Source organism: Streptomyces echinoruber, from assembly GCF_014651135.1.
Taxonomy (GTDB): Bacteria; Actinomycetota; Actinomycetes; order Streptomycetales; family Streptomycetaceae; genus Streptomyces; species Streptomyces echinoruber.
The window spans coordinates 115,344-227,859 of record NZ_BMWH01000002.1; the positions used below are offsets into that span (position 1 = coordinate 115,344).

At 73.8% G+C, this 112,516-nt stretch carries 104 protein-coding genes, 3 tRNA genes and 6 pseudogenes (2 of these 113 only partly in view); 69 read left to right on the top strand and 44 right to left on the bottom strand.

Annotated features, from left to right (window positions below; all coding sequences use genetic code 11):
- From IE225_RS03365 to IE225_RS03410, 10 genes are all read left to right on the top strand, one after another.
- Positions 1 to 2,874: the 3' portion of a S41 family peptidase gene (locus IE225_RS03365; RefSeq protein WP_190055783.1), read on the top strand. Its footprint begins 381 nt before the window's first position; only the last 2,874 of its 3,255 coding nucleotides appear in the window; its start codon lies beyond the left edge, outside the window; it ends in the stop codon at positions 2,872 to 2,874.
- 53 nt (positions 2,875 to 2,927) lie between these two features.
- Positions 2,928 to 3,281 (top strand): HIT domain-containing protein, encoded by a 354-nt coding sequence (locus IE225_RS03370; protein ID WP_190055784.1) that lies wholly within the window; start codon positions 2,928 to 2,930, stop codon positions 3,279 to 3,281.
- 6 nt (positions 3,282 to 3,287) lie between these two features.
- Complete coding sequence (locus tag IE225_RS03375) at positions 3,288 to 4,193, top strand: ribonuclease Z (RefSeq protein ID WP_190055785.1); 906 nt, start codon at positions 3,288 to 3,290, stop codon at positions 4,191 to 4,193.
- 45 nt (positions 4,194 to 4,238) lie between these two features.
- Positions 4,239 to 5,231 carry an adenosine deaminase gene (locus tag IE225_RS03380; protein WP_190055786.1) on the top strand — a complete coding sequence of 331 codons (993 nt, stop codon included), beginning with the start codon at positions 4,239 to 4,241 and terminating at the stop codon, positions 5,229 to 5,231.
- A 203-nt stretch (positions 5,232 to 5,434) separates the two neighbouring features.
- A complete protein-coding gene (locus IE225_RS03385; protein ID WP_190055787.1) occupies positions 5,435 to 6,754 on the top strand; it encodes a glucarate dehydratase family protein in 1,320 nt (439 codons plus the stop codon).
- Between the two features lie 181 nt (positions 6,755 to 6,935).
- Positions 6,936 to 8,033 (top strand): carbohydrate kinase family protein, encoded by a 1,098-nt coding sequence (locus tag IE225_RS03390; RefSeq protein WP_190056085.1) that lies wholly within the window; start codon positions 6,936 to 6,938, stop codon positions 8,031 to 8,033.
- A gap of 138 nt (positions 8,034 to 8,171) precedes the next feature.
- Positions 8,172 to 10,316 carry a PhoH family protein gene (locus tag IE225_RS03395; protein WP_190055788.1) on the top strand — a complete coding sequence of 715 codons (2,145 nt, stop codon included), beginning with the start codon at positions 8,172 to 8,174 and terminating at the stop codon, positions 10,314 to 10,316.
- A 13-nt stretch (positions 10,317 to 10,329) separates the two neighbouring features.
- Positions 10,330 to 10,827 (top strand): rRNA maturation RNase YbeY, encoded by a 498-nt coding sequence (gene ybeY / locus IE225_RS03400; RefSeq protein ID WP_190055789.1) that lies wholly within the window; start codon positions 10,330 to 10,332, stop codon positions 10,825 to 10,827.
- Positions 10,824 to 12,170 carry a hemolysin family protein gene (locus IE225_RS03405; protein ID WP_229879205.1) on the top strand — a complete coding sequence of 449 codons (1,347 nt, stop codon included), beginning with the start codon at positions 10,824 to 10,826 and terminating at the stop codon, positions 12,168 to 12,170. The genes ybeY and IE225_RS03405 overlap by 4 nt, the downstream gene beginning before the upstream one ends.
- The gene (locus tag IE225_RS03410; RefSeq protein ID WP_190055790.1) at positions 12,167 to 12,526 is read left to right on the top strand and encodes an MmcQ/YjbR family DNA-binding protein; all 360 of its coding nucleotides are present in this window, start codon (positions 12,167 to 12,169) and stop codon (positions 12,524 to 12,526) included. Before IE225_RS03405 ends, IE225_RS03410 begins: the two co-directional genes overlap by 4 nt.
- A gap of 97 nt (positions 12,527 to 12,623) precedes the next feature.
- Here the strand turns inward: IE225_RS03410 and IE225_RS03415 are convergent, their stop codons facing one another.
- Both IE225_RS03415 and IE225_RS03420 read right to left on the bottom strand, forming a co-directional pair.
- Positions 12,624 to 12,998, bottom strand: coding sequence for a hypothetical protein (locus IE225_RS03415; RefSeq protein ID WP_229879207.1), 375 nt, complete (start codon positions 12,996 to 12,998; stop codon positions 12,624 to 12,626).
- A complete protein-coding gene (locus IE225_RS03420; protein ID WP_190055791.1) occupies positions 12,995 to 13,153 on the bottom strand; it encodes a hypothetical protein in 159 nt (52 codons plus the stop codon). The genes IE225_RS03415 and IE225_RS03420 overlap by 4 nt, the downstream gene beginning before the upstream one ends.
- Before the next feature lie 265 nt (positions 13,154 to 13,418).
- Between IE225_RS03420 and IE225_RS03425 the strand changes: the two are divergent.
- From IE225_RS03425 to IE225_RS03435, 3 genes and pseudogenes are all read left to right on the top strand, one after another.
- A pseudogene (locus IE225_RS03425) lies at positions 13,419 to 14,665 on the top strand (NsdA family TPR-like regulatory protein).
- Positions 14,666 to 14,726: 61 nt separating this feature from the next.
- A pseudogene (locus tag IE225_RS03430) lies at positions 14,727 to 14,954 on the top strand (XRE family transcriptional regulator); the annotation flags it as partial.
- Between the two features lie 38 nt (positions 14,955 to 14,992).
- A complete protein-coding gene (locus IE225_RS03435) occupies positions 14,993 to 15,346 on the top strand; it encodes a cytidine deaminase-like protein (RefSeq protein WP_190055792.1) in 354 nt (117 codons plus the stop codon).
- Between the two features lie 109 nt (positions 15,347 to 15,455).
- Here IE225_RS03435 and IE225_RS03440 read toward each other — a convergent pair whose 3' ends face one another.
- Both IE225_RS03440 and IE225_RS03445 read right to left on the bottom strand, forming a co-directional pair.
- Positions 15,456 to 15,794 (bottom strand): P-II family nitrogen regulator, encoded by a 339-nt coding sequence (locus IE225_RS03440; protein WP_190055793.1) that lies wholly within the window; start codon positions 15,792 to 15,794, stop codon positions 15,456 to 15,458.
- Positions 15,791 to 17,137, bottom strand: a complete 1,347-nt coding sequence (locus tag IE225_RS03445; RefSeq protein ID WP_308432439.1) for an ammonium transporter — start codon at positions 17,135 to 17,137, stop codon at positions 15,791 to 15,793. The genes IE225_RS03440 and IE225_RS03445 overlap by 4 nt, the downstream gene beginning before the upstream one ends.
- A 266-nt stretch (positions 17,138 to 17,403) precedes the next feature.
- On the opposite strand from IE225_RS03445, the gene era reads away from it, so the two are divergent.
- A complete protein-coding gene (era, locus tag IE225_RS03450; protein WP_190055794.1) occupies positions 17,404 to 18,357 on the top strand; it encodes a GTPase Era in 954 nt (317 codons plus the stop codon).
- Between the two features lie 151 nt (positions 18,358 to 18,508).
- Here the strand turns inward: era and IE225_RS03455 are convergent, their stop codons facing one another.
- From IE225_RS03455 to IE225_RS03465, 3 genes are all read right to left on the bottom strand, one after another.
- Positions 18,509 to 19,888, bottom strand: a complete 1,380-nt coding sequence (locus IE225_RS03455) for a GH1 family beta-glucosidase (RefSeq protein ID WP_190055795.1) — start codon at positions 19,886 to 19,888, stop codon at positions 18,509 to 18,511.
- 89 nt (positions 19,889 to 19,977) lie between these two features.
- Positions 19,978 to 20,244, bottom strand: coding sequence for a protealysin inhibitor emfourin (locus IE225_RS03460; RefSeq protein WP_190055796.1), 267 nt, complete (start codon positions 20,242 to 20,244; stop codon positions 19,978 to 19,980).
- A 113-nt stretch (positions 20,245 to 20,357) separates the two neighbouring features.
- Positions 20,358 to 21,431, bottom strand: coding sequence for a M4 family metallopeptidase (locus IE225_RS03465; RefSeq protein WP_190055797.1), 1,074 nt, complete (start codon positions 21,429 to 21,431; stop codon positions 20,358 to 20,360).
- A gap of 465 nt (positions 21,432 to 21,896) precedes the next feature.
- Here IE225_RS03465 and leuA point away from each other — a divergent pair, with 465 nt between their 5' ends.
- The 3 genes from leuA (at position 21,897) to IE225_RS03480 (ending at position 26,074) form a co-directional block, all read left to right on the top strand.
- Positions 21,897 to 23,618 carry a 2-isopropylmalate synthase gene (gene leuA / locus IE225_RS03470; protein ID WP_190055798.1) on the top strand — a complete coding sequence of 574 codons (1,722 nt, stop codon included), beginning with the start codon at positions 21,897 to 21,899 and terminating at the stop codon, positions 23,616 to 23,618.
- Positions 23,619 to 23,822: 204 nt separating this feature from the next.
- Positions 23,823 to 24,518, top strand: coding sequence for a TerB family tellurite resistance protein (locus tag IE225_RS03475; protein ID WP_190055799.1), 696 nt, complete (start codon positions 23,823 to 23,825; stop codon positions 24,516 to 24,518).
- 332 nt (positions 24,519 to 24,850) lie between these two features.
- Positions 24,851 to 26,074: a sialidase family protein gene (locus IE225_RS03480; protein ID WP_190055800.1), complete on the top strand. Its 1,224-nt coding sequence runs from the start codon at positions 24,851 to 24,853 to the stop codon at positions 26,072 to 26,074.
- A 73-nt stretch (positions 26,075 to 26,147) separates the two neighbouring features.
- On the opposite strand, the gene IE225_RS03485 is transcribed toward IE225_RS03480, so the two are convergent.
- From IE225_RS03485 to IE225_RS03505, 5 genes are all read right to left on the bottom strand, one after another.
- The gene (locus IE225_RS03485; RefSeq protein WP_190055801.1) at positions 26,148 to 27,083 is read right to left on the bottom strand and encodes a dihydrodipicolinate synthase family protein; all 936 of its coding nucleotides are present in this window, start codon (positions 27,081 to 27,083) and stop codon (positions 26,148 to 26,150) included.
- Entirely contained in the window at positions 27,080 to 28,108 is a 1,029-nt protein-coding gene (locus IE225_RS03490) for an oligopeptide/dipeptide ABC transporter ATP-binding protein (RefSeq protein WP_190055802.1), read from the bottom strand. Before IE225_RS03490 ends, IE225_RS03485 begins: the two co-directional genes overlap by 4 nt.
- The gene (locus tag IE225_RS03495) at positions 28,105 to 30,177 is read right to left on the bottom strand and encodes a dipeptide/oligopeptide/nickel ABC transporter permease/ATP-binding protein (protein WP_190056087.1); all 2,073 of its coding nucleotides are present in this window, start codon (positions 30,175 to 30,177) and stop codon (positions 28,105 to 28,107) included. The genes IE225_RS03490 and IE225_RS03495 overlap by 4 nt, the downstream gene beginning before the upstream one ends.
- Before the next feature lie 194 nt (positions 30,178 to 30,371).
- Positions 30,372 to 31,331: an ABC transporter permease gene (locus IE225_RS03500; RefSeq protein ID WP_190055803.1), complete on the bottom strand. Its 960-nt coding sequence runs from the start codon at positions 31,329 to 31,331 to the stop codon at positions 30,372 to 30,374.
- A 22-nt stretch (positions 31,332 to 31,353) separates the two neighbouring features.
- Complete coding sequence (locus tag IE225_RS03505) at positions 31,354 to 32,982, bottom strand: ABC transporter substrate-binding protein (protein WP_190055804.1); 1,629 nt, start codon at positions 32,980 to 32,982, stop codon at positions 31,354 to 31,356.
- Positions 32,983 to 33,232: 250 nt separating this feature from the next.
- On the opposite strand from IE225_RS03505, the pseudogene IE225_RS03510 reads away from it, so the two are divergent.
- From IE225_RS03510 to IE225_RS03530, 5 genes and pseudogenes are all read left to right on the top strand, one after another.
- Positions 33,233 to 33,935 (top strand): annotated as a pseudogene (locus tag IE225_RS03510) (FadR/GntR family transcriptional regulator); the annotation flags it as partial.
- A gap of 231 nt (positions 33,936 to 34,166) precedes the next feature.
- Positions 34,167 to 34,586, top strand: coding sequence for a protein-tyrosine phosphatase family protein (locus tag IE225_RS03515; RefSeq protein WP_190056088.1), 420 nt, complete (start codon positions 34,167 to 34,169; stop codon positions 34,584 to 34,586).
- Between the two features lie 161 nt (positions 34,587 to 34,747).
- A complete protein-coding gene (gene recO, locus IE225_RS03520; protein WP_190055805.1) occupies positions 34,748 to 35,494 on the top strand; it encodes a DNA repair protein RecO in 747 nt (248 codons plus the stop codon).
- 74 nt (positions 35,495 to 35,568) lie between these two features.
- Positions 35,569 to 36,408, top strand: coding sequence for an isoprenyl transferase (locus IE225_RS03525; protein WP_190055806.1), 840 nt, complete (start codon positions 35,569 to 35,571; stop codon positions 36,406 to 36,408).
- A gap of 24 nt (positions 36,409 to 36,432) precedes the next feature.
- Positions 36,433 to 37,029 carry a YcxB family protein gene (locus IE225_RS03530; RefSeq protein WP_190055807.1) on the top strand — a complete coding sequence of 199 codons (597 nt, stop codon included), beginning with the start codon at positions 36,433 to 36,435 and terminating at the stop codon, positions 37,027 to 37,029.
- A 48-nt stretch (positions 37,030 to 37,077) separates the two neighbouring features.
- On the opposite strand, the gene IE225_RS03535 is transcribed toward IE225_RS03530, so the two are convergent.
- From IE225_RS03535 to IE225_RS03550, 4 genes are all read right to left on the bottom strand, one after another.
- Complete coding sequence (locus tag IE225_RS03535) at positions 37,078 to 37,497, bottom strand: Fur family transcriptional regulator (protein ID WP_190055808.1); 420 nt, start codon at positions 37,495 to 37,497, stop codon at positions 37,078 to 37,080.
- Between the two features lie 104 nt (positions 37,498 to 37,601).
- The gene (locus IE225_RS03540; RefSeq protein WP_190055809.1) at positions 37,602 to 38,504 is read right to left on the bottom strand and encodes a metal ABC transporter permease; all 903 of its coding nucleotides are present in this window, start codon (positions 38,502 to 38,504) and stop codon (positions 37,602 to 37,604) included.
- A 12-nt stretch (positions 38,505 to 38,516) separates the two neighbouring features.
- Entirely contained in the window at positions 38,517 to 39,329 is an 813-nt protein-coding gene (locus IE225_RS03545) for a metal ABC transporter ATP-binding protein (protein ID WP_190055810.1), read from the bottom strand.
- Positions 39,330 to 39,349: 20 nt separating this feature from the next.
- Positions 39,350 to 40,327 carry a metal ABC transporter substrate-binding protein gene (locus tag IE225_RS03550; RefSeq protein ID WP_190055811.1) on the bottom strand — a complete coding sequence of 326 codons (978 nt, stop codon included), beginning with the start codon at positions 40,325 to 40,327 and terminating at the stop codon, positions 39,350 to 39,352.
- Positions 40,328 to 40,465: 138 nt separating this feature from the next.
- Here IE225_RS03550 and IE225_RS03555 point away from each other — a divergent pair, with 138 nt between their 5' ends.
- On the top strand, positions 40,466 to 41,848 hold the full coding sequence (locus IE225_RS03555) for a glycine--tRNA ligase (protein ID WP_190055812.1): 1,383 nt from the start codon (positions 40,466 to 40,468) through the stop codon (positions 41,846 to 41,848).
- Positions 41,849 to 41,924: 76 nt separating this feature from the next.
- On the opposite strand, the gene IE225_RS03560 is transcribed toward IE225_RS03555, so the two are convergent.
- The gene (locus IE225_RS03560) at positions 41,925 to 43,025 is read right to left on the bottom strand and encodes an endonuclease/exonuclease/phosphatase family protein (RefSeq protein WP_190055813.1); all 1,101 of its coding nucleotides are present in this window, start codon (positions 43,023 to 43,025) and stop codon (positions 41,925 to 41,927) included.
- Positions 43,026 to 43,337: 312 nt separating this feature from the next.
- Here IE225_RS03560 and IE225_RS03565 point away from each other — a divergent pair, with 312 nt between their 5' ends.
- On the top strand, positions 43,338 to 44,342 hold the full coding sequence (locus IE225_RS03565) for an aldo/keto reductase (protein WP_190055814.1): 1,005 nt from the start codon (positions 43,338 to 43,340) through the stop codon (positions 44,340 to 44,342).
- 58 nt (positions 44,343 to 44,400) lie between these two features.
- The gene (locus IE225_RS03570) at positions 44,401 to 44,988 is read left to right on the top strand and encodes a TetR/AcrR family transcriptional regulator (RefSeq protein ID WP_190055815.1); all 588 of its coding nucleotides are present in this window, start codon (positions 44,401 to 44,403) and stop codon (positions 44,986 to 44,988) included.
- Positions 44,989 to 45,226: 238 nt separating this feature from the next.
- Here IE225_RS03570 and IE225_RS03575 read toward each other — a convergent pair.
- Together IE225_RS03575 and IE225_RS03580 are read right to left on the bottom strand one after the other, a co-directional pair.
- A pseudogene (locus IE225_RS03575) lies at positions 45,227 to 46,378 on the bottom strand (serine hydrolase domain-containing protein).
- Positions 46,379 to 46,510: 132 nt separating this feature from the next.
- Entirely contained in the window at positions 46,511 to 46,762 is a 252-nt protein-coding gene (locus tag IE225_RS03580; RefSeq protein ID WP_229879209.1) for a hypothetical protein, read from the bottom strand.
- Between the two features lie 324 nt (positions 46,763 to 47,086).
- On the opposite strand from IE225_RS03580, the gene IE225_RS32815 reads away from it, so the two are divergent.
- From IE225_RS32815 to IE225_RS03590, 3 genes are all read left to right on the top strand, one after another.
- Entirely contained in the window at positions 47,087 to 47,887 is an 801-nt protein-coding gene (locus IE225_RS32815; RefSeq protein ID WP_229879211.1) for a thaumatin family protein, read from the top strand.
- Positions 47,888 to 47,901: 14 nt separating this feature from the next.
- The gene (locus IE225_RS32820; protein ID WP_229879213.1) at positions 47,902 to 48,747 is read left to right on the top strand and encodes a glycoside hydrolase family protein; all 846 of its coding nucleotides are present in this window, start codon (positions 47,902 to 47,904) and stop codon (positions 48,745 to 48,747) included.
- A gap of 112 nt (positions 48,748 to 48,859) precedes the next feature.
- The gene (locus tag IE225_RS03590; RefSeq protein ID WP_229879214.1) at positions 48,860 to 49,294 is read left to right on the top strand and encodes a septal ring lytic transglycosylase RlpA family protein; all 435 of its coding nucleotides are present in this window, start codon (positions 48,860 to 48,862) and stop codon (positions 49,292 to 49,294) included.
- 124 nt (positions 49,295 to 49,418) lie between these two features.
- On the opposite strand, the gene IE225_RS03595 is transcribed toward IE225_RS03590, so the two are convergent.
- On the bottom strand, positions 49,419 to 50,849 hold the full coding sequence (locus IE225_RS03595) for an MFS transporter (protein ID WP_190055816.1): 1,431 nt from the start codon (positions 50,847 to 50,849) through the stop codon (positions 49,419 to 49,421).
- 101 nt (positions 50,850 to 50,950) lie between these two features.
- Between IE225_RS03595 and IE225_RS03600 the strand changes: the two genes are divergently transcribed.
- Positions 50,951 to 51,910: a helix-turn-helix transcriptional regulator gene (locus tag IE225_RS03600; protein WP_190055817.1), complete on the top strand. Its 960-nt coding sequence runs from the start codon at positions 50,951 to 50,953 to the stop codon at positions 51,908 to 51,910.
- A gap of 9 nt (positions 51,911 to 51,919) precedes the next feature.
- Here the strand turns inward: IE225_RS03600 and IE225_RS03605 are convergent.
- A pseudogene (locus IE225_RS03605) lies at positions 51,920 to 53,448 on the bottom strand (MFS transporter).
- Between the two features lie 103 nt (positions 53,449 to 53,551).
- On the opposite strand from IE225_RS03605, the gene dusB reads away from it, so the two are divergent.
- The gene (dusB, locus tag IE225_RS03610; RefSeq protein ID WP_190055818.1) at positions 53,552 to 54,691 is read left to right on the top strand and encodes a tRNA dihydrouridine synthase DusB; all 1,140 of its coding nucleotides are present in this window, start codon (positions 53,552 to 53,554) and stop codon (positions 54,689 to 54,691) included.
- 70 nt (positions 54,692 to 54,761) lie between these two features.
- Here dusB and IE225_RS03615 read toward each other — a convergent pair whose 3' ends face one another.
- The 3 genes from IE225_RS03615 to IE225_RS03625 form a co-directional block, all read right to left on the bottom strand.
- Positions 54,762 to 56,993, bottom strand: a complete 2,232-nt coding sequence (locus tag IE225_RS03615; protein WP_373303129.1) for an LTA synthase family protein — start codon at positions 56,991 to 56,993, stop codon at positions 54,762 to 54,764.
- A gap of 173 nt (positions 56,994 to 57,166) precedes the next feature.
- A complete protein-coding gene (locus IE225_RS03620) occupies positions 57,167 to 59,104 on the bottom strand; it encodes an amylo-alpha-1,6-glucosidase (RefSeq protein ID WP_190055819.1) in 1,938 nt (645 codons plus the stop codon).
- The gene (locus tag IE225_RS03625) at positions 59,101 to 60,600 is read right to left on the bottom strand and encodes an MGH1-like glycoside hydrolase domain-containing protein (RefSeq protein ID WP_190056092.1); all 1,500 of its coding nucleotides are present in this window, start codon (positions 60,598 to 60,600) and stop codon (positions 59,101 to 59,103) included. The genes IE225_RS03620 and IE225_RS03625 overlap by 4 nt, the downstream gene beginning before the upstream one ends.
- 237 nt (positions 60,601 to 60,837) lie before the next feature.
- Between IE225_RS03625 and IE225_RS03630 the strand changes: the two genes are divergently transcribed.
- Both IE225_RS03630 and ppdK read left to right on the top strand, forming a co-directional pair.
- A complete protein-coding gene (locus IE225_RS03630; protein ID WP_190055820.1) occupies positions 60,838 to 62,064 on the top strand; it encodes an ROK family protein in 1,227 nt (408 codons plus the stop codon).
- A gap of 590 nt (positions 62,065 to 62,654) precedes the next feature.
- Positions 62,655 to 65,402, top strand: coding sequence for a pyruvate, phosphate dikinase (ppdK, locus tag IE225_RS03635; protein WP_190055821.1), 2,748 nt, complete (start codon positions 62,655 to 62,657; stop codon positions 65,400 to 65,402).
- Positions 65,403 to 65,587: 185 nt separating this feature from the next.
- Here ppdK and IE225_RS03640 read toward each other — a convergent pair whose 3' ends face one another.
- From IE225_RS03640 to IE225_RS03660, 5 genes are all read right to left on the bottom strand, one after another.
- The gene (locus IE225_RS03640) at positions 65,588 to 66,103 is read right to left on the bottom strand and encodes an NUDIX hydrolase (RefSeq protein ID WP_190055822.1); all 516 of its coding nucleotides are present in this window, start codon (positions 66,101 to 66,103) and stop codon (positions 65,588 to 65,590) included.
- Positions 66,104 to 66,245: 142 nt separating this feature from the next.
- Entirely contained in the window at positions 66,246 to 67,172 is a 927-nt protein-coding gene (locus IE225_RS03645; RefSeq protein WP_190055823.1) for an oxidoreductase, read from the bottom strand.
- A gap of 172 nt (positions 67,173 to 67,344) precedes the next feature.
- Positions 67,345 to 67,707, bottom strand: a complete 363-nt coding sequence (nirD, locus tag IE225_RS03650; RefSeq protein ID WP_190055824.1) for a nitrite reductase small subunit NirD — start codon at positions 67,705 to 67,707, stop codon at positions 67,345 to 67,347.
- On the bottom strand, positions 67,704 to 70,313 hold the full coding sequence (nirB, locus tag IE225_RS03655) for a nitrite reductase large subunit NirB (RefSeq protein WP_190055825.1): 2,610 nt from the start codon (positions 70,311 to 70,313) through the stop codon (positions 67,704 to 67,706). Before nirB ends, nirD begins: the two co-directional genes overlap by 4 nt.
- Positions 70,314 to 71,528, bottom strand: coding sequence for an NAD(P)/FAD-dependent oxidoreductase (locus IE225_RS03660; RefSeq protein WP_190055826.1), 1,215 nt, complete (start codon positions 71,526 to 71,528; stop codon positions 70,314 to 70,316). It lies immediately after the preceding gene.
- Positions 71,529 to 71,914: 386 nt separating this feature from the next.
- Between IE225_RS03660 and IE225_RS03665 the strand changes: the two genes are divergently transcribed.
- Entirely contained in the window at positions 71,915 to 72,886 is a 972-nt protein-coding gene (locus IE225_RS03665) for an NAD(P)-dependent oxidoreductase (protein WP_190055827.1), read from the top strand.
- A gap of 151 nt (positions 72,887 to 73,037) precedes the next feature.
- On the opposite strand, the gene IE225_RS03670 is transcribed toward IE225_RS03665, so the two are convergent.
- The 3 genes from IE225_RS03670 to cyaB form a co-directional block, all read right to left on the bottom strand.
- Positions 73,038 to 73,682, bottom strand: a complete 645-nt coding sequence (locus tag IE225_RS03670; protein WP_190056093.1) for a class F sortase — start codon at positions 73,680 to 73,682, stop codon at positions 73,038 to 73,040.
- 180 nt (positions 73,683 to 73,862) lie between these two features.
- Positions 73,863 to 74,384 carry a hypothetical protein gene (locus tag IE225_RS03675; protein ID WP_190055828.1) on the bottom strand — a complete coding sequence of 174 codons (522 nt, stop codon included), beginning with the start codon at positions 74,382 to 74,384 and terminating at the stop codon, positions 73,863 to 73,865.
- A 358-nt stretch (positions 74,385 to 74,742) separates the two neighbouring features.
- The gene (gene cyaB / locus IE225_RS03680) at positions 74,743 to 75,297 is read right to left on the bottom strand and encodes a class IV adenylate cyclase (protein WP_190055829.1); all 555 of its coding nucleotides are present in this window, start codon (positions 75,295 to 75,297) and stop codon (positions 74,743 to 74,745) included.
- A 443-nt stretch (positions 75,298 to 75,740) separates the two neighbouring features.
- Between cyaB and IE225_RS03685 the strand changes: the two genes are divergently transcribed.
- The 4 genes from IE225_RS03685 (at position 75,741) to IE225_RS03700 (ending at position 78,644) form a co-directional block, all read left to right on the top strand.
- Positions 75,741 to 76,952 carry a helix-turn-helix domain-containing protein gene (locus IE225_RS03685; protein WP_190056094.1) on the top strand — a complete coding sequence of 404 codons (1,212 nt, stop codon included), beginning with the start codon at positions 75,741 to 75,743 and terminating at the stop codon, positions 76,950 to 76,952.
- A gap of 123 nt (positions 76,953 to 77,075) precedes the next feature.
- A complete protein-coding gene (locus IE225_RS03690; protein WP_190055830.1) occupies positions 77,076 to 77,462 on the top strand; it encodes a DUF6415 family natural product biosynthesis protein in 387 nt (128 codons plus the stop codon).
- Between the two features lie 445 nt (positions 77,463 to 77,907).
- Positions 77,908 to 78,234, top strand: a complete 327-nt coding sequence (gene cutA / locus IE225_RS03695; RefSeq protein ID WP_190055831.1) for a divalent-cation tolerance protein CutA — start codon at positions 77,908 to 77,910, stop codon at positions 78,232 to 78,234.
- On the top strand, positions 78,231 to 78,644 hold the full coding sequence (locus tag IE225_RS03700; protein WP_190055832.1) for a gamma-glutamylcyclotransferase family protein: 414 nt from the start codon (positions 78,231 to 78,233) through the stop codon (positions 78,642 to 78,644). Before cutA ends, IE225_RS03700 begins: the two co-directional genes overlap by 4 nt.
- A 12-nt stretch (positions 78,645 to 78,656) precedes the next feature.
- Here the strand turns inward: IE225_RS03700 and IE225_RS03705 are convergent, their stop codons facing one another.
- Both IE225_RS03705 and IE225_RS03710 read right to left on the bottom strand, forming a co-directional pair.
- A complete protein-coding gene (locus tag IE225_RS03705) occupies positions 78,657 to 81,002 on the bottom strand; it encodes a molybdopterin oxidoreductase family protein (RefSeq protein ID WP_190055833.1) in 2,346 nt (781 codons plus the stop codon).
- Between the two features lie 148 nt (positions 81,003 to 81,150).
- Positions 81,151 to 81,840, bottom strand: coding sequence for a SanA/YdcF family protein (locus IE225_RS03710; protein WP_190056095.1), 690 nt, complete (start codon positions 81,838 to 81,840; stop codon positions 81,151 to 81,153).
- A gap of 416 nt (positions 81,841 to 82,256) precedes the next feature.
- On the opposite strand from IE225_RS03710, the gene IE225_RS03715 reads away from it, so the two are divergent.
- The 4 genes from IE225_RS03715 to dnaG all read left to right on the top strand — a co-directional run bounded on the left by IE225_RS03715 (position 82,257) and on the right by dnaG (position 88,445).
- A complete protein-coding gene (locus IE225_RS03715) occupies positions 82,257 to 83,228 on the top strand; it encodes a sirohydrochlorin chelatase (protein WP_190055834.1) in 972 nt (323 codons plus the stop codon).
- 410 nt (positions 83,229 to 83,638) lie between these two features.
- Positions 83,639 to 84,985: a deoxyguanosinetriphosphate triphosphohydrolase gene (locus IE225_RS03720; RefSeq protein WP_190055835.1), complete on the top strand. Its 1,347-nt coding sequence runs from the start codon at positions 83,639 to 83,641 to the stop codon at positions 84,983 to 84,985.
- A gap of 222 nt (positions 84,986 to 85,207) precedes the next feature.
- The gene (locus IE225_RS03725; protein WP_190055836.1) at positions 85,208 to 86,473 is read left to right on the top strand and encodes an NAD(P)/FAD-dependent oxidoreductase; all 1,266 of its coding nucleotides are present in this window, start codon (positions 85,208 to 85,210) and stop codon (positions 86,471 to 86,473) included.
- 49 nt (positions 86,474 to 86,522) lie between these two features.
- On the top strand, positions 86,523 to 88,445 hold the full coding sequence (gene dnaG / locus IE225_RS03730; protein ID WP_190055837.1) for a DNA primase: 1,923 nt from the start codon (positions 86,523 to 86,525) through the stop codon (positions 88,443 to 88,445).
- 37 nt (positions 88,446 to 88,482) lie between these two features.
- On the opposite strand, the gene IE225_RS03735 is transcribed toward dnaG, so the two are convergent.
- On the bottom strand, positions 88,483 to 88,854 hold the full coding sequence (locus IE225_RS03735) for a hypothetical protein (protein WP_190055838.1): 372 nt from the start codon (positions 88,852 to 88,854) through the stop codon (positions 88,483 to 88,485).
- A gap of 157 nt (positions 88,855 to 89,011) precedes the next feature.
- On the opposite strand from IE225_RS03735, the pseudogene IE225_RS03740 reads away from it, so the two are divergent.
- Positions 89,012 to 90,418, top strand: a pseudogene (locus IE225_RS03740) (RNA polymerase sigma factor).
- A 120-nt stretch (positions 90,419 to 90,538) separates the two neighbouring features.
- On the opposite strand, the gene IE225_RS03745 reads toward IE225_RS03740, so the two are convergent.
- From IE225_RS03745 to IE225_RS03760, 4 genes are all read right to left on the bottom strand, one after another.
- On the bottom strand, positions 90,539 to 92,467 hold the full coding sequence (locus tag IE225_RS03745; protein ID WP_190055839.1) for an ABC transporter ATP-binding protein: 1,929 nt from the start codon (positions 92,465 to 92,467) through the stop codon (positions 90,539 to 90,541).
- Entirely contained in the window at positions 92,467 to 94,200 is a 1,734-nt protein-coding gene (locus IE225_RS03750) for an ABC transporter ATP-binding protein (RefSeq protein WP_190055840.1), read from the bottom strand. The genes IE225_RS03745 and IE225_RS03750 overlap by 1 nt, the downstream gene beginning before the upstream one ends.
- A 330-nt stretch (positions 94,201 to 94,530) precedes the next feature.
- Positions 94,531 to 95,985, bottom strand: a complete 1,455-nt coding sequence (locus IE225_RS03755; protein ID WP_190055841.1) for a xylulokinase — start codon at positions 95,983 to 95,985, stop codon at positions 94,531 to 94,533.
- Positions 95,986 to 96,106: 121 nt separating this feature from the next.
- On the bottom strand, positions 96,107 to 96,421 hold the full coding sequence (locus IE225_RS03760) for a YtxH domain-containing protein (RefSeq protein WP_190056096.1): 315 nt from the start codon (positions 96,419 to 96,421) through the stop codon (positions 96,107 to 96,109).
- A gap of 166 nt (positions 96,422 to 96,587) precedes the next feature.
- Here IE225_RS03760 and IE225_RS03765 point away from each other — a divergent pair.
- From IE225_RS03765 to IE225_RS03775, 3 genes are all read left to right on the top strand, one after another.
- Positions 96,588 to 96,660 (top strand) — tRNA-Asn (locus IE225_RS03765).
- A gap of 6 nt (positions 96,661 to 96,666) precedes the next feature.
- Positions 96,667 to 96,739 (top strand) — tRNA-Asn (locus IE225_RS03770).
- A 209-nt stretch (positions 96,740 to 96,948) separates the two neighbouring features.
- A tRNA-Ile gene (locus tag IE225_RS03775) sits at positions 96,949 to 97,022 on the top strand.
- A 296-nt stretch (positions 97,023 to 97,318) separates the two neighbouring features.
- On the opposite strand, the gene IE225_RS03780 is transcribed toward IE225_RS03775, so the two are convergent.
- The 3 genes from IE225_RS03780 to IE225_RS03790 all read right to left on the bottom strand — a co-directional run bounded on the left by IE225_RS03780 (position 97,319) and on the right by IE225_RS03790 (position 99,866).
- Positions 97,319 to 98,197 carry a hypothetical protein gene (locus IE225_RS03780; protein ID WP_190055842.1) on the bottom strand — a complete coding sequence of 293 codons (879 nt, stop codon included), beginning with the start codon at positions 98,195 to 98,197 and terminating at the stop codon, positions 97,319 to 97,321.
- Between the two features lie 250 nt (positions 98,198 to 98,447).
- On the bottom strand, positions 98,448 to 99,293 hold the full coding sequence (locus IE225_RS03785; protein WP_190055843.1) for a hypothetical protein: 846 nt from the start codon (positions 99,291 to 99,293) through the stop codon (positions 98,448 to 98,450).
- Positions 99,294 to 99,386: 93 nt separating this feature from the next.
- The gene (locus IE225_RS03790; protein ID WP_190055844.1) at positions 99,387 to 99,866 is read right to left on the bottom strand and encodes a helix-turn-helix domain-containing protein; all 480 of its coding nucleotides are present in this window, start codon (positions 99,864 to 99,866) and stop codon (positions 99,387 to 99,389) included.
- 188 nt (positions 99,867 to 100,054) lie between these two features.
- On the opposite strand from IE225_RS03790, the gene IE225_RS03795 reads away from it, so the two are divergent.
- From IE225_RS03795 to IE225_RS03870, 16 genes are all read left to right on the top strand, one after another.
- Positions 100,055 to 100,285 (top strand): helix-turn-helix domain-containing protein, encoded by a 231-nt coding sequence (locus tag IE225_RS03795; protein WP_190055845.1) that lies wholly within the window; start codon positions 100,055 to 100,057, stop codon positions 100,283 to 100,285.
- Between the two features lie 185 nt (positions 100,286 to 100,470).
- Positions 100,471 to 101,514 (top strand): YqaJ viral recombinase family nuclease, encoded by a 1,044-nt coding sequence (locus IE225_RS03800; protein ID WP_229879215.1) that lies wholly within the window; start codon positions 100,471 to 100,473, stop codon positions 101,512 to 101,514.
- Positions 101,515 to 101,517: 3 nt separating this feature from the next.
- Complete coding sequence (locus IE225_RS03805) at positions 101,518 to 102,501, top strand: recombinase RecT (protein ID WP_190055847.1); 984 nt, start codon at positions 101,518 to 101,520, stop codon at positions 102,499 to 102,501.
- A gap of 3 nt (positions 102,502 to 102,504) precedes the next feature.
- A complete protein-coding gene (locus IE225_RS03810) occupies positions 102,505 to 103,239 on the top strand; it encodes an exonuclease domain-containing protein (RefSeq protein WP_190055848.1) in 735 nt (244 codons plus the stop codon).
- Positions 103,236 to 103,487: a hypothetical protein gene (locus tag IE225_RS03815; protein ID WP_190055849.1), complete on the top strand. Its 252-nt coding sequence runs from the start codon at positions 103,236 to 103,238 to the stop codon at positions 103,485 to 103,487. Before IE225_RS03810 ends, IE225_RS03815 begins: the two co-directional genes overlap by 4 nt.
- Positions 103,484 to 104,179, top strand: coding sequence for a hypothetical protein (locus IE225_RS03820; protein WP_190055850.1), 696 nt, complete (start codon positions 103,484 to 103,486; stop codon positions 104,177 to 104,179). The genes IE225_RS03815 and IE225_RS03820 overlap by 4 nt, the downstream gene beginning before the upstream one ends.
- A gap of 11 nt (positions 104,180 to 104,190) precedes the next feature.
- Complete coding sequence (locus IE225_RS03825; RefSeq protein WP_190055851.1) at positions 104,191 to 104,511, top strand: hypothetical protein; 321 nt, start codon at positions 104,191 to 104,193, stop codon at positions 104,509 to 104,511.
- Entirely contained in the window at positions 104,508 to 104,966 is a 459-nt protein-coding gene (locus tag IE225_RS03830) for a hypothetical protein (protein ID WP_190055852.1), read from the top strand. The genes IE225_RS03825 and IE225_RS03830 overlap by 4 nt, the downstream gene beginning before the upstream one ends.
- A complete protein-coding gene (locus IE225_RS03835; RefSeq protein WP_190055853.1) occupies positions 104,963 to 105,172 on the top strand; it encodes a MerR family transcriptional regulator in 210 nt (69 codons plus the stop codon). Before IE225_RS03830 ends, IE225_RS03835 begins: the two co-directional genes overlap by 4 nt.
- Positions 105,169 to 105,429 (top strand): hypothetical protein, encoded by a 261-nt coding sequence (locus tag IE225_RS03840; protein WP_190055854.1) that lies wholly within the window; start codon positions 105,169 to 105,171, stop codon positions 105,427 to 105,429. Before IE225_RS03835 ends, IE225_RS03840 begins: the two co-directional genes overlap by 4 nt.
- Positions 105,429 to 105,893, top strand: coding sequence for a WhiB family transcriptional regulator (locus tag IE225_RS33950; protein ID WP_373303130.1), 465 nt, complete (start codon positions 105,429 to 105,431; stop codon positions 105,891 to 105,893). Before IE225_RS03840 ends, IE225_RS33950 begins: the two co-directional genes overlap by 1 nt.
- A gap of 99 nt (positions 105,894 to 105,992) precedes the next feature.
- A complete protein-coding gene (locus IE225_RS03850) occupies positions 105,993 to 106,214 on the top strand; it encodes a helix-turn-helix domain-containing protein (protein WP_190055855.1) in 222 nt (73 codons plus the stop codon).
- A gap of 85 nt (positions 106,215 to 106,299) precedes the next feature.
- Positions 106,300 to 106,623 (top strand): helix-turn-helix domain-containing protein, encoded by a 324-nt coding sequence (locus tag IE225_RS03855; RefSeq protein WP_268249985.1) that lies wholly within the window; start codon positions 106,300 to 106,302, stop codon positions 106,621 to 106,623.
- A complete protein-coding gene (locus IE225_RS03860) occupies positions 106,620 to 107,018 on the top strand; it encodes a hypothetical protein (protein WP_190055856.1) in 399 nt (132 codons plus the stop codon). The genes IE225_RS03855 and IE225_RS03860 overlap by 4 nt, the downstream gene beginning before the upstream one ends.
- Positions 107,015 to 107,197 (top strand): hypothetical protein, encoded by a 183-nt coding sequence (locus IE225_RS03865; protein WP_190055857.1) that lies wholly within the window; start codon positions 107,015 to 107,017, stop codon positions 107,195 to 107,197. Before IE225_RS03860 ends, IE225_RS03865 begins: the two co-directional genes overlap by 4 nt.
- A complete protein-coding gene (locus tag IE225_RS03870; protein WP_190055858.1) occupies positions 107,194 to 107,421 on the top strand; it encodes a hypothetical protein in 228 nt (75 codons plus the stop codon). Before IE225_RS03865 ends, IE225_RS03870 begins: the two co-directional genes overlap by 4 nt.
- 11 nt (positions 107,422 to 107,432) lie before the next feature.
- Here the strand turns inward: IE225_RS03870 and IE225_RS03875 are convergent, their stop codons facing one another.
- Positions 107,433 to 107,645 carry a type II toxin-antitoxin system prevent-host-death family antitoxin gene (locus IE225_RS03875; protein WP_190055859.1) on the bottom strand — a complete coding sequence of 71 codons (213 nt, stop codon included), beginning with the start codon at positions 107,643 to 107,645 and terminating at the stop codon, positions 107,433 to 107,435.
- Positions 107,646 to 108,825: 1,180 nt separating this feature from the next.
- Here IE225_RS03875 and IE225_RS03880 point away from each other — a divergent pair.
- The 8 genes from IE225_RS03880 to IE225_RS03915 all read left to right on the top strand — a co-directional run bounded on the left by IE225_RS03880 (position 108,826) and on the right by IE225_RS03915 (position 112,207).
- Positions 108,826 to 109,332: a hypothetical protein gene (locus IE225_RS03880; RefSeq protein ID WP_190055860.1), complete on the top strand. Its 507-nt coding sequence runs from the start codon at positions 108,826 to 108,828 to the stop codon at positions 109,330 to 109,332.
- Positions 109,333 to 109,349: 17 nt separating this feature from the next.
- The gene (locus tag IE225_RS03885; RefSeq protein ID WP_190055861.1) at positions 109,350 to 110,276 is read left to right on the top strand and encodes a hypothetical protein; all 927 of its coding nucleotides are present in this window, start codon (positions 109,350 to 109,352) and stop codon (positions 110,274 to 110,276) included.
- Positions 110,277 to 110,320: 44 nt separating this feature from the next.
- Positions 110,321 to 110,797 carry a hypothetical protein gene (locus IE225_RS03890; RefSeq protein WP_190055862.1) on the top strand — a complete coding sequence of 159 codons (477 nt, stop codon included), beginning with the start codon at positions 110,321 to 110,323 and terminating at the stop codon, positions 110,795 to 110,797.
- Between the two features lie 6 nt (positions 110,798 to 110,803).
- Positions 110,804 to 110,974 carry a hypothetical protein gene (locus IE225_RS03895; protein ID WP_190055863.1) on the top strand — a complete coding sequence of 57 codons (171 nt, stop codon included), beginning with the start codon at positions 110,804 to 110,806 and terminating at the stop codon, positions 110,972 to 110,974.
- 74 nt (positions 110,975 to 111,048) lie between these two features.
- Positions 111,049 to 111,270 (top strand): hypothetical protein, encoded by a 222-nt coding sequence (locus tag IE225_RS03900; protein ID WP_190055864.1) that lies wholly within the window; start codon positions 111,049 to 111,051, stop codon positions 111,268 to 111,270.
- Between the two features lie 43 nt (positions 111,271 to 111,313).
- Complete coding sequence (locus IE225_RS03905; protein WP_190055865.1) at positions 111,314 to 111,622, top strand: hypothetical protein; 309 nt, start codon at positions 111,314 to 111,316, stop codon at positions 111,620 to 111,622.
- Positions 111,623 to 111,691: 69 nt separating this feature from the next.
- Positions 111,692 to 111,925, top strand: coding sequence for a hypothetical protein (locus tag IE225_RS03910; RefSeq protein ID WP_190055866.1), 234 nt, complete (start codon positions 111,692 to 111,694; stop codon positions 111,923 to 111,925).
- Between the two features lie 3 nt (positions 111,926 to 111,928).
- Positions 111,929 to 112,207: a hypothetical protein gene (locus IE225_RS03915; RefSeq protein WP_190055867.1), complete on the top strand. Its 279-nt coding sequence runs from the start codon at positions 111,929 to 111,931 to the stop codon at positions 112,205 to 112,207.
- A 110-nt stretch (positions 112,208 to 112,317) separates the two neighbouring features.
- On the opposite strand, the gene IE225_RS03920 is transcribed toward IE225_RS03915, so the two are convergent.
- Positions 112,318 to 112,516, bottom strand: the 3' portion of a protein-coding gene (locus IE225_RS03920; protein ID WP_190055868.1) for a hypothetical protein. 59 nt of this gene lie beyond the right edge of the window; the window shows 199 of its 258 coding nt (coding positions 60-258); its start codon lies off the right edge, out of view — the gene reads right to left on this strand; the stop codon is at positions 112,318 to 112,320.

Below are 112,516 nucleotides of genomic sequence, written 5' to 3' on the forward strand. Positions count from 1 at the left end.
CCGCTCGACGGCGGACCGGCCACGACGCTGCCCTTCGGCCCGGTCGGCGCGGTCGCGTACGGCCCGCACACCGTGCTGCTGTCCGCGTCGATGGGCCGCGAGGCCGCCCACTGGAAGCGGTACCGGGGCGGCACCGCGGGCAAGCTGTGGATCGACCGCGGCGGCGACGGCGGGTTCGAGCGGCTGCACCAGGAGCTGGACGGCAACCTCGAGTGCCCGGTGTGGGTGGGGATGGGGGTCCCCCCGCTCGAGCGAAGCCGAGAGTGGGGGAGGCTCGCGTTCCTCTCCGACCACGAGGGCACCGGCGCCCTGTACTCCTCCCTCGCCGACGGCTCCGACCTGCGCCGGCACACCCCCCTCGACGGTTTCTACGCCCGGCACGCGGCCGGTGACGGCCGCCGCGTCGTGTACGCGAGCGCCGGGGAGCTGTGGATCCTGGACGACCTGGACGGCGCCGAGCCGCGCCGGCTGGCGGTGCGGCTCGGCGGACCGCGCGTGGACCTGCGGCCGTATCCGCTGGACGCGGCGCGCTGGTTCGGCTCGGCCGCGCCCGACCACACCGCGCGCGGCAGCGCCGTGTGCGTGCGCGGCGCCGTCCACTGGGTCACCCACCGCGCCGGCCCGGCCCGCGCGCTGGCCGCCGAACCCGGCGTGCGCGCCCGGCTGCCGCGCACCTTCCGCGCCGACGGCGAGGAGTGGGCGGTGTGGGTGACCGACGCCGAGGGCGACGACGCCCTGGAGTTCGCCCCCGCCACCGGCCTCGCGCCGGGCACCGCCCCGCGCCGGCTGGCCGCCGGGCGGCTCGGCCGGGTCCTCGGCCTCGCCGTGGCGCCCGACGGCAGCCGGGCCGCCGTCGCCTCCCACGACGGGCGTGTGCTGCTCGTGGAGCGGGAGACCGGCGAGGTGCGCGAACTGGACCGCAGCGAGTACGGCGACGCCTCCGGCCTGGTGTTCTCCCCCGACTCCGGCTGGCTCGCCTGGTCCCATCCGGGGCCGCGCCCGCTGCGCCGGCTCAAGCTCGCCAACACCGCCGACCTGACCGTCACCGAGGCCACCCCGCTGCGCTTTTGCGACTACGCGCCCGCCTTCACCCTCGACGGCAAGCACCTGGCGTTCCTCTCGGCGCGGTCCTTCGACCCCGTCTACGACGAGCACGTCTTCGACCTCGCCTTCGTCGGCGGCTCCCGCCCCTACCTGCTGCCGCTGGCCGCGACCACCCCGTCGCCGTTCGGCCCGCAGCGGCACGGCCGCCCCTTCGAGGCGCCCGGCAAGGACGAGACCCCCGACAGCGAGGGCACCCCCACCACCCGCATCGACCTGGAGGGCCTGGCCGACCGCATCGTGCCGTTCCCCGTCGAGGCCGCCCGCTACTCCGGGCTGCGGGCCGCCAAGGACGGCGTGCTGTGGCTGCGCCACCCCGTGCGGGGCGTCCTGGGCGCCTCCCGCGCCACGCCCGACGACCCGGACCCGGGCAGCGAGCTGCAGCGCTACGACCTCGCCCAGCGGCGCGTGGAGCACCTCGCCGACGACGTCGACCACTTCGAGGTCGGCGGCGACGGCAAACGCGTCCTGCTGTGGACCGACGACCGGCTGAAGGTCGTCCCCGCCGACCGGCGCGCGGCCGGCGACGAGGACGGCGACACGCACCTCACCGTCGACCTCGGCCGCATCCGCCAGACGGTCGACCCGGCCGCCGAGTGGCGGCAGATGTACGCCGAGACCGGCCGCGTCATGCGGGACAACTTCTGGCGCCCCGACATGGGCGGCGTCGACTGGGACGGCGTCCTGGAGCGCTACCGGCCCGTCCTGGACCGCGTCGCCACCCACGACGACCTGGTCGACCTGCTGTGGGAGGTGCACGGCGAACTCGGCACCTCGCACGCCTACGTCACCCCGCGCGGCGGCCCCGGCGACGGCCCGCGCCAGGGCCTGCTCGGCGCCGACCTCTCCCGCCACGAGGACGGCGTCTGGCGCGTCGACCGCGTCCTGCCCGCCGAGACCTCCGACCCGCGCGCCCGCTCCCCGCTCGCCGCGCCCGGCGTCGCGATCCGCCCCGGCGACGGGATCGTCGCCGTCAACGGCCGGCCCGTCGACCCGGTGGCCGGGCCCGGCCCGCTGCTCGTCGGCACCGCCGGCCGGCCGGTCGAGCTGACCGTCTCCCCGGCCGGCGGCGGCGAGACCCGGCACGCCGTCGTCGTCCCCCTCGACGACGAGGAGCCGCTGCGCTACCACGCCTGGGTCGCCGGCCGGCGCGCCCACGTCCACGCGCTGTCCGGCGGTCGGCTCGGCTACCTCCACGTGCCCGACATGCAGGCGCCCGGCTGGGCCCAGATCCACCGTGACCTGCGCGTCGAGGTCGCCCGCGAGGGCCTCGTCGTCGACGTCCGGGAGAACCGCGGCGGCCACACCTCCCAGCTCGTGGTGGAGAAGCTCGCCCGCCGGATCGTGGGCTGGGACGTGCCGCGGGGCATGCGGCCGGAGAGCTACCCGCTGGACGCCCCGCGCGGCCCCGTCGTCGCCGTCGCCGACGAGTTCTCCGGCTCCGACGGCGACATCGTCAACGCGGCCATCAGGGCGCTGGGGCTCGGACCGGTGGTGGGCACCCGCACCTGGGGCGGCGTCATCGGCATCGACAGCCGCTACCGCCTCGTCGACGGCACCCTCGTCACCCAGCCCAAGTACGCGTTCTGGCTGGAGGGTTACGAGTGGGGCGTGGAGAACCACGGCGTCGATCCCGACGTGGAGGCCGTGCAGCGCCCCCAGGACCACGCGGCGGGCCGCGACGTGCAGCTCGACGAGGCGGTCAGGGTCGCGCTGGAGGCGCTGCGGGAACGGCCGGCCAGGACGCCGCCGAGGCCGCCCGCGTCGCGGTGACGCGCCCCTCGCTACGATGCCCCCGTACTCGATCAACTCCCAAGGAGGCCCGCATGGCAGGGGAGCCGCAGGACGACTGCCTGTTCTGCAAGATCGTCGCGGGACAGGTCCCCGCCACCATCGTCCGCGAGACAAAGACCACTGTCGCCTTCCGGGACATCAATCCCCAGGCGCCCACCCACATCCTGGTGATCCCCAGGGCGCACCACCGGGACGCGGCGGCGCTCGCCGCGGCCGACCCCGCGCTCGCCGCGGACGTCCTGCGCGAGACCCAGGCCGTCGCCGACGAGGAGAAGCTGGACAGCTACCGCATCGTCTTCAACACCGGCAGCGGCGCCGGCCAGACCGTCTGGCACGCGCACGCCCACGTGCTGGGCGGCCGCGGCCTGCAGTGGCCGCCCGGGTGAGCCGCCGTGTCCGTGCGTGAACTGGTGGTCCTGGGCACCGCCAGCCAGGTCCCGACCCGGCACCGCAACCACAACGGCTACCTGCTGCGCTGGGACGGCGAGGGCATCCTGTTCGACCCCGGCGAGGGCACGCAGCGGCAGATGCTGCGCGCCGGGGTCGCCGCCCACGACATCCACCGCATCTGCGTCACCCACTTCCACGGCGACCACTCCCTCGGCCTGGCCGGGGTGATCCAGCGCATCAACCTGGACCGGGTGCCGCACGAGGTCACCGCCCACTACCCGCGCTCCGGGCAGCGCTTCTTCGACCGGCTGCGCCACGCCACCGCCTACCGCGAGACGGTCACGCTCACCGAGGCCCCGGTCGCCGCCGACGGCGTCCTCGTGGCCACGCCCGCCTACACGCTGGAGGCGCGCCGCCTCTCGCACCCCGTGGAGTCGTACGGCTACCGCCTCACCGAGCCCGACGGCCGCCGCATGCTGCCCGAGCGGCTGGCCGCGCACGGCATCACCGGCCCGGACGTGGGCCGGCTGCAGCGCGAGGGCAGCCTGAACGGCGTGCCGCTGGAGGCGGTCAGCGAGGTGCGGCGCGGCCAGCGGTTCGCGTTCGTCATGGACACCCGGCTGTGCGAGGGCGTGCACGCGCTCGCCGAGGGCTGCGACCTGCTCGTCATCGAGTCGACCTTCCTCGACCAGGACGAGGAGCTCGCCGTGGAGTTCGGCCACCTGACGGCCGGGCAGGCGGCGCGCGCGGCGCGGGACGCGGGGGTGCGGCACCTGGTGCTCACCCACTTCAGCCAGCGCTACGCGCAGCCCGAGGAGTTCGAGCGGCAGGCGCGCGCCGCCGGGTTCGAGGGCGAGCTGACCGTGGCGCGGGACCTGCAGCGGGTGCCGGTGCCCAAGCGCCGCTGAACCGCGGGTTCAGATTCCTCGCCGCCACGGCCGTACGATGCTGCGATGCCCCTTCCGAAAGCCGAACTGCACCTGCACATCGAAGGCACTCTCGAGCCGGAGCTGGCGTTCGAACTGGCCGCGCGCAACGGCGTGCCGCTGCCGTACGCGACCGTCGGCGACCTGCGCGCGGCCTATGACTTCAAGGACCTGCAGTCCTTCCTGGACCTGTACTACGAGCTGACGGCCGTGCTGCGCACCGAGCGGGACTTCGAGGACCTCGCCGACGCCTACCTGGCGCGCGCCGCCGCCCAGGGCGTGCGCCACGCGGAGATCTTCTTCGACCCGCAGGCCCACACCCGGCGGGGCGTGGCGCTCGGCACGGTCGTGGAGGGGCTGTGGCGGGCGCTGGGCCGCGGCGAGGACAGCCACGGCGTCTCCACCCGGCTGATCATGTGCTTCCTGCGCGACGAGTCCGCCGAGTCCGCGCTGGAGACACTGCGCGCCGCCGAACCCTACCTGGACCGGATCGCCGGCGTCGGCCTGGACTCGGCCGAGGCCGGCCACCCGCCGGCGAAGTTCCGCGAGGTGTACGAGGCCGCGGCCGCCCTGGGTCTGCGCCGCGTGGCGCACGCCGGGGAGGAGGGGCCGCCGGAGTACATCCGCCAGGCCCTGGACGTGCTCGGCGTGGAGCGCGTCGACCACGGTCTGCGCTGTCTGGAGGACCCGGAGCTGGTGGCGCGGCTGGCGCGCGAGCGGATCCCGCTGACCCTGTGCCCGCTGTCCAACGTCCGCCTGCGCGCCGTCGACACCCTCGCCGACCACCCCCTGCCCGCCCTGCTCGACGCCGGCCTGCTGTGCACCGTCAACTCCGACGACCCGGCCTACTTCGGCGGTTACGTCGGCGACACCTTCGACGCGGTGCGCGACACCCTCGGCCTCACCGAGGACCGGCTGCGCGAGCTGGCCCGCAACTCCTTCCTCGCCGCCTTCCTCGACCACGACGAGGAGCGCCGGGCGCGCTACCTCGCCGAGGTGGAGGCGTACGTGTTCCCGTAGGGCCGTTTTCCGCAGGGCCGTTCCTTCGGAGGCTGTTCCCCAGGGGGCCGTTCCCCGTGGCGCCGCGCGCCCGGCACCCGGCGGCGCCACGGGAAACGGACCGGCGGGCCGGGCGGGCCGGGCGGGCCGGACGCACCGTTGACGGACATCTGTTCGCGTATCTAGCCTGCATTTACATACCTGAATGATGTCCGTGTACGGAGATGAGGACGCCCGTGACCGTCACCCCCTCCCGTGACCTGTCCATCGCCGAGGTGCGGCTCACCCCGGTCCTCGTCGCCGACCCGCCGCTGCTGAACACCCAGGGCGTCCACCAGCCGTACACCCCCCGGCTGATCGTGGAAGTGGTCACGCGGGGCGGGGTCACGGGCCTGGGCGAGACGTACGGCGACACCAAGTACCTGGAGCTCGCCCGCCCCCTCGCCGAAAACCTGACAGGCCATCAGATCGGCGACCTGAACGGGCTGTTCACCGCCGCCGAACGGATCGCCGTCGACCGCTCCCACGTCGCCGAGCGGGTCGACGTGGGCGGACTGCGCGGCGTGCAGACCGCGGACAAGCTGCGGCTGTCGGTCGTCTCGGCGTTCGAGGTGGCCTGCCTCGACGCCCTCGGCCAGGCGCTCGGCCTGCCCGTGCACGCGCTGCTCGGCGGCAAGGTCCGCGACACCGTCGACTACAGCGCCTACCTGTTCTACAAGTGGGCCGCCCACCCCGAGGGCGTGCCCGCCGAACCCGACGACTGGGGCGCCGCCCTCGACCCGGCCGGCGTCGTGGCCCAGGCCCGGCGCCTGACCGAGCGGTACGGGTTCACCTCCTACAAGCTCAAGGGCGGCGTCTTCCCGCCCGACGAGGAGATCGCCGCCGTACGCGCCCTCGCCGAGGCGTTCCCCGGCCGCCCGCTGCGCCTCGACCCCAACGGCGCCTGGTCGGTGGAGACGTCCGTCAAGGTCGCCGAGGAACTGCGCGAGGTGCTGGAGTACCTCGAGGACCCCGCGCTCGGCACCCCGGCCATGGCCGAGGTCGCCGCCCGCACCGGAGTGCCGCTGGCCACCAACATGTGCGTGACGACCTTCGGCGAGATCGAGGAAGCCTTCACCCGCGGCGCCGTGCAGGTGGTGCTCTCCGACCACCACTACTGGGGCGGGCTGCGCCGCACCCAGCACCTCGCCGCGGTCTGCGCCGCCTTCGGCGTCGGGCTGTCCATGCACTCCAACACCCACCTCGGCATCAGCCTCGCCGCCATGACCCACGTCGCCGCCACCGTGCCCCACCTCCACCACGCCTGCGACACGCACTACCCCTGGCAGTCCGAGGACGTCCTCACCGAACGCGTCGCCCTCACCGACGGGAAGGTCGCCGTCTCCGACGCCCCCGGCCTCGGCGTACGACTCGACCGCGACCGGCTGGCCTTCCTGCACCGCCGCTGGGCCGACGACGACGGCCGCCACCGGGACCGCGACGACGCCGCCGCCCTGCGGGCCGCCGTACCCGGCTGGACGACACCGGCGATGCCCCGCTGGTAGCCGCCGCCGCGGGCGCACGGCCGCCTCCGGCCGCCCCGGCGTGGTGCACACTGGCCTGATCGGCACCACGTCAGGGAGCACAACCGTGACAGCGTCCAACGGAAGGGACACCGGACCGAACCCCACCGCCCGCGCCGCCGCAGCCGCCCCGCAGGCCGCGGCGGACGCGCCGCCCTCCGCAGTGGGACACCACACCCACTCCCAGGTCGACCCCCTCGCCGGCCTGCGCACCCCCGGCGACCCGCCCTGGGACGTCTACCTCACGGGCACCGTCTTCCTCGACATCATCTTCACCGGCCTGGACTGCGCCCCCGTGCGCGGCACCGAGTCCTGGGCCCGCGGCATGGGCTCCAGCCCCGGCGGCGTCGCCAACATGGCCACCGCGCTCGCCCGCCTCGGCCTGCGCACCTGCCTCGCCGCCGCGTTCGGCGACGACCACTACGGCGAATACTGCTGGGACGCCCTCGAACACGGCGAGGGCATCGACCTCACCCCCTCCCGCACCGTGCCCGGCTGGCACTCCCCGGTCACCGTCTCCATGGCCTACGAGGGCGAACGCACCATGGTCTCCCACGGCCACGAGCCGCCCCCCGAGGAACCCGCGCCCGACTGCCCGCCCCGCGCCCGGGCCGCCATCGCCTCCCTCACCCCCGGCCGCCCCGCCCCCTGGATCGCCCAGGCCGCCGCCCGGGGCACCCGCATCTTCGGCGACGTCGGCTGGGACGACACCGGCGCCTGGGACCTGGCCGGCCTGACCGACCTGAGGCACTGCGAGGCGTTCCTGCCCAACGCCGAGGAGGCCATGCGCTACACCGGCACCGACTGCCCGCGCGCCGCCGCCCACGCCCTCACCGAGCACGTCCCGCTCGCCGTCGTCACCCTGGGCGCACAGGGCGCCTACGCCGTCGACCGGCGCACCGGCGAGACCGCCGAGGTCCCCGCCATCGCCGTCGAGGCGCTCGACCCGACCGGCGCCGGGGACGTGTTCGTCGCCGGGTTCGTCACCGGCACGCTCGCCGGCTGGCCGCTCGCCGACCGCCTCGCCTTCGCCGGCCTGACCGCCGCCCTGTCCGTGCAGGAGTTCGGCGGCTCCCTCTCCGCACCCGGCTGGTCGGAGATCGCCGCCTGGTGGCGCCGGGTGCAGTCGGTGGCCGGGCAGGACCCGGCGGCCCTGCGGCGGTACGCCTTCCTGGAGCGGCTGCTGCCCGCCGAGGAGCAGGCCGGCCCGTGGCCCCGGCGCCGGGCGGTGCCGACGATCGGGTTCCGCAGATCCGCCTGAGCGGTCCAGGGAGATCAGCCGGTCGTACGAAAAGTCCTACGGGCTTGTCAGCGCACCGGCGTACCCTGGAAACCGCCAGGCCGCCCACCGGGCAGGCGAGTCGTATCGAGGAGGACGTGCAGGCCACAGAGCCGGCCCATGACTCAGACACCCACAGCCCAGACGCCCGCGCAGGGGCAGGCGCGCGCACAGGTCACCGTCCCCGCCCAGCACCCCATGGTGACCGTGCTGGGATCCGGCGACTCCCTTCTGCGTGTGATCGAGAAGGCCTTCCCGAAGGTCGACATCCACGTCCGGGGCAACGAGATCAGCGTCGTCGGCGACGAGATCGAGGTCGCTCTCGTCGAGCGCCTCTTCGCCGAGATGATGCTCGTGCTCCGCACCGGGCAGCCCATGACCGAGGACGCGGTGGAGCGCTCCATCGCCATGCTCCGCGCCGGCGGCAGCGGCGACGGGCACGAGACCCCGGCCCAGGTGCTGACCCAGAACATCCTGTCCTCGCGCGGCCGCACCATCCGCCCCAAGACGCTGAACCAGAAGCGCTACGTCGACGCCATCGACCAGCACACGATCGTCTTCGGCATCGGCCCCGCGGGCACCGGCAAGACCTACCTGGCCATGGCCAAGGCCGTCCAGGCCCTCCAGTCCAAGCAGGTCAACCGCATCATCCTCACCCGCCCCGCGGTCGAGGCCGGCGAACGCCTCGGCTTCCTCCCCGGCACCCTCTACGAGAAGATCGACCCCTACCTGCGCCCCCTGTACGACGCGCTGCACGACATGCTCGACCCCGACTCGATCCCGCGCCTGATGGCAGCGGGCACGATCGAGGTGGCACCGCTGGCGTACATGCGCGGAAGGGCCCAGCCGGTCTTCACCAACGTCCTGACACCGGATGGCTGGCGCCCCATCGGCCACCTGCGGGTCGGCGACCTGGTCATCGGCTCCAACGGTGAGCCGACCCCGGTCCTCGGCGTGTACCCGCAGGGTGAGAAGGACGTCTACCGCGTCACCGCCCAGGACGGCTCCTGGACGCTGTGCTGCGGCGAGCACCTGTGGACGGTCCGGACGCGCGACGACAAGCGCCGCGACAAGCCGTGGCGGGTCCTGGAAACCCAGGAGATGATCGGCAACCTGCGGGCGGCGCACTACCGCCGGTACGAGCTGCCGTTGCTGACGGCGCCGGTGCAGATGCCGGAGCGTCCGGTCCCCATGGACCCCTACGCCCTGGGGCTGCTGCTCGGTGACGGCTGCCTGACCGGGTCCACCACCCCGTCGTTCGCGACGGAGGACCCCGAGCTGGCGGTGGCGCTGGAGTCGGCCCTTCCCGGGATCACCCTGCGGCACCGCGGCGGGCCGGACTACATCCTGAACCGGGTCAAGTCTCCCGGGGATGTGGTCACCCTGGAGAACCCGGTGACACGGAGCCTGCGTGAGCTGGATCTGCTGGGCACCCGGTCGTGCAGCAAGTTCATCCCCGACGCGTACCTGAACAACTCGGCGGAGGTGCGGCTGGCGGTCCTGCAGGGCCTCCTGGACTCCGACGGCGGCCCGGTCACGCAGAAGGACCGCACCTGCCGCATCCAGTACACGACGACGTCGATCCTGCTGCGCGACGACGTGATCGCGCTGGTCCGGTCGCTGGGCGGGGTCGCCTACACCCGGCGCCGTGCCACCGAGGGGCGCAGGCCGGGATGGGCCAACGGGCGGGAGGTCGCCCACCGGCGCGACGCCCACATCGTCGACATCCGCCTGCCCGAGGGCGTCGAGCCCTTCCGCCTCCCCCGCAAGCGCGACAAGTACCACGCGGCCGGAGGCGGCGGGCGCCCGATGCGATTCATCGACAGCATCGAGCCCGCGGGCCGGGAGGAGTGCGTCTGCATCCAGGTGGCGGCCGAGGACTCGCTGTACGTCACGCAGGACTACCTGCTGACGCACAACACCCTCAACGACGCCTTCATCATCCTCGACGAGGCGCAGAACACGAGCCCGGAGCAGATGAAGATGTTCCTCACCCGGCTCGGGTTCGACTCCAAGATCGTGATCACGGGTGACGTGACGCAGGTCGACCTGCCCGACGGGCAGAAGTCCGGGCTGCGGCAGGTGCAGGAGATCCTGGAGGGGGTCGAGGACGTCCACTTCGCCCGGCTGTCGTCCCACGACGTCGTACGGCACAAGCTGGTGGGCCGTATCGTCGACGCGTACGAGAAGTACGACAGCAAGCACGGCACCCACAACGGCGCGCCCAGGAGCGGCCGGGACAGGGCCGGGCACAAGGGGAAGTAGACGAGCACAGCCCATGTCGATCGACGTCAACAACGAGTCCGGCACCGAGGTCGACGAGCAGGCGATCCTCGACATCGCCCGCTACGCGCTCGCGCGGATGCGCATCCACCCGTTGTCCGAGCTCTCGGTGATCCTCGTGGACGCCGCGGCGATGGAGCAGCTCCACCGGCAGTGGATGGACCTGCCCGGGCCCACCGATGTCATGTCCTTCCCGATGGACGAGCTGCGGCCGCCGTCGAAGGACGACGACGAGCCCCCGCAGGGCCTGCTCGGCGACATCGTGCTGTGCCCGGAGGTCGCCGCCAAGCAAGGTGCCGAGGCGCCGACGCAGCACACCATGGACGAGGAGCTGCAACTGCTCACCGTCCACGGTGTGCTGCACCTGCTCGGCTACGACCACGAGGAACCGGACGAGAGGGCCGAGATGTTCGGCCTGCAGGCCGCCATCGTGGACGGCTGGCGCGCGGAGAGGGGTATGGAGGGGCCCTCCCCGGCCCCGACCGTGTCATGAGCCCGCAGATCGTGACCGGCGCGATCGCCCTGGTCGTCGTCGCCTGGCTCGCCGCCTGCGCGGAGGCGGGCCTGGCCCGCGTCTCCAGCTTCCGCGCCGAGGAGGCCGTCAGATCCGGCCGCCGCGGCAGCGCCCGGCTCGCCCGGGTGGCCGCCGACCCGACCCGCTACCTGAACGTGGCCCTGCTGGTGCGCGTCGCCTGCGAGATGGCCGCGGCCGCCATGATCACGTACGCGTGCCTGCAGGAGTTCCCCGGCACCGCCGAGGCCCTGCTCATCGCCATCGGGATCATGGTGCTGGTGTCGTACGTCGCCGTCGGCGTCTCCCCGCGCACCATCGGCCGCCAGCACCCGCTGAACACGGCGACCGCGGCGGCGTACGTGCTGGTGCCGCTGGCGCGGATCATGGGCCCGATCCCGTCGCTGCTGATCCTCATCGGCAACGCGCTGACCCCCGGCAAGGGCTTCCCGCGCGGCCCGTTCGCCTCCGAGGCGGAGCTGCGCGCCCTGGTCGACCTGGCCGAGAAGGAGTCGCTGATCGAGGACGAGGAGCGCCGCATGGTGCACTCCGTCTTCGAACTCGGCGACACCCTGGTGCGCGAGGTGATGGTGCCGCGCACCGACCTGGTGACCATCGAGCGGTTCAAGACCATCCGCCAGGCCCTCACCCTGGCCCTGCGCTCCGGTTTCTCCCGTATCCCGGTCACCGGGGAGAGCGAGGACGACGTCGTCGGCATCGTGTACCTGAAGGACCTGGCGCGCCGCACCCACATCAACCGGGACGCGGAGAGCGAGCCGGTCTCCACGGTGATGCGCCCGGCGTTCTTCGTGCCCGACACCAAGAACGCCGGCGACCTGCTGCGCGAGATGCAGAAGGAGCGCAACCACGTCGCCGTCGTCATCGACGAGTACGGCGGCACCGCCGGCATCGTCACCATCGAGGACATCCTCGAGGAGATCGTCGGTGAGATCACCGACGAGTACGACCGCGAGCTGCCGCCCGTGGAGGAGCTCGGCGAGGGCCGCTACCGGGTCACCGCCCGGCTCGGCACCGGGGACCTGGGCGAGCTGTACGGGCTGGAGGCCTACGACGACGAGGACGTCGAGACCGTCGGCGGCCTGCTCGCCAAGGCCCTCGGCCGGGTCCCGATCGCCGGCGCCTCCGCCGTCGTCGAACTGCCCGACGAGCGCCGGCTGCGGCTGACCGCCGAGGCCGCCGCCGGCCGCCGCAACAAGATCGTCACGGTGCTGGTGGAGCCGGTCGAGCCGCCGCGGGAGCCGGAGCGGGAGGAGCCGGGCGGCGCGGGCGCCGTGGCGGCCGAGAAGGGGGCGGAGCGCGAATGACGCCGCCGGAGCTGCGCGCGCTGTGCCTGTCCTTCGCCGCCGCCGTGGAGGACTTCCCGTTCCGGCCGGAGATCTCCGTCTTCAAGGTCTGCGGCCGCCTGTTCGCCCTGTCCGACCTGCACGCGCGGCCCCTGAGGGTCACCCTCAAGTGCGACCCGGAGGACGCGGTCCGGCTGCGCGCGCAGCACCCGGACCTGATCGTCCCCGGGTACCACATGAACAAGCGGCACTGGAACACCGTCACCGTCGACGGCGGGCTCCCGGACCGCCTGGTCCGGGAACTCGTGGAGGACTCCTACGACCTGGTCGTGGCCGGCCTACCGCGCGCCGAACGCCTCCGCCTCGACCGCCCCTGACCCGGTCCGCCGCCCGGTGCGCAGGCCCGCGGCGACCAGGGCCGCCGCGGCCAGGACGACCGCCGGACCGCCGCGTCCAGGGCCAGGATCGTGCGGGTCACGCGTCGTTCTCCTGTGCCGTGGTGTCGCCGTCGGCTTCCTCGTCCTCGTCCCCGTACTCGTCCTCGTGCTCGTCCTCGTGCTCGTCCGCCCGGTCCTCGTAGTCCTCCAGGCGGGTGCCGCGGGATCTGGCGACCCGCAGCGCGTCGCACAGGCACTCGCTCAGCCGTGTCGCCGCGAAGCGCAGCTCCGGTGCGCCGGCTTCCGGGTCGTTCAGCACGTCGCGGGCGCCCTCGAGGACGTCGTCGCCGACGCTGAGCTGGGTTTCTTCCATCTGGTCGGCGAGCTGTGAGAGGACGCTGTGCGGGTCGTCGGTGTGGAGGTAGGCGGGCTTGCCGTCCTCGGACCAGGGCAGCAGGCGGGGGCGGCTCACGCGACCACTTCCGGCAGGGCGATGCCCTGTGGCGCCAGGACCAGCCCGGCACGGCGGCGCTGCCGGCGCTGCCGGCGTTCGTGTGCCACGTGGCGTTCGTGGGCGAGGACGTACGGCCGGACGATCCCGATGGCTTCGCCGTCCAACGCAGGCATGCGCGGGCGGCAGGGTGCCGGGAGCGTTGCCGGGGACGGGTCCGCTTCCGTTGTCCGATGGCGGCCCGCCGGAGGAAGCGGAACCGCAGCAGCGGACGAAGCAGCCGCGCTGCAAGGTGGAGCATGTCGTCAACCTCCAAGCCAGGTTGGTGACCACACCCCCGGGCCGGGCGCGCGGTCGCGGGGGGCCTTTCACGAAGACCCTCGCGTCCCTCCCTGCTCAAAGCCATGCCAAGGCCCTATGGATGCGCCCTATATTTGACGTATGGGGGAAATCCGCGCGGACTTGTGGTCCCATCCGCAGTTGGTGTCGGCGGTCGCCGCCGAGGACTGGGGTGCCGTCTTTCGCGCCTACCGGCAGCTCACCGGACTGAGCCGGACGAAGCTCGGTGAACGCGTCGGCCTCGTCCAGCCCGAGGTGTCCACCATTGAGCGCGGTCGACGGCATGTCACCTCGGTCGAGGTGCGGCAACGCATCGTGGACGGGCTTCACATCCCGGCGCACCTCCTGGTCACCGACCAGCCGCGCGCCGACTCGCCGGTGCCCGCGCTCGCCGTACCCGGTCCGGGACCGGACGATGATCTGCCGGCGCGGGTGACGAGCGTGGTCGACGGCGAGCACCGGGTGGACGCCGCCACGCTCGACTGGTTCGACCGGCTGCTGGCGGAACACCGCCGCGCCGAGGACGAGATCGGGTCACGGCCGCTGGTGGGCTTGATGCGGCAGCAGCTCCGGACCGTGGTGGACCTGTACGGCAGCGCGCGAGGCCCGTTGGCGGATCGGGTGGTGCGTCTGGCGTCCGAACACGCGCAGTTCCTGGCGTGGATGGCGCAGGACCAAGGGCAGACCGCCGCCGCTCTCGCCTGGTACGACCGCAGCCACGAGTGGGCGTTGGAGGCCGGTGACGCCAACATGGCGGCCACGACGCTCAGCATGAAGGCGCACATGGCGTGGTCCGGTGGTCGCGGAGACCGGTGTGTACGACTGGCGGAGGCCGCCCGTCGGTCGGCACCGGGAACGTCGCTCGGGGTTCAGGGCATGGCCGCGCAGATGGCCGCCCGAGGGCACGCGCTCAACGGCGACGCCGACGAGCCGAGCGGCTGCTGGACGAGGCGCAGGAACTCATCGGCCGCGCGGCGCGGCATCCGGAGGATGAACCGCCGTGGATGTACTTCTACGGCGAGACGTGGTTCACCCTGCAGCGAGGCATGGCCGCGCTGCATCTGCGCGACTGGAAGGCGGCCATCGCCCATCTCACCGTCGGATTGGCCGAGTTGCCCGACGATTATCGCCGTGACAAGACGTGGTACCGGGCATGCCTGGCGCACGCCCTGGCCGAGGCCGGCGAGGCGTCGCAGGCCGCCTCCGTCGCGCTGACCGTGGTACCCGATGCTGCCGACATCGGACGCCCCCACTCGTGGAACGAGCTGCACACCGTGGCCGCCGTCCTCATGCGACGCGGCGCGAAGGAAGCACGGCAACTCGTCGCCGCGCTCCGGACCTGCGACTGACGCCCCGCCGCAAGCCGACGGCGTTCCCTCTTCCCCCGCACACCTGGCGCATGTCCCTGAGCTGGGGGAGCGGCGCGACATCGAGGACGCCGGGCAGATCCGCAAGGAGCTCGACCACCCGCCGGCCGGGTTGCTGGTGGTGGAGGCCACGGCGGTGAAGGTGCCGGCCCGGCCCGATCCGACGATCGTGCTGCACACCCCGCTGGAGGAGGCGAACACCGCCGCCAAGCTGGAGTGGCCGGCTTCCCCGGAGGGGCGGCGCGGGGCGATGTACCCGGTGGCCGGGTGAGCCGGCCGCCGTCGGCGGCGGGTCCGTATGCTCGGGGCATGGCAGACAGCAACGCGCTCGATCCCGAGGACCGCAAGATCGTCACCCTGGCCCGCTCGGCCCGGGCCCGCAACGGCGTTCCGGAGGGCGCCGCGGTGCGCGACGAGACCGGCCGGACGTACGTCGCCGGCACCGTCGCGCTCGACTCGCTGCAGCTCAGCGCCTTGCGGACGGCCGTGGCGATGGCGGTCGCGTCCGGGGCGAAGTCGCTGGAGGCGGCGGCGGTGGTCAGTGAGGCCGAGTCCCTCACGGAGGAGGACCGGGCCGCCGTGCGCGACTTGGGCGGGCCCGGGACGCCGGTGCTGCTGGCCGCGCCCGACGGGTCGGTCCGGCTGACGGCGACCGCGGGCTGACGTTTCCGGGCCGGGTGCCCGGCGGTGTTCTTCGGGCCGGGTGCCCACTTTGCCCTTCGGCCCGGGTGCCCGGTGGTGTCCTTCGGGCCGGGTGCCCGGCGGGCCGGTGCTACAGGGCGTCCGGCCCGCGCTCGCCCGTGCGGACGCGGACGACCGTCTCGACCGGCAGCGCCCACACCTTGCCGTCGCCGATCCTGCCGGTCTGGGCGGCCTTCACGACCGCGTCGATGACCGCGTCGGCGTCCGCGTCCTCCACGACGACCTCGATCCGCACCTTCGGCACCAGGTCGACCCGGTACTCGGCCCCGCGGTACACCTCGGTGTGGCCGCGCTGACGGCCGTAGCCGCTGGCCTCGGTCACGGTCAGCCCGTGCACGCCGAGTTCCTGCAGGGCCGTCTTGACCGCGTCGAGGCGATGGGGCTTGACGATGGCGGTGATGAGCTTCATGCCTGCGGCCTGACCTTCTGTGCGGTGGCGGTGGGGACGACGGTGGAGGAGACCGGGGCGCCGTGGCCCAGGACTCCGTGATCGTAGGCCGTCTCCGCGTGCACCGTAAGGTCCAGGCCGGTGTGCTCCTGCTCCTCGCTCGCGCGCAGGCCCAGCACCCTGTCGAGCAGCTTGCCGAGGCCGTACGTCGCCGCGAACGCGTACGCCGCCACGGCCACGACCGCCAGCAGTTGCCGGCCCAGCGGCGCGAGCCCGCCGCCGTAGAGCAGGCCCTGCGCGCCGCCGGTCATCTCCCGCACCGCGAACAGGCCGATGAGGAGGGTGCCGATCACGCCGCCGACCAGGTGGACGCCGACGACGTCGAGCGAGTCGTCGTAGCCGAGCCGGAATTTCCAGCCGACGGCGTAGGAGCAGACGACGCCCGCGGCCAGGCCCACCACGAGGGCGCCGAGCAGGGAGACCACGCCGCAGGACGGGGTGACGGCGACGAGGCCGGCGACCGCGCCGGAGACGGCGCCCAGGGTGGTGGGGTGGCCGTCGCGCTTCTGCTCGACGAGGAGCCAGCCGAGCAGGCCGGTGCAGCCGGCCGCGAGGGTGTTGAGGAAGGCGGCCGCGGCCAGGCCGTCGGCACCGAGCGCGGAACCGGCGTTGAAGCCGAACCAGCCGAACCACAGCAGGCCCGCGCCGAGCACCACCATCGGCAGGTTGTGCGGGCGCATCGCGTCCCGTTTGAAGCCCAGGCGCGGGCCCAGGACCAGGCAGAGCGCCAGTCCCGAGGCGCCGGAGGTGATCTCGACGGGGAGGCCGCCCGCGAAGTCCAGCGCGCGAAGGTCGTGCTGGATCCAGCCGCCCGGGCCCCACACCCAGTGGGTGACCGGGACGTACACCAGCAGCGTCCACACGGGGACGAACACCAGCCACGCGGAGAACTTCGCGCGGTCCGCGATCGCGCCGCTGATCAGCGCCGCCGTGATGATCGCGAAGGTGAGCTGGAAGGTGGCGAACAGCAGCGTGGGCACCGTGCCCCGGACGCTGTCGGGGGTCAGGCCCGCCAGGCCGGCGTGGCGGAGGTCGCCGACGAGGCCGCCGAACGCGTCGTCGCCGAAGGCCAGTGCGTAGCCGCAGGCCAGCCAGACCACCGTGACCAGCGCGATCGACACCAGGCTCATCATGAGCATGTTCAGGACGCTCTTGGTGCGGACCATGCCGCCGTAGAAGAGGGCCAGTCCCGGGGTCATCAGCAGGACCAGGGCGGTCGAGGCGAGCAGCCAGGCGGTGTCGCCGGTGTTCACATGCGCTGCGGCCAGGGTCGTCGACGCCGTCGTGGTCACGGTCACAGTCACGCTCACTCCAACGGTGCGGGGGCTGGTCCGAGGGTCACCGGAGCGCGTTTCCGATCGCGTACGGCTGTGTTTCCGTGACGTTTCGTGTTGCGACGGGGTTTCCGGGACCTCACCGCCGGAGCGTCGGCGTGGTGACGGAGGGCCCGCCGATGGAGGTCCCGCCGGGGGCGCGGGCGTGGCGACGGGGGCCCCGTCGGGGGTGCGGGGCGCGGTGCGGGCGGGTGCGTGGTGCGGTGGGGGGTCGTGGATCGGGGAGAATGGGCGCCATGAGCGTTCGTACACAGTCATCCGAGCGGTCGGCGGAGGGTGTCCACCGGGCCGGCTTCGCCTGTTTCGTGGGCCGGCCCAACGCGGGCAAGTCCACTCTCACGAACGCTCTCGTCGGGCAGAAGGTGGCGATCACCTCCAACCGGCCGCAGACCACCCGGCACACCGTGCGGGGGATCGTCCACCGGCCGGACGCGCAGCTCGTCCTCGTGGACACCCCCGGGCTGCACAAGCCGCGCACGCTGCTCGGGGAGCGGCTGAACGACGTCGTGCGCACGACGTGGGCCGAGGTGGACGTGATCGGCTTCTGCCTGCCCGCCGACCAGCGGATCGGGCCCGGGGACCGGTTCATCGCCAAGGAGCTCGCCGGGATCAGGAAGACGCCCAAGGTCGCCGTCGTCACCAAGACGGACCTGGTCGACCCCAAGACGCTCGCCGAGCAGCTCATCGCGGTCGACCAGCTCGGCAAGGAGCTCGGGATCGAGTGGGCCGAGATCGTGCCGGTGTCGGCGGTCGCCGGAAAGCAGGTGGAGCTGCTGGCCGACCTGCTGGTGCCGCTGCTGCCGGAAGGGCCGCCGCTGTACCCCGAGGGGGACCTCACCGACGAGCCCGAGCAGGTCATGGTCGCCGAGCTGATCCGGGAGGCGGCGCTGGAAGGGGTGCGGGACGAGCTGCCGCACTCCATCGCCGTGGTGGTCGAGGAGATGCGGCCGCGCGAGGGGCGGCCCGCGGACCGCCCGCTGCTCGACATCCACGCCAACGTCTTCATCGAGCGGCCGAGCCAGAAGGGCATCGTGATCGGGCCGAAGGGGCAGCGGCTGAAGGAGGTCGGCATCAAGTCCCGCAAGCAGATCGAGGCGCTGCTGGGCACGCCGGTGTACCTGGACCTGCACGTGAAGGTGGCCAAGGACTGGCAGCGGGACCCCAAGCAGCTCCGCCGGCTGGGCTTCTGAGCGAAGGGCGCCCGCCCGCCCGTCCCGGTCGGCTGGAAGGCGGACGCTCGGACGCTCTGCGGGGCTCCGCCTCCGCCTCCGCCTCGGCGGGCGGCCCCGCCTACGCCCCGGACTCCGGCGGGGTTCCGCCCCCGGGGCTACAGGCCCGGGGCTACAGGTCTCCGGCCGAGTCGGTCTCGGGCCCCGCCGCCCCCTGGCGCCCCTCCCGCTGCTCCCGCAGCACCTCCCGCAGCCACCGGTACGACGCCTTCGGTGTGCGCCGCAGGGTGCGGAAGTCGACGTGGACCAGGCCGAAGCGGCGGGCGAAGCCCTCGGCCCACTCGAAGTTGTCCAGCAGCGACCAGATGAAGTAGCCGCGCACGTCCACGCCCGCCTCGATCGCGCGGTGCAGGGCGCGGATGTGCGCGTCCAGGTAGGCGATCCGCTCCCGGTCGTCCACGCCCTCGTAGCTGCAGCCGTTCTCCGTGATCACGACCGGCGGGAGGCGGTCGCCGTAGCGGTCGCGGAAGGCGGTCAGCAGGTCCGTCAGCCCCTCCGGGACCACGGGCCAGCCGGAGTCCGTCACCGGACGGCCCTCGATCTCCCGTAGGGAGAAGGGGAGTTCGGCGGGGATCGGGACGCCGGCGAACGCGTCGTCCCGGCCCAGCGGGGCGCCCACGCGTGTCGGGGCGTAGTAGTTGATGCCGTACCAGTCGAGGGGCTCGGCGATGACCTCGAGGTCCGCCCCGGCGTCTTCGGGCATGAACTCGCCCAGCCCGTCGGGGTATTCGCCCAGGAGCAGCGGTTCGGCGAACAGCCTGTTCAGCAACAGGTCGTACAGGTCCGCCGCCGCCACGTCCGCGCTCTCGCGGGAGGCCGGCCAGGTCGGGCCGTGCGAGTTGGCGATGCCGATGTCCGTGACCCCGGCCGCGCGCAGGGCCCGTACGGCCAGGCCGTGGGCGAGCAGTTGGTGGTGGGCGACCGGGAGGGCGTCGAAGAGCAGGCGGCGGCCGGGGGCGTGGACGCCGAGGGCGTGGCCGAGGAGGGTGTGCTCGGCCGGTTCGTTCAGGGTGATCCACTGGGTGACGCGGTCGCGGAGGCGTGCGGCGACCCGGGCCGCGTACTCCGCGAACCGGAAGGCCGTGTCCCGCTCCAGCCAGCCGCCCGCCTCCTGCAGCGCCAGCGGCAGATCCCAGTGGAACAGGGTCGGCACCGGGCGGACGCCGACCGCGCACAGCTCGTCCACCAGGCGGTCGTAGAAGTCCAGGCCGCCGGGGGAGTCCACCCGTGGCCAGGAGACGGAGAAGCGGTACGCGTCCACGCCCAGGTCGGACAGGAGGGCCACGTCCTCCTGGTAGCGGTGGTAGTGGTCGCAGGCCACCGCGGCCGTGGAGCCGTCCTTCACCCGTCCCGGTTCGGCCGTGAACGCGTCCCACACCGACGGCTCGCGTTCGTCGGCCGCGCCCTCGATCTGGTGGGCCGAGGTGGACACGCCCCACAGGAAGCCGGGCGGGAAGGGAGGGATCGGGTGCGTCGCCATGCGCCGGATCATCCTTACCTGCGGTAACGGAAGTCAACGCCCGTGCGTCAAGGCGCGGTGCGGCCTCCCCGCGCGCCCCTCATGCATCCTCCGTGCGCCCCTTACGCGCCCTCCTTGAGCACGCGTGACACCAGCTCCCGCTGCTCGTCCGTCAGCCGCGGGTCGGCGCAGTACACCGTCCGCCCGTCGACCGTGATCTCGTAGGAGAAGCCGTCGGGCACCCCGGCGGGCGGCAGGCGCCGGCCGGCGGCCACCGCCCGCTCGGCCAGCGCCTGCCACTCGGCGGCGTCGGCCCGCCCCGCGGTGTCCACCTCGGCGCGGCGCTCGATGCCCGCGAACCCGCCCGTGCGTTTCACTCGAATGCGCATGAGGCCTGTCTAGTACGGGATCCGGTGCGGCACTACCTGGACCACCCGGTACGGGCTGTACGGCATCCGGTGCGGCACTACCCGGTACGGGCTGTACGGCATCCGGCGTGGCCCTACAGCGCGCGCACCCCGACCTGCTCCCACGCCTTGCCCACCGCGTCCGACTCCTCCCCGTCGCCGTAGCGGGCGCGGGCGGCCTTGACCGTGAGCGAGGCGAAGTCGGTGAACAGGGCGTCCTCCTGCAGCTCGCCGCCGGTGAGCACGTCGTACCAGATCTGCCCGGCGCGCTCCCAGGCGTGGCCGCCCAGCGCGTTGGCCACCAGGTAGAAGGCGTGGTTGGGGATGCCGGAGTTGATGTGGACGCCGCCGTTGTCGCTGCCGGTGTGGACGTAGCCGTCCATGGTCGCCGGCTGCGGGTCCTTGCCGAGGACGTCGTCGTCGTAGGCCGTGCCCGGCGCCTTCAGGGAGCGCAGGGCGGTGCCGGTGACGCGCGGGGCGAGCAGCCCGGCGCCGATCAGCCAGTCGGCCTCGGCGACGGTCTGGCCGAGGGCGTACTGCTTGATCAGGGAGCCGAAGACGTCGGAGACCGACTCGTTGAGGGCGCCGGACTGGCCGAAGTAGGCCAGATTGGCGCTGTACTGCGTGACGCCGTGGGTCAGTTCGTGGCCGATGACGTCGACGGGGATGGTGAAGTCGAGGAAGACCTCGCCGTCGCCGTCGCCGAAGACCATCTGCTCGCCGTTCCAGAAGGCGTTGTCGTAGTCCCTGTCGTAGTGGACCGTCGCGACCAGCGGCAGGCCGCTGCCGTCGATGGAGTCGCGGCCGTACGCCTTCAGGTACAGCTCGAAGGTGGCGCCGAGACCGGAGTAGGCGCGGTCGACGGTGGCGTCCTTGCCGGGCGCCTCGCCCTCGGCGCGCACCTTCCGGCCCGGCAGGTCGGTCCGGTGCCGGGCGTCGTGGATCGTGCGGTGCGGCCGGCCGGACTCGGCGCCGACCGGGCGCGGGGCGGCGGCGGGCACCCCGGTGACCGTGGTCAGGCGGCGGTGGGTGCGTTCGTAGGCGTCGCGCTCCAGGGTGCGGCGCGCGGGCTCGGCGAGCGCGGGGTCGTCGTGACGGGCCAGCCGGTCGAGGACGTGGGGCGGGACGATGGTGCAGAAGACGGGCTCGTGGCCCCCGTGGGTCGTCATGTCCGGCACCATGGCACTCGGTTACGAGCGTGTCACCATCCGTCACCTTGATTGGTGAAAAAGAGGGACAAGGAAGTCCGCGTTCCGTGACGGGGTGGTACGTCGGCCCCGGCCCGCGGCCGGGTGGCGCGTCGGCCTGTGGCGGGGGTGCGCCGGTCCGCGGCGGGGTGCGCCGCTCCCTCGTGCCGCTCCGTCGCCTCGTCGCCCTCCCCGTGTGGTTGCGTGCCGGTCCGTGGCGCAGTGGCGTGCGACACGTTTCGTCCTTTTTGTCCTCCGGGTCCCGCATACTGATACAGGGCCTCGTGCCCGGCGGGACTCGGTTAGCATGCGGAGCATCATGCGTTTCGGGCTGCTTCTCCTTAGCTGCCGCGGCGAGGGCCTGTAGTCGAGGCCGACCCCCTCCCCGCGGAGCTTGGCGTTGCGTCGTCGGCCGCCGTTTCCGGACCCTTCGAGGAGCCCCGCACCATGGCCAACCGCCAGCAGCCCAGTTCGATGCCGATCCACAAGTACCGGCCCTACGAGCAGGTCGACCTGCCCGACCGGACCTGGCCGGACAAGCGCATCACCAAGGCCCCCCGGTGGCTGTCCACCGACCTGCGCGACGGCAACCAGGCCCTGATCGACCCGATGTCGCCCGCCCGCAAGCGGGCGATGTTCGACCTGCTGGTCAAGATGGGCTACAAGGAGATCGAGGTCGGCTTCCCGGCCTCCGGGCAGACCGACTACGACTTCGTGCGCTCCATCATCGAGGAGGAGGGCGCGATCCCCGAGGACGTGACGATCTCCGTCCTCACCCAGGCCCGCGAGGACCTGATCGAGCGCACGGTGGAGTCCCTGCGGGGCGCCCGCCGCGCCAACGTCCACCTGTACAACGCCACCGCCCCGGTCTTCCGCCGCGTCGTCTTCCGCGGCTCGAAGGACGACATCAAGCAGATCGCCGTGGACGGCACCCGGCTGGTGATGGAGTACGCCGAGAAACTGCTGGGCGCGGAGACCGAGTTCGGCTACCAGTACAGCCCGGAGATCTTCACCGACACCGAGTTGGACTTCGCCCTGGAGGTCTGCGAGGCGGTCATGGACGTCTGGCAGCCCGGCCCGGATCGCGAGATCATCCTCAACCTGCCCGCCACGGTGGAGCGTTCGACGCCGTCCACGCACGCCGACCGCTTCGAGTGGATGCACCGCAACCTGACCCGGCGCGCGTTCGTGTGCCTGTCCGCCCACCCGCACAACGACCGCGGCACCGCCGTGGCCGCGGCCGAGCTGGCCGTGATGGCCGGCGCCGACCGCGTCGAGGGCTGCCTGTTCGGCCAGGGCGAGCGCACCGGCAACGTCGACCTGGTCACCCTGGGCATGAACCTGTTCTCCCAGGGCGTCGACCCGCAGATCGACTTCTCCGACATCGACGAGATCCGTCGTACGTGGGAGTACTGCAACCAGATGGAGGTCCACCCGCGCCACCCGTACGTGGGCGACCTGGTCTACACGTCCTTCTCCGGCTCCCACCAGGACGCCATCAAGAAGGGCTTCGACGCGATGGAGGCCGACGCGAAGGCCAGGGGCGTCACGGTCGACGACCTGGAGTGGGCGGTGCCCTACCTGCCCATCGACCCCAAGGACGTGGGCCGCTCCTACGAGGCTGTCATCCGCGTCAACTCCCAGTCCGGCAAGGGCGGCATCGCCTACGTGCTCAAGACCGAGCACAAGCTGGACCTGCCGCGCCGCATGCAGATCGAGTTCTCGAAGATCATCCAGGCGAAGACCGACGCCGAGGGCGGCGAGATCACGCCGAAGGAGATCTGGGAGGTCTTCCAGGACGAGTACCTGCCCAACCCGGACAACCCCTGGGGCCGCATCCAGGTCAGGACCGGGCAGACCACGACCGACAAGGACGGCGTGGACACCCTCACCGTCGAGGCCACCGTCGACGGCGTCGACACCGTCCTGACCGGCTCCGGCAACGGCCCGATCTCCGCCTTCTTCGACGCCCTGCAGTCCATCGGCATCGACGTACGCCTGCTGGACTACCAGGAGCACACGATGAGCGAGGGCGCCTCCGCACAGGCCGCCTCGTACATCGAGTGCGCGATCGAGGACAAGGTCCTGTGGGGCGTCGGCATCGACGCGAATACGACACGCGCGTCGCTGAAGGCCGTCGTCTCCGCCGTCAACCGGGCCGCCCGCTGACCCGCGTTCACGCGGCTGACCAGCACGTTCGGGGCCCCGTCCGCCGGTCGCGGCGGACGGGGCCCCGTTTCCTTCCGGCGCATACCGGCCACACGCCCGTGGAGGTCACGGGAAGGTCTCGTCCAGGGTGCTGACTGCACCTCGGCGATGTGGCTAACATCACGCAAGCGCTGCGATGCTGCCGCGCGGTTACGGAGGTGCGACGTGCTGCCAGGACGGGGACGAAACGGCCGTACTGCCGGGGCTGCGCGCATCCTGGGCACCCGTACGGCGTGGGCGGCCGTGGGCGACGGCGAGTTCTTCTGCCCCCACTGCGGCGGCGACCGCAACTACCAGCGGCTGACCGGCCGGCGCCGGCTCACCCTGCTCGGCGTGCCCGTGCTGCCCCGCGGCGTCACCGGACCGGTCGTGGAGTGCGCCGCCTGCCGCCGGCACTTCGGCACCGACGTCCTGGACCACCCCACCACCACCCGCCTGTCGGCGATGCTGCGCGACGCCGTGCACACCGTCTCCCTCGCGGTGCTCGCCGCGGGCGGCACCTGCTCCCGCACCGCCCTGGACGCCGCCGCCGGCGCGGTGCGCGCGGCCGGCTTCGCCGACTGCACCCGGGAACAGCTCGCCGCCCTGGTGGAGGCGCTCGCCGCGGACACCGGGCGGGTGTACGGCCAGGCCTGCGGCCCCGGCCTGGCCATCGAACTGCACGAGTCCCTCGACCCGCTCGCCCCGCACCTGGCCCCCGCCGGCCGCGAGTCGATCCTGCTGCAGGGCGCCCGCATCGCCCTCGCCGACGGCCCCTACACCCCCGCCGAGCGCGACGTCCTCGCCACGGTGGGCGCGGCCCTGACCATCTGCGCGGACGACGTGACACGCCTGCTGGAGGCGGCGCGCACGCCGTCCTGAGCACGGACGCCGTCCCTCAGCGCGCACGCCGTCCCTCAGCGCGCACGCCGCCCCTCAGCGCGCACGCCGCCCCGAGGACGCCGGCGCGGAAGGGACCGTGCGCCGTTTCGAGCGCGCCGGTGGAAGGGGCCGTGCGCCGTTTCGAGCGCGCCGGTGGAAGGGGCCGTGCGCCGTTTCGAGCGCGCCGGTGGAAGAAAGGCGCGTCGGGCCGCAGGGCCGGTGGAAGGAAGGCGTGCGCCGAGCCGGAGCGCCGGTGCCCGAGTGGCCGGCGGTGCGGCCGGGGAGCATGTGACCGACAGGGAAGCAGCCACCCCCCTCCGCAAGGGAGAGCGATGACCCTCCTGAGCCGCACGCTCCTCGCCGCCGCCGTCCTCCTCACCCCGCTCGCCGCCCCCGCCCCCGCCCCCGTCTCGGCGGCCCCCGGCTGCGCCTCCTCGGTGCCCTACGTCTCCGGCGAGGGCGGCTACGCCACCTACCGCATCCCCGCCGCCGTCACCACGCGCCGCGGCACCGTCCTGGCCTTCGCCGAGGGGCGGCGCGACGGCGCCGGCGACACCGGTGCCATCGACGTCGTGCTGCGCCGCTCGACGGACGGCGGCTGCACCTGGGGCCCGCTGCGGGTGGTGGCCGCGGGGAACGGGGACACGCGGGGCAACCCGACACCGGTGGTGGAACCCCGTACCGGAGCGGTGGTCCTGGTGACCTGCTTCAACGCCGGGAGCGTGACAGAGGCGCAGATCATGCGGGGCGAGGTCGCGCCGGAGCGGGGCCGGCGGGTGTTCGTGCAGCGCAGCCTCGACGACGGGCGGCACTTCACCCGGCCGCGGGAGATCACCCGGGAGGTGAAGCCGGCGGGCTGGCGGTGGTACGCGACCGGGCCCGGGCACGCCGTCGCCCTCACCCGCGGCCCGCACGCCCCCAACGGGGCAACCCCCGGCCGCCTGGTCGTCCCCGCCGACCACTCCGCCGCCCCGCCCGCCGGCTCCACCGACACCGGCCAGGAGGCCAAGTACTACGGCGCGCACGCCCTCTACAGCGACGACGGCGGCCGCACCTGGCGCCTGGGGTACGTCGACGCCACCTACGACGGCACCGCCAACGCCAACGAGTCCACCGCCGCCCAACTCCCCGACGGCCGCCTCTACCTCAACGCCCGCGACCAGAACGGCACCCTGCCCGGCAACCGCCTCGACGCCTACTCCGGTGACGGCGGGACGAGCCTGGAGAAGCCCTTCACCGTCCAGCCCACCCTCGACGACGCGCCGGTCGTCCACGGCAGCGTGCTCCAACTCCCCGGCCCCTCGGCGCCGTTGCTGTTCTCCGCGCCCTCCGTTCCGACGGCCCGTCAGGCGCCGGCGGTGTGGCGCAGCACGGACGGCGGGGCGAGCTTCACCCGGGCCGTGACGCTGTCGCAACGGCCGGCGGCCTACTCGGACCTGACGCAGCCGGACCGGGACACGGTCGGGGTGCTGTACGAGACGGGGACGGCGAGCGCGTACGAGACGATCGAGTTCCGCCGCGTCCCGGTGGCCGGCCTCGGCCGGCGGGCGGGCTGACGGGTGCCGTCCCCCGGCCGGCACCGCGCCGCCGGGCGGGACGGGCTCACAGCAGGCCCGCGGCCGCCAGGACTCACAGCAGGCCCGCGGCCGCCAGGAACTTGCCCACCCGCCGGACCTCCTCCTGCGTCAGCGGGATCTGCGGCTCGGCCGTCAGCGGGCAGTCGATGACGCCCCGCAGGTGCAGCGCCGCCTTGAACGCGCCCAGCGCCGACGAGCTCGCGCCCATCCGCGCCGGATCGCCGGCGTCGACCATCCGGTACAGCGCGCACAGCCGCTCCTGCTCGGCCCGCGCCCGCTCCAGGTCCCCGGCCCGGCACAGCCCGTCCAGCCGTACGTACCCGTGCGGGTCGACGTTGGCCAGCCCGGGCACGGCTCCGTCGGCGCCGAGCGCGAGCGCCGCGTCGACCAGCAGTTCGGAGCCGGTGAGCACGCTGAAGCCGGTACTGCCGCACTGCTCCCGGGCGCCCGCGACGACCCGGCGGAAGCCGGCCAGGTCACCGCTGGAGTCCTTCAGCCCGGCGAGCACCCCCTGCGCGGCCAGCTCCAGCACCACCTCGGCCGGCAGCCTGGTGTGCACGCCGGAGGGGAGGTCGTAGGCGAGCACCGGGACGGGACTGGCGGCGGCGACGAGGCGGTAGTGGCGGGCGATCTCCTCGGGATGGGTGCGGGTGTAGAACGGCGCGGTGACGACGACGGCCTGCGCGCCCGCCCGGGTGACGGCCCCGACGTGCTCCCGCACCCGGGGGGTGGTCATGTCGATGGCGCCGGCCAGCACCGGAAGCTGCCCGCCCACGTGCCCCACCACCGACTCCACCACCAGCGTGCGCTGCCGGTCGGTGAGGTACGCGGCCTCCGACGTCGTACCGAGCACGAACAGCCCGTGCACCCCGGCCCCCACCAGGTGGTCGACGAGCCGCAGCAGGGACGGGACGTCCACCTCGCCCTCCGGTGTCAGGGGGGTGCAGACGGGCGGGACGACACCGGTGAGCGGGGCGGGAAGGGTCATGAAGGCTCCCTGGAGTGCGTGGCGTGGCTCTGCCGTACGAGGTCGCGGGTGGCCGCGTCCTCCTCCACAGGATGGTGGCACCGGAAGCGGTGCCCCGGCGCCGACGCGGCCGTGAAGCCGGGCATCACCTCCGCGCACCGGTCGTCCGCCCGCCAGCAGCGGGTGCGGAAGGGGCAGCCGCTGGGCGGGCGCGTCGCCGACGGGACCGGGCCGGCGAGCGGGATCGGGTCGATGGGGTCGAGCAGGCCGGGGGTGGCGGAGAACAGGGCGCGGGTGTACGGGTGCCGGGAGTGGTCGGTGATCCGGTCGGCGGGGGCCTCCTCCACGATCCGGCCGAGGTACATGGTGATCACGCGGTCGCTCATCCGGCGCACGGTCCGGATGTCGTGCGAGACGAAGACCAGGGCCGGCCCCAGGCGCTCCTTGAGGTCCAGCAGCAGGTTGAGGATCTGGGCGCGCACCGACACGTCCAGCGCGCTCGTCGGCTCGTCCGCCACCACCAGCTCCGGGTCGAGGGCGAGGGCCCGCGCCACGGCCACGCGCTGGCGCTGCCCGCCGGACAACTGGCCGGGCAGCGCCCCGGCGAGCGCCGGCGGCAGCCCGACCAGGGCCATCAGCTCCCGTACCCGCTCCTCCCGCTGCGCCGGGGTGCCGCGCCGGTGCACATCCAGCGGGTCGCGCAGGATCCGGCGCACCGTCAGGCGGCGGTTGAGGGCGGTCGACGGGTCCTGGAAGACCATGCCGGTACCGGCGCCGACCGTCCTCCTGCGCTCGGCGGCCGGCATCGCCCACAGGTCGCGGCCGCGCACCGACACCGTCCCGGACGTCGGCCGCTGGACACCCACCAGCACCTTGGCCAGCGTGGACTTGCCGCAGCCGGACTCGCCGACGACGCCGACCGTCTCGCCGGGCGCGACGGCGAGATCGGCGCCGGTGAGGGCGTACACCCGGTCCCGGGTGAACAGGCCGCCGCTGCGGGCGCGGTGCACGACGTGCACGTCGGACAGCTCCACCAGCGCGCTCACGAGACGGCCTCGCTCTCGGCGTCCGTGCCTGTGTCCGTGCCCGTGTCCGCGCCCGTGCCCGTGTCCGCGCCCGTGCCCGTGCCCGTGCCCTTGCCCGTGCCCGGCAGGGCGACGGCCGGGTGGTGGCAGGCGACCGTGTGGGCGGCCGTGCCCGCCAGGCGGGGGGCGGTGGCGCGGCACACCGCGCTCGCCCGCGGGCAGCGGTCGGCGAAGCGGCAGCCGGGCGGGAAGCCGGCGGGGGCGGGCACGACGCCCCGGATCTGCGTCAGGCGCTCCTGGCCGGCCTCCAGGGACAGGACGCTGCCGAGCAGGCCGCGCGTGTAGGGGTGGGCCGGGGCCGCCACCAGGTCGGCGGTCACGCCGGTCTCCACGATCTGCCCGCCGTACATCACCGCCACCCGGTCGGTGACGTCCGCGACGAGGGCCAGGTCGTGCGAGACGAGGATCAGGGCGAAGCCGAGCTCGGCGCGCAGCCGCAGCAGCAGGTCGATGATCTGGGCCTGCACGGTGACGTCGAGGGCGGTGGTCGGCTCGTCGGCGACGATCAGCCCCGGGTCGCGGGAGAGGGCCAGGGCGATCAGGACGCGCTGGCGCTGGCCGCCGGACAGCTCGTGCGGGTAGCTGCGCAGGGTGCGGCCGGGGTCGAGGCCGACCATGGTCAGCAGCTCGGCGGGGGAGCGCCGGCCGCCGCGCCGCACGACCTGCTGGAGCTGGGCGCGGATCGTCATGGCGGGGTTGAGCGACGACAGGGCGTCCTGGTAGATCATCGCCATCTCGTGGCCCAGCAGCCGCCGCCGCACCCGCATCGGCTCGCCCACCAGCTGCCGCTGCCGGAAGCGGACCCGGCCCCGGACGCGGGCGCCCTTGGGTTCCAGGCCCATGACGGCCAGCGCGGTGAGCGACTTGCCGCAGCCCGACTCGCCGACCAGGCCGAGGACTTCGCCGGGATACACCTCGAAGCCGATGCCGTCGACGACGTCCACGCCGCGGTGGCGGTGCGGGAAGCCGATGGCGAGGTCCTCCACCGCGAGCACCGGCTGCCCGTCGCGGGCCGGCGGCCGGGCCCGCGCCCGCAGCCGCCGCGCCGCCTCCGCCAGCCCGGGCAGGGGGACGACCTCGCCGCCGCCCGCCCCGGGCGCCTGGAGCCGGTCGTCTTCCCGGCCCGCCGCCTCCCGGCCCGCCGCCTCCCGGTCCGCCGCCGCCTCCCGGCCCGCCGCCACCTCGCGGGCGGCCGGTGCCGCCCACGCGTCGGAGACGCCCTCGGAGAGGATGTTCAGCGACAGCACGGTGAGCAGGATCAGCAGCCCGGGGAAGACGGTGGCCCACCAGCCGCCGGTCAGCACCATGTTCTTGCCGTCGGCGATGACACTGCCCCAGGACGGGGCCGGCGGGCGCACCCCGGCGCCGATGAAGGACAGCGACGCCTCGAACACGATCGCCTCGGCCACCTGCACGGTGCAGAACACCAGCACCGGCGCCGCGCAGTTGACGGCGACGTGCCGCAGCACGATGTGCGGGGTGCGGGCGCCGATGACGCGTTCCGCGGTGACGTAGTCCTCGCCGTACTGGTCCAGGACGTTGGCCCGCACCACCCGCGCCACCGGCGGCGTGAACAGGAACGCGATCGCGCAGATCAGCACGCCGATGCCGCCGCCGAACACGGCGACCAGGACGGCGGCCAGCGCGATGCCGGGGAAGGCCATCACCACGTCCAGGCAGCGCATCAGCGTCTCGTCCACCGCCCGGCGGGAGGTCGCCGCGACCGCGCCGAGCAGCGCGCCGGCGACGAGGGCGAGCGCGGTGGCGCCCAGCCCGATCGCCAGCGACCAGCGGGCGCCGTACATCAGCCGGCTGAGGACGTCCCGCCCGAGGCTGTCCTGCCCCATCCAGTGCCCGGCCGACGGGTGCCCGCTGCCGCCGGTCAGGGGCTGCTGGTCGAGCGGGTCGTGCGGGGCGAGGATTGGGGCGAGCAGCGCCGTCAGCACCACGAGCGCGAGGAAGCACAGCGCGGCCTGCGACAGCGGCGGCAGCCGGCGCGGGCCGCGCAGCCGGATGCCGGGCCGGGCCAGGGCGCGGGCGAGACCGGCGCGGGTGCGGGGCCGGCCCGCGGGGACCCCGCCCGTCCGGCTCCCGCTCGCGGGACCCCCGCCCGTGGGGTCCTCGCCCGTCCGGTTCCCGCCCGCCGGGTCCTCGCCCGCGGGGTCCCCGTCCGCCCGTTTTCCGTCCGCCCGGTTTCCGTCCGTGGGCTCCTGGCCGGTGGTGGTCACGCCGCCTCCCTCAGTCGCGGGTTGAGCAGCAGGTGGAGGATGTCGAGGGCGAGGTTGACGACGACGAAACCGGTCGCGGTGGTCAGGACGACGCCCTGCACGACGGCCGGGTCGCCGTTCTGCACCGCGTCGATCATCAGCTTGCCCATGCCGGGCAGCGAGAAGATCGTCTCGATGACGACGGCGCCGCCCAGCAGATAGCCGACGCGCAGCCCGAGCACGGTGAGCGGGTTGATCAGCGCGTTGCGCAGCACATTGCGGCCGACGACCACCCGCGGCGGCAGCCCGCTGCCGATCGCCGTGCGCACGTAGTCCCGGTCCAGCTCCTCCACCACGGCGGTGCGCACGATCCGCGTGAGCTGCGCCGCCACCGGCAGCGACAGCGCGAACGCCGGCAGGGTCATCGTCCGCAGCCAGCCGGTGAGGGAGTCGGCCGGGTTGACGTAGCCGCCGGTCGGGAACCAGCCCCGGTCGACCGCCAGGTACTGGATCATCAGCAGCGCCAGCCAGAAACCCGGCGCGGCCACCCCGGTCAGGGAGACGACGCGGACGATCTGGTCGGGCAGCCGGTCCCGGTGGATCGCCGCCGTCACCCCGCCCACCAGCGCCAGCACCACCGCGATCGCCAGCCCCAGGAAGGTGAGTTGGAGGGTGAGCGGCAGCGCGGTGGCGACCTGGTCGGCGACCGGGGCGCGGGTGAGGGCGCTGGTGCCCAGGTCGCCGTGGAGCAGGTCGCCGACGAAGTGGACGTAGCGCAGGGGCAGCGGGTCCAGCAGGCCGTTGCGCTCCCGGAAGTCGTGCAGCTGCCGCGGCGTGGGGTTGGCGCCCTGGAAGAACGCCGAGGCCGGGTCGACGTCGGAGAACCGCATCACCAGGAACACGAACAGCACGATGCCGAGCAGCAGCGGCACGAGCAGCAGGACGCGGCGGAGCAGGATGCGGGCGATGGCGACCATGGGCCGGCGACTCCCCGGGCCGTCAGGCCCACTTGGCCTGCAGCAGGTTGATGCCGGGGTAGGGCTGCGGCCTTATCCCGGTGAGCTGGTCGGGGTCCCAGGCGGTCATCAGCTCGTTGTGGACCACCGGGTACAGCACGGCCTGCTCGGCGACGACGTCAATGTAGTCCTGGATCATCGCCTTCTTCCGCGCCGGGTCGGGCTCGCGCGTGGCGGCGTCCATGTCCCGGAACAGCTTCCTGGCGACCGGGTGGCCGGCCCAACGGGTGTACTGCATCCACAGGTTGTCGGGCCCGTAGTTGTAATGCATGATCAGGTCGGCGTCGAGGCCGAACTGGTTGGGGTTGGAGGCCGCCGCGACGACCTGGTAGTCCCGCCTCTGGTCCATCTTGGTGAAGACGGCCGTGGTCTCCTGCGGCGACAGCGTGGTGGCGACGCCGATCGCGTCCCAGGACGCCTTGATGGTCGGCAGGCAGTCGACGATCCAGCTCACGTTGACCGCCAGCAGGTCGACCTTCAGACCGCTGACGCCGGCCGCCCGCAGCAGCGCCCTCGCCTTCTCCGGGTCGTGGTCGTAGACGGTCTTCGCCCGCCGGTGGGCGGGATTGCCCTCGTCGAGGAAGGACGTGGACGGCTTCCCGTGCCCCTTGAGCGCGACCTGGACCATCTTCTCGGTGTCGATGGCGTAGTGCAGGGCCTGCCGCACGCGCACGTCGTCGAACGGCTTGTGCCGGGTGTTGAACATCAGGAACAGGTTGTTCATCCCGGCCCCGCCCTCGACCTTCAGGCCGCTGTCGCGCAGCCGCGCGATGGTGGCGTAGGGGATGTTGTCGGCGATCTGCGCGCCCGCGCCGGCGCCGGAGATCTTCGCCACGCGCGGCGCGGCGTCCACGATGGTCAGCCAGTTCATGCGCTTGAAGGCCGGCCTGCGCGGGCCGTTGTAGTCCTCGAACGCGGCGAAGGTGGTGTTGGACTTCGGGTGGTGCGCGGTCTGCCGGTACGGGCCCGACCCGATCGCCAGCCCCTTGATCGCCCGGTCCCAGGCGCCCGGCTGCGCGAACACGTGCTTCGGCATGATCTTGGCGAGGGTCAGCCGTGCGAGCCCGTCCGGGAACGGGAACCTCAGCACCAGCTCCACCGTCCGCGCGTCGACCTTCCGGACCTCCTTCAGCCAGCTCGCGAAGAAGCCCTTGGCGAGGGTCTGGGTGTCCGGGTCGAGGATCCGGTCGAAGACGAACACGACGTCGTCGGCGGTGACCGGCCTGCCGTCGTGGAACACCGCGCCCGGCCGCAGCGAGAACCGCCACGTCGTGCTGTGCGGGTCCCGCGGCACCCGCGTCCCCAGCGCCGCGTACGGCTCGCGGGTGATGGGGTCGGTGTCCAGCAGCCCCTCGTAGATGTGGTGGTTGGCGGCCATGGAGAACGCCGACGCCGTCTGCGTCGGGTCCCAGCTCCCGTCGTTGCCGTAGCCGATGACCGCGGTCAGCGTCCGGTCCCCGCCGCTGCCGCCGCCGGTGTCGTCGGTGGACTGCGGGCCGGCCGAGCAGGCCGCCAGGGTCGAGGTCAGCGCCGTCGCCGCGCCCAGCGCACCGCCGTACTTCAGGAGCGACCGGCGGCCCAGCGCCGGTGCGTCGTGGGACACGTCGCGCACGGTTCCTCCCGCGAAGGGCGCGAAGGGTGGGAGACGGAGGAGATACGACGTCCTACGTCCGGGGGTCAGCGCGACCATAGGAGCGCCCGTGGAGGCGGTCAAGGGAACATGCACGAATGCCGCGGCCGCCACAGGTCGCGCCCATGGCGGCGCGAAACGGCTTGCCCGCCCGCCTGATTGACGGAGCGTCAGAAAGTGTCCAGTCCGCCTGTCGCCGGAGGTGGGACGTGGGACGTCCTGGGCGCGTACGATGCGGCGCATGCCCGGGGAGCCCAGGACCAGCCGGATCCGGCGCCAGGTCGTGCAGCTCATCCTCGACCGCGGGCTCCGCCCCGGCGCCCCCCCTGCCCACCGAGCAGGAGCTCATGGAGAGCCTCGGCGCCGGCCGCAACTCCGTCCGCGAGGCCCTCAAGGCGCTCCAGGCCCTCGACATCGTCGAGATCAGGCACGGCCACGGCACCTACGTCGGCCAGGTCTCCCTCGCCCCGCTCGTCGACGGCCTCACCTTCCGCACCCTCGTCCGGCACGGCGAGGGCCCCGGCGCCCTCGCGGAGATCCTCCAGGTCCGACAGGCGCTGGAGGAGGGCCTGATCCGCCGGGTGGCGGCGACGGTCACGGAACCGGACCTGGACCGCTTGGACGCGCTGGTCCGGCGTATGGAGACCGCCGGCCGCGCGGGCTCTCCCTTCCCCGAACTCGACCGCCGGTTCCACGAGTCGCTCTACGCCCCGCTCGGCAACGCCCTCGTCCCGCAGCTCCTCGGCGCCTTCTGGACCGTCTTCCGCCGCGTCGCCGGCGTCCGCGGCCGGCCCGCCGACCCCGCCCCCGACGTCACCGTCCGCCGCCACCGCGCCATCGTCACCGCGCTGCGCGCCCGGGACGCGGCGGGCGCGCAGCACGCCCTGAGCGTCCACTTCCGGGACATCGACGAACGGGCGGCACGGGCGGCACGGGCGGCACGGGCGGCACGGGCGGCACGGGCGGCACGGGCGGCATGGGCGGCACGGGCGGTGCGGGAGCACGGCGCCGGGTGAGCGGCCTTGCGGCCACCGCGTGCGGGGCGGTCTCATGGCCCCGTGACCGAACCGACCCCACCGCGCGACGAGCCGACCCCGCCGTGCGACGAACCGGCCCGGCCGCACGGCGGGCCGGCCGGCCCGTGGGACGAGCGGGCCCCCGGCGTCCTGCGCCTGCCCTCCGGCCGCCTGGTGCGCGGCCGCGGCCTGCGCCGGCCCCTCGACCCGGCGGCGCCCCTGCCCACGTACGGCGTCTACCTCCTGGGCCGCCGGCCCCCCGACGTCCCCTGGGAGGCCCACTGGCTGCGCTGGCCCGACTTCCGCCTCCCGGCCGACCGCGAGGCGGCCCGCGCGGTGCTGACGGAGGTCTGGGAGCGGGCGGCCACCGAACGCGTCGAACTCGCCTGCGGCGGTGGCCGGGGCCGCACGGGAACGGCCCTGGCCTGCCTGGCGGTCCTGGACGGCGTACCGGCGGCGCGGGCGGTGGCGTACGTGCGGGAGCACTACGACCGGCGGGCGGTGGAGACGCCGTGGCAGCGGCGGTACGTGCGGACCTTCCCCGCGGCCGGGCGGCGCGGGCACGGCTGAGCGGATGCGGTGTCCACGGCCGAGCGGGCACGCGGCGTCCACGGCGGAGCGGGCGTGCGGCGTCCACCGCCGCGCGCGGGCACGCGCCCGCGGGGGCCGGGGGCTCCCGTCGTGCTCCCGCCGTGCCCCTGCCCGCCTCCCGAGGAGGGCAGAATGGGCTCATGACTCTGTTCCGCGACGACGGCATCGTGCTGCGCACCCAGAAGCTGGGTGAGGCGGACAGGATCATCACGCTGCTCACCCGCGGCCACGGGCGGGTGCGGGCCGTGGCCCGGGGCGTGCGGCGCACCAAGTCGAAGTTCGGGGCCCGGCTGGAGCCGTTCTCCCACGTGGACGTGCAGTTCTTCGCCAAGGGCAGTGAACTGGTCGGACGCGGGCTGCCGCTGTGCACGCAGAGCGAGACGATCACCCCGTACGGCGGCGCGATCGTGACGGACTACGCCCGCTACACCGCCGGGACGGCCATGCTGGAGACCGCCGAGCGGTTCACCGACCACGAGGGCGAGCCCGCCGTCCAGCAGTACCTGCTGCTCGTCGGCGCCCTGCGCACGCTGGCCCGCGGCGAGCACGCGCCGCACCTCGTCCTCGACGCCTTCCTGCTGCGCTCCCTCGCCGTCAACGGCTACGCGCCCAGCTTCAGCGACTGCGCGCGGTGCGGCATGCCGGGACCCAACCGGTTCTTCTCAGTGGCCTCCGGCGGCACGGTGTGCGCCGACTGCCGGGTGCCCGGCAGTGTCGTCCCGTCGCCGCAGACCCTGGAGCTGCTCGGCGCGCTGCTCGCGGGAGACTGGGAGACCGCCGACGCGTGCGAGGCGCGGTACGTCCGGGAGGGCAGCGGGCTGGTCTCCGCGTACCTGCACTGGCACCTGGAGCGCGGGCTGCGCTCCCTGCGGTACGTCGAGAAGTGAAGCAACGGCAAGCAGGCGTCGCGACAGGCATCGCAAGCCTCGCGACAGGCATCGCAAGAGGAGACGAGAAGCACATGGCCGTACGCGGGTTCCTGGGGCGTCAGCGCCGGGAGTACAAAACGCCGGAACCGCACCCCTCCGGCGCGCGGCCCCCGAAGCTCCCCGGTGAGCTGATCCCCCGCCATGTGGCGATCGTCATGGACGGCAACGGGCGGTGGGCCAAGGAGCGCGGGCTGCCCCGCACCGAGGGCCACAAGGTCGGCGCCGAGCGCGTGCTGGACGTGCTGCAGGGCGCGATCGAGATGGGCATCGGGGCCGTCTCCCTGTACGCCTTCTCCACCGAGAACTGGAAGCGCTCGCCGGAGGAGGTGCGCTTCCTGATGAACTTCAACCGCGACTTCATCCGCGCCAGCCGCGACCGGCTCGACGAGCTCGGCGTGCGGGTGCGCTGGGCGGGCCGCATGCCCCGGCTGTGGAAGTCCGTCGCCAAGGAGCTGCAGGTCGCCCAGGAACAGACCAAGGACAACGACCTGCTCACGCTGTACTTCTGCATGAACTACGGCGGCCGCGCCGAGATCGCCGACGCGGCGCGGGCGATCGCGGAGGACGTGCGGGCCGGGCGGCTGGACCCGTCCAAGGTCGACGAGAAGACCTTCGCGAAGTACCTGTACTACCCGGACATGCCGGACGTCGACCTGTTCCTGCGGCCCAGCGGCGAGCAGCGCACCTCCAACTACCTGATCTGGCAGAGCGCGTACGCCGAGATGGTCTTCCAGGACGTGCTGTGGCCGGACTTCGACCGCCGCGACCTGTGGCGGGCCTGCGTCGAGTACGCCTCCCGGGACCGCCGCTTCGGCGGCGCCATCCCCAACGAGCAGTTGCTGGCCATGGAGGGCCGCGGCACCGAGAGCTGAGCCGGGCCGCTACGCTCCCGTCTTATGGTCATGGACATGGGGCGGGACGCCGCAGCGGGGCAGGACGCAGGGCAGGGGCGGGACGCCGTCGAGGAGAGGCGGGACGCCGCCGCGGGGCGGGACGTGGTGGAGCTGGTCTACCGGCCCACCGCGCAGGACTACGCGGCGGCGCTGCGGGAGCGGCGGCGGGCGAGCCGGGCGGGGCGCCTGCAGCAGCGGCTCTTCGTCTGCGTACTGGTGTGCATGGCCGCCGACTTGGCGATCCAGCTGGCGCAGGGGGAGGTTCCGGTGCTCACGCTGGTGTGGATGCTGGTCTTCGGCGGCCTGTTCGCGCTGCTGCCCCGGCTGCAGGCGCGGCAGCTGATGCGCGCCGCGTCGCTGCGGGGCACCTGCCGGGCGACGGTGACGGACGACGGGCTGACAGTGACCAACGACCACGGCTCCTCGACGATCGCCTGGAGCGCCCGGCCCCGCTACCGCGAGACGGCCGACCTGTTCGTGTTCTTCAGCGACGACCGCTACGCCACCTGCTTCAGCGTCCTGCCCAAGCGCGGCCTGGCCGCCCCCGCCGACGCCGACCGGCTCCGCGCCGTCCTGGAGCGCCACCTCGCCCGGGCCTGAGCCCCGGCCGTCTCGCCGCGAGCCGGGCGCCCTTTTTGTTCGGAGCTCTCAGCCGCCGGAGGTCTTCGCGCAGTCCGCGCAGGTGCCGAAGATCTCCACCGTGTGGGCGACGTCGACGTAGCCGTGCTCGGCGGCGATGGCGTCGGCCCACTTCTCCACGGCCGGGCCCTCGACCTCGACGGCCTTGCCGCAGGAGCGGCAGACGAGGTGGTGGTGGTGGGTGCCGCTGGAGCAGCGGCGGTAGACGGACTCGCCGTCGGAGGTGCGCAGGACGTCGACCTCGCCGGCCTCGGCGAGGGACTGCAGGGTGCGGTAGACGGTGGTGAGCCCGACCGAGTCGCCCTTGTGCTTGAGCAGGTCGTGCAGCTCCTGCGCGCTGCGGAACTCGTCGACCTCTTCGAGGGCAGCCGCCACGGCGGCACGCTGCCGGGTGGCGCGCCCCTTCACGGGCGGTCCAGCGGTCGTCACCGGTGCCTCCTCCACTCCTGTGCCTGCCCCGCGCCTGCCCCGGGTGTGCCCCGAGCCCGCCCCGGGCCTGCCGGGGTCATTGTGCCAGCCCGGGTGCGGCCCGGTCAGGCGCCGACCTCGTCCGGTGCCGTGCGGCCGGCCGGGATCGCGCGCCCGGCGGGGTCCCCGGCCGGTGCGGCAGCGGCGGCGGCGCGGGCGCGGCGGCGGGCCAGCGGGGCGGAGAGGGCGGTGAGCGCCACGAAGGCCGCGATGGTCAGCAGCACGATCGTCGCGCCGGGCGGCACGTCCTGGTAGTACGACGTGACCGTGCCGCCGACGGCGACCGTGACGCCGAGGGCGACGGCGATCGCGAACGTCGCCGCGAAGCTGCGGCCGAGCTGCTGTGCGGCGGCCACCGGCACCACCATCAGCGCCGACACCAGCAGCAGGCCGACCACCCGCATGGCGACGGTCACGGTCACCGCGGCCGTGACCGCCGTGAGCAGGTTCAGCGCCCGCACCGGCAGCCCGGTGACGCGTGCGAACTCCTCGTCCTGGCCGACCGCGAAGAGCTGCCGGCGCAGGCCCAGGGTGACCAGCACGACGAAGGCCGCCAGCAGGCAGATCGCCGTCACGTCCGACGGCGAGACGGTCGAGAGCGACCCGAACAGGTACGACGTGAGGGTGGCGCTGGAGCCGCCCGGCGCGAGGTTGATGAACATCACGCCGCCCGCCATGCCGCCGTAGAACAGCATCGCCAGGGCGATGTCGCCGCGGGTGCGGCCGTACCAGCGGATCAGCTCCATCAGGACCGCGCCGAGCACCGAGACGGCCGTCGCCATCCACACGGGCGAGGCGGACAGCAGGAAGCCGAGGCCGACGCCGGTCATCGCCACGTGCCCGATGCCGTCGCCCATGAGGGCCTGGCGGCGCTGCACGAGGTAGACGCCGACCGCGGGGGCGGTGACGCCGACCAGGACGGCGGCGAGCAGCGCCCGCTGCATGAAGGCGTAGTTCAACAGGTCCATCGTCTCGTCCCGTCAGCTCGGCAGTCCTGTGCGGAGGGGTTCCGTGCCCGCCTGCGGATCGAGGCAGTGGTGCGACGCGCCCGCGCCGAGGGCGCCGGCGGGCGACGGGTGGGCGGGGTCGTGGCCGGGGAGGGCGGGCCGGCCGGCCGCCGTCGGGGGCGGGCCGTCGTGCACCACGCGGCCGTCGCGCAGTACCACCGCCCGGTCGATCAGGGGTTCCAGGGGGCCCAGTTCGTGCAGGACCAGCAGGACCGTCGTACCGGAGGCGACCTGGTCGCGCAGTGTCTCGGCGAGCACCTCCTGGTGGGCCAGGTCCACGCCCGCCATCGGCTCGTCCATGATCAGCAGCTCGGGTTCGGCGGCGAGCGCGCGGGCGATGAGCACCCGCTGGTGCTGGCCGCCGGACAGGGCGCCCACGGGGTCGCCGGCCCGGTCGGCCAGGCCCACCAGCTCCAGGGCGCGCCGCACGGCCGCGTGGTCGGCCCGGCAAAAGCGCCGGAAGCCGGTGCGGGACAGGCGGCCGGAGGCGACGATCTCGGTGACCGTGGCCGGCACGCCCGTCGCGGCGGTGGTGCGCTGCGGTACGTAGCCCACGCGCCGCCAGTCGCGGAAGCGGCGCACCGGGACGCCGAACAGTTCGACGGCGCCGGCCGAGACCGGGACCTGGCCGATGGCGCTGCGTACGGCGGTCGACTTGCCGGAGCCGTTCGCGCCGAGCAGCGCGACGACCTGGCCGCGGCACACGGTGAGGTCGATGCCGCGCAGCACGGGGCGCGCCCCCAGTTCGGCGCTCACCCCGCGCAGGGCGACGACGGGCTCGCTCATGGCGTCCTCCCCGAAGGTGGTCACTTGGCGCCCAGGGCCTTCTGCAGGGCCGTGAGGTTGGACCGCATGACCTGGAAGTAGTCGGTGCCGCGGGAGGCGGCGGTGATGCCCTCGACCGGGTCGAGGACGTCGGTCCTCAACCCGGCGTCCCGGGCGACGGTCCTGGCGGTCTTGTCGCTGACGAGGGTCTCGTAGAAGACGGTGGTGACGCCGTCGGCCCGCGCCATGCGCTCCAGCTCCCGCACGCGCGCGGCGCTGGGCTCCGACTCGGGGTCCAGGCCGCTGATGGCCTCCTCGGTGAGGCCGTAACGCTCGGCGAGGTAGCCGAAGGCGGCGTGGGTGGTGAGGAAGACCTTGCGGTCGGTGTGCCGCAGGCCGTGCGCGTACGCGGCGTCGAGCGCGTCGAGCTGCCCGACCAGGGTCGCGGTGTTCTTCCGGTAGGCGGCGGCGTGCTTCGGGTCGGCCTTCTCGAAGGCCTTGCCGACGCCCCGGGCGACCTGGGCGTAGCGGACCGGGTCGAGCCAGAGGTGCGGGTCGCGGCCGGCCGGTTCCCCGTCGTCGGCGTTGTCGGCGTTGTCGGCGGTGTCGTGCGCGGGCGCGTGGCCGCCGGCCTCGTCGCCGTGCCGCTCCAGCGTGGTCAGCGCGGCGGCGTCGATCTTCGTGCGCACCTCGGACTGGGCGACGGCGTCGTCGACGGAGGGCTGCAGGCCCTTGAGGTAGAGGACCGCGTCGGCCTCCTGCAGCCGCGCGGTCTGCCGGGCGCTGATCTCCAGGTCGTGCGGCTCCTGACCGGGCCGGGTCAGGGTCGTGACGTGCACGTGGGCGCCGCCGATGCGCTCGGCGAGGAAGGCCATCGGATAGAACGACGCGACGACGTCGAACCTGCCGTCGGCGCCCGCGGCCGCGCTGTCGGTGGAGCAGGCGGAGAGCGTGGCCGAGCCCAGCAGGAGGACCGCCGCGGCCGCGGCGGCGGGTATGAGGCGTCGCCTTATGTTCATGACACTCATTTTCAACGAAACTGGAAACCGTTGTCAACAAGACCCCGATTTGGCCGGGGGGCCGCCCCCGCCGGTAACCTGAAGCATTCGCTGAGGCATCTCGCTTCATCGCCCGTCGTCGTAATCGAAGAGAGCACCGTGGCCGCCGACAAGATCGACACCATCGTCAGCCTGAGCAAGCGCCGTGGCTTCGTTTTCCCCTGCAGTGAGATCTACGGCGGTCAGCGCGCCGCCTGGGACTACGGGCCGCTGGGTGTCGAGCTCAAGGAGAACATCAAGCGCCAGTGGTGGCGCTCCATGGTGACGTCGCGCGAGGACGTCGTCGGTATCGACTCGTCCGTGATCCTGGCCCCCGAGGTCTGGGTCGCCTCCGGCCACGTCGCCACCTTCACCGACCCGCTCACCGAGTGCACGTCCTGCCACAAGCGGTTCCGCGCCGACCACCTCGAGGAGGCGTACGAGGCCAAGCACGGCCGCCTGCCGGAGAACGGCCTCGCCGACGTCAACTGCCCCAACTGCGGCAACAAGGGCCAGTTCACCGAGCCCAAGCAGTTCTCGGGCCTGCTGTCCACCCACCTCGGCCCGACGCAGGACTCCGGCTCCGTCGCCTACCTGCGCCCCGAGACCGCGCAGGGCATCTTCACCAACTTCCTGCAGGTCCAGCAGACTTCGCGCCGCAAGCCGCCGTTCGGCATCGCCCAGATGGGCAAGTCGTTCCGCAACGAGATCACGCCGGGCAACTTCATCTTCCGCACCCGCGAGTTCGAGCAGATGGAGATGGAGTTCTTCTGCAAGCCGGGCGAGGACGAGAAGTGGCACGAGTACTGGATGGAGCAGCGCTGGAACTGGTACACCGGCCTGGGTCTCCGTGAGGAGAACATGCGCTGGTACGAGCACCCCAAGGAGAAGCTCTCCCACTACTCCAAGCGCACCGCCGACATCGAGTACCGCTTCAACTTCGCCGGCAGCGAGTGGGGCGAGCTGGAGGGCGTCGCCAACCGCACCGACTACGACCTGACGGCCCACTCCAAGGCCTCCGGCCAGGACCTGTCCTACTTCGACCAGGAGGCCGGCGAGCGGTACGTGCCGTACGTCATCGAGCCCGCGGCCGGCGTCGGCCGCACCATGCTCGCCTTCCTGCTCGACGCCTACACCGAGGACGAGGCGCCCAACGCCAAGGGCAAGCTGGAGAAGCGCACGGTGCTGCGCCTCGACCACCGCCTCGCGCCGGTCAAGGTCGCGGTGCTGCCGCTGTCCCGCAACCCCGAGCTGTCCCCGAAGGCCCGTGGTCTCGCCCAGGACCTGCGCAAGCACTGGAACATCGAGTTCGACGACGCCGGCGCCATCGGCCGCCGCTACCGCCGCCAGGACGAGATCGGCACGCCGTACTGCGTCACGGTCGACTTCGACACCCTCGAGGACAACGCCGTGACCGTGCGCGAGCGCGACTCCATGAAGCAGGAGCGGGTGTCGCTGGACCAGATCGAGGGGTACCTGGCGAGCCGTCTGCTCGGCTGCTGAGCCTCCTCGCACCGTCCGCCACGGGTGCCGGGTCCCGGTCGGGGCCCGGCACCCGCGCGTTTCCCATCGCTCCGGCTTACAGGTCCAGGTCCGCGTAGAGGGCGGCGTGGTCGGAGGCCTCGGTGGCCTTCGACGTCACCGTCTCGAAGGACTTGAAGGCGCGCGGCGCCCATATCCCGCGCCGCTCGACCCCCACGTGCTGGATCCGCTCCCACAACTCGGGCGGGAAGAACAGGTAGTCGAGCTTGTCGCGGTCGCTTCTGCCGGTGTGGTGGGTGCCCGGGTCGCCCCGGTAGCCGGGGTGGCTCATCGCGTCCCGCAGACCGGTGGCCCGCAGGGTGGTGACCGGCGCGCTGCCGGGGGAGTCGTTGAGGTCGCCGGCGACCAGGACGCGTGCCGAGCGGGCGCGGGCGGCCTCGTAGATCGCCACCACCCGCTCGGCCTGCGCCAGCCGCAGCTCCGCGCCGCCGCCGTGCAGTTGGCTCTTGAAGTGGTTGCCCAGCAGCCACAGGGGGGTTCCGTCGACCGCGATCTCGTACTCGGGGCAGTCCCGGCTGAACACCGGTCTGCCGTCGGGCCGTTGGTCGAAGATGTGCGAGCGCAGGGACGTGATCGGGTGGCGGCTGAGGATGCCGACGTCGATGCCGCGGGTGTCGTTGCCGTCGATCACCATGTTGTACGGGTACGGCCGCCCGCCCAGCGCGGCGCCCAGCACCTGTTTGTTGAACCGCTGCAGGGTGAGGCGGTCCTCGACCTCCTGCACGAGCAGGACGTCGGCGTCGACCTCGGCGATCACCCGGGCGGTGTTGCGGACGGCGGTCCAGTCGATGTCGTCGCGCACCAGCTCCACCCAGCCGGTCCAGCCTGAGCGGCCGTGCGCGACGAACTCGATGCGCGGGTCGTCGGCCGGGGGCCCGGTCCGGTAGAGCGTGTGCACCCCGCGGGTCTCGTTGATCACGAACGGGCGCTCGGCGTTGTCGTCGTAGAGCCGGTACTTCTTGATCAGTTCGGCCATGCGCAGTTGGTCGGCCTCCGTGTAGGGATCCCGGTCCAGCAGCGCGACCAGCTCGGCGTAGTCCTCCAGGACCTGCCGGCGCTGCTTGTCGTCCGGCAGGGCGAAGACCTTGGGCCGGCGGAAGAGGTTCTCCGTGTTGTAGGTGGCGATACGGACGGTCATGGCGCACCTCCTCGGGTGGCGCAGGGTCCGCGTGGCCGGCGGCAGGCGCCACCCGGGGCTGCTCGCCGCCCCTTTTCCTTCAATTCTCGGAGCGTTGGGGAGGGTTGTCGATCGGAGGCCGGGCCGAGGGGGCGGGCCGGGGAGGCCGCGGTGAACGGGCCGGGGAGGGCGCGGGGAACGGGCGACGGCGTGCGGCGGCCTGTACATGACACATGACATGTGACAGTCGACAGATGACAGATATTGAAATCTGTCACTCACTGTGGGACGGTGAAAGTGCCCCTCACCCCTACGGGAACCCCAGGAGCCGCCATGCACACCCGCTCCCTCGGCACCACCGGCCCCCAGGTCTCCGCCCTCGGCCTCGGCTGCATGGGCATGTCCGCGCTGTACGGCGACGCCGACCGCGCCGAGTCGATCGCCACCCTCCACGCCGCCCTGGAGGCGGGCGTGACGCTGCTGGACACCGGCGACTTCTACGGCATGGGCCACAACGAGATGCTGATCGGCGAGGCCCTGCGCGCCGCCCCGCCCGCCCGCCGCGAACAGGCCCTGATCAGCGTGAAGTTCGGGGCGCTGCGGGACCCGGACGGCAACTGGTCCGGCTACGACGGCCGCCCCGCGGCGGTGAAGAACTTCGCCGCGTACTCGCTGCAGCGCCTCGGCGTCGACCACATCGACGTCTACCGCATCGCCCGCCTCGACCCCGACGTCCCCATCGAGGAGACCGTCGGCGCGATCGCCGAACTCGTCGAGAAGGGCCACGTCCGGCACATCGGCCTCAGCGAGGTCGGCGAGGAGACCATCCGCCGCGCCGCCGCCACCGCCCCCATCAGCGACCTGCAGATCGAGTACTCGCTGATCACCCGCGGCATCGAGGACCGCATCCTGCCCACCACCCGCGAACTCGGCATCGCGATCACCGCGTACGGCGTGCTGTCCCGCGGCCTGATCTCGGGCCACTTCCACCGCGACCGGCAACTCGCCCCGAACGACTTCCGGGCCCACTCGCCGCGCTTCCAGGGCGAGAACCTGCAGCGCAACCTCGACCTCGTGGACGCCCTGCGGAAGATCGCCGAGCAGAAGGGCGCGACCGTCGCCCAGATCGCCATCGCCTGGGTCCTCTCCCGCGGGGAGGACATCGTGCCGCTTATCGGCGCCCGCACCCGCGAGCGGCTCGCCGAGTCCCTCGGCGCGCTGGACGTCACGCTCGACGAGGCCGACCTCGCGGCGATCGAGCAGGCGGTGCCGGCCGACGCCGTGGCGGGCGAGCGCTATCCGGCGGCGCAGATGGCCCACCTGGACAGCGAGCGGTGAGCGCGGCCGCCGGCCCGCTCCGCCCTCCGGGCACGGTCCTCCGGGTACGGTCTAGGACATGTCACCCAGCACCGAGACCCTGACCGCCGAGCGCATCCTCGAAGCCACCGAGGAGGTGCTGCGCCGGCACGGCCCGGCCAAGGCCACCGTGGTCGACGTGGCCCGCGCCCTCGGGGTCAGCCACGGGAGCGTCTACCGGCACTTCCGCACCAAGGCGGCGCTGCGGGAGGCGGTCACCAAACGGTGGCTGGACCGCACCTGCGCGACCCTGGCGGACATCACCGCCGGCGACCGCGACCCCGGGGAGCGGCTGCGGGACTGGCTGGCGGCCCTGTTCGCCGCCAAGCGCCGCAAGGCGGGCGAGGACCCCGAACTGTTCGCCACGTACCTGGTCCTGGCCGGCGAGAACGGCACCGCCGTCGGCGAGCACGTCGCCGAGCTGACCGGCCAGCTGGCCCGGATCATCGAGGACGGCGTCGCCGCCGGGGTCTTCCACGCCCCCGACCCGGCCGCTGCCGCCCGCGCCGTCTTCCACGCCACCGGACGCTTCCACGACCCCTGCTACGCGCGGGAGTGGGAGGAGCCAGGTGTCGAGGCCGACTTCGCGGCAGTCGCGGACCTCGTGCTGCGCGGCCTGCGGGCCTGACCGCTCGCCGCGGCACCCGGGCCCGTACGACGCCCCGGAGCCACGGAGCCACGGAGCCACGGAGCCACGGAGCCACGGAGCCACGGAGTTCTGGGGCCGGAGGACCCGCGGCGCCTGGTCCGCGCCCCGGAGAGCCCACGGCGCCCGGCGCGAGTCCCGGCGGGTTGACGGCGCCCACCGCGTCCGGCGTGAGCCCCGGCGGGCTGACGGCGCCCGGCGGGCCCACCGCGCCCCGGTCCTACGCCGCCGCCGGCGCCGTGCACCGCCAGAAGTCCCGCATCACCGGCGGGGGAGTGGGGCTCTGCAGGGACGCCTGGGTGAGCAGCAGGGTGACCGTGCCGGTGGACGGGATCAGGTGGCCGGCGGTGCCGGTGCCGCCGACCCAGCCGTAGCGGCCGGGGACGTTCCACGGGGCGGCGGGGGCGACATCCACCTGGCCGCCGTAGCCCCAGCCCTGGCCCTCCAGGAAGAGGGCGCCGATCTCGCGCTGGTGGGCGGTGAGGTGGTTGGTGGTCATGCGGTCGACCGAGGTGCGGGAGAGCAGCCGCCGGCCGCCGGCCGTACCGCCGTCGAGCAGCATGCGGGCGAAGGCCGGCCAGTCGTCGGCCGTGGAGACCAGGCCGCCGCCGCCCGCCGGGAACGCCGGAAGGCGGCTTCAGTCGCCGTCGGGGGCGTCCGCGAGCTCCAGCGCGCCGGCGGGGCCGACCCGGTACAGGCTCGTGAACCGTTCGCGCCGGTCGGGCGGCACCGTGAAGCCGGTGTCCCGCATCCCCAGCGGCTCGAAGATCCGCTCCGCCAGGAACTCCGGCAGGCTCCGGCCGCAGGCCCGGGCGATCAGGACGCCCTGCAGGTCGGAGCAGGTGTGGTACAGCCAGGCCGCGCCCGGCTGGTACAGCAGCGGCACCTTGGCGAGCGCGGCCGGCCAGGTGTCCGGGTCCGGTGGGGCCTGCGGGGCACGGCCGTCCTGCTGCACCTCGAACAGCGCCCGCACCGCCGGCAGCGAGAAGTCCGAGGGAAAGCCCCAGCCCGCGCGGGAGCTGAGCAGGTCCTCCACGGTGATCGGGCGGACGGCGGGCACCACGTCGTCGACGTCACTGGTGGGCGTCCGTACGACCACCGGCTCCGCCGGCTCCGGCAGCCACTCGGCGACCGGCGCGTCCAGGGCCGGCCGCCCGTCCTCCACGAGCATCATCACCGCCGCCGTGACCTGCTTGGTGAGCGACGCGATCCGGAAGATCGCGTCGCGGGTCATCGGGGTGGTCCGGCCGGCGTCGAGGAAGCCGGCGGTCACCACCTCGACGTCGTCCCCGCGCGCGACCAGGCCCAGGGCGCCGGGCACCGTCCCCTCGTCGACACGGCGTTGCAGGGTGGCGCGCAGCCTGTCGGTCATCGTCTCCGCCCTCCGGCCGGGAATCGGCGTACGCCTTACGTCTTTACGACTACCGCCGTGCCGGAAAGTCATCGCGCCGGGGAGCCGTCGCGTCGGAAAGTCATCGCGCCGGGGAGCCGTCACGCCGGAAAGTCATCGCGCCGGGAAGCCGTCGCGCCGGGACGCCGCCGGGTCGACCGTCGCCTGGTGGGCCTCGGCCAGGTGTTCCTCGGCCCGCGGTCCGGGCAGGAGGGCGCGTTGTCGCCAGCCGCAGGTGGCGCAGTCGAGCAGGGCGCCGAGCAGGGGCAGGCCGGCCGTGCGGCGGACGTGCACGACGTGCCGGCGGCCGTGCCGGTTCCAGCGGCCGATCTCGCTCCGGTCGGGTTGCCGCGGCATACGGGACATGAACGGAAGTCTGCCCCGGGCGCGGCTTGGGCGGGGTGGAAAACGAGGGACCGGCGGCCGCCCGGCCGGTGCGCGGGCGGGGCGGAGGGTGGCCGGAAGTCTTCGCCGTCTGGTGCAGACCATTGACAGGCGGGGGCGGAGGTCGCTGTCATGTGGCCGTCAGCTCCGGACCGCCCGAAGGTTCGGTTTGTCATGAACTTGATCAAACTGGACCAAAAGGTGGGCCGCGGTGGCCGACGGCCCGCCCGACAACGATGTCAGTCGCTTCGCCGCCCGGTCCGCTGACCCGACCCCCCACTTCCCCACGCCTTCCACGGAGGAGACGTGCGCAGAATCCTGACCACCCTCGCCGCGGCGGCCACTGCCGCCCTGGTGGCGGTGGCGCCGCACACGGGCGCGTCGTCCGGCGCCGGCCGGGACGCCGCCCCGGTGTCCCACCGGGCCGAGCCGGCCGCGGCCGCGGCGGTCGCCCACACGGTCACGCTCGTCAACCACACCGGACGCACGGTGTGGGTCGGCAGCACCGTCAACGCCGACGGCTCCAGGCAGTTGACCGGACTGCCGGTGCTGCAGCCCGGCCAGTCGGCGACCCTCACCGTCCCCGAGACGTCCGATCCCGGCCACTGGCGCGGCACGTTCTTCGCCCGCATGGGCTGCAGCGGCACCCCGGGCAGCACCTTCCACTGCCAGGTGGGCGACTGCGGCAGGTACGCCGACCACTGCGAGACGGGCGAACAGCCGGTCAGCCTCGCGGAGTTCAACTTCGACACCGCCGACGGCCCGGCCCCCTGGTACGACGTCAGCTACGTCAACGCCTTCTCGGTGCCCATCACCATCACCCCGATCAACGCCGGCCCCGGCGGGGGCGGTTGCGCCACCATGGGCTGCTCGGACAACCTGCTGCCGCTGTGCCCGGCCGGGGACCTCACCCGGTGGCCCGACGGCACGCCGATGCTGTGCACCAACCCCGACCGGGACGCCAAGACCTCCTACAGCGGCATGATCGCCTCGCACTGCCCGCGGGCCTACGGCTGGTCGCGGCAGGACCAGGAGCCCGGCAACCAGGTGATGCAGCAGTGCAGTTCGTGCAGCGGCTTCACCGTCGAGTTCCACGCCGGCGCGTGACGGGAGCGACAGGCGTGCGCAGCATACGCACCCTACGGGTGCTGTCCGTCCTGCTGGCGCTGCTGGCCGTGTTCGCCGCGGGCGGCACGGCGGGAGCCGCCACCGACGCCCCCGCGACCGCGGACGCGGTGAAGAAGAAGGGCGTCAGCGCCTGGAACTTCCCCGGCGTCACCGACGCGCTACGGAACTCGCGTTCCGGCTGGTTCTACACCTGGGCGGCGGATACGCAGCAGATCACCGCCCCGCCCGGCGTGGAGTTCGTCCCCATGATCTGGGGCGCCGGCTCCGTCACCGACACCGAACTCGACCGGGCCCGGCAGCAGGGCACCAGCCTGCTCGGCTTCAACGAACCGGACCTGCCCGGACAGGCCAACATGACCGTCGAGCAGGCCCTCGACCTGTGGCCCCGGCTGCAGTCCACCGGCCTGCGGATCGGCGCCCCCGCGGTCGCCTACGGCGCCGACACCCCCGGCGGCTGGCTCGACCGCTTCCTGCAGGGCGCGGCGGCCCGCGGCTACCGGGTGGACTTCATCCCGGTGCACTGGTACGGCGCCGACTTCGACCCCGCCCGCGCCACCGGCCGGCTCCGGTCGTACCTGCAGGCGGTGTACGACCGTTACCACAAGCCGGTCTGGCTCACCGAGTACGCCCTGACCGACTTCTCCTCCGGGACCCCGCGCTATCCCGGCCGGGCCCAACAGGCGGAGTTCGTACGGCAGTCCACCGCCATGCTGGAGCAACTGCCGTTCGTCGAGCGCTACGCGTGGTTCACGCTGTCCACCAGCCGCGGCGACGGCACGGGCCTGTACGACGGCACGACCGCGAACGAGACGGGCGTCGCCTACCGCGACGCCGGCTGACGGCCGCCCCCGCCCTTCCGGGCCCGAGCGCTCCTTTCCCGCGCGACGCCACGACGTCGTGACGTCGCGCCCTCACGCCCTCACTCACGACGCCTTGAGAAAGGAACCCCCCATGCGCCGTGTCCTTCCGCTGCTGCGACCGGCCGCCGCGGCGGCCGCCGTGTGCGCGCTGCTGACCGCCGCTCCCGCGAGCGCCGACGCCGCCGGCTCCGCGAGCCCGAGCGCCGACACCTGCTGGGCGACGCACTACGGCCCCCAGCCGCCCGGTGCGCTTACCGCCAGCGGCGAGCTGTTCGACAACAACGCCGACACCGCGGCCACCTCCCTGACCCGCTCGCCGCAACTGCCGTTCGGCACCCGGGTGCGGGTCACCAACGTCGCCAACGGCGCCTCCCTGGTCGTCCGCATCAACGACCGCGGCACCTTCCAGCAGACCCCGCAGGAACCCAAGTGCCTGGACCTGACCGACGGCGCCTTCAGCCGGCTCGGCGGCAGCCTCAACCCCGACGCCGGCCACATCGTCGTCACCCAGGAGGTCCTGGGCTGACCCGGGCCCTGCGGCCGTACGACAGCCGCCCGGTGGGACCGCGCCCGTCCGCGGCCCCACCGGGCGGCACCCGGCCCAAACAAAGGCCCAAACAAAGGCCCAAACAAAGGCCCGGACAAAGCAGTCAGCCGATCGTGCGCGGCAGCCGCAGGCTGAGCAGCCCCGTCAGCAGCACCCCGCCCAGCTGCACGGCGAGCGTCGCCACCAGGGCCTCGCGCATGCCGAGGGCGGGCACCAGGGACAGGAACAGGGTGCCGAGCGTGGCCACGCCCAGCGCCAGCGAGGACTGCTGCACGGTGACCATGACGCCGCTGCCGACGCCGGCGCGGGCCGGCGGCACCTCGGACAGCACGATCCGGAAGATGACGGGCAGTTGCAGCGCCTGCCCCGCGCCCGCCAGCGCCGAACCGGGCAGCAGCGCGACCAGCCCCACGTGGGGCCACGCCGACCAGGCGGCCAGCGCCAGCAGCACCAGGCCCGCCGCCTGCAGCACGGCACCCGCGGTCACCACCCGCGCGCCGTACCGGGCGGTCAGCCGCGGCCCGGCGAGCGAGAAGAGGAAGAACACCACCGCCATCGGCGCCAGCGCCAGGCCCGCCGGAACGGGGCCGAGCCCCGCGCCGCGCTGCAGCGCCACGGCGACGACGAACATGAAACCGCCGAAGCCGATGGTGAACGGCAGCACCATCACCAGCCCGCGGCGCAGCGAGGTGAGCGCGAACAGGCTCGGCGGCACCAGCGGCGTACGGCCCCGCCGGTCCGCCCGGCGCTCCACCGCGAGGAACGCCGCCGCCACCGCGGGCACCGCCGCCAGCGACAGCCACGTCCACAGCGGCCAGCCCGCCGCGCGGCCCTCGGTGAGCGGCACCAGCAGCGCCAGCAGGGCCGCCGCCAGCAGCACCGTGCCGGGGCCGTCCACCGGCTCCGGCCGCTGGGAGCGGGTCTCGGGCACGGCGCGGGCGGCCAGCACCATGCCGACCGCGGCCACGGGCACGTTCACCAGGAACACCGAGCGCCAGCCGGTGCCCGCGAGGTCGGCGGCGACCAGCAGCCCGCCGAGGATCTGCCCGGCCACCATGGACAGGCCGGCCGTGGCGCCGTACAGGCCCATCGCCCGGGCGCGGCGCGGGCCGGAGGTGGCCGCCTGGATGGTGGCCAGGACTTGCGGCAGCATCGCGGCGGCCGCGGCGCCCTGCGCGACGCGCGCCGCGACCAGCGGCCACGCGCCGGGTGCCAGCCCGCAGGCCAGCGAGGTGACGCCGAAGGCGGCCATGCCGCCGAGGAAGAAGCGCCGCCGGCCGAACAGGTCGCCCAGCCGCCCGCCGAGGACGAGCAGAACGGCGTAGGCGACGCCGTATCCGGCGACCACCAGCTCCAGCACCGCCTCGCTCGCGTGCAGGTCGGTGCCGATGGCGGGCAGGGCGACGTTGACGATGAAGAAGTCGACCAGGGGCAGCGCCGCGCCCAGCAGCACGGTGAACAGTCCGAGTCCGCCCAGCACGGGTGGCGCGGCGGCGGGCCGGACGGGGCGTGGGGTGAGGGTGGTTTCGGTCACGCGCTCCAGCCTTCGCCCGCGCTCAGGCTGGTACCAGAGTGTCCTTGTCCTGGTAGTGGAACTACCTGGAAACAGGGTCCGCGGCGGGGCAGGCTGGGACCATGACGACCACGGCCCAGGAGACCCCGGCCCAGGAGACCCCGCCCCGCAAGCCCCCGAAGCGGCGGGAGGCCCCGGTCGGGGAGGCAGCGGCGCCGGGGGCCGCCGCGGCCGCGCGGCGCACCCGCACCGCCGAGATCCGCCGGCACGAGCTCGCCGCCTTCCTGCGCAGCCGCCGCGAGCGCATCACCCCCGAGCAGGTCGGCCTGCCCCGCGGCCGCCGGCGCCGCACCCCGGGCCTGCGCCGCGAGGAGGTCGCGCAGCTCTCCTCGGTCGGCGTCACCTGGTACACGTGGCTGGAGCAGGCGCGCGACATCCAGGTCTCCGTGCAGGTGCTGGATGCCCTCGCGCGCACTCTGATGCTCGATGCGAGCGAGCGCGCCCATCTCTTCCAGCTCGCCGGCGCCACCGACCCGACGCCGGCCACCACCTGCCCGGTCGTCACCCCGGCGCTGCGCGCCCTGCTGGAGCAGGTCGAGCCGTTCCCGGCGTGCCTGCAGAACAGCCGCTACGACATCCTCGCCCACAACCGCACCTACGGGCTGCTGCTGTGCGACCTGGAGACGGTGCCGCCGGAGGACCGCAACTGCCTGATCCTGGCCTTCACCCACCCGGAGTGGAGCTCCTCGATCGTGCACCTGCAGGAGGCCCGGCGCCTGATGGCGGCCCGCTTCCGCGCCGCCATGGCCGGCCACCTCGGCGAGCCCGCCTGGAAGATGCTGCTCAAGCGCCTGCAGGAGCGTTCCCCGGAGTTCCGCGCCGTGTGGGACCGCCACGAGGTCTACGGCCCCGCGAGCAAGCGCAAGGAGTTCCTCAACCTCCACGTCGGCCGCCTCACCCTCGACCACACCGACCTGTGGCTCAGCCCCGAGCTGGGGGCGCGGATGGTGACGTACGTGCCGGCGGACGAGGAGACACGGCGGCGGCTGGAGAAGCTGCACGCCCTGGCGCGGGAGCGGTGAGCGGGCGCCTCACCCGCCGGACAGGACCCGCGCGGCCTGCCCGGCCTCGTCCGACTCCAGCCGGCGGGCCGTGCGCTCGGCCGTGTGCCGGGCCCACCGGCCGCTGGTCAGCAGCCCCAGCCCCAGCACCGCGAGCCCGCACGCGACGAGCACCCACCACCCGGGCCGGGCCGCCGTCACGAACGCCTCCCGGTACGACGAGGAGCCCACGCCGGAGGCGAGCACCGCGCCGACCACCGCGACGCCGAGAGTCTGCCCGAGCTGCCGGCTGGTGGAGGCGACGGCGGCGGCGACGCCGGCCTGGGCACGCGGCATGCCGGAGACGGCGGTGTTGGTGATGGGCGCGTTGACGAAGCCGAAGCCGACGCCGAACAGGACGTAGCCGAGGACGAGCAGGGCGTCGGAGGTCTCCGCCCCGAACGCGGCGAACAGCAGCGCGCTCGCGGTGATCGCGCACCCGGCGACCAGCAGCGACAGGCGCGGCCCGCGGCTGCCGACCAGCCGCCCGGACAGCGGCGCGCACAGCAGGGTGGGCCCGGCCAGCGGCAGCATCCACAGGCCGGCGTGCAGGGCGTCCAGGCCGCGGACGTTCTGCAGGTACAGCGTGGACAGGAACAGGAAGCCGCCCAGGCCGGCGAAGGCGCCGACCGCTGTCACGGTGGCGCCGCTGAACGGGGCCGAACCGAAGAAGCGCAGGTCGATGAGGGGCTCCTCGCGGCGCGACTCGTACCACAGCAGGCCCAGCAGCGCGGCCAGGGCGAGGCCGGCGTACGGCAGGATCGCGGCGGGGAGGAGTGCGGGGCCTCGATGATGGCGTACGTCAGCGCGCCGAACAGGGCGATGACCAGCACCTGGCCGACCGGGTCGGGGCGGCGGGCCCGGGGCGCGCGGGACTCGGGGACGAAGCGCAGGGTGAGCAGGAGCGCGGCCAGGGCGACCGGGAGGTTGACCCAGAAGATGGAGCGCCGGCCGACCGACTCCACGAGCAGGCCGCCGACGAGGGGGCCCGCGGCCATCGAGATGCCGACCACGCCGCCCCACACGCCGATGGCGCGGGCGCGTTCGCGCGGGTCGGTGAAGGTGTTGGTGATGATCGACATCGCCACCGGATTGAGCTCCCCCAGAGCCTTGACGGCCTGGGAGGTACCCCCATTCCCCGCCGACCGCCTGCACCATACGGAAGACGACCAGCAGCTCCAGGCTGGGCGCGAGGGAGCACAGCAGCGAGCCGGCGCCGAAGACGACCAGGCCCGCCGTGAAGACCCGCCGGCGGCCGATCCGGTCGGCGGCGGAGCCGGCCGGCATCAGCAGGGACGCCAGCACCAGCGTGCAGGGACGCCAGCACCAGCGTGCAGGGACGCCAGCACCAGCGTGTAGGCGTCGATGGTCCACTGCAGGCCCGACGTGCTCGCGTGCAGCTCGCGCTGGAGGGAGGGCAGGGCGACGTTCAGGGCCGTGTTGTCCAGGCTCACGATCAGCAGGCTCATGCAGCAGATCGCGAGCACCAGCAGACGTCGGCGGGGGCTCAACTCGGGCATGCGGCTCATGGTACGCGCAACTCGATAGTGCGGCTAACTAATGGTCGGTGCAAGGTCACGGCCGCGGGGCCGGGTACCCGCCGCCGTACGTGACAATGGAGGAATGTCCACGCCCGTGTCTCCCCTGCAGATCGGTCCCCACGTCGTCGCGCCGCCCGTCGTGCTCGCGCCCATGGCGGGCATCACCAACGCGCCCTTCCGCACGCTGTGCCGGGAGTTCAGCGGCGGCAAGGGCCTGTTCGTGAGCGAGATGATCACCACCCGGGCGCTGGTGGAGCGCAACGACAAGACCATGCGGCTGATCCGGTTCGACGCGAGCGAACGGCCGCGCTCGATCCAGCTCTACGGCGTCGACCCGGCCACCGTCGGCAAGGCCGTCCGCATGATCGTGGAGGAGGACCTCGCCGACCACATCGACCTGAACTTCGGCTGCCCGGTGCCGAAGGTGACCCGCAAGGGCGGCGGCTCGGCGCTGCCGTACAAGCGCAACCTGCTGCGGGCGATCCTGCGCGAGGCCGTCCGCGGCGCCGGGGACCTGCCGGTGACGATGAAGATGCGCAAGGGCATCGACGACGACCACCTCACCTACCTCGACGCCGGCCGCATCGCCGTCGAGGAGGGCGTCACGGCGATCGCGCTGCACGGCCGCACCACCGCCCAGCACTACGGCGGCACCGCCGACTGGGAGGCCATCGCGCGGCTGAAGGAGCACGTGCCGGAGATCCCGGTGCTCGGCAACGGCGACATCTGGTCCGCCGGGGACGCGCTGCGCATGGTCCGCGAGACCGGCTGCGACGGCGTGGTCGTCGGCCGCGGCTGCCTGGGCCGGCCGTGGCTGTTCGCCGACCTGGTGGCCGCCTTCGAGGGACGCGAGGACTACCGGCGCCCCACGCTGCGTGAGGTCGCCGACGTCATGGTGCGGCACGCCACGCTGCTCGGCGAGTGGCTCGGTGACGAGCAGCGCGGCGTCGTCGACTTCCGCAAGCACGTCGCCTGGTACCTGAAGGGCTTCTCCGTCGGCTCCGCGATGCGCAAGCGGCTCGCCGTGACCTCCTCGCTGGCGGAGCTGCGGGCCGGGCTGGACGAGCTGGACCTCGACCAGCCCTGGCCGGCCGGCGCCGACGGGCCCCGCGGCCGCACCTCCGGCAACAACCGCGTGATGCTGCCGGACGGCTGGCTGAAGGACCCCTACGACTGCGCCGGCGTCGGCGAGGACGCGGAGCTGGACACCTCCGGCGGCTGACCGGGGCCTGGTCGGTTCTCCCGGTCAGCCTCCCAGGTCAGCTCCCCCTCCGGGGCAGCTTCCCCCGGGGTCAGTTCCCCGTCGGGTGCGGGGTGGAGCCGTAGGCCTTCAGGAAGCGGTCGCGGAAGGAGCTCATCTTCCACACCGGCGCGTCGTGCGCGGGGCGCAGGCCGTCCGTCCAGCCCCAGCCGGCGATCCGGTCGAGGACCTTCGGGTCCTTGGCGACGATCGTGCACGGCACGTCCCGGCTGGCGTGGGTGCCGCTGACCCGGGAGATGGGCTGGTGGTCGCCGAGGAAGACCAGCACGGTGTCGTCCCTGCCGTAGCGCTCCAGCCACTGGGTCAGGGCGGTGACCGAGTACTGGATCGACTTGCCGTACTCCTCGCGGGACCGGGTGGGGCTGGCGATGATGTCGGCCGGCTTGTTGCCCGCCTTCTCGATGGCCTTGAAGACCGAGCCGTCGCCCAGCCGGTCCCAGCCGACCATCCTCGGGATCGGCGCCCACGGCTGGTGGCTGGAGGTCAGGATCAGGAACGACATCAGCGGCTTGTCCCGCTTCCTGCTGTGTTCCCGCCGCTGGAACTGCTCCAGGGCGTACTGGTCCGGCATGGTCGACCAGCTGAACTTCGGTCCCTTGTAGCCGAGCTGGAAGGCGTTGTAGACCTTGTCCAGGCCGTACCACTTCGCCTCCGGCCAGCCCTTCTGCACGCCCGGCATGACGCCCACCGTGTCCCAGGCGCCGGTCTTCCGGAAGGCCTTGGTGAGGGTGAGGTGCTCGCCGTCGGCGGTGACCGTGCGGTAGCGGTTCTGGTTGTTGATCCACATGCCCGACATGAACGTCGAGTGGCCCAGCCAGCTGCTGCCGCCGTACGTCGCCGAGGTCAGCCAGCCGCTCTTGGCGTGGAAGCCCGCCTTGGCCAGCGCCTTGGTGCGCGCGTCGAGCACGGCGTCCACGCCGGGCGCCATGATCGGGTCCTCGACGGCGCTGCGGCCGTAGCTCTCGATGAACGCGAAGACCATGTCCTTGCCGCGCAGGGCCGGCACGAGCTGGCTGCCCGGGGTGGCGCCGAAGGCGTCCCGCCGGGCCTCCTTGGCGAAGGCCCGCTCGTCGCGGATCGTCTCGCGCACCCGCGCCTCGCGGTACTTCACCATCGTCACGGTGTGCTCGGCGGCCAGCGGCACCCCGGAGACGTCCAGGTTCAGCGTCGCGCAGGTCATCCACAGCGCGCTCAGCACCAGCAGGACGTGTGTGGAGCGCGTCCGGTTCCGGCCCAGCAGCGTGCCGATCCGCACCACCGCCAGCGCCATCACCGCCACCACCAGCAGCGCGAGCAGGATCGCGCCGGCGGCGGCCAGGAACGCGTACGTCCCGCCCATCGTGTCCGCCACGTACGACTGCGCGTCGTCCAGGAGCTGCCAGTCGAGGATCACGTTGAACCCGCGGCCCAGGTACTCGTAGAAGCCGATGTCCAGGACGTTCAGCACGGTCAGCGCGCCGAGCGCGAGCCCGCCGAGGACGGCGGCGGCCAGCCGGGGCCGGCGCGGCAGCGCGATCAGCACCGCCGCCCCCAGCAGCGCCTCCACCGGCAGCCGGGTGAACTGGGCGAGACGGAAGTTCTCCTGCCGGTTCGGCATCACCAGCGCGACGACGACCAGTGCGACGGCGACGACGGTCACGGCGATCCCGGTGATCCGCGCGGCGAGTGGGTGCCGCGCCCTCCAGCGCCGCCGGGCGTCCCGGCCGACCCGGGCGCGCAGGGCCCGCAGGACGGCACCGCGGGAGCGGGGGGTGGCGGGGGAGCCGTCGGCTCCGGCGGCCTCGTCGGCTCCGGTGGAGGCGGCCTCTTCGGTGCCGGTTTCCTCGGCGGCGGTCTCTTCGGCGCCGGTTTTCTCGGTGGCCTCCTCGGCGACGCCCTCCTCGGCGGCGGCTGCTTTCGTGGCGGCGGCGGTGTCCCCGGTGGGGAGGTCGGTGGTCGCGGCGGGTTCGTCGGCGGGGGGTTCCGTGGTCGTGGTGGCGTCCCCGGCGGCTGCTTCCGCGGCCGCGGTGGTGTCCCCGGCGTCCGGTTCGGCGGGCGCGGCGGCTTTCCCGGCGGCCGGTTTGGCGGGCGCGGCGGCTGCCGGACCGGTGTCCGGGGACGGCGCACCGGGGACCTCGCGCGGCGCCGCGCCGGAGCTCTCGCGCGCCGCCGCCTCGGAGACCTTCGGGCCGTCCCCGGCCGGCGCGTCCGCCGGCGGCACCGGCGGATTCGGAGCCCCGACCGGGTCCTCGGCCGCCCCGGTGGTGTCCGATGACTGGTGCATGCTCGTGTGCTGAGGCACCCGAAGGGTCCTTCCGTGCGACGCCCGTGACGACAAGCGGCGGGCACGCGGGGAGGCGGCGCCCGCCGATCTCCCGTACGGCTGCCCCGCCGGGCCTGTTCACGTCGCTCGGCAAACACCGGGCAAACGCCTGGTCAACCGCCCGGAAGGGGGCCTCAGGCGCCGCTCACCGCGGTCAGCAGCGCCAGCGGCGCCGCGGCCGCGCGGGACTCCCGGACGCACGCGTGCGGGCAGGGCACCGGCTCGGCGTGCGTGTCGCGGCCGTACCCGGCCAGCACCTGCGGCAGCCGGTGGCCGGTCGCGGTCGCCGCGTCGATCAGGGCGTGGGCCACGGTGCGGGCCTCGTCGTGCAGTCCGTAGCGGGCCAGGCCCAGCGCGATCAGCGCGTTGTCGTGCGGCCACACCGCGCCGCGGTGGTACGACAGCGGGTGGTACGCCGGCTGCCCGGCCGCCAGCGTGCGCACGCCCCAGCCGGAGAAGAAGTCCGGTTCCAGGAGCCTGCGGCCGACCGCCTCGCCGTACTCCTTGTCCAGCAGCCCCGACCACAGCAGGTGCCCGGCGTCGGAGGCGAGCGCGTCCACCTGCTTGCCGTCCCCGTCCAGGGCGAGGGCGGGGAAGGCGTGCTCGCGCATCCAGAAGTCCCGCTGGAAGCGGTCGCGCAGGTCGCCGGCCGCCTGCTCCAGCAGCGCCGCGTAGGTGTGGTCCTGCCACACCGTGCGCGCCACCCACGCGGTGCGCCGCAGCGCGTCGTAGGCGTAGCCCTGGGCCCCCGCCGCCATCACCGGCCCGGTGGGGCGCGTACCGTCGGCCGAGCAGATGGCGCCGGGGGAGTCCTTCCAGTTCTGGTTGGCGGGGCCGCCCCGGTCGGCGCGGTAGACCAGGTAGCCGCGCGAGGCCAGTCCGCCGTGGTCCAGCATCCAGCCGACCGCCGCCCGCGCGTGCGGTTCCAGCCGGCGGGCCGGGGCGGTGTCGCCGGTGTGCTCGACGTACGCGCCGAGCAGGACCAGGAAGAGCGGGGTGGCGTCGGCCGAACCGTAGTAGCGGCCGAACGGCACCTGCCCGAAGTGGGCGAGTTCGCCGTGCCGCACCTCGTGCACGATCTTGCCGGGCTGCGCGGCCGCCTCCGGGGCGGTGTGCGTGGCCTGGGCGGCGGCGAGCGCGGCCAGGGTGTGCGCGGCCGGCTCCGGCCGGTGGGGCAGCAGGAAGAGGGACGTGAGCAGGGCGTCGCGGCCCAGCAGGGTCAGGCACCAGGGGGCGCCGGCGGCCGGGACGCGCAGCGGCTCCCCGTCCGGCCCGGTCGCCGGCACCTGCAGCGCGGCCAGGTCGGCCAGGCCCCGCGCGCAGGCCGCGGCCAGCTCCGGCCGGCCGGCCGGGAGGGCCACGCCCCGCGTGAACGCGTCCTCCAGCGCCAGGAGACGGCCGTCGACGGCGGCCGGCGAGCGCGGCACGCGCAGGGCACGCCGGTCGCCGTGCGGCCGGGCCATCACCCGCAGCGTCAGCTCGGCCGTGTCGTACGGCTCCAGCTCCAGCGTCCACACCAGCCGCCGGGCGCCGGTGCCGGTCTCCTCCACCGCGTCGGGCGCGGGGTCCGCGGTGACGGTGGTGCAGGACCGCCATCCGCCGCGCCGGTAGGTGAACTCCACGCCGTCGCCGAGCACCTGGCGGGTGCGCACGGCGCCGGGCTTGCTGTAGGTGCGGTGGTCGGAGCGCAGCTCGAACTGGTCGGCGAAGTCGGCGTCGGCGGTGACGGCGATCCGGACCCCGGTGGGCTCCGGGCGGTTGCTGGTCACCCGCAGCGACTCCACGAACGCGCTGTCGGCGACGGCCTGTTCACGGAAGAGCGTGCAGGCGGGCGGCTCCTGGCGCCCGCCGCGCGGGACCAGCACGCAGCGGGCGGTGTCCCCGCCCGCGACCGGTGCCAGCGTCTCCGGCACGGCGCCGTCCACGGTGAGCTGCCACCGGCTCAGGTGCCGGGCGTCGCGCACGAACAGCCCGCCCGGGAGGCCGCCGCCGCGTACGGTGCCGATGTCCCCGCCGTCGTCCACGGCCGCGAACGTCGCGCCGCGCACGAGCAGGTGCTGCCGGTCCGTCATCCCCGTTCCCCTCCCTCGACGCCCCCGGCGCCCTTGCCGCTCTTGCTGCTCTTGACGCCCCTGGCGCCCTTGATGCCCTTGACGCCCCCGGACCGGCCGGTGCCGTCGTGCCGTGTGCCGGTGTGCCCGGTGCCCGGGGTGCCGTCCGGGCCGGGCGGATCGTGGAGCAGGTCGAGCGCGAGCGCGGCCGTCCAGCCGAACGCGCGCGCCCCGCGGGCCTCGCCGGTGTACGGGTCGACGTACTCCGCGAAGCCGGTGGCGTCGGCGGTGCGCAGGAACGCCGCGCGCAGCGCGTCCGCCCGCTCCCGCTCGCCATGCAGCCGCAGGCCCCGCTCCACCAGCCAGGCGGTGTTGAACCAGGCCGGCCCCCGCCAGTAGCGGTGCGGGTCGAAGGCCTCGCCGAGCAGGTCGTAGCTGGGCACCAGGCCGGCGCCCGCGCCCAGTTGGAAGTGCGGGCCGCACGCCGTGCGCACCAGCGCGGCGGTGATCTCGCGCGGCAGCGCCGGCAGCAGCAGCGGGACCAGCCCGGACACGCCGCGTTCCGGGATCGGCTCGCCGGTGTGCACGTCCCGGCAGAAGAACATCCCCTCCCGCTCCCGCCACAGCCGCTCCACCAGCACCGCCGTCAGCCGCTCGGCGCGCGCGTGCCGGGCCGTGCCGGGCGCGCCCAGCTCCCGCGCGATCCGGGCCAGCGCGTGCTCGGAGGCGATGAGCAGGGCGTTGAAGGCGGGGTCCTCGACGGCGAAGGCGCCCGTGCCGTCGCGGTAGCCCGTGTCGCGGTAGTCGGCGGCGAGCCGCACGTACCGCCCGTAGTCCAGGTCGGTCGGCCGGTCCCCGGGGGAGCCGTGGTCGAGGTCGGCGCGGCGGAAGGAGCGGGCCGGGGCCGGGGGGATGCGCGAGAGGGGCAGGTCCCAGCAGGGGCTGTTGTCCATACCCTGTTCCCAGGGGTGGACGACGGCCGCCAGTCCGCCCCCGCCGAGGTCGCGCCGGTGCAGCAGGTACCGGTGCCAGGCCGCCAGCCGCGGGTACACGCGGGCCAGGAAACCGCGCGCCCGCGACAGCCCCGGGTCGGCGCGGTGCACCAGCCAGGCGGCCAGCGCGTGCACGGGTGGCTGCACGATCCCGGAGGTCTGTACGGTGCGCGGGGCGCCCGCGGTCCGGCCCGCCGTGGTGGAGCGCCAGAAGTCGGGGCTCGGGAAGTAGGCGTCGAGCGGGACGGAGGGGTGGAAGACGATGTGCGGGACGCGCCCGTCGCCCCACTGGGCGTCCAGCAGCGTCTCCAGCTCCGTCTGGGCCCGTAACGGCGACAGGTGGCGCAGGCCGATGGCGATGAAGGCCGAGTCCCAGGACCACTGGTGCGGGTACAGGCCGCGGGAGGGGACGGTGGAGGTCCCGGTCCAGTTGCCGTCGAGGACGCCGGCGGCCCGCGCGTGCAGCGAGTGCGGGGCGTGTGGGGCGGGCGATGCGTGTGAGGCGTGCGGGGGATCGTATGCGATCGGCGCGGCGTCCGCTTCCGCATCGCGCCGGCCGGGGGCGGAGGAGGGGCCGGGGGCGGTCTCCGCGGGCGCGGCGGGCTGCGTGCGAGGGGCGGTGAGGCGGGTGCTGCGGTCCACGCGGGGCTCCCCGAAGACGTCCGGCCGAATGGGTCCGGCCCTGGCTACCGTAGGGTTACGTCTATTTAACACGCAGAACCCACTATGTAATGCACGATTGATGAGCGCAAGGGGGTGTGCATGACCGGACGGCCCGGCAGAAGCGGCCGCGGCGCAGGTCAGGCCGGCGCCGGCGATCTGCTCGAACTGGTGCGCAGCGGGCGTGCCACGACCCGCGGCGCCCTGCAGCAGGCCACCGGCCTGTCCCGGGCCACCGTCGGCCAGCGCCTGGACCGCCTCTTCCGCGCCGGCTGGCTGCGCGAGGGCGCCGGCGGCCCGGTCGGCTCCCCGCTCGGCGGCCGCCCCTCGGTCACCCTCGAGTTCGACGACGGGCACGCCGTCGTCCTCGCCGCCGACCTCGACACCCGGCACGCCCGCGCGGCCGTGCTGAACCTGACCGGCGAGATCCTCGCCGAGCACTCCGGCACCCTCGTCGTGGAGGACGGGCCGGACCGCGTGCTGGGGGAGCTGGGCCGCTGGTTCGCCGGACTGCTGCGGAAGGCCGGCCGCGGCGCCGACGAGGTCTGCGGGGTCGGACTCGCGGTGCCCGGACCCGTCGACCCCGACGCCGGCCGCGTGATCCAGCCGCCGATCATGCCCGGCTGGGACGGCTACGACCTCACCGGCCGCCTCTCCCGCGCCCTCGCCGAGCACGCGGGAGTCCCGCCGGTCCCCGTCCTGGTCGACAACGACGCCAACCTCATGGCCTACGGCGAGCAGCGCACCGGGTATCCCGACTGCTCCGCCTTCGTGCTGGTCAAGGTCTCCACGGGCATCGGCGCCGGAGTCGTCGTGGACGGCTCCGTCTACCGCGGGATCGACGGGGGAGCCGGGGACATCGGCCACATCCGGGTGCCCCAGGGCGCCGAGGCGCTGTGCCGCTGCGGGTCGTACGGCTGCCTCGCCGCCGTCGCCGGCGGCGGCGCCGTGGCGCGGCGGCTGGCCGAGGCCGGGGTGCGGGCGGCCTCCGGCTCGGACGTGCGGGACCTGCTGGCGGCCGGCGACCCGCGTGCGGCGGCGCTGGCCCGGGAGGCCGGGCGGCTGGTCGGCGAGGTGCTGGCGACCGTGGTGACGCTGCTCAACCCCGGGGTGCTGATGATCGCCGGGGACCTGGCCGGGACCCCGTTCCTCACCGGCGTGCGCGAGCTGCTCTACCAGCGGGCGCTGCCGCGCTCCACCGCCCGCCTGGAGGTGGTGACCTCGCGCCTGGGGGAGCGGGCCGGACTGGTGGGCGCCGGGGCGCTGGTCGTGGAGTCGCTGTACGCGCCGGAGCGGGTGGAGGAGCGGCTGCGGGCGCTCGGGGTGTGAGGGACGCCGGGGCGCCCCGGGCTCCGGCGCGGGGTGCCCGGCTTCCGTCGGGCTCCGGCGCGGGGGCGCCCCACCCCCATCGGGCCCCGGCGCGGGGTGTCCGGCTTCCGTCCGGCTCCGGCGCAGGGGCGCCCCGCCCGCCGTCGGGCGACACCGCTCGGGGTGACCTCGCGGCCCGGCGCGACAGCGGTCGTCCGTTTCGGGGTACCCGTCCGCATGGTGAAATCCGGCCGCCTGTGGCAGCGTGATTCTCGCCACCCTTGATAGGGGTGGCGCTCAGATGAGCGGATCATGGGCGGCTGCACTTCTCCAAACAGTGACACTGAGTGCCACCGTCTGATCGTTCATCGAGCGAAATCAGACGTGAGAAATGGCGCTCATGTGAGCGACGGTCGGCGTCTACGGGCGTAGCCGCCTTCAAGAAGTGAAAACACGCGTCGGCAGACGGTTGCCAAGCCTTGACTTTCAATCCGCTGGCGGATGAGGGGTTACAGGCGCATGACGCATAAGTGGACGTACCCAGAAGCCTTCGATCTGGGTATGTTCCTCGCCGTCAGGGCAGCCACCGCGTCCTCGAGGAGTCGAGAACCGTGTCGGAAAACAAAGATCCCCAGGTAGCTGAGCACGGCAAGAGCGTTGAGGGCGTGAAGTTCGTTTACGACTTCACCGAGGGCAACAAGGACCTCAAGGACCTGCTCGGCGGCAAGGGAGCCAACCTCGCCGAGATGACCAACCTCGGTCTCCCCGTGCCACCCGGCTTCACCATCACCACCGAGGCGTGCAAGGTCTACCTGGAGAGCGGCGAGGAGCCGGCGGCCCTGCGCGACGAGGTCAGCGCCCACCTCGCGGCCCTCGAGAAGAAGATGGGCAAGAAGCTCGGCCAGCCCGACAACCCCCTGCTGGTGTCGGTCCGCTCGGGCGCCAAGTTCTCCATGCCCGGCATGATGGACACGGTCCTCAACATCGGCCTCTCCGACAAGTCCGTGCAGGGCCTGGCGAAGCAGGCCGGCGACGAGCGCTTCGCCTGGGACTCCTACCGCCGCCTGATCCAGATGTTCGGCAAGACCGTCCTCGGCGTGGACGGCGACCTCTTCGAGACCGCGCTGGAGAAGGCCAAGGAGGCCAAGCAGGTCACCGACGACACCCAGCTGGACGCGGCCGACCTGAAGAAGCTCGTCACCACCTTCAAGAAGATCGTCAAGAAGGAGACGGGCCGCGACTTCCCGCAGGACCCGCGCGAGCAGATGGACCTCGCCATCCGCGCGGTCTTCGACTCCTGGAACGGCGAGCGCGCCAAGCTCTACCGCCGCCAGGAGCGCATCCCGCACGACCTGGGCACCGCCGTCAACGTCTGCTCCATGGTCTTCGGCAACATGGGCCCCGACTCCGGCACCGGCGTCGCCTTCACCCGCGACCCCGCCTCCGGCCAGCAGGGCGTCTACGGCGACTACCTGCAGAACGCCCAGGGCGAGGACGTCGTGGCCGGCATCCGCAACACGGTGCCGCTCGCCGAGCTCGAGAAGATCGACAAGAAGTCGTACGACGAGCTCCTGCGGATCATGGAGATCCTGGAGAACCACTACAAGGATCTCTGCGACATCGAGTTCACCATCGAGCGCGGCAAGCTGTGGATGCTGCAGACCCGCGTCGGCAAGCGCACCGCGGCGGCCGCCTTCCGCATCGCCACGCAGCTCGTGGACCAGGGCCTGATCGACGAGTCGGAGGCGCTGAAGCGGGTCACCGGCGCCCAGCTCGCGCAGCTGATGTTCCCCCGCTTCGACGAGAACGCCAAGGTCGAGCAGATCGCCCGCGGCATCGCCGCCTCGCCGGGCGCCGCCGTCGGCAAGGCGGTCTTCGACTCCTACACGGCCGTGAAGTGGTCCCGCTCCGGCGAGAAGGTGATCCTGGTCCGCCGCGAGACCAACCCCGACGACCTCGACGGCATGATCGCGGCCGAGGGCATCCTGACCTCCCGCGGCGGCAAGACCTCCCACGCCGCCGTCGTCGCCCGCGGCATGGGCAAGACCTGCGTGTGCGGTGCCGAGGAGCTCGAGGTCGACACCAAGCGCCGCCGGATGCGCCTGCCCGACGGGCGCGTCGTGGACGAGGGCGACCTGATCTCCATCGACGGCTCCTCCGGCAAGGTCTACCTCGGTGAGGTCCCGGTCGTCCCCTCCCCCGTCGTCGAGTACTTCGAGGGCCGCATGCACGCGGGCGCCGACGAGGCCGACGAGCTCGTCGAGGCCGTGCACCGCATCATGGCGTTCGCCGACCGCAAGCGCCGGCTGCGGGTGCGGGCCAACGCCGACAACGCCGAGGACGCGCTGCGCGCCCGCCGCTTCGGCGCCCAGGGCATCGGCCTGTGCCGCACCGAGCACATGTTCCTCGGCGACCGCCGCGAGCTGGTGGAGCGCCTGATCCTGGCGGACACGGAGGAGGAGCGGGAGGAGTCCCTCAAGCAGCTCCTGCCCCTGCAGAAGCAGGACTTCGTGGAGCTCTTCGAGGCGATGGACGGCCTGCCGGTGACCGTCCGGCTGCTGGACCCGCCGCTGCACGAGTTCCTCCCGGACATCACGGAGCTGTCGGTGCGCGTCGCCCTGGCCGAGGCCCGCCAGGAGCCGCACGAGAACGACCTCCGCCTCCTGCAGGCCGTCCACCGCCTGCACGAGCAGAACCCGATGCTCGGCCTGCGCGGCGTGCGCCTGGGCCTGGTCATCCCGGGCCTGTTCACCATGCAGGTACGGGCGATCGCCGAGGCGGCCGCCGAACGCAAGGCCGCCAAGGGCGACCCGCGCGCGGAGATCATGATCCCGCTGGTGGGCACGGTCCAGGAGCTGGAGCTCGTCCGCGACGAGGCCGACAAGGTCATCGCCGAGGTCGAGGCCGCCGCCGGCACCGACCTCAAGCTCTCCATCGGCACGATGATCGAGCTCCCGCGCGCCGCCCTGACGGCGGGTCAGATCGCCGAGGCCGCGGAGTTCTTCTCCTTCGGCACCAACGACCTGACGCAGACGGTGTGGGGCTTCAGCCGCGACGACGTGGAGGCGTCCTTCTTCACGGCGTACCTGGAGAAGGGCATCTTCGGCGTCTCCCCCTTCGAGACGATCGACAAGGACGGCGTCGGCAAGCTGGTCCGCGACGCGGTGCAGGCCGGCCGCGCCACCCGCCCCGACCTCAAGCTCGGCGTCTGCGGTGAGCACGGCGGCGACCCCGAGTCCGTCCACTTCTTCCACGAGGTGGGTCTCGACTACGTCTCCTGCTCCCCCTTCCGCATCCCGGTCGCCCGCCTCGAGGCCGGCCGCGCGGCAGTGGAAGCGGAGGGAAGCGACCACCGGTAATCCACCACTGACCCACCACCAACCCACCACCCTGATCGCCGGAGCCGTCCCCGCCCACCCCGACCCTCACCGACGCGGGGGCGGTTCCGGAGCACCACCGGGAGGGCGGCACCTTGTGCGGAGGTGCCGCCCTCCCGTCGTAGGCGGGCGGCCCCCCGGCCGACGGGGGGCCGCCCGCCCACGCGTCACACCGGCCTTCCCTCCCGCAGGCACACCACCGTGCCCGACCGCGCCGCCGCGAGCAGCGCGGTGAGGGTGGACCGGTGGGCGGTGAGGGAGGCGGCCGGCAGCTCGGACAGGGAGAAGAAGCCGTCCCGGTCGTGTTCCGGGCTGCGCCGGACGGGCTCACGGCCCGTCAGCGTGCCGCCGTGGAAGAAGAAGTCCAGGACGGGGCCGGTGCCCTGGACGTCGGCGCGGTGGTCGAAGCCGATCAGGCGGGGCGGGCGGTCGAGGCGCAGCCCGGTCTCCTCGTGCAGCTCGCGGACGGCGGCGCCGACCGGGTCCTCGCCGTGGTCGAGCATGCCGCCGGGCAGCCACCAGGTGCCGGCGCCGGGCTGATCGGGGGCGTAGCGGAGCAGGAGGAGGCGGTCGCGGGGATCGAGGAGCAGGACGCAGGAGGCGACGACGGTCTGCGGGAGGGTCTTGATCCACTCGGCGCGGGGCAGCACCCGGCCGGGCGGGGGCGGAGTGGCGGTGTCCACGGTGGGCGTTCCTTCCGTCGGGTCGGCGACCGGGACCGGACCGCCCGGCCGCCCACCCGGTGGAACGGGCCGGGACACGGATGGTCACCCGTGCCCCGCTCAGCTCCTCGACCCCGCCCGCTCCGCCCCGTGCGTCACCCCGTCATCCCTTCAACGCCTCGTACCGCACCCCCGTCAGCCGCTCCGACTCCGTCCACAGGAGCCGGCTCGCCCGGTCGTCGAGGGTCCACGGGGCGCGCCAGGAGGGGGCGGGGGCGCCGCGCCACAGGGCGAAGGAAGGGCCGGTGAAGGAGTCGGGGCGGACACCAGGGGCCGTCGCGGCGTACAGGGTGGGCAGGGCGCCGGCCTCGGCCGGCTGGGCGACCACCCGGTTGACGAGGCGCACGACGCGTTCCGCCGTACGGCGGCCTTCCGCTCTCGGGCCCGCGGTCTGCAGGTTGGTGGCCGCGTAGCCGGGGTGGACGGCGGCGGCCGTGACGTCCGCGCCGTGGGCGGCGAGACGGCGGGCGAGCTCGTGGGTGAAGAGGAGGTTGGCGGTCTTGGAGCGGGCGTAGGCGATCCAACGGCGGTAGCGACGCTCGCTGTTGAGGTCGGTGATGTCGATGTTGGCCAGGGCGTGCATCATGCTGGAGACGGTCACCACGCGGGCGCCGGGCGCGGCGAGGAGGGCCGGCAGCAGCAGCCCGGTGAGGGCGAAGTGCCCCAGGTGGTTGACGCCGAACTGGGTCTCGAAACCGTCGGCCGTGGTGCCGTACGGCAGGGCCATCACCCCGGCGTTGTTCACCAGCAGGTCGATCCGGTCGTACGGCAGCGACTGCGCGAACCGGCGCACCGAGGCCAGGTCCGCCAGGTCCAGCAGCGCCGGCTCGGCCCGCGCGCCCGGCACCTCGGCCGCGATCCGCTCCGCGGCGGCCCTCCCGCGGGCCTCGCTGCGGCACGCGAGGACCACCCGGGCGCCGCGGCGCGCCAACTGACGCGCGGTCACCTCGCCGAGGCCGCCGTTGGCCCCGGTGACGACGGCGACGCGGCCGTCCAGGTCCGGAATGTCGTCGCTGCTCCAGCCGGTCATGCCGGATCTCTCCCCTCGTCTCGCACGGGCACGCCTCGTCTCGTACGGGCATGCCGGGAAAGCCATCCTGCCCGACGGGGCCACCGTGCGTGGGCCGGGGGCACCCGGCGGTGCGCCGAACGCCCCCGGCCCGTACCGAATACGCGCCTCCGCGATCCGTACCGGCCCGTGCCTACGCGACCCGCACCTCGTACGCCGTGATCCGTACCGACTCGTCGTCCAGGCACTGCCCGGACTCCAGGTCGAAGCGCTGCTTCAGCAGTGGGGAGGCGACGAAGGGGCGGCCCCGGTGGGTGCCGGTCAGGCCGCGGGAGAGGACCGCGGCGCCGGTGAACGGGTCGCGGTTGTCGACGGCGTACAGCCGCCCGTCCCGGTCGCGGAAGAGGGCCGCCTGGCGGCCGTCGGGCAGCAGCGCGGCCACCCCGCGGCCCGGCACGGCCAGCGCGCTCAGGTCGCACACCGTCAGCCAGGAGCTGTCCTCGCCGTCCAGCCGCAACTGGACCTTCAGGTCGGTGATCTCGGGAGCCAGGGTCATCGCTGAGTGCTTCCTTCCAGGGCTTCTTCCAGGGGACGCACGCCGATACTCAGCAGCGGCAGGTCGGGTTTGATCTGGTCGCGCTCGGGGACGAACCGCACCAGCGGGTCGGGGGTGTCGGGCGCGTTGACGAAGGAGACGAAACGGGCCAGCTTCTCCGGGTCGTTGACGGTCTCGGCCCACTCGTCGCGGTAGTGGGCGACGTGCGCCCGCATCAGTTCCTCCAGCTCGTCGCAGATGCCGAGCGAGTCGTGCACGACGACGTCCCGCACGTGGTCCAGGCCGCCCTCGATGCGCTCCAGCCAGGCGCTGGTGCGCTCCAGGCGGTCGGCGGTGCGGATGTAGAACATCAGGAACCGGTCGATCAGGCGGACCAGTTCGGCGTCCGACAGGTCCTGCGCGAGCAGGTCGGCGTGGCGCGGGGTGGCGCCGCCGTTGCCGCCGACGTACAGGTTCCAGCCGCCCGCGGTGGCGATCACGCCGAAGTCCTTCGACCGGGCCTCGGCGCACTCGCGCTGGCAGCCGGAGACCGCCGCCTTCAGCTTGTGCGGGGAGCGCAGGCCCCGGTAGCGCAGCTCCAGGTCGATCGCCATGCGCACGGAGTCCTGGACGCCGTAGCGGCACCAGGTGGAGCCGACGCAGGACTTCACCGTGCGCAGCGCCTTGCCGTAGGCGTGGCCCGACTCGAAGCCGGCGTCCACCAACCTCGCCCAGATCAGCGGCAGTTGTTCGACACGCGCGCCGAACATGTCGATCCGCTGACCGCCGGTGATCTTCGTGTAGAGGCCGAAGTCGCGGGCGATCTCGCCGAGCACGATCAGCTTCTCCGGGGAGATCTCCCCGCCGGGGATGCGCGGCACGACCGAGTACGAGCCGTTCTTCTGCAGGTTGGCCAGGAAGTGGTCGTTGGTGTCCTGCAGGGCGGCCTGCTCGCCGTCCAGGACGTGGCCGTCGGCGCCGATGGACGGGGCGAGGGAGGCGATGATCGAGGCGACGGCGGGCTTGCAGATCTCGCAGCCGTCGCCGCCGCGGGCCTCCTCGCGGCCGTAGCGGTCCAGCAGGTCCTGGTAGGAGGTGATGCGCAGGGCGAGGACGGTCTCGTACAGCTCCTGGCGGGTCTGGGCGAAGCACCCGCACAGGCCCTTGTCCACCTCGACGCCGCTCGCTTCCAGTTCGTCGTTGACGAGCTGGGTGAGGACCTTGACGCAGGAGCCGCAGCCGGTGCCGGCCTTGGTGCACTTCTTGACCTCGGGCACGGTGGTGCACCGGTGGTCGGTGACCGCAGCACGGATGGTGCCCTTGGTGACGTTGTGGCAGGAGCAGACGATCGCCTCGTCCGGCAACGCGGACGGGCCGAGCTGCGCCGGGGCGCCCGCGCCCGCCGGGAGGACGAGCTGCTCCGGCGGGACGGGCGGGACCGAGCCGGTCAGGGCGCGCAGCGTGCCGTAGGCCTCGGCGTCGCCGACCAGGATGCCGCCGAGCAGCGTGCCGTCCCGCCCGACGACCAGCTTCTTGTACAGGCCGGCGCGGGAGTCGGAGTAGACGACGTCGAGGCAGTCCTCGGCGGTGCCGTGCGCGTCGCCGAAGGAGGCGACGTCCACACCGAGCAGTTTCAGCTTGGTGGACAGGTCGGCGCCGGTGAAGGCGGCCTCGTCGGCGGCGATCGTCGCGGCGGCCGTCTCGGCCATCTCGTAGCCCGGGGCCACCAGGCCGTAGACGCGGCCGTCGACCGCCTGGGCGCACTCGCCGATGGCGAAGACGCGCGGGTCGGTGACCGTGCGGCACTGGGCGTCGACGGTGACGCCGCCGCGCTCGCCGACGGCCAGCCCGCAGTCGCGGGCGAGCTGGTCGCGGGGGCGGACACCGGCGGAGAAGACCACCAGGTCGGTGGCGATTTCGGAGCCGTCGGACAGCTTCATGCCGGTCACCGCGCCGTCCGCGCCGGTGACGATCTCCTGGGTGCCGGTGCCGGTGTGCACGGTCAGGCCCATGCCCTCGACGGTGCGCAGCAGGGCGGCGCCGCCCGCCTCGTCCACCTGCACCGGCATCAGGCGCGGCGCGAACTCCACGATGTGCGTGTCCAGTCCGAGGCCCTTGAGCGCGCCGGCCGCCTCCAGGCCGAGCAGGCCGCCGCCGACCACCGCGCCCACGCGCGCCCCGGACCGGGCGTAGTCCTCGATGGCGAGCACGTCCTCGATGGTGCGGTAGACGAAGCAGCCCGTGGCGTCCCTGTTCGGCACCGGCGGCACGAACGGGGAGGAGCCGGTGGCCAGCACCAGCACGTCGTAGTCGACGACCAGACCCGAGCGGGCGGTGACCCGGCGCGCCGCGCGGTCGACGGCCTCGGCCGGGTCGCCGACGTGCAGCTCGATGCCGTGCTCCTTGATGAACTCCTTGTCCGTCAGGGAGAGTTCCTCGGGGGTGCGGCCCGAGAAGTACGAGGTGAGCTGCACGCGGTCGTACGCGGGACGCGGCTCCTCGCACAGCACGACCACGCGGTGCGTGGCGGTCAGGCCGCGCTCGGCGAGCGCCTCGAGGAAGCGCTGGCCGACCATGCCGTGGCCGACGAGCACGATCGTGGGGGCGGGCCCCGGGGGGACGGTCATTCAGGAGCCTCCATCGTTGGTGAGCAGGTGGAGCAGGGGGCCGCCTTCGGGGAGCGGCTCCGCTCCCTCCCAGGCGCGGGCGAGCGCGCCCACGGTGCCGAGTTCGCCGACGAGCACCCCGCCGACCAGGCGGTCGTCGCGGACGACGACCTTGCGGTAGGTGCCGCGGGTGGCGTCGGCGAGCCGCACCACGTCGTCGCCGGGGCGCGGCTCCACCTCGCCGAACGCGGCCAGGTCGAGCGGGGCGCCGGCCGACGCCAGCGTGAGGCGGGTCAGGGAACGGGTGCCGGTGTAGCGGGCGTCGGTCCGGCCCGCGATGAACTCGGCGACCGCATCGGCCTGTTCGAGGGCCGGGGCGGCCAGGCCGTAGACCCGGCCGGCGTGCTGGGCGCAGTCGCCGACGGCGTGGATGTGCGGGTCGGAGGTGCGCAGCCGGTCGTCGACGAGGACGCCCCGGTCGACCTCCAGCCCGGCGTCCTTGGCGAGCCCCACGCGCGGGTGCACCCCGCAGGCCAGGACGACGAGGTCGGCGTCGAGGGCGTAGCCGTCGGCCAGCTCCACCGACCGCACGGCGCCGGCGACGCAGCGCACGTCCCGCACCCGGCACTCGGTGTGCACCTCCACGCCCAGGCCGGTCAGGTGCCGGCGGACCAAACGGGAGGCGTCCGGGTCGAGCTGACGCTCCATCAGCCGCTCGGCCTGCTGGGCGAGGACGACCTGCACGCCGCGCACGGCGAGCGCGCGGGCCGCGGAGACGCCGAGCAGCCCGCCGCCGACGACCACCGCACGCACCCCGGGCCGGACCGCCTTCGCCAGGCTCAGGCAGTCGTCCATGGTGCGGAACGCGTGTACGCCCTCCGGCAGTTCGCCGGTGCCGGTGAACAGGCCGCGCAGCGGCGGCAGCACCGGGTTGGACCCGGTGGCCAGCACCAGCCGGTCGTATCCGAGCACCGAGCCGTCCGCGCAGTGCACGGCCCGCGCGGCGCGGTCGATGCCGGTCACCCGGGCGCGCAGCAGCCGTTCGGGCGCCGGCAGGGCGATCACCTCGGGGGCGTACCGGCCGGCCAGCACCTCGGCGAGCAGCACCCGGTTGTACGGGCGGTGCTCCTCCTCACCGACGAGCAGCGCGGGCGTGCCGAGCTCGCCGAGCCGCCGGGCGACCCGGACGCCCGCGAGGCCGGCGCCGATCACCACCACACGCGTATTCGAGGTCATGCCCCGAGCGTGCGGTGCGGGTGTTTCCCGGCCGCATCGCACCTGTTTCCCCCGCGGAACGCTGCCCTCAGCGGCGGCGGGGGCGGGGTGTGAGGGATCCGGGGCGGGGCGGGATGTGAGGGATGCAGGGGCGGGGCGGGGGCGTGCGGTGAGGCGGAGCGGGGAACCGGGCGCGGTGGGGCACCCGGGCGGCGGGGACGCGTGCGGGCACCATCGTCCACGGGCGGTACGGGCCGCTCGTGGGTGGTACGGCTGCTCCACGGGGCGGTACGGCCCCCGGCTCACGGGCGGTACGGCTCCCAGTCCACGGGCGGTACGGCCCCGCAGCCTCCGCCGCGGCCCCGCCCGGGTCCGCGGCGGCACACGACCGGAGGAAGATCGCAGACATGACCGACACCACCGACACCACCGACACCACCGAGACCACCGACACCACCGGCACGGGCGGCACGCCCGGCCCCCTCACCGTCGCCGTCCTCGGCACCGGCATCATGGGCGCCGCGATGGCCCGCAATCTGCTGCGCGCCGGGCACACCGTCCGCGCCTGGAACCGCACCCGCGCCAAGGCCGACCCGCTCGCCGCCGACGGCGCGCACGTGACCGCCACGCCCGAGGAGGCGGTACGGGACGCCGACGTCGTGCTGACCATGCTGTACGACGGCACCACGGCCCTGGAGGTCGTCCGGCAGGCCGCGCCCGCGCTGCGCCCGGGAACGGCGTGGGTGCAGTCGACCACCGCCGGCATCGAGGCCGTCGGCGAGCTGGCCGCCCTCGCCCGCGAGCACGGCCTGGTCTTCTACGACGCGCCCGTGCTCGGCACCAGGCAGCCCGCGGAGGACGGCACCCTCGTCGTGCTGGCCGCGGGCCCGGCCGAGGGCCGCGACCTGGTCACGCCGGTCTTCGACGCCGTCGGCGCGCGCACCCTCTGGATCGGTGAGGACGGCGCGTCGGCCGCCGCCACCCGCCTGAAGCTCGTCGCCAACAGCTGGGTGCTGGCGGTCAACGCGGCCACCGGCGAGGCCCTCGCCCTGGCCAAGGGCCTCGGCGTCGACCCGCGCGCCTTCCTCGACGCCATCGCCGGCGGCGCGCTCGACCTGGGCTACCTGCGCGCCAAGGCGGACGTCATCCTCGGCGGCCGCCTCACCCCGCCCAGCTTCGCGGTGACCACCGCCGCCAAGGACGCCCGCCTGATCGTGGACGCCGGCGCGCGCCACGGTGTGACGCTCGACGTGGCCGCCGCGAGCGCCGCGCGCCTGGAGCGGGCCGCCGAACAGGGCCACGGGGAGGAGGACATGGCCGCCGCCTACTTCGCGAGCTTCGCGAACCGCGCGGAGCCGGACGGCCGGCCCGCCGACTGACACCCCGTCACCGGACCCGACCGCATCCACCACCCGCCGACCCCTCCCCCCACGCAGCCGGAGGAGTCCGTGCCCAAGCCCCGCCGCCGCCTGAGGCCGCCGCACCGCTGAGCCGCCCCGACCCGTGTGTGGTGAGGCACCGGCCGGCGGCTCACCGGCTGCCGGTGAGGTGGGCGAAGACGACCACGTTGCCCCGGTAACCGGTGGCGCGGGAGTAGCCGCCGCCGCAGGTGATGACGCGCAGCTCGGGGCGGGGTGCGGCGCCGTAGACCTTGGCGTCGGGGAAGTGCCGGGCGTCGTAGACCTCCACGGCGTCCACCGTGAACACCGCGGTGCCGCCGTCGCGCCGGGTCACCTCGACGGCGTCGCCCCGCTTCAGGGCGCCGAGGGCGTAGAAGACGGCGGGACCGTCGGCGTTGTCGACGTGCCCGGCGACGATCGCGGTGCCCCGCTCGCCGGGGGTGGTGCCGGCCTCGTACCAGCCGGCGAGGTTCTTCCGCTCCGGCGGCGGCGCCTCCAGGCTGCCGCCGCGGGTCAGCCCCAGGCCCGTCAGGGGCGCGTCGACGCGGATCGCGGGGATGCGGATGCGCCGCGGCACGGACGGCGGCAGCGCGGCCGCGGCCGGCCGCTCGGCGTGCGGCTCGGCGTGTCCCTCGGCCGCGGCGGGCTGCGGCGGGGGGTGGGGGGTGGTGCCGTCGTGCAGCAGCCACACCCCGCAGAACAGGGCGAGCACACTGGCACCGGCTATGGCGGCGTCGCCGGCGGTGCGGGGGCCGCGGGGGCGCCGGCCGGCTATCCGGCCGCGGCCGCGGCCCGCCGGGGCGTCACCGGCGGGGGAGTGATTGCCGACCCTGCGCACGCGAGCCTCCCGTGGTTGGCCTGGGGCCCGGGCCCCCTCCGGGCCGCGAGGGGCGGTCGGACCCGGAGGGGGCGCGGGGACGTGCGGTACCGGCGGACGGGCAGCGGAGGGTGCCCGTCAGATCCCGTCGCCTCTCGCCCGGCGATGCAGGAGCCAGGTACCGCCCGCGGCGGCGACGGCCAGGGCCGCCACGCCCGCCGCGGTCCGCGCGGGGTCGGTGCCGAGCGCGCCGCCGACCCCCGTCCTCACACTGCCGCGCGGCTGCACCTGCCCGCGCACCGCGGTCAGCGTCACCACCAGGTCGCCGGTGACCCGGCGGTGCCGGCCCTCGGCGCACCGCGCGACGATCTCGTACGTGCCCTGCTGGGCGCTCTCCGGCACCCGGAACCGGCCGATGGCCTCGCCCTCGTGCGCGCTGGGCGCCAGCGGGAACGTCCCGGCGCCGACCGCGCCGGCGTCGCCGTCGGCGGTGCCGCCGCCGCACGCCGTCGTGGTCACCGTGACCTCGCCGCCGGGCGCCACGGAGGGCGGGGAGACCTCCAGGCCGCCGGTGTCCTGGGCGCACGCGGGCGCGGCGAGGCCGCCCGCGGCGGCGACGGCGAGCGCGGTGGCGGACAGCAGACGGGCGGGACGTCGCATCGGTGCTCCCTCGGGCTCGTCACCGGGACCGCGGCCCGCGGCACCCCTGTGCCGCCGGGTCGGCCGCACCCCGGCCCTTCCGAGGTAAGTGGCAGTACGGCACACCCGCTTGCTGACGCCATGTCAGAAATCGGGCCGCGTGGTGCCCGCGCCCCCGCTCTCGGGGGCGTTTCAGCAGGTCACCGGCGTGACGCGATGGCATCGGAGGGAAGTACCCGAACAGGCGACCGGACGCGGACGAACGGGTGACCGAGGCCGGCCGGGCTCCTCCCGGAGGCGATGAGCGCGGGGTGGGCCGCCGCCTCCCGGCCGGACAGGGCGGCGCATGAGCGGAACGGCCGGGAGACGGGCTCGCAGGTCACCGGCGCTGCGCGGCGACCGCGCCGGTGTACGTCTCCCGCGTCAGGTCCTTTGGGCCGATGCCCAGGTCCTCGAGGACCGCACGGATGTCGTCCAGGGCTGCGGTGACGTCCGCCTCGTCGACGCGTGTCTCGATTTCCAGGAAGGTGCCGTCGATCTCCGGGACGCGTACGAGAGTGGCGAGCATGTGCCGGCCGCGGGCCTCGAAGGAGTAATTCCGGCAGCGTTTCTCGAACGCGATGACGGGGACATGGCCCAGGCCGCGCAGAATCGCGTGCGCCTCGTCGGCGTCCGCGACGACCGTCTCGTGCTCCGGCTTGGACCCGGACGCCTCGTCGACCGCGGCGCCCTTGAAGGTCAGCACCGTGCGAGTGCTGTCCTGGCCGTGCACCGTGCGGACGCGCAGCTCCCGGTCGGCCTTCTCCAGCGACCCGTCGGGCCGGTCGTAGTAGGTGTCCCGGTACACCTCGACGCGGGCCGTCGCCCGCTCGTCGAGCCGCCGCATGACCGCCTCGGGCGCGTGCACGCGCGCCTTCAACTCCGCCTCGATCACGTGCCGTCCCCTTCTGCGTTCGGACCGTGCGCTCAGCCCCGTCGATGACCGCCTCGAACATGCGCCGGAACCCTCGGAACAGGAGTCCGCGCGGCGTCTCCCTCACCTTGCAGGCAACCGACCCGGCGGCACAGGGGTGCCGCGGGCCGCGGTCCCGGTGACGAGCCCGAGGGAGCACCGATGCGACGTCCCGCCCGTCCGCTGTCCGCCACCGCGCCCGCCCGGCCGTCGAGCCCAGCGGACCACAGGGCCGCCACCGCGGCCGAGGTCTCGACGGCCGAACGGATCTCGTCCCGGCGGCTTCCTGTGCCGCTTCGAGGGAGTGCACGGCCGATCCCCCACGCGAGAACGGTCTTGCCCCTACTCTGGCAGTGTCGAGCTGTTCAGAGAGGGGCAAGACGGTGTCGCTCAACGGTGGTGGCCCGGACCCGTACGCCGATCCGCTGAAGTTCGGCCAGAGGGTACAGATCCTGCGCGAACGCCGCGGCATGACTCAGACCCAGGTCGCCGATCTCCTCGGTATCTCGCCGCACACCTATCGCAAGATCGAGAACGGGCAGCAGAAGGCGCCCGGCCTGGAGACGGTGCTGCGCATCGCCGAAGTCCTCAGGGTGCGTGATCTGGCGGACCTCACGGGACGACCGGATACGCACGTGGATCTGTTCGTCGGGCCCGGCCATCCCAGGCTCGCCGCCGTCAAGGCCGCCATCGACGCGTTCCCGCTCACCACGAACGTCGAGCCGCCGCCCGTCGCGCACCTCGAAGCCCGGCTGCACGCCGCGTGGAAGGCGCGGCACGCGTCGAAGAACCACCGCGAGGCCATCGGCAGGCTGCTGCCGGACCTGATCCGGGACGCCCAGGCTCTCGTACGGTACGCCGACAGCGCTGTTGAACGGCGCCAGGCACAGGCGCTGCTCGCCCAGACGTACTCGCTGTCGCAGTTTTTCATCGCCTACCAGCCGGACTCGAGTCTGCTGTGGCGCGTCGCCGAACGCGGCATGGTCGCGGCCCAGGAGTCGGAGGATCCGCACACGATCGGCGTCGCCGCCTGGCTGCTGGCACAAGCCCACCGCGACTCGGGCCCCCGTCACTACGATGCCGCCGACGCCGTCAACCTCGAAGCCGTGCGCTACCTGGAGCCTCTGCTGCCCGACGCCGACGACGACATCCTCGCCATCGCCGGCGCCTTGGAGTTCGAGCTCGGCTACACCGCGGCACGCCGTCAGGAGACCGGTACGGCGTGGCGGCACTGGGACAAGGCGAACGACATGGCCGCCCGGTTGCCGGCCGACTACTATCACCCGGTCACGTCCTTCTCCCGCGCTGTGATGGGTGCTCACGCGGTCACGGTGGCCGTCGAGTTGCGGCAGGGCGGTGAGTCCGTGCGGCAGGCCACCAGGGCAGATGGGAACGTCATCAAGTCCCGCCCACGCCGCGCCCGGCACCGGATCGAAGAGGCCCGCGGCTACCACTTGGACAATCAACCCGACGTCGCCGTCGCGGCATTGGAGAAGGCATTCGAGGCCGCGCCCGAAACGATCCGGTACAACGGCTACGCCAAGGCAATCCTGCTGGAGGAAGCGGAGTCGACGCAGGCGCCCCGCCGCCGCAGGGCGGCCGAACTCGCGGGCAAAATCGGAATCCTCGCTGCCTGACAGTAGCGACCGGATTACGGTCGGCGGTCTGCTCCAGGCGCCCTTACGGTCGAAGAGTCGGACCCCGGCGAGGTGGTGAGACCTCCCGGGGCATGGCCAACGCTGACGAGGAGCGTCGACATCATGAACGCTACCGCCTCACCCCCTGCCGGAACAGCACAGGACTCCCGCCCGCCGGACATCGACACGATGCGCGCCACCGCGCGCCGCGCTTTCGCCGCCGGGCTCTCCGCTGACGATCTGTCCGCTGATGATCTGGACACGCTCGTGCCGGCGCTGCGCGGGCACGAGCGGTTGCTCATCCCCGAGGTCCAGCAGGCCGCGGAGCGGGCTCCGAAGGACAGCGTGCAGCGGCACTGCGCCCTGGCCTGCGTCGGTGACGCGCGCGGCAAGCTGCGGCTCGGGGACGGCCGCACGCCGGAGGTCCGCGTGGCCGTGGCGCAGAAGCTCGCCCGCTGCGTCAACGCCCTGTGCGACCACTACAAGACCCTGGGCGGCGGGCGGCCGTGAGAGCGGTCCCCGGCCTGGCCGCGTATGTGGCGGCCGTGACCGGCCCGGTCCTCGCCCTGGTGCTCGCGAGGACACCCCACTGACGCACCCCGGAGCGGCGCACTGACGCACCCCCATGGCGGCCGCTTCGGGTCAGGGCCGCACCCCGTATCCCCCTTCCGCCGGTGTTCCGGAAGACGCCGGCGGGAGGGGTTCCAGAGTGCCAGGCCAGCTTCGGCCTCCACCCCCGGACAGGTCGGGCCCGGGGCGGGCCCGGAGGCCGCAGGCAAGCGCAGGCAAGCCGCGCACGCGGAGTTCAAGGGGTATCGGCATGTCATGTCCATAGCTGGCATGTGCGGGTGTGTGAGGGGTGAGAATCGTTCCTGCGGGGCTTCGGTGAGGGCCGGACGAGAGCCCCGGCAGCGGTCGAGAGAGCCCGGCAGCGGCCGAGAGAGGGAGAGCGACCATGAGCGGGGCCGACTGGCTCACCGTCCTGACCACGACCGACGACCAGGGCAGGGCCGAGGCGCTGGCCCGCGGCGCGATCGAGGCGCGCGTGGCCGCCTGCGCGCAGGTCTCCGGGCCGGTCACCTCGGTCTACCGCTGGAAGGGCGAGGTGCGGACCGCCCCCGAGTGGCAGGTGCTGTTCAAGACGACGGGCGCCCGCTACGACGCCCTCGAGGCGTACCTGCGCGAGGCCCACGACTACGACACGCCCGAGATCATCGCCACGCCGATCGTGCGGGGCAGCGCCGACTACCTGCGGTGGCTGGAGGAGGAGACCGCCCCGTGACCCTGCCCTTCTTCGTCTACGGCACCCTGCGGCCCGGCGAGCCCCACCACGCCCTGTTCCTGCGCGGACGCACCGACGCCGAGGAGCCGGCCCGCCTCGCGGGGGCGGCGCTCTTCGACGGCCCCGGTTACCCGTACGCGGTCGAGGAGCCCGGCGCGGTGGTGTACGGGGAGCTGATCTCCGCGCGGCCGGCGGCGTACGGGGAGCTGCTGGCCGCCCTGGACCGGCTGGAGGGATACGTGCCCGGCGGCGCCCGCACCCTGTACGAGCGCGTCGAGCGGGACGTCCTGCGCGACCGGGACGGCGCGGCCGTACGGGCATGGGTGTACCTGGCCGCGCCGTCCGTCGCGGCGCGGCTGCGCACGGCGGGCAGGCGGATCGAGGGCGGGGACTGGCTCGCCCGGCGGTGAGCCCGGCCGGCCCTACCCCTCGCCGACCGCCTCCAGCCGCACCGCGCACGCCTTGAACTCCGGCATCCGGGACGTCGGGTCCAGCGCCGGGTTGGTCAGGGTGTTGGCGCGGCCCTCGCCCGGCCAGTGGAACGGCATGAACACGGTGTCGGGGCGGATGGCCGTGGTGATGCGGGCCGGGGCCACCGCCCGCCCCCGGCGCGAGACCACCGCCACCGGGTCGCCCTCGGCCGCCCCCAGCCGGGCCGCCAGCCGCGGGTGCAGCTCGACGAACGGGCCGGGCGCGGCGGCGTTCAGCTCGGCCACGCGGCGGGTCTGGGCGCCGGACTGGTACTGGGCGACCACCCGGCCGGTGGTCAGCAGCACCGGGTACTCCTCGTCCGGCTCCTCCGCGATCGCGCGGTGCGACACGGCCGCGAACCGGGCCCGGCCGTCCGGCGTGGCGAACCGGTCCAGGAACAGCCGCGGAGTACCCGGGTGCGCGGCGGCGGACGGGGCCTCGCGGGCGGGTGCCCGGGTGGACGCGGATGCGGCGGCGGGCGGGGCCTCGCGGGCGGGTACGGCGGACGGGTCCTCGTGGGCGGATGCGCCGGACGGGGCCTCGCGGGCGGGGTCGTCGGCGGGCACGTCCAGGCAGGCGTCCTCGCCGTCCCCGCAGTCCCTTCCGGCCCCGTCGGCCCCGCTGTCCCCGCCGTCCTCGGCCGGGATGGCCGGGGCGGCCGGGCAGGGCCAGAACACGCCGCCCTCCTCGGCCAGCCGGCGGTAGGTGATGCCGGAGTAGTCGGCGGGGCCGCCCGCACTGGCCCGGCGCAGCTCCTCGAACACCTCCTCCGGATCGGTGGGGAAGCCCTTCTCGACGCCGAGCCGGGCGGCGAGCCCGTGCAGCACCTCCAGGTCGCTGCGCACCCCGGGCGGCGGGGCGACGGCCTGCCGCCGCAGCAGCACCCGGCCCTCCAGGCTGGTGGTCGTGCCGGTCTCCTCGGCCCACTGCGCCACCGGCAGCACCACGTCCGCGAGCGCCGCCGTCTCCGACAGCACGACGTCGCACACGGCCAGGAAGTCCAGGGCGCGCAGCCGCTCTTCGACGTGCGCGGCGCGCGGCGCCGACACCACCGGGTTGGAACCCATCAGCAGCAGCGCGCGGATGTCGGTGCCGAGCGCGTCCAGCAGCTCGTAGGCGCTGCGCCCGGGCCCCGGCAGGCTGTCCGGGTCCACGCCCCACACCTTGGCCACGTGCCGCCGCGCCGCCGGGTCGGTCAGCTTGCGGTAGCCGGGCAACTGGTCAGCCTTCTGGCCGTGTTCGCGCCCGCCCTGCCCGTTGCCCTGCCCGGTCAGGCAGCCGTAGCCGGACAGCGGCCGGCCCGCACGGCCGGTGGCCAGGCACAGGTTGATCCACGCGCCGACCGTGTCGGTGCCCTGGGACTGCTGCTCGGGCCCGCGCGCGGTGAGCACCATGGCGTGCTCGGGCTCGCAGAACATCCTTACGGCCTCGCGCAGTTGGGGCACGGGCACGCCCGTGATCCGCTCCACCAGCTCCGGCCAGTGCGCCATCGCCGCGGCCCGGGCGTCCTCCCAGCCGGTGGTGCGCTCCTGGATGTAGGCGTCGTCCGTGCGGCCCTCGGCGATCACCAGGTGCAGCAGGCCCAGGGCGAGGGCCAGGTCGGTGCCGGGGCGGGGCGCGAGGTGCAGGTCGGCCTGCTCGGCCGTGCGGGTGCGGCGCGGGTCGATGACGATCAACGTGCCGCCGTTGTCCCGCAGTTCATTGAAGTAGCGCAGGGCCGGCGGCATGGTCTCGGCGAGGTTGGAGCCGACCAGGATCACGCAGCCCGTCTTCGGGATGTCCGCCAGCGGGAACGGCAGCCCCCGGTCCAGCCCGAACGCCCGGGTGCCGGCCGCCGCCGCGGACGACATGCAGAAGCGGCCGTTGTAGTCGATCTGCGAGGTGCCCAGCACCACGCGGGCGAACTTGCCCAGCAGGTACGCCTTCTCGTTCGTCAGCCCCCCGCCGCCGAACACCCCGCACGCGTCCGGCCCGTACCGCGCCCGCGTGCGCGCGAGCCCCTCGGCGATCCGGTCGAGCGCCTCGTCCCAGCCGGCGGGTACCAGCGTGCCGCCGGAGCGCACCAGCGGGGAGGTCAGGCGGACCCGGGAGGAGAGCACCGCCGGTGCCGTACGGCCCTTGCCGCACAGCGCGCCCCGGTTGACCGGGAAGTCCGCCCGTTCGACCACCTCGACCGTGCCGTCCGGCACGGGCACGAGGTTCATGCCGCACTGCAGGGCGCAGTAGGGGCAGTGGGTCGGGATCGGGGTCGGGGCGGGGGAGGGGGCGGAGGCAGGGGCCGTGACGGGGTTCTGCATGCCGCTCAGCGTGCGCCGGGCGTGTTACGCGCCGGGGCGCCGCCCGTTACGCGACCGGCACGGTGACCTCCCCGCCCGGCCGCCCGCGCCGTGAGGCGGACGCCAGGGAGAGAATCTCCCGCCTTCAAGCGGGAGAGGACTCACCGGTTCATCGCCGGGCCCCGGCCAGCGCCCGCGCCACGCCCGGCTCCTTCGGGCCGAGGAACGTCGGGTCGGGCCGCAGGAGGACGTCCAGGGCCGCCTTGCCCGCCGCGAACACCTCCCGCGTGCTGCCGTAGTACCAGGTGACGTCGTGCCGGTCGTCGACCCCGACGCCGTACGACGCCACGCCGGCCGCCCGGCACAGCGCGACCGCGCGCCGGATGTGGAAGCCCTGGCTGACGAGCACCGCCCGGTCCACGCCGAAGATCTTCTTCGCGCGCACGCAGGAGTCCCAGGTGTCGAAGCCGGCGTGGTCGCCGACGACGCGGGCGGAGGGGACGCCGTGCCGGACGAGGTAGCGGCGCATCGCATCCGGCTCGTCGTAGTCCTTGCGGCTGTTGTCGCCGGTGACGAGGACGACCCGCACCCGGCCGGCGCGGTACAGGGCCGCCGCCGCGTCCAGGCGGCGGGCGAGGTACGGCGACGGCTCGCCGTGCCACAGGCCCGCCCCGAAGACGACGGCGACGTCGGTGCGGGGCACGTCGGCCGCCGTGTACAGCCGGCCGGCGGTCGTCAGGCGCAGCCAGGTCGCCGGCAGCAGCGCCAGCACGCAGGCGAGCACCGCGGTCCGCACCAGGCGGCGCCGCCCGGCGCGGGTGCGCGGCAGCCGCGGCCGGCGGATCCGCGGCCGACGCACGTCCATGCCGTGTCCCTCCCGTCCCTCCCCCTGCTGCCCGACGGCCTCTCCCGGCCGCCGGGGCCGCCCGTACCGCCCGGCGCGGCCCGTCCGTACCGCCCGGCGCGGCTCGTCCGTACCGCCCGGCGCGGCTCGTCCGTACCGCCCGGCGCGGCTCGTCCGTACTGCCCGGTGACCCGGCCCGGATCTCTCGGATCTCCCGGATCCCCGGGTTCGCGCGGCCGTGTCCGACAGTCAGGGACGCCCGGCGGAGGCCGCCGGTTCACCGCGGCGGGCGTGACCGGCCTCACGCCCGCCGCCGTCGCCGCGGCCCGCACCGTCCCTCACACCGCCCGCCCGCCCCGCGGTGAACCCGCGGAAAACACCCGTGACGCCCGCGCAACGGCCCGGCAACGTGCCGCGCCGACCATCGGTGCATGACGGTGCCGAAACCCCCGCACGACGACTTCCCGCCCGGTCCCGGCGGCCCGCTGCCCGGCGATATCCACTTCGACGGCACGGCGCAGCCCGTGCACCACTTCGACAGGACGGCGCAGCTCGTGAACCACCTCGACGGCACGGCCCAGCCCGTGAACCGCGCCGGCAGCCGGCCCGCCGCCCGGCCCGCCACCCGGCCCGGCCCCGTCGCGCACGGTGGTCGGCACCGCCCCGCGCCCCCGGCGCTCGTCCTGGTCGCGCACGGCAGCCGCGACCCGCGCGCCCTGCGCACCGTACGGGCGCTCGTGAACCGCGTCCGCGCGCTGCGGCCCGCCCTGCCGGTCCACCTCGGGCACATCGAGCTGAACGAGCCGCTGCTGCCGGACACCCTGGCCGCCCTCGGCGGCGCGGGGGCCGTCCTGGTGCCGTTGTTGTTCGGCCGCGGCCACCACGTCAAGCGGGACATCCCGGAGGCGGTGGCCGCGGCCGGGGCCCGTGCGCGCGTGGCCGCGCCGCTCGGCCCGCACCCGCTCCTGGTGGAGGCCCTGCACGCCCGCCTCACCGAGGCCGGCTGGCCCCCGGTCCCGGACGACGCCGCGCGCCGCACGAGCGCGGTCGTGCTCGCCGCCGCCGGCTCGCGCGACCCCGAGTCGCGGGCCGGTACCCGCCGCACCGCCGCCCTGCTGGCCGAACGCCTCGGCGTGCCGGTCCTCGCGGCCTACGCCTCCGCCGCCGTGCCCACCGTCGCGGACGCCGTCGGCGCCCTGGCCGCCCGCGGCCGCCACCGGGTCGCCGTCGCCTCCTGCTTCACCGCGCCGGGCCGCTTCGCCACGCAGTGCGCGCGGGCGGCCCCCTGGATCGCCTCCGCCCCCCTCGGCCCCCACCCGGCGCTGGCCCGCCTGGTCCTGCACCGCTACGACGAGACGGTGGCCGCCGCGGCCGCCCCCCGACCGGCCCTGACGCCGGCCTGAGACGCCCGGCGGCCGCGGGACGGCCGCGGGCGGGACGCGGGACGGCCACGCGACCCGCACCCACCCGTACCCCGCACGTCCCGCCCCGGACGGCCCGCACCCGTCGCGCCCGGCACCCGCCGTACCCGAGACCTGCCGCGCCCGGCACCCGTCGCGCCCGGCACCCGCCGTACCCGAGACCTGCCGCGCCCGGCACCCGTCGCGCCCGGCACCCGCCGTACCCGAGACCTGCCGCGCCCGGCACCCGTCGCACCCGAGACCTGCCGCGCCCGGCACCCGTCGCGCCCGGCACCCGTCGGCCCCGCATCCGGCATCCGGCACCCGACACCCGGCGGCCCCCGCCCCCGTGGCGGCCCCCGCCCCCGCGCCGCCCCCCGCCGACTGTCACCGCGTGCGCTTACTGTCGAGACATGACAGGCAGCGCATCCCCACCCGGCTACGGCCCCCCCGGCCACGACCCGCACGGCTATGACCCGGCGTCAGTCGAGCGGTGGGCCCCCGAGCCCGACAAGCGGCCGGGCCGTACCGCCTTCCAGCGCGACCGCGCGCGCGTGCTGCACTCCGCGGCGCTGCGCCGCCTGGCCGGCAAGACCCAGGTGGTCACCCCGGACGGGTGCGGCCCGGCCTGGGACGCCAGCCCCCGCACCCGGCTCACCCACTCGCTGGAGTGCGCCCAGGTCGGCCGCGAACTCGGCGCGGCCCTCGGCTGCGACCCGGACCTGGTGGAGGCCGCCTGCCTCTGTCACGACCTGGGGCACCCGCCCTTCGGGCACAACGGCGAGCAGGCGCTCAACGAGTTCGCGGCCGACTGCGGCGGCTTCGAGGGCAACGCCCAGTCGCTGCGGCTGCTGACCAGGATCGAACCCAAGCGGTTCGTCACCGACTCGGCGACCGGCGACCTGGTCAGCGTCGGCCTCAATCTCACCCGCGCCACCCTGGACGCCGCCACCAAATACCCCTGGCCGCGCGGCGCCCACCCCACCGATCCGGCTTCGCCCAAGTTCGGCGTCTACGAGGACGACCGGCCCGTCTTCGACTGGGTCCGCAAGGACGCCCCCGCCGCCCGCACCTGCTTCGAGGCGCAGGTCATGGACTGGTCGGACGACGTGGCGTACTCGGTGCACGACGTCGAGGACGGCCTGCGCGCCGGTCATATCGACCCCCGCAGCCTGTACGCCGGACCGGAGCGGCGGGAGGTGTTCGCGGTGGCGCTGGGCCGCTACGTCCCCGCCGGCACCGACCCGGAGGAACTCGCCGGGGCCCTCGACCGGCTCCAGGCGCAGGAGTGGTGGCCGCACGGCTACGACGGCACGGCCGTGGCCCAGGCCCGCCTGAAGGATGCCACCAGTCAGCTCATCGGCCGCTTCTGCCTGGCCGCCGAGAACGCCACGCGCGCGGCCTGGGGCCACCGCCCGGGCCGTTCGGGCGCCGGCGGGGGCCTGACCCGCTACGGCGCCGAACTCGTCGTGCCGCGCGAGACCCGCATGGAGTGCGCCGTCCTCAAGGCCGTCGCCGACCGCTACGTCATGCAGCGCGCCGAGCAGGAGCGGCTGCGCGCCGAGCAGCGTGTCGTCGTCACCGAGCTCGCCGAGGCGCTCACCGCCCGCGCGCCCGACGGCCTCGATCCGCAGTTCCGCGCCCTGTTCGAGCGGGCCCCGGACGACCGCGCCCGCAAACGGGTGATCGTCGACCAGATAGCGTCCCTCACCGACGCCTCGGCGCGCTCGCTTCACGCCCGCCTCGCGGGGCACCCGTGACGGCGGCCCGCCCCTCCTGCGCCTTCCGGGACGCGTGCGCTCCTCAGAGACACCTCAGAGACACCTCAGAGACACCTCAGGGACACCTCACAGGGACACCTCAGGGACATCTCCGGGACGCGAAGGTGACCCTGCGTGGCCTGATCGGGCCACTCCCCCTTCCCGCATCACGCTGCGTGCGGGAGGCTCGCAGAGGGCGGCATCCTGACGAGGAGGCAACAAGTGGTCGACGCGGATCAGACATTCGTCATCGTCGGAGGAGGTCTGGCCGGTGCGAAGGCGGCCGAGACACTCCGCGCGGAGGGCTTCAACGGCCGTGTGATCCTCATCTGCGACGAGCGCGACCACCCCTACGAGCGCCCGCCGCTGTCCAAGGGCTACCTGCTGGGCAGGGAGGAACGCGACAGCGTCTTCGTGCACGAGCCCGCCTGGTACGCGCGGCACGACGTCGAACTGCACCTCGGCCAGACCGTCGTCGCGATCGACCGCGCCGCGAAGACGGTCCGCTACGGCGACGACGGCACCTCCGTGCGCTACGACAAGCTGCTGCTGGCCACCGGCGCCGAACCGCGCCGCCTGGACATCCCCGGCACCGGCCTGGCCGGCGTGCACCACCTGCGCCGCCTCTCCCACGCCGAGCGGCTGCGCGGCGTCCTGACCGGCCTCGGCCGGGACAACGGCCACCTCGTGATCGCCGGCGCCGGCTGGATCGGCCTGGAGGTCGCGGCGGCGGCCCGCGAGTACGGCGCCGAGGTCACCGTCGTCGAACCCGAGCCGACCCCGCTGCACGGCGTCCTCGGCCCCGAACTGGGCCAGATCTTCACCGAGCTGCACCGCGAGCACGGTGTCCGCTTCCACTTCGGCGCCCGCCTCACCGAGATCGTCGGCCAGGACGGCATGGTGCTCGCCGCCCGCACCGACGACGGCGAGGAGCACCCCTGCCACGGCGTGCTCGCCGCGATCGGCGCCGCCCCGCGCACCGCGCTCGCCGAGTCGGCCGGGCTGGAGGTCGCCGACCGCCGCCACGGCGGCGGCATCGTCGTCGACGAGCGGCTGCGCACCTCCGACCCCGACATCCACGCCGCCGGCGACGTCGCGGCCTTCCCGCACCCCCTGTTCGGCACCCGGCTGCGCGTCGAGCACTGGGCCAACGCCCTCCACGGCGGCCCGGCCGCCGCCCGCGCCATGCTCGGCCGGGACGTCGTCTACGACCGCATGCCCTATTTCTTCTCCGACCAGTACGACATGGGCATGGAGTACTCCGGCTGGGCGCCCCCGGGAAGCTACGACGAAGTGGTGATCCGGGGGGACGCCGGGAAGCGCGAGTTCCTCGCGTTCTGGGTGCGGCAGGGCCGCGTGCTGGCCGGGATGAACGTCAACGTGTGGGACGTCACGGACCCCGTCCAGCGACTGATTCGTACGAAGGCACAAGTGGACGTCGAGGCGCTGGCCGACCCGCACGTCCCGCTGGACAGCCTGGTCCCGTAGCCGTCCACGGCACGACGGGAGTGTCCTGGCGCCCCCGTAGAATCACCCCGTGGCAGGACGGATCAACGACGAGGACATCAAAGCGGTACGGGACGCCGTCCCGATCGACGCCGTGGTGTCCGAGTACCTCCAGCTGCGCGGCGCCGGCGGCGGCAACCTGAAGGGCCTGTGCCCCTTCCACGACGAGAAGACGCCCTCCTTCCAGGTCAGCCCCAGCAAGGGACTCTTCCACTGCTTCGGCTGCCAGGAGGGCGGCGACACCATCGCCTTCGTGATGAAGATCGACCACCTCTCCTTCACGGAGGCGGTCGAGCGGCTCGCCGCCCAGGCGGGCATCACCCTGCGCTACGAGGAGGGCGGCTACAACCCCGCCCACCAGCGCGGCGAGCGGATCCGCCTGGTCGAGGCCCACAAGATCGCCGCCGAGTGGTACGCCGAGCAGCTCGCCACCAGCCCGGAGGCCGAGGCCGGCCGGGTCTTCCTCGCCGAGCGCGGCTTCGACCAGGCCGCCGCCGTCCACTTCGGGATCGGCTACAGCCCCCAGGGCTGGGACCACCTCACCCGCTACCTGCGCGGCAAGGGCTTCACCGACAAGGAGCTGCTCGCCTCCGGCCTCGCCCAGGAGGGACGGCGCGGCCCCATCGACCGCTTCCGCGGACGGCTGATGTGGCCCATCCGCGACATCGGCGGCGACGTCGTCGGCTTCGGCGCCCGCAAGCTGTACGAGGCGGACACCGGCCCGAAGTACCTGAACACGCCCGAGACGGCGATCTACCGCAAGTCCCAGGTCCTCTACGGCATCGACCTCGCCAAGAAGGAGATCGCCAAGACCTCCCGCGCGGTCGTCGTCGAGGGCTACACCGACGTCATGGCCTGCCACCTGGCCGGGGTGCGCACCGCCATCGCCACCTGCGGCACCGCCTTCGGCACCGAGCACATCAAGATCCTGCGCCGGCTGCTGATGGACAACGGCTCCGCGCGCGTCATCTTCACCTTCGACGGCGACGCGGCCGGCCAGAAGGCGGCGCTGCGGGCCTTCGAGGACGACCAGAAGTTCGCCGCCGAGACCTACATCGCCATCGCGCCGGACGGCATGGACCCCTGCGACCTGCGCCTGGCCAAGGGCGACGAGGCCGTCGTCGACCTGGTCGAACCCCGCACCCCGCTCTTCGAGTTCGCGCTGCGCCAGATCGTGGGCCGCTACGACCTGGACACCCCGGCCGGCCGCGCCGCCGCCCTGGACGAGGCCGCGCCCGTCGTCGCCCGGATCAAGAACACCGGCGCGCAGCACGAGGTCGCCGTCCAGCTCGCCGGCCTGCTCGGCATCCTCGACACCCAGTTCGTGGTCCGCCGGGTGGCCCAGCTCGCCCGCCGCCACCGCGACGGCGGCGGCCGCCCCGCCGCCGGCCGGCGCCCCGCGGCACCGCGGCAGCCGTACGGCGACCACACCCCGTACGCCCCGCCCCGCGCCCCCTCCGGCCCCCCGCTCAACCTGCGCAACCCGGTCTACGCCACCGAACGCGAACTGCTGAAGCTCGCCCTGCAGCGCCCCGAGCTGGTCTCCCCGGCCTTCGACGCGTACGGCGTCGACGAGTTCACCGCGCCGCCCTACGCCGCCGTCCGCCAGGCCATCATGGACGCCGGCGGCGCCGAGCAGGGCGTCCAGGACCCGCAGGAGTACCTGGTCCGCGTCCGCGAGGCGGCCCCCGACGACCGGGTCCGCGCCATGGTCACCGAACTCGCCGTCGAGCCCATCCTGATCCGCCGGGAGGTCGACGCCACCTACGCCGGCGCCCAGCTCGTCACCGTCCGCCGCCGCGCCGTCGAACGCCGCGTCCGCGACCTGCAGTCCGCCGTCGCCCGCCTCTCCGCCACCGGCGACCACGCCCAACTGGCCTCCGTGCAGAACGAGTTGTGGGTCCTCCAGCAGTACGACCAGGCTTTGCGGGAGCGCGGCGCACAGGCGCTGTGAGGCGGGCGGCGCGCTCATCCCGCGGCTGCTCGGGTTTCTACGGCCGCTCGGGTTCCTGCGGCTGCTCGGGCGGGGTGATGCCGAGGTGGTCGAGGATGGCGGCCTGCCCGGTGGCCAGACTCTGCAGCAGCCTGCCCTGTTGCGCCTGACCGGCCACCAGGGCACCGAGCAGCTCGCTGTGCTCGGCCAGGGTCCTGGTGTGTGCCTCCAGCGTCCTGCCGTGCTCGAGCTGGGTCTCCCGCAGGGCCCGGATCACCTGCATGTCGGCCCGCCGCTGCACCTGCAGTGCGGCCACGTCACGGTCGGAGCCCACGGCGAGATTGTGCGTGGTCACCTGCTGCTCCACGATCTGGTCGACCCGCGCCTCCAGCGCCTCGATACGCCGCCGGAGCTCCTCGTTCTCACCCATGCGTTCCATCCTGCCTCATCCGACCGGGCGGACGGGCCCGGCGGTCGATCCATCCGATCGTCAAACGACCTGAGTAACCGACCGGTCACGGACCGGACGCAAAAAGTCATCGCACGCCCCTCGTGGCAGCGATGTGTCGTACCCCACACTGGGTGCGGTGCCTGAGTCCTCGGAGCGCGGCCGATCCGTCCCGGGCGGGTCCGTCGGTCCCGCGGTTCCGTTCGTCGCGTACGGGACGGACAGCGGCGAGGCCGCCGACTCCGCCCCGAAAAACCGCTGCCGCACGCTTCGGCAGCGATCATCCTGGAGGTCGCCCCCCGTGCAGACCCAGACCCTCACGCAGACCGACAGCAGCATCACGGACGGCCTGGAGCCCGACGCGGAGAACGACGTCCTCGCCGCCGCCCGGCGAAGCCGTGCCGTGCTCCGCCCCGCGGCCGGCCCGCGCACCCCGTCCGGCCCGGTGCGGGCGCCGGGCGCGGAGCCCGCCGAACTCCCGGAGGCACCCGGCCCCGACGACCCTGACGGCTCTGACGACCCCGACCTCTCGTCCGACCCTTCGTCCGAGCCGCTCGCGGGCGGCGAGCCGGAGCCCGGATCAGAGCCCGGACCGGAGCCCGCCGAGCCGCCGGCCGGCCGTCCGGAGACCGGCGGTCCCTCCTCCGACCTGTTCCGCCAGTACCTGCGCGAGATCGGACGCATCCCGCTGCTGACCGCGGCCGAGGAGGTGGAACTCGCCCGCCGCGTCGAGGCCGGCCTGTTCGCCGAGGAGAAGCTCCACACCACCCCCGACCTGGACAGCCGGCTCGCGAGCGACCTCGACCGGCTCGTCGTCATGGGCCGCATGGCCAAGCGCCGCCTGATCGAGGCCAACCTGCGGCTCGTGGTGTCCGTGGCCAAGCGGTACGTCGGCCGCGGACTGACCATGCTGGACCTGGTGCAGGAGGGCAACCTCGGGCTCATCCGCGCGGTGGAGAAGTTCGACTACGCCCGCGGCTACAAGTTCTCCACCTACGCCACCTGGTGGATCCGCCAGGCCATGTCCCGGGCGCTCGCCGACCAGGCCCGCACCATCCGCGTCCCCGTGCACGTCGTCGAACTCATCAACCGCGTCGTGCGGGTGCAGCGGCGCATGCTGCAGGAGCACGGCCGGGAGCCGACCGCGGAAGAGGTCGCCGCCCAGCTCGACCTGCCGCCCGAGCGGGTCGGCGAGGTGCTGCGCCTCGCCCAGGAACCCGTCTCCCTGCACGCGCCGGTCGGGGAGGAGGACGAGGTCGCGCTCGGCGACCTGATCGAGGACGGCGACGCCGCCAGCCCCGTCGAGTCGGCCGCCTTCCTGCTGCTGCGCGAGCACCTGGAGGCCGTCCTGTCCACCCTCGGTGAGCGCGAGCGCAAGGTCGTGCAGCTGCGCTACGGCCTCGTCGACGGCCGCCCCCGCACCCTGGAGGAGATAGGCCGCATCTTCGGCGTCACCCGGGAGCGCATCCGCCAGATCGAGTCCAAGACCCTCAACAAGCTGCGCGACCACGCCTTCGCCGACCAGCTGCGCGGCTACCTGGACTGACATCCCCGGAAGCATCCCCGGACCGGTACCCAGGCCGGCGCCCGGACCGGCGCCCGGGCAGACGGGAGGGGCCGCTCACCGTCCGGTGAGCGGCCCCGGGCCCTTCAAACGGCCGTCGGCTCAGTCGACTTCGGCAACCGCCTGCGCGAACTGCGCCTGGTACAGCCGCGCGTACGCCCCGCCCGCCGCCAGCAGCTCGCCGTGCGTGCCCTGTTCCACGATCGCGCCGTTCTCCATCACCAGGATCGTGTCGGCGTCCCGGACGGTGGAGAGGCGGTGGGCGATGACGAACGACGTACGGCCGTGCTGCAGTTTGGCCATCGCCTTCTGGATGAGGACCTCGGTGCGGGTGTCGACGGAGCTGGTGGCCTCGTCCAGGACGAGGATCGCCGGGTCGGACAGGAACGCCCGCGCGATGGTGATGAGCTGCTTCTCACCGGCGCTGACCCCGGAGCCCTCGTCGTCGATGACGGTGTCGTAGCCGTCGGGCAGGGTGCGGATGAACCGGTCGGCGTGCGCGGCGCGCGCCGCCTCCTCGATCTCCCCGCGGGTGACCTCCCGCGAGGCGCCGTAGGCGATGTTCTCCGCGATGGTGCCGCCGAACAGCCAGGTGTCCTGCAGCACCATGCCGATCTGCGCCCGCAGTTCCTCCCGCGACATGCGCGCGATGTCCACCCCGTCGAGCAGGATGCGCCCGCCGGTGACCTCGTAGAACCGCATCAGCAGGTTGACCAGCGTGGTCTTGCCGGCGCCGGTCGGGCCGACGATGGCCACCGTGTGCCCCGGCTCCACCTTCAGCGACAGGTCCTCGATGAGCGGCTTGTCGGGGTCGTAGCGGAACGACACGTGCTCCAGCTCCACCCGGCCACGCACCCGCTCGGGCTTCTGGGCCGGCTGCGGGTCGGGTTCCTGCTCCTCGGCGTCCAGCAGCTCGAAGACGCGCTCGGCGGAGGCGACGCCGGACTGCACCAGGTTCGCCATCGACGCCACCTGCGTCAGCGGCATCGAGAACTGCCGCGAGTACTGGATGAACGCCTGCACGTCGCCGATCGACAGCGCGCCGGAGGCGACGCGCAGACCGCCGACGACGGCGACGAGGACGTAGTTGAGGTTGGAGACGAACATCATCAGCGGCTGCATGATGCCGCTGTTGAACTGCGCCCGGAAACCGGCCTCGTACAGCGCCTCGTTCTGCTCGGCGAACAGTTTGGCCGACTCCTCCTGCCGCCCGAACACCTTCACCAGGGTGTGCCCGGTGTACATCTCCTCGATGTGCGCGTTGAGTTGGCCGGTGGTGCGCCACTGCTGCACGAAGTGCGGCTGCGAGCGCTTGCCGACGCGCGTGGCGACGAGGAACGACAGCGGCACGGTCACCAGCGCCACCAGCGCCAGCAGCCAGGAGACGTAGAACATCATCGCCAGGACGCCGACGATGGTCAGCAGGGAGTTGATCAGCTGCCCCATCGACTGCTGCAGCGTCTGGCCGATGTTGTCGATGTCGTTGGTGGCGCGGGAGAGCACCTCGCCGCGCTGCCGCTTGTCGAAGTAGGCCAGCGGCAGCCGCGACAGCTTGCCCTGCACGTCCTCCCGCAGCCGGTACATCGTGCGGTTGACGGTCCGGTTGACCAGGCGCGTCGCCACCGCCATCAGCAGGCCGGCGGTGAGGAAGGTGCCGAGCGCGAGCAGCAGCACGCCGCCGACCCGGTCGAAGTCGATGCCCCGGCCCGGGGTGAAGTCGGTGCCGCTCAGCATGTCGGCGATGTCGCCCTGGCCGCGCTGCCGCATGCCCTCCAGCACCTGCTCCTTGGTCAGGCCGGCGGGCATCCGCCGCCCGATGATCCCGCCGAAGACCAGGTCGGTGGCGCGGCCGAGGATCTTCGGCCCGACCACGTTGAGGCCCACGCTGAGCACCACGCACAGCAGCAGCGCGGCTATGGTGAGCCGTTCGGGCCGGAACCGGGCGACAAGCCGCTTGCCCGAGCCCTTGAAGTCCATCGAGCGGCTGTCCGGGCCGCCCCCGGCCATCATCCGCCCCATCGGCCCGGCCATCAGGCAGCCTCCGCTTCCGTGAGCTGGGAGAGCACGATCTCCCGGTAGGTCTCGTTGTCCGCCATCAGTTCGTGGTGGCGGCCGGTGCCGACGACGGCACCCTCGTCCAGGACGACGATCCGGTCGGCGTCGCGGATGGTGGCCACCCGCTGCGCGACGATCACGACGGTCGCCTCCCGGGTCTCCTGGGCGAGCGCGGCGCGCAGGGCGGCGTCGGTGGCATAGTCCAGGGCCGAGAAGGAGTCGTCGAAGAGGTAGATCTCCGGGCGCTGCACGAGGGTGCGGGCGATGGCCAGGCGCTGGCGCTGACCGCCGGAGACGTTGGTGCCGCCCTGCGCGATCGGCGCGTTCAGGCCGCCCTCCAACCGCTGCACGAACTCCTTGGCCTGCGCCACCTCCAGCGCGTGCCACAGCTCCTCGTCGGTGGCGTCCGGATTGCCGTAGCGCAGGTTGGTGGCGACCGTGCCCGCGAACAGGTACGGCTTCTGCGGCACCAGGCCCACCGTGCGCGCCAGCGTCCTCGGGTCCAGGTCCCGCACGTCCACGCCGTCGACGAGGACCTCGCCCTCGGTGGCGTCGAACAGCCGCGGCACCAGGCCCAGCAACGTCGACTTGCCGCTGCCGGTGGAGCCGATGACGGCGGTGGTCTCGCCGGGGCGGGCCACCAGGTCGATGTTCTTCAGCACCGGCTCCTCGGCCCCCGGGTAGCGGAACCCGGCGCCGCGGATCTCCAGGTGCCCGCGGCCGCGCAGCTGCGTGACGGGCGCGGCCGGCGGCACCACGCTCGACGACGTGTCGAGCACCTCCTGGATGCGCTCGGCGCACACCTCCGCGCGCGGCACCATCATGAACATGAAGGTGGCCATCATCACGGACATCACGATCTGCATCAGATAGGCGAGGAACGCCGTCAGGTCGCCGATCTCCATGCCGCCGCTGTCGATGCGGTGCGCGCCGAACCACACCACGGCGATCGACGACAGGTTCACCACCGTCATCACCATCGGGAACATCAGCGCCAGCAGGTTGCCCGTGGCCAGCGCCGACGAGGTCAGGTCGGCGTTCGCCCCGCGGAACCGTTCCTTTTCGTAGGTGTCGCGGACGAAGGCGCGGATGACCCGGATGCCGGTGATCTGCTCGCGCAGCACCCGGTTGACCGTGTCCAGGCGGACCTGCATGCCGCGGAACAGCGGCCGCAGCCGGCGTACGACCAGCGTCACGCACAGGGCGAGCACCGGCACCACCGCGACCAGCACCCCGGACAGCGGCACGTCCAGCCCGAGTGCCATGACGATGCCGCCCACGCACATGATGGGCGCGGACACCATCAGGGTGAACGACATCAGGGCCAGCATCTGGACCTGCTGCACGTCGTTCGTCGTACGGGTGATGAGCGAGGGCGCGCCGAACTGGCCGACCTCGCGCGCGGAGAAGGACTGCACGCGGTCGAACACGGCGGCCCGCACGTCCCGGCCCAGCGCCGACGCGGTCCGCGCACCGAAGTACACCGCACCGATGTTGCATACGACCTGCGCCAGCGAGATGCCGATCATCAGGCCGCCGAAGGTGAGGATGTATCCGGTGTCGCCCTTGACGACACCGTTGTCGATGATGTGCGCGTTCAGCGTCGGCAGGTACAGGGTGGCGCAGGTCTGCAGGAACTGCAGCAGCACCACCAGGGCGATGGGTCTCTTGTAGGGCCCGAGATGGGCCCGGAGAAGTCGAATCAGCACGCTACGTCTCTCGGAGTCGGCGAAAGAAGGGGCCTGGCCGCCCTTGGCCCCTATCGTCGAACACTCCACCGGTGTTACCTCAACCGATTAACCCGAAGAGGCGGAAGACCGGCCGCCCCGGCAGGGCGTGCGCTGCACGCGCAGCGTCCGGCGGGGCGTGCACCGCGCGCGGAACGACCCGGGGTGTGTCTGCTCGCGGAACGCCCTGGGGTGCGTCTGCACGCGCACCGTCCGGCTGGGCGTGCACCGCGCGTGAAATGCCCCGGGACGCGTCTGCTCGCTGAACGCCCCGGGGTGCGTCTGCACGCGCACCGTCCGGCAGGGCGTGCGCTACGAGCGAAACGCCCCGGGGTGCGTCTGCTCGCGCACCGAGACGAACTGCTGCCGCACCGCCTGCCCCACGGCCAGCTCCTCGCCGGGCTCCAGCACCTGCGCCACCGCCCCCTGCCAGGCCGGCGGGGTGCGCGGATCGAGCGTGCCCTGCGCCACACCCAGCGCCCAGGCGGCCTGCCGGGCGGCGCCGAGCGCGGCGTAGTCCGCGGCCTGCGGCACCACGACCTGCGCCCCGAACAGCGAGGGCGCCGACGCCTGCACGGCGGGCAGTTCGGCGGCCGGCCCCAGCAGGAAGACCCGCCGCACCTCCACACCCCGGCCGCGCAGCACGTCCAGCGCGTCCGCGAGCCCGCACAGCATGCCCTCGAACGCGGCCCGCGCCAGGTGCTCCGGCTTCATCGACTCGCGCCTGAGGCCCGCCAGCGTGCCCGCGGTGTGCGGCAGGTGCGGGGTCCGCTCGCCCTCCAGGTAGGGCAGCAGCACCAGCCCGTGCGCCCCCGGCGTCGACTTCATCGCCAGGTCCGACAGCGTCTCCAGGTCCGGCAGCCCGAGCAGCTCGGCGGTGCCGCGCAGGGCCCGTACGGCGTTCAGCGTGGTGACGACCGGCAGGTACATGCCGGTGGCGTCCGCCAGCGAGGTGATCATCCCGGTGTTGTCGGTGAGCGCCTCGGAGTGGACGGCCGTGACGGACCCGGAGGCGCCGAGCGACACCACGACGTCGCCGAGACCCAGCCCCAGCCCGAACGCGGCCGCCATGGTCTCCCCGGTCCCGGCGGAGATCAGCAGCCCCTCCGGCGTCGTACCGGCCGCGTCGGCGGGCCCGATCACCTCCGGCAGGATCGCCTGGTGACCGAGCGCCAGCTCCACCAGGTCCGGCCGGTAGGCGCCGGTGGCGGCCGACCAGTAGCCGGTGGTGGAGGCGCCGCCGCGGTCGGTGGTGCGCCGCACCGGCCGGCCCAGCAGTTGCCACACCAGCCAGTCGTGGGCCTGCAGCAGAGCGGCCGTGCGCCGGGCGTTGTCGGGTTCGGTGCGGGCGAGCCAGCGCAGCTTGGTCACCGGGTGCACGGCCTGCGGCACCAGGCCCACGGCCTGCGCCCACGCCTCCCGCCCGCCGAGCGCGTCGACCAGGTCGGCCGCCGCGATCTGCGCCCGCCGGTCCCCGCCGACCATCGCCGGCCGCACCGTGGCGCCCTGCGCGTCCAGCGGCACCAGCGCGTTCTGCTGCGCCGACACGCCGATGGCCTGCACACCCTCCAGCAGCCCGCCGCCGGCCGCCTCGCCCAGGGACAGCAGCCAGGCCTGCGGATCGACGTCGGCGGGCCGGCCCCCGCCCTCCGGGCCCGCCACCGGATGCGGCGCGTATCCCTGCCGCAGCACGGCTCCCGTGTCCGTGTCGCAGACGACGATACGAGTGAAATCGGGCGAACTGTCCAACCCGGCGACTATCCCCATGGCCAAAATTCTGCCGCACGGCCGGGGGTGGCCGTGCGGCTGTGGTCGTGCCGGTGCCGATGCCGGTGTGGCTCCTCCCGCACCCTGCGGCCCGCGAAGGGCGACGGAAGGTCACGGAGGGCTACGGCGTGGTGCTGGTGCCCCAGTCGTCCACGTCCCGCCCGGTGCCGCTCCCGCCGCGCTCCCGCAGCGAGCGCACCCGGCGGCCCACCGAGTCGGGCATCCGGTCGCCGACCTTCTCGCCCACCACGTGGACCGCCTTGCCCGCGATCCGGCGCCCCTGCTGGGCCGCCGTCTCCGCGGTGTTGCGGACCGCCGGGTTCTGCGCGACCTGACGTGCGGACTTCTTCAACTGCTCGTACCGCTCCCGCCCGGCCCTCGTGCCCAGCACGTAACCCACGGCGAGTCCGGCGAGGAACATCAGCCGGTAACGCATGGCGGCCACCCTTCCCTTGCGTCGCGTCGGAGGCGGGGAGCGCGTCCGCGACTCTCGGCGGTACCGATTGGCGGAGCACCCCCCTGCTTGCGCTAATGTATGTGTCGCAGCGAGCACGCGCCCCCTGGCGAATACCCAGGTAAGTACGTTCGATGCAGCGAGGCGTTCCTCCGTAGCTCAATTGGCAGAGCAGCCGGCTGTTAACCGGCAGGTTACTGGTTCGAGTCCAGTCGGGGGAGCTTCGGTCCTCCGTAGCTCAATTGGCAGAGCAGCCGGCTGTTAACCGGCAGGTTACTGGTTCGAGTCCAGTCGGGGGAGCACCGTGAACGAGGACCCTCCGGGGTCCTTTTTCATGTCCGGCCACGGATGCGCCACGGATTCGGCTTCCCGTCCGGGGAACCGTCGGCCCCGCGGCGGAGTCCTCAAGGTCACGAAGGCCGCACGCAGCCGACCATCCGAAGCAGGAGATCGTATGAGCGGCTATGCTGCGGCAGACGGCGCGCACACGTGTACGTGACGCGCCGCGAGGGGCGGTAGCTCAGCCGGTTAGAGCAGCGGACTCATAATCCGTCGGCCGTGGGTTCGAGTCCCACCCGCCCCACCGAGACGCTCCGCCGCAGACACGTTCTCACCTGCGGCGGAGCGCGAAGAACCGCCACGCCGGGGCGTCACCCGAGCGCCACAAGATCACTTGCTCGCCCATTGCTCGCCCGAAGTGTCAGAGCACGGAAATGCCCGCCGGTTGCTCGCCCGACCTCCGGGCGAGCAACCGGCGGGCGCGCGTTCAGTCCTGTCGCGGGATGGTGGCGAGCAGCCAGGAGACGCCCGTGTAGAGCCGGTGCAGTGCGAAGGGGCCCCGAAACCTCGGGGCCCCTTTCCGCGTCGTACTGTGCGGGTTCAGCCGCACTTGCCGGGCGCTTTGCCGTGGCACTCGCCGCTCTTGCCGGGCCCGTCGCCGCCGGCGTGGCCGCGGCCGGGGCTGCCGGCGTGGCCGCGGCCGGGGCTGCCGGCGTGGCCGCGGCCGGGGCTGCTGGCGTGGTTGGGCGGCGTGCTCTCCCGGCTTGTCGGCTGCGGCGTGGACGGCTCGCCGCCGGCCGGCCCGGCCGGTGATTCGGTCGCGGTGGGGCTGGTGGCCGGCTGCTCGCTCGGTTCGGTGCCGTGGCCGGACGCGGCGCCGGTGGTGGGGGAGGTGCCCGCCCGCGTGTTGTTCGCTGCCCCTGTGGCGGCCGGGGCCGGTGTGGGGGTGGTGGTGCGCAGGGGTCGGCGGCGGTCGACGACCGTCTCCGGTCTGGTGACCAGATCGGCCGTCGTGCGCTCGCTGTCGAGGCCTGCGTGGTCGGGGGCGGTCGCCGGCGGAACCTTGCCGGGGGAGTGGCGGTCGAGCTGGTAGGGGGTGAGGCTGAGGGCGCTGCTGCCGACGACGGCGACCGAGACGGTCGCGGCTGCGGCCGCGGCTACCTTGTAGCGGTGGGTGGTGGTGATCGCGGGCATAAAGATGGCGGCGAGTCCGCCGCCGCCGAGGTAGAGGGAGAGATGCCGTCGGCGTTTGGTCGGCTGGCAATCGGTGTCGTCGCTCGGAGCGGGGTCGGGGACGGGGGTGGGCGCGGGGGCTGCTGTCCCGGTGGCGGGTGGGGTGGTTGTGGTCGCGCTCGTGATGGCGGCGATCTTGACTGCGGTCATCTCAGCGCGCAGCTGGGTGATGTGTTTGTTGTGCTTTCTCCATCCCCAGGACAGCAGCGCTACCGCGAGCAGAGCGGCCCCCAGCATTACAGCCATGATCATCAGCGTTCCGGCTATTACGGCGTCACCCACGACCGCCCCCTTGTTGACACAGTCTCAAATCCGCTTACTAGGTTGGTTGATTGAGGTGCTTAACGCGAGTCTGGATACGACCTGTGACAATCCTGTGACAGCAGTAAACCGGCCGCTTACCCCTGTCTTCCGTGGTTCGGTGGTATAAGCACGCGGGCGCGACGGCGAGGCCCCCGGCGGGGAGATTCCCAACGCGCCTACTGCGGGCCGGAGTTCAAACGCACAGGTCGACGAGCTCGCCGAGGTGTACGCGGATGAGGCAGTCGCCGTCGCCGTCGTGCCCGTCTCCGGCGTCCGGCGGATTGGTGCTAGGAGTTTCCGGAACTGGGCTTCCAGCGTTGGGAGTTGAAGGTTCCGGATCCGCGGGTGGGGCGGTGGTCACCGGGGGTGATAACGGGCCCGGTCGGTTTTCGGTCATGCTCGACGAGGCGCTGTCGCGCGGGCCGGGCTCCGGGCTCCGGGTCGCTGCCTGGGGGCTGAGGCGGCCGGTGGGCGAGGGGCGGTCGTCGGCCGGGCCGGGCGTCCGCTCGGTGCCGGGGGCGCGGCCGCCGTCCCGCCGTCCGCCGTTCCTGGCGTTTCCGTCGGATGGCTCGTCGTGCGGGGCGTACCGCTTGCCGCGGTCGCCGCTGCTGCTGCCCGGTGTGCCGGGAGCTGCGGCCCGCGGGTGATGGCCGCCGGCATCCGACGGGTGATCGTTCAGCGTCAGGTAGAGCGCGGCGGCCGTGCTGGCGGCTGCGACGGCCACGGCCGTTCCTGCGGCGGTGGCGGCGCGGTGTCGCTGCCACAGAGGGCGCAGGCGGTCGCCGAGCGAGGCGAGGACGGCGGCGACGCCGCCGCCGATGTAGAGCGCGAGGTGGCGCCGGCGGCGCACAGGCTCGGGCTCGGGCTCGTCGCCGGCCGGTGCGGGGATGGTGCGCTGCTGGAGCGCGGCGATCTTCGCTGCGGTGATCTCGGCGCGGAGCTGATTGATCATCTCTGCGTGCTTCCGGTTGGACCGGTGGAGCAGGACGATTGCCAGTACGGCCGCGCCAAGAACACCCGCTATCAGTACGTCTGTCACATTAGCTCCCTGTTCGATTAGCCTGGGGCATCATGTGACACTTCGTTAAGTCTTGTACAGTCAGGGTTAGGTCGTAACCCTCCTGTGACGATGTCAGCTGGCGTGCCTGTGCCGGTCCGAACGGTCGGCCACCTCCTTCGTGGGTGCGGCCAACTCGCCGCTTGTGAAGCGGCGCAGCACCTCGGCCTGGGCCTCGGGGGGCAGGTCGGCGAGGAGGGTGGCGATCGCGTCAACGCGCGGGTCGCTGCCGTGCGGGCCGGTCGCGCTCGCGGGAGACGGCTGTGCCTGGAGTAGTTCGACCAGCGCGTCCGCAGCATCTGCGCGGCCGGCGCCCCTGAGCTGGTCGGGCGTGACGCCGACCACCTGTGCCATGCGCGCGAGCGTCTCCGCGGGCGCGACGGTCGGGACGCGAACGCCTCCGCCGACGTCCTGGTAGCCGTTCACGATCTGGCGCCACCGGGTCTCCCCCAGGCCAGCGCGTCTCGCCGCTTCACGGCCGGACAGCCGTGACCGGCGAAGGGCCTCTTTGATGAGCACCGCCTCAGGCGGTGGCTCTGGCTTCTGCGTATCCACGGCTAGAAGGCTCGCACAATTACGCATTACTGCGCCACAGGAACGCGCATGATGGCGGGATTGTCCGCACTGCGCACAGTGTCAAATGTGCGCGCAGTGCGCGCACTGGCATTGCACTGCGCAGCACTACGCATTAGTTTGAAATCATGAGTGAACGCCGACGGCAACGGCGCCCGTGGGGCGCTCCCATGAATCAGGCTCCGCAGGCCGTGACGGCCGCCCGCACGGCCGCCGGTCTGACGAAGCGGTCCGTAGCGAGGGCGGCTGGTTTCAGCGAGCAGCTCATGTGCGACATCGAGGCCGGTCGGCGCAACGCGACCCCGCAGAAACTGGCGGCGATCGCGGCCGTACTGGGCTGCCCGGTCGCCGCGCTGGAGGCCAGGCCGGCCGAGTCCGCGACCTCGCGGCCGTCGTCGTGACGCTGCGGCGCGCACGGACCGCGCTCGCGCTCATCAGTCCGCTTCGGACTCTCGCCGCCCCTGGGTGGCGGAACGGGGGCGTCGGGCTCTCGCACAGCCCGACGCCCCCGACTCCCCCTGAACCAACGTTGGAAGAAGGAACGTTGTCCGCACAGGCTACAGAACACCCGTGGACACCCGCCGCCGTGACGGCGGCGGACCTCGCGTACGGTGCACCGACCGCGCGTCTGCTGCTGCCCGCCGACGCGAGCGAGGAGCAGTGGCATGAGGCACGCCGCGGCGGCATCGGCGGATCCGACGTCGCCGCGATCCTCGGGCTCGACAAGTACAGGGGTCCGCGCCACGTCTTCGAGGCCAAGCACGGCCGGCCCGTCGAGCCCGACGCCGAACTCAGCGAGTACGCCGAGATCGGGCAGGAGATCGAGCAGTTCGTCTCGTACCTGTTCACGAAGCGCACCGGCATCCCGGCCGTGCCGACGCCGGGCACGCTCGTGCACGTCGAGCACGAGTGGATGCGCGCGAACGTCGACCGGTACGCGCTCGACCCCCAGACCGGCGAGGTCGTCGCTCCGGTCGAGCTGAAGAACCGCAGCGAGTACCAGATCGACGAATGGGAGGACGGCGTTCCCGACGGGCCCGCGCTCCAGGCCCACTGGTACATGGCCGTCGGCGGCTGGCCGTACGCGTGGGTCGCCGCGCTCGTCGGCGGCAACAAGCTGCGGTGCCACCGTCTGGAACGCGACGACGAACTGATCGAGACCCTGATCGACGTCTGCGGGAAGTGGTATCAGCGGCACGTCGTCGAGGGGTACCCGCCGCCGGCCGACGGGCTGGAGGCGACGAAGAACCTGCTCGGCCGGCTGTGGGAGGTCAAGCCGAACGAGATCGTCGAGGTCCCCCGCGACAAGGCAGTCAAGCTGCGCCGTCGGCGCGCGTCGCTGATCGAGCAGATCAAGGCGCTCGACGCCGAGCGGACCACGGTCGAGAACGAGATGCGGCTGATCAACGAGGCCGCCGAGATCGCGAAGGTCGACGGCAAGATCGCCTGGTCGAACAAGCAGAACGGCACCTTCGCCGAGAAGCGGTTCCGCGAGCAGCACCCGGACGTGGCCGCGCTGTACACGACGACCGTCGAAGTCCTCGACGTCGAGCGGCTCAAGGCCGAGCGCCCCGACCTCTACCAGAAGTTCCGCGCCCGCGTGCTGCGCGTCCCCACGAAGGAGCTGTGACCGATGGCCCTTGCCACCTTGAAGGACCGCGTGAAGGCGGCGGCGTCGGCGACGACGGCGCCCGCCGGGCACGAGCGGGCCGACGACGTCGAGGAGACGCCCGTCGGTCACGACGAGCAGGCGGCCGGCGACGCCGTCGGCGAGTGGCTGCGCCGCTACGAAGGCGACGTCGCCGCGGCGCTGCCGAAGCACATCAGCGCGCCGCTGTTCTTCGCCGCGCTGCGGCCCGTGCTGCCGAAGCTGCGCGGGTGCACGCCGGCGAGCGTGCTCCAGGCGGTCATCACCTGCGCCCGGTTCGGACTCATCCCCGACGGACGGCAGGCGGTCATCGTCGCTGACGACGGGATCGCGACCTTCCTCGCGACGTATCACGGATACATCGACCTGATGTACCGGTCGGGCCTGGTGAAGTCGGTCGTGACCGGCATGGTTTACGAGGGCGACGAGTGGAACTACGAGCCCACCGCCCCGGCCCCGCACGACTTCACGCACAAGCCGAAGATCCTCGCCAGCAAGGAGGAACGCGGCAGGCCGCTGTTCGCGTACGCCTTCGCCTGGTTCGACGGCGGCGTTCGCTCGGCCGTCGCGGTCGTCACGCTCGCCGACGCCGAGGAGACCCGCGACGAGTACAGCAAGGCGTACCAGCGGGCCGAGCAGTCGGGGAAGCGTGACTCGCTCTGGCACACGCACTTCGACGCCATGTGGCTCAAGACGGCGATCCGGAAGCTGTTCAAGCTCGCGCCCGCGTCGGCCGAGCTGCGCGCGCTCGCCGCCGTTGAGCAGGCCGCCGAGGACGGCCGACCGCAGATCCTCGCCGCCGTCGACCCCGAGACGGCGGCGCTGGAGACCGACGCCCGGCGTGCCTTCGCGGCGGCCGAGGCGTCGCAGGACACCACCAGGACGCGGCCCCTGCCGCGCAAGGCGAGCGCCGGTCGCGGCCGTGCGAAGCCTCGGCGCCGCAACCGCGACAAGGCGAAGAGGCGGTAAGACGTGGTGCTCACCTGGCATCGTCGGCCCCTGCTCGGGGTCGACCTGGAGACGACGGGGACCGACGTCGAGACGGCGCGCATCGTGTCCGCCGCTGTGGTCCGCTACGGCGGCGGCCGCGAGACCGGGACCCGGACGTGGGTGTCGGACGTCGACGGCGAGGAGATCCCGGCGGAGGCGACGGCGGTGCATGGGTGGACGACCGAGGCGGCCCGCGCTGCGGGCCGCCCGGCGGCCGAGGTCGTCGGGGAGATCCTCGACGTGCTCGCCGACGGTGTCCGCTCGGGCTGGCCGCTGGTCGTCATGAACGCGCCGTTCGACCTGACGGTCCTCGACCGCGAGGCGCGCCGGGCCGGGCTGCCGGCGCTGCACGAGCGGGTCGAGCTGTGCGTCCTCGACCCGCGTGTCCTCGACAGGCGTGTCGACCGGTACCGGTCCGGCAGGCGGACGCTCGGGGACCTGTGCCGTCACTGGGTCGTCAAGCTCGACGGCGCGCACACCCCCGAGCGGGACGCCAAGGCTGCGTGCGCCGTCGTGTGGAAGATCGCCGACCGGCACAGGTGGCTGACGCGGCGGCCGCTCGCCGACTTGCACGCCGAGCAGGTCCGGTGGGCGCTCGCCCAGCAGGAGGACCTGCGCGGGCACTTCGCGAGGACGCCCGGCAAGGAGCATCTCAGCCGGGGTGTGCGCATCGGCTGGCCCTTCATCCCCGCGCTGCAGCAGGCGGCCGAGCAGTGACCGGCCGGTCGCTGCTCGGCCGCCTGCGCGGCCTTCTCGCCGGCCGCGTGCCGGCGCCCGCGGCCGCCCTGGCCGCCCCGCTCAGCAGTGAGCCCGTCGTCCTCTCCCTCTGGCTGGAGGACGGCCCGGCGCTCGTCGACCTCGACATCTGCCCGCGTGAGCAGCGCCGCCGGCCGCTCGCAGTCAGCGACGACAGCTCGCGGCGGTGCTTCCACTGCGGCCACACCATCCCAGGACGGACGCGATGACACAGATTCTCGACCTTGCCGCCCCCGAGCGGCTGCGGCCCGCTCAGGAGCCGTGCCCGGACTGCACCTGCTGCACGGCGGTGCTGTGCGAGCGCGGCCGGTACGACGTCGCCGAGTGCATGGCGCACACCCCGGCCGAGCTGGCGGTGATGGTGGCCGGCTGCCCGTGCTCGGCGCCGACGACGCGCGGCACGCACGCCTGGCGCGCGGAGATGATCCGGGTCACGAAGCACGCGACGGAGGCCCCGATGCCCGTCGAGGCCGAGGAGATCCTGCGCGCGCTGACGGTGTCGGAGTCGTTCACCGACCCGGGCGGGTTCCTGCGGACGCTGCGGGCCCGCGGCTACGTGACTGGTACCGAGGAGGGCGCGCCGCTGATCACCGAGTTCGGGCGGCGGTACATCACCGCCCGGACCGAGCGCCGGCACGCGACGCCGGTCGAGGTCGTGTCGGTCGACACCCGGCGGCGGACGGCGCAGGTCGTCGTCGGCTGGGACATCGACGCGCCGGTCACGGTGCTGCTCGACCAGCTCATGACGTCGACGCAGCTCCCCGCCGAGGACCTGGTGGGGCGGTTCCTGGAGGCCCGCGCCAACTGCCACGCGCACGACGCCGACGACCTGGTGCTGACGCGGATCCAGCTCTCGCCCGACATGCCCGCCGACTGGATGAACGGGGGGGTCTGGAAGTGACAAGGCCACTGATGACCGTTTTGACCATCATCGCCCTCGGGGACGGCGTGCCGCTCGACTGCTGCGACGAGGACACCGCGCACGTCTGGGTGCGCGTCACCGCTTGGTCGCCGCGGCGCGCGTTCCTGACCGGCGCGGCCCCGTTCGTTGAGGCGTCCGGGCGGCCGGCCGCTGAACTCGTCGGCGTGCGCTTCCTGGCGGACCTCGATCTCGACAACCCGCCCGGCAACGCGGACACGGCCGGCGAGCGGCTGGAATGGCCGAACCTGCGCCCGGCGCCGCCGCTGCCCTCCGAGTGGATGAGGGCCAACCGGCCGGAGGTGAAGCGGTGACGGCGACTGTCGCCGAGGTCACGGACCAGGAGATCGCACGGCGCCTGACCTCCGCCGAGGTGTCGAACCTCTCCGTTGCGCGGGCGCTCGGCGTGCCGTGGGGGCGCGTCGACGAGGTGCGGCGGCGGCTCGGGCTGGCGACGTACCGGCGGGGGCGGCGCGTGCCGGAGACGACGTGGCAGGAGGCGGTGCGGCGGCGCGTGCGGGAGGTGCCCGGCGGTCACGCCGACTGGACCGGTAGCTACCACCCGAACGGGACGCCGATCCTGTCGTGGCGCGGCCGCGCCCAGACCGCGTACCAGGCGGTGTTCCGGCTGCACTACCGGCGCCCGCCGCAGGACAACATCTCGCACTCCCCGGAGTGCGACCGTGAGCGCTGCGTCGCCGGCGAGCACCTGGAGGACCGTGTCCTGCGTGAGCAGCGCCGGTCCCGTGAGGCGGGGGGCGTGCGGTGAGCGCGTGGCCGTACGCCACCTGCGACGGACAGATCGATCTCGTCGCGGTCGAGCGGGTGCTGCGCGGCACGCTGCACCACAGCGCGCTGACGCCCGAGGAGCGCAAGTACGCGGCCCGGCACTCGACGGTGTCGGTGAAGGACGCTGCGCGGCTGCTCGGCGTCACGGACAAGACGATCCAGCGGTGGCGTGAGGAAGCGTCATGATCGAGGCGTTTGAGGCGGCCGCGTTGATGCTCTGGCTCGCGTTCGACGCGCTCGGGTCGGTGGTCTGGTGGTGGGGTCCGCCGCTGCTCGCGGTGGTCGCGGTCGGGGTGTGGCGGTCGCTGCGGCCGACCGGTGCGCACCGTCTGCCGCGGCGCGCACCGGCGGCGGCCGGCGGTGACACGGACACGATGCCGCTCACCGTCGTCTCCCGCCCGCCGGCGCCCCCCAGGGGCGCCGGCGGGGAGACGGACGGCTGATGCCCCGCCTGAGCCGCTACGCGCCTGACACGCTGCCCCGGCCGCATGACTGGGAAGCGGACGCCGCCTGCCTCGATGCGGACCCGGGTCTGTTCTTCCCCGCGGACCACGGCCGCGCGGCGCCGCTTGTCGAGCAGCAGGCCAAGGCGGTGTGTGCGCTCTGTCCCGTCGTCGAGGCGTGTCTACGTCACGCCCTGACGTGGCCGGAGAGTGCCGGCGTGTGGGGCGGCCTGGGTGAGGGGGAGCGGGCGCTGCTGCGGCGCCGGATGCAGCGGCGTTCCCGGCGGGCTGCTGCTCGGGCCAAACGACGGGAGGAAGCCGGTGCCGCCGAGACGGAGGAGACGGCCTCTGCCCCCGCTGCCCGTCCTCGCGCCGGGTCAGCTCCTCGACTGGACGGACCGGGCGCACTGGTCGGACAGGGCCGCGCCGTGCCGCTACTGCGAGCGGCTCACCCACCTGCGTGACGAGCAGGGACAGCCGGCGCACAAGGCGTGCGCCGAGGAAGACGGGGCCCGGCGCGGCGTACAGGCCGCGCGGGCCTACAGGAGCGGAAGGACCCAGGCGTGAGCCACCCCAAGCAGAAGCGGCCCCGGTTGAGGGGCGAAGAGCGCGCGGTGAAGGCGCGCGATCTGCGGGACCGGTACGAGGGCGGCTCGTCGATCCGCGGCCTCGTGTCCCTGTCCGGCCTGTCGTACGCCACGGTGCGGGTGCTGCTGCTCGAGGCGGGGACGCGGCTGCGGCCGCGTGGCGGGCCGCGGACGTCCCGCATCGAGACCGGCGCGTAGCGGAGCGCATCCCACTGGCGACGGGGGCCGGGGCTGCCGACGTGCGGCCGGCCCGGCCCCTCCCTTCCCTTTGAAAGGCACTGCTGTGACGCGCAGTTCCATGTCCGCGGACGTTGTCCGCCTGTACCGCGACGGGCTGTCGATACGGGCCGCCGCCGCTGCGACGGGCACGTCCTACAACCGCGCCCGCAGGGCGCTCCTCGATGCCGGGGTGACGCTCCGCGATCCGGCCCGGCTCGGCTCCACGCTCGCGCTCGCCGACGACTGCGCCCGCCTGTACCGGCGCGGCCTGAGCATCCGTGCCGTCGCCGGGCGCGTCGGCTACTCCTACCGGTACGTGCGTGACCTGATCCTCGCCGGCGGCGCCGAGCTGCGTGACCGCGCCGGCCGGGCGAGGGCTGCGTCGTGACCCGGTACTGGCACGGCGGTGTGCCCGGTCGGCTGCCGGGCGACCGGCTGCTGCCGCCGGCCGTGACCGGCACCGAGCGGACCCTGACGCGGTACGCGCACGTGCTCGGCGCCAGTGCGGAGCGCGCCCGCCGTGACCGCGTGTACGTCGCCACCGGCCGCGACATCGCCCGCGTGTACGCGGCGTTCTACCCGGACGGCGCGCTGTACGAGGTGCTGCCGGTCGGCGGCATGACCGCGGACCCGGACTGCCTCGTCGACGGCGTGTCGTGGGAGTACCCGGCCGCCGTCGTCGTCGATGTCGTCGACCCGGTCGTCCTGCTGCGGGGCCGCTCGGTCGACGCCTGGCTGCGGCTGCTGAACCGGGCGACCGCGCGCGCGGGGGAGGCGACGTGATGGAACTCGCCGCGCTCGTGCTCCTGATCGTCAATGCGGCGTCCGGGCTGATGGGGCACTCGGCTCAGCTCGGCCCGCTGCGGCGCGATGTGGTGCGCGCGCTGCAGCGGGCACGCCGCGGCCGGCGGCCGCGGCCGGAGCGGGCGCCGTGGTGGGCGCGGGGCAGGGCCGGCCGGTGAGCGCCGCGACGCTGCCGCCGCTCGGCCGCTGCCAGCTGTGCCGTGTTCGCCGGCATCTGTCGGCGCACAAGTCCAGGCGTGACGGGCTCGTGCGGAACCTGTGCACGTCGTGCTACTCGGACGCCACGCTCACCGAGGAGCGCGGCGGGTTCGTCGACTGGGACCAGGCGCTCGATCACGGGCCGGGTGAGGACCTGCTGACCTGGCTGCGGGGTGACCTGTGACGGCCGCGCGGTCACTTCTCCTTGGGCGGGGCCGGCAAGGTCGTGATGCCGAGCGCCTCCAGGGCTCGCTCGTAGAGGTCTATGGAGACGATCGCCGCCACCCGCTTGCCGCGGCTGGTCAGGACGGTGGCGCCGTTGCCGTACTTGGCGCGGCCGACGGCGTCCGCGAAGGAGTTCCGCACGTCGGCGATCTTCTCGACGTGCTCAACGATCGGTTGTGTCATGGCGTCAGTGTACGACGCGGCGTTGGCGTGCGTCATGCTCATGCTGCGCTTTATGTACATGAGCGCTATGATCTAGGGGTGCCCCGCCCCGCCTGCACCCGATTTTTCCGCCTGACCAGCACGACCAGAGAGACAGCCCGTGAGCGTGGATGAACAGGACGACCGCAAGGCAGGTGCGGTGCCGAATTCCTTCGGCAACGCGCTGGCCTGGAGATGGACGCGCCAGATGCCCCGCGGTTTGAAGGGCGGCTTCCTGACGATGCTGTACGCCCTGCGCGCGATGGCGGCACCGTCGGGTGAGCTTCGCTTCGCCGACGGCAAGCCAATCAAGATCCAGGACATCGCGAAGGCTGCGGGGTGCCGCGAGCACGATGCGCGCCGGTACCTGGACGCGGGCATACGGGCGGGCGTGGTGCTGGTCGACGGTGAGCGGCGCCGTGGACGGTCCACCCGGTACGCCATCACCGGTGCTGTCCCGTATCCCGACTGGACGGCGGCCGAGGACTACCTGAAGGCCACCGCCCGCCGGCGTGCCCAGGGCGACGCCCCGGAGGGAAGTTCGGGCCACAGAGGCACGAACCAGTTCGGGCCACAGAGGCACGAACTCGGGGCTGCGAACGAGGAAGCAGTTCGTGCCACAGAGGCACGTATGAGTTCGGGCCACAGTGGACCGACCGGTTCGGGCCACAGAGGCCCGAACAACCCAGGTAGTTCCCAGGGGGTTTCCCACGAGGGGGCTGATGTAGTTCCCCAACCTCAGGTGGATGGGGGCTCGCCGACGCAAAGCGACCAGACCCCGAACCAGGAAGACGACCAGGGCGACCACCCGTTCGGCCGGTGCGAGGTGTGCAGGGTCCCGCTGGTCCGCCCGGGGCTGAAGCGCTGCTCTGCCCACCGGGAGGCCCCGGGCCGCCGCAGGCCCCGCAGGGGGCGCAGCGAGCCCGTCCAGGCGCCGCTGCTGACCCGGTTCCCCGCACCCCCGACGAGCCGTGCGAGGCCGCCCCAGCGCCCTTCCAGCCGCCCAAGCCGGACCCGCTGGCCCCTCTGCGGATCTGCGGGTGCGGCCGCGAGTTCCGCGACCGCGCCCCGGCCGCCCGCTGCCCCGACTGCCTGTACGCCGAGCACGCCGAGGCTGCCCGCCTCCGCCAGTTCGGCACCTGACCCACGAAGGAGAACCAACGTGACGACATGGGATCCGCGCCTCGACGTCGTCGAGGCCCTCGAGTCGGCCGGCTGGACCGGCGACCCCGACAACCCGCTCGGCCTGCTGCGCCGCAGCGGCGCCGTGTGGGGCGTCACCAGCGACGGCGGCGACTCCAGCCTGACCGAGCCGGGCGGCGAGACGATCGCCTTCCCGCCGGGCGTGCCCGCCGCGGTCGTCGTCGCCGCCTGCCTGGCCGCGACCGGCGCGCCCGCCGGCCACGGCGGCGGCTGGTCCGACGAGGAGGCGCAGCACGTCCGCGCCACCGCCGCCGAGGTGATCGCCACGGCCCGCCCGCACCCCGCGGCGGTCGGCACGCCGCTCACCGGCGACGTGCGGCCGCTGCTGTCGGCGCTGCTCGCCCAGGTCGACTACCTCACCGCCCGGGTGGCCGTGGCCGAAGCCGCGGGCGCCGCCGTGTGCGACGCCGAGGGCCACGCGATCCCGCACACGCCCGGCTGCCCCGACGCCCCCGCCCGCGCATGACCCCGAAGGGAACCCCCGTGCAGTACGACACCCCCGAGGAACTCCGTGCCTTCCTGCGGCTGTGCCTCGCCGGCCCCGGCCGTGAAAAGTGCACCCCGGCCCGGCTCGTCGAGATCCTGCCCGAGCCGATGCACGACGAGCTGACCCGGCACGCGCCGCACCTGCGCGCCATGCGGCACCGCCTCGACGCGCTCGCCACGCAGCGGGAGAGGGCGCACCAGGAGTACGCCGACGCGCTCGCCGCGTGGATCCGCGGCGAGGAACCCGAGCCGGCCGGCGAGCGGTACGTGATCGGCCGGAACGGCGTCTTCGCGACCCTGTACGACCGGAAGGACGAGCGGCTCCTCGTGGAGAACGCGACCGAGGAGCACTGCCGCCGGGTGCGGGACGAGCTGCTCGCCGGCGAGCCGCAGCCGGCCGACCGGCCGGTGCCGCTCCCGGACGCCGTTACGGCCGCGCACGACGCCGCTGTGGCGCACGCCGTGGCGTGCGGCACCTGCTGGCCCGGTGCGCGGCTCGCGGAGATGTGCGACGCGGGGCAGCGCGCGGCGCTCGCCGGCCTCGCCGGCCAGGCCGCGAAGGTGCTCGCCGGCGGACAGGGCGAGGCGCGCAAGCGGCTGGAGGACCTGGAGGGCCTGGTCACCGAGTACCGGCTGCCGCCCGCCCCGCCCGCCTACACGCCGCTGATCGTGCGCCGCGACCCGGCCTACGACGGCACCCGGTGGGCCATCCTGCACGACCCCGGCGACAGCACAGTCCGCCGTGCGTGGACGGCTGACGGCTGGGAGATGGCCTGGTCCTTGACGCACCAGGAGGTCTTCTGCTGGCCGGACGCCGAGACCGCGCTCGCCCAGGCACGACGCGCACAGGCCCAGGACGACGAGCACGAACCCGACGTGGACGGCGCCGGCCGGACCCCGGCCGAGTACCACACCCGCCCGTGACCAGCCTCGCCTGCCCCGCCCGCCCCACACGACAAGGAGGAATCATGACCCAGCAGCTGCCGCACGCCCCGTACATCGAAGCCGTCACCGACGCCCTCACCGCCGCCGGCCTGCCCCCCGCCGAGGTCGACGTCCGCGACGACGAGACCCGCGGCACCCACTGCTACCTCGACGCCGTGGTCACGCTCACCCCCGAGGCGTCCGGCATCCACGCCGGCCGCTTCGAGCACGGCCTGATCCTCGTCTGGGAGTGGCACACCGGCCTGGAGGAAGGCGGCGACGAGCGTGGCCCCGTCTGGCAGTGGGCCTGGCGCAACGAGGACGGCTCCAACCAGCTGCCCGAGTGGCTGCCCGTCGCGGGCTACGCCTCCCCGCACTCCGTGGTCACCGCCGCCCAGCGGGTCCTCGCCGACCCCCGCCCCTACCGCGCCGGCGAGCGGGTCAACGGCGTGCTGTGGGGGCGCGCCGACGAGCTGGACGCCGCGTGCGAGGCGTGGGCCGCCGCCGAGACGGGCGAGTGACCGGCTGTGGCTCTGCACCTGACCGGCCTCAGCCCCGACGACCTCGCCGACGTCGTCGACTGCCTGCTGCTGGCCGCCGAGCACACCGCCGACACCGACGGCGAGCTGGCCGCGCGCCGTCTCAGCCTCGCCCACCGGATCGGTGACGCGCTGAACAAGCTGCCGGCCGCGCCGTGAGCAGGCAGCGGAACGGCCGCCCGCGCTCGTACCGCGGGCGGCCGCCCACCCCGATCCCACCACAGGAAGCCACGATGACCCAGCCCTCCTCCAGCGACATGGATCGCGCCCGACACGAAATCTCGAACGCGCTCCTGGCGATGACCGACCTCATAACGCCGATCTTCGACAAGGCCGACGGGATGCGCGCCGACCTCGAACGCCGCGGCTGGTCGCCGACCGCCGCCGAGCAGGTCGCCCTCGTCTGGCTGCTCAACGCCGTCAACTCCGCCACGAACGGAGGCGCGACGGCGTGAGCAGCGCTCCCACCCGCCCCTCCACCGGCGCAAGGCCCGCCCGGTGAGCGCCGGGACCTGGGCGCGCGTCGCCCTCGCCCTCGCGTGCGTGTGGGCCGGCGGCTACGCCACCGGCCGCGGCCGCCCGGTGCGCGCGCTCACCACCTGGGCCGACTGGCAGGTCGCCTACACCTCCCGCCGCTCGCCCTGGTTCTGGCTCGCCGTGCCGATCGTCGCCGCCGCCATCGCCGGCCTGATCGTCTTCCGGCCGCGCCGCTCCCTGCGGAACTGGCGGGCCGCCCGCGACCGCGACCGCCGGCGGGCACGCACCGCGCAGATACCGATCCGGCTGCGCAGCCTCCACGACCAGTAGCCCACCACCCGCCCCACGCCGGCCGCCCGCGCGGCGGCCGGCCCCTTCCCAACACAGGAGTCGCACCACATGACCGCCGCAGACGCAGCTGTCCACGACGACCCGGCCCCGGCGGCGCCGGCCGCCCAGCAGACCCGCCGCCGCATCAGCGTCACACTGACCCTCGCATCGGACCGGCCCGCCTCGCTCGTCGGCGCCGCCGTCACGGCCGCCGTCGGCGACGCCCTGCCCGACGAGCTGATCGGCGTGTCCTGGCACGCGTTCACCCTGCCCGCCCCCGACGACCAGCAGCAGGAGGCCTGAGCCATGCCCGGCATCCGCCTCACCCCCGGGCAGGCCCGCGCCCTGGGCGAGCGCCTCACCCACGCGGCGGCACTGGTCCGCCGGCTCGCCGACGCCGTCCGGGAGACGGCCCGTCGACTCGCCCAGATACTGCGCCCGATCGTCGACCGCCTCCAGCAGCTCGGCGTCGTCCCGCCCGCCGACCGGGGCGGCTGCGGCCGCCGCCGGCCGGCCGCCCGGCTCGCCACCGACCGGCCCGCCTGGGCCAGCCCCTACGGGCCCGCGCCGAACAGACACCGGTGACCCACCGGCAACGCAGAACCCCCCGGGCAGAAGTCCGGGGGGTTCTTGCGTGGACGCGCGCTGTCAGACTACCGGCGGTCCCGACATGCTCGGGGACACGCGCACCGGCCTCACCACCAGCCCCCGCGCGATCTCCAGATCGGCGTCGGCCGGCCGGTGACCTTCCGGTGCGCGAGCACACCGACGATGTACCACGGCTTGACGCACCACCAGAGCAGCCACGCCTCGAAGACCAGCAGGTACCAGAACAGCTTGAAGACGGCGACCAGGCCCCCGCCCCCGCCGCGGCGACGGCCACCGCCGAACAGC

What these genes read in the sequence shown, in the direction of transcription:
- IE225_RS03500 (WP_190055803.1), bottom strand. Translation starts at nt 31,331, where the DNA reads ATGGTCGCCATCGCCCGCATCCTGCTCCGCCGCGTCCTGCTGCTCGTG.
- IE225_RS03440 (WP_190055793.1), bottom strand. Translation starts at nt 15,794, where the DNA reads ATGAAGCTCATCACCGCCATCGTCAAGCCCCATCGCCTCGACGCGGTC.
- IE225_RS03760 (WP_190056096.1), bottom strand. Translation starts at nt 96,421, where the DNA reads ATGCGTTACCGGCTGATGTTCCTCGCCGGACTCGCCGTGGGTTACGTG.
- IE225_RS03465 (WP_190055797.1), bottom strand. Translation starts at nt 21,431, where the DNA reads ATGACGACCCACGGGGGCCACGAGCCCGTCTTCTGCACCATCGTCCCG.
- IE225_RS03910 (WP_190055866.1), top strand. Translation starts at nt 111,692, where the DNA reads ATGACCGCCGCAGACGCAGCTGTCCACGACGACCCGGCCCCGGCGGCG.
- IE225_RS03705 (WP_190055833.1), bottom strand. Translation starts at nt 81,002, where the DNA reads ATGCAGAACCCCGTCACGGCCCCTGCCTCCGCCCCCTCCCCCGCCCCG.
- IE225_RS33950 (WP_373303130.1), top strand. Translation starts at nt 105,429, where the DNA reads ATGCCCCGCCTGAGCCGCTACGCGCCTGACACGCTGCCCCGGCCGCAT.
- IE225_RS03755 (WP_190055841.1), bottom strand. Translation starts at nt 95,985, where the DNA reads ATGGGGATAGTCGCCGGGTTGGACAGTTCGCCCGATTTCACTCGTATC.
- IE225_RS03530 (WP_190055807.1), top strand. Translation starts at nt 36,433, where the DNA reads ATGGTCATGGACATGGGGCGGGACGCCGCAGCGGGGCAGGACGCAGGG.
- IE225_RS03600 (WP_190055817.1), top strand. Translation starts at nt 50,951, where the DNA reads ATGACGACCACGGCCCAGGAGACCCCGGCCCAGGAGACCCCGCCCCGC.
- IE225_RS03480 (WP_190055800.1), top strand. Translation starts at nt 24,851, where the DNA reads ATGACCCTCCTGAGCCGCACGCTCCTCGCCGCCGCCGTCCTCCTCACC.
- IE225_RS03620 (WP_190055819.1), bottom strand. Translation starts at nt 59,104, where the DNA reads ATGACGGACCGGCAGCACCTGCTCGTGCGCGGCGCGACGTTCGCGGCC.
- IE225_RS03820 (WP_190055850.1), top strand. Translation starts at nt 103,484, where the DNA reads ATGACACAGATTCTCGACCTTGCCGCCCCCGAGCGGCTGCGGCCCGCT.
- IE225_RS03565 (WP_190055814.1), top strand. Translation starts at nt 43,338, where the DNA reads ATGCACACCCGCTCCCTCGGCACCACCGGCCCCCAGGTCTCCGCCCTC.
- IE225_RS03485 (WP_190055801.1), bottom strand. Translation starts at nt 27,083, where the DNA reads ATGACCCTTCCCGCCCCGCTCACCGGTGTCGTCCCGCCCGTCTGCACC.
- IE225_RS03735 (WP_190055838.1), bottom strand. Translation starts at nt 88,854, where the DNA reads ATGGGTGAGAACGAGGAGCTCCGGCGGCGTATCGAGGCGCTGGAGGCG.
- IE225_RS03890 (WP_190055862.1), top strand. Translation starts at nt 110,321, where the DNA reads ATGACCCAGCAGCTGCCGCACGCCCCGTACATCGAAGCCGTCACCGAC.
- IE225_RS03570 (WP_190055815.1), top strand. Translation starts at nt 44,401, where the DNA reads ATGTCACCCAGCACCGAGACCCTGACCGCCGAGCGCATCCTCGAAGCC.
- IE225_RS03615 (WP_373303129.1), bottom strand. Translation starts at nt 56,993, where the DNA reads ATGCACCAGTCATCGGACACCACCGGGGCGGCCGAGGACCCGGTCGGG.
- IE225_RS03385 (WP_190055787.1), top strand. Translation starts at nt 5,435, where the DNA reads ATGAGGACGCCCGTGACCGTCACCCCCTCCCGTGACCTGTCCATCGCC.
- IE225_RS03630 (WP_190055820.1), top strand. Translation starts at nt 60,838, where the DNA reads ATGACCGGACGGCCCGGCAGAAGCGGCCGCGGCGCAGGTCAGGCCGGC.
- IE225_RS03370 (WP_190055784.1), top strand. Translation starts at nt 2,928, where the DNA reads ATGGCAGGGGAGCCGCAGGACGACTGCCTGTTCTGCAAGATCGTCGCG.
- leuA (WP_190055798.1), top strand. Translation starts at nt 21,897, where the DNA reads ATGGCCAACCGCCAGCAGCCCAGTTCGATGCCGATCCACAAGTACCGG.
- IE225_RS03405 (WP_229879205.1), top strand. Translation starts at nt 10,824, where the DNA reads ATGAGCCCGCAGATCGTGACCGGCGCGATCGCCCTGGTCGTCGTCGCC.
- era (WP_190055794.1), top strand. Translation starts at nt 17,404, where the DNA reads ATGAGCGTTCGTACACAGTCATCCGAGCGGTCGGCGGAGGGTGTCCAC.
- nirD (WP_190055824.1), bottom strand. Translation starts at nt 67,707, where the DNA reads ATGACCCTGGCTCCCGAGATCACCGACCTGAAGGTCCAGTTGCGGCTG.
- IE225_RS03915 (WP_190055867.1), top strand. Translation starts at nt 111,929, where the DNA reads ATGCCCGGCATCCGCCTCACCCCCGGGCAGGCCCGCGCCCTGGGCGAG.
- IE225_RS03875 (WP_190055859.1), bottom strand. Translation starts at nt 107,645, where the DNA reads ATGACACAACCGATCGTTGAGCACGTCGAGAAGATCGCCGACGTGCGG.
- IE225_RS03525 (WP_190055806.1), top strand. Translation starts at nt 35,569, where the DNA reads ATGGCCGTACGCGGGTTCCTGGGGCGTCAGCGCCGGGAGTACAAAACG.
- IE225_RS03380 (WP_190055786.1), top strand. Translation starts at nt 4,239, where the DNA reads ATGCCCCTTCCGAAAGCCGAACTGCACCTGCACATCGAAGGCACTCTC.
- IE225_RS03420 (WP_190055791.1), bottom strand. Translation starts at nt 13,153, where the DNA reads ATGCCTGCGTTGGACGGCGAAGCCATCGGGATCGTCCGGCCGTACGTC.
- IE225_RS03825 (WP_190055851.1), top strand. Translation starts at nt 104,191, where the DNA reads ATGACCGTTTTGACCATCATCGCCCTCGGGGACGGCGTGCCGCTCGAC.
- IE225_RS03900 (WP_190055864.1), top strand. Translation starts at nt 111,049, where the DNA reads ATGACCCAGCCCTCCTCCAGCGACATGGATCGCGCCCGACACGAAATC.
- cutA (WP_190055831.1), top strand. Translation starts at nt 77,908, where the DNA reads ATGAGCGGGGCCGACTGGCTCACCGTCCTGACCACGACCGACGACCAG.
- dusB (WP_190055818.1), top strand. Translation starts at nt 53,552, where the DNA reads ATGTCCACGCCCGTGTCTCCCCTGCAGATCGGTCCCCACGTCGTCGCG.
- IE225_RS03805 (WP_190055847.1), top strand. Translation starts at nt 101,518, where the DNA reads ATGGCCCTTGCCACCTTGAAGGACCGCGTGAAGGCGGCGGCGTCGGCG.
- IE225_RS03720 (WP_190055835.1), top strand. Translation starts at nt 83,639, where the DNA reads ATGACAGGCAGCGCATCCCCACCCGGCTACGGCCCCCCCGGCCACGAC.
- IE225_RS03580 (WP_229879209.1), bottom strand. Translation starts at nt 46,762, where the DNA reads ATGTCCCGTATGCCGCGGCAACCCGACCGGAGCGAGATCGGCCGCTGG.
- IE225_RS03395 (WP_190055788.1), top strand. Translation starts at nt 8,172, where the DNA reads ATGACTCAGACACCCACAGCCCAGACGCCCGCGCAGGGGCAGGCGCGC.
- IE225_RS03560 (WP_190055813.1), bottom strand. Translation starts at nt 43,025, where the DNA reads ATGACCGTCCGTATCGCCACCTACAACACGGAGAACCTCTTCCGCCGG.
- IE225_RS03540 (WP_190055809.1), bottom strand. Translation starts at nt 38,504, where the DNA reads ATGGACCTGTTGAACTACGCCTTCATGCAGCGGGCGCTGCTCGCCGCC.
- IE225_RS03455 (WP_190055795.1), bottom strand. Translation starts at nt 19,888, where the DNA reads ATGATCCGGCGCATGGCGACGCACCCGATCCCTCCCTTCCCGCCCGGC.
- recO (WP_190055805.1), top strand. Translation starts at nt 34,748, where the DNA reads ATGACTCTGTTCCGCGACGACGGCATCGTGCTGCGCACCCAGAAGCTG.
- IE225_RS03675 (WP_190055828.1), bottom strand. Translation starts at nt 74,384, where the DNA reads ATGCGACGTCCCGCCCGTCTGCTGTCCGCCACCGCGCTCGCCGTCGCC.
- nirB (WP_190055825.1), bottom strand. Translation starts at nt 70,313, where the DNA reads ATGACCGTCCCCCCGGGGCCCGCCCCCACGATCGTGCTCGTCGGCCAC.
- IE225_RS03660 (WP_190055826.1), bottom strand. Translation starts at nt 71,528, where the DNA reads ATGACCTCGAATACGCGTGTGGTGGTGATCGGCGCCGGCCTCGCGGGC.
- IE225_RS03840 (WP_190055854.1), top strand. Translation starts at nt 105,169, where the DNA reads ATGATCGAGGCGTTTGAGGCGGCCGCGTTGATGCTCTGGCTCGCGTTC.
- IE225_RS03435 (WP_190055792.1), top strand. Translation starts at nt 14,993, where the DNA reads ATGGCAGACAGCAACGCGCTCGATCCCGAGGACCGCAAGATCGTCACC.
- IE225_RS03550 (WP_190055811.1), bottom strand. Translation starts at nt 40,327, where the DNA reads ATGAACATAAGGCGACGCCTCATACCCGCCGCCGCGGCCGCGGCGGTC.
- IE225_RS03410 (WP_190055790.1), top strand. Translation starts at nt 12,167, where the DNA reads ATGACGCCGCCGGAGCTGCGCGCGCTGTGCCTGTCCTTCGCCGCCGCC.
- IE225_RS03715 (WP_190055834.1), top strand. Translation starts at nt 82,257, where the DNA reads ATGACGGTGCCGAAACCCCCGCACGACGACTTCCCGCCCGGTCCCGGC.
- IE225_RS03690 (WP_190055830.1), top strand. Translation starts at nt 77,076, where the DNA reads ATGAACGCTACCGCCTCACCCCCTGCCGGAACAGCACAGGACTCCCGC.
- IE225_RS03665 (WP_190055827.1), top strand. Translation starts at nt 71,915, where the DNA reads ATGACCGACACCACCGACACCACCGACACCACCGAGACCACCGACACC.
- IE225_RS03780 (WP_190055842.1), bottom strand. Translation starts at nt 98,197, where the DNA reads ATGGCTGTAATGCTGGGGGCCGCTCTGCTCGCGGTAGCGCTGCTGTCC.
- IE225_RS03590 (WP_229879214.1), top strand. Translation starts at nt 48,860, where the DNA reads ATGCGCCGTGTCCTTCCGCTGCTGCGACCGGCCGCCGCGGCGGCCGCC.
- IE225_RS03460 (WP_190055796.1), bottom strand. Translation starts at nt 20,244, where the DNA reads ATGCGCATTCGAGTGAAACGCACGGGCGGGTTCGCGGGCATCGAGCGC.
- IE225_RS03795 (WP_190055845.1), top strand. Translation starts at nt 100,055, where the DNA reads ATGAATCAGGCTCCGCAGGCCGTGACGGCCGCCCGCACGGCCGCCGGT.
- IE225_RS03745 (WP_190055839.1), bottom strand. Translation starts at nt 92,467, where the DNA reads ATGGCCGGGCCGATGGGGCGGATGATGGCCGGGGGCGGCCCGGACAGC.
- IE225_RS03545 (WP_190055810.1), bottom strand. Translation starts at nt 39,329, where the DNA reads ATGAGCGAGCCCGTCGTCGCCCTGCGCGGGGTGAGCGCCGAACTGGGG.
- IE225_RS03645 (WP_190055823.1), bottom strand. Translation starts at nt 67,172, where the DNA reads ATGACCGGCTGGAGCAGCGACGACATTCCGGACCTGGACGGCCGCGTC.
- ybeY (WP_190055789.1), top strand. Translation starts at nt 10,330, where the DNA reads ATGTCGATCGACGTCAACAACGAGTCCGGCACCGAGGTCGACGAGCAG.